We start from the raw sequence: 113748 nt of genomic DNA on the forward strand, positions 1-113748 counted from the left end.
GCGGGCGGCCACGCGCGCGGTGGCGGCCTGGATGCCCTTGCGGATGATGTCCGCGGCCTCGTTCGGGTTCCGGTCGAACCAGTCCGTCAGGTGCTCGTGGACGACCTTCTGCACGAAGGTCTTCGCCTCCGTGTTGCCGAGCTTGGTCTTGGTCTGGCCCTCGAACTGCGGCTCGCCGATCTTGATCGAGATGATCGCGGTCAGACCCTCGCGGATGTCGTCGCCCGTGAGGTTGTCGTCCTTCTCGCGGAGCAGCTTCTTCTCGCGCGCGTACTTGTTGACGAGCGTCGTCAGCGCGGCGCGGAAGCCCTCCTCGTGGGTACCGCCCTCGTGGGTGTGGATCGTGTTGGCGAAGGAGTACACGCCCTCGCTGTACGACGAGTTCCACTGCATCGCGATCTCGGCGGAGAGCAGGCGCTCCTTGTCCTCGGCCTCGATGTCGATGACGGTCGGGTTGATCAGCTCGCCCTTGCGCGAGTTGAGGTACTTCACGAAGTCGACGATGCCGCCCTCGTAGTGGTACGTCACCGTGCGCGCGGGCGTCTCGTCGGCCGCCTCGGCGTCCGGGTCGTCGGCGCCGACCGTGGCCTTGGCGGACTCGCGCTCGTCGGTGAGCGTGATCGTCAGGCCCTTGTTGAGGAAGGCCATCTCCTGGAAGCGGCGCGAGAGCGTCTCGAAGGAGTACTCGGTCGTCTCGAAGATGTCCGGGTCGGACCAGAACGTGACCGAGGTGCCGGTCTCGTCGGTCGCCTCGTGCTGGGCGAGGGGCGCGGTGGGGGCGCCCATCTTGTAGTCCTGCGTCCAGCGGTGGCCGTCGGTCCTGATCTCCACCGAGACCTTGGTGGAGAGGGCGTTGACGACGGAGACGCCGACGCCGTGCAGACCGCCGGAGACCGCGTAGCCGCCGCCGCCGAACTTGCCGCCCGCGTGGAGGACCGTCAGCACGACCTCGACGGCCGGCTTGCCCTCGGACTCGACGATGCCGACGGGGATGCCGCGCCCGTTGTCGACGACGCGCACGCCGCCGTCGGGCAGGATCGTCACGTCGATGGTGTCCGCGTGGCCGGCCAGGGCCTCGTCGACCGAGTTGTCGACGACCTCCTGCACCATGTGGTGCAGACCGCGCTCACCGGTCGAGCCGATGTACATACCGGGGCGCTTGCGCACCGCATCCAGGCCCTCCAGGACCTGGATGTTGCTGGCGGTGTACTGAGTGTTCTCGTTGGGGTTGCCGGAATCGGCCACGAAGCGCCCTTTCTGGCACAGCACAGGCCATGCTCCGGGCATAGGGGAGCCGGCTGCGTCGTTCGACAGTTCCGCAGTGTGGCGGGATTGTCTTCCAGTCTACCGGTACCGCTGACACTCATGGGGGTTTGCCGGTACCTGAAAGCGCATGTGCCGCCCTCGACGGCCCCGAGACGACTCCCCATATCCGGACAGGGGCTCCAGGGCCCCCTGACGGCCACCTAGCGCTTCGACCGGTGACGGCCAGTGGGCAGCCCTCCCGCCAAGTTGTGGGCAGGCGTTCCGCCCCCGTTGTGGGCATGCGTTCCGCCGGGGCGGAACGGGTGGGCACAACGCCCTACGCGACGGCGCCCGACCTGCTGAACCCGCACCCCGAGCACCGGCCCCAGCGCCCGCACCCGCACCCGCGCCCCGCACCCGCCCCGGAACGCCTCAGCCGTACGTATCCCCAGGCCCCACAGACCCCGGCGCCCGCAGCGGCCCATACCGCCGCGCCCCCGCCCCAGGCCCCAGCACCTTGATCAGCCGCACCGTCCCATGCCCCAGATCCTCGTTCAGCCGCGCCACCAGCGTCGGCGCCAGCAGCCGCAGCTGCGTCGCCCACGCTGTCGAGTCGCACTGCACGGTCAGCACGCGCGCGTCCGGCTCCTCCTCGTACTTCACCGGTACGCAGTGCTTGGCCAGGTCCTCGCCGACGATCTGCGGCCACCGGCCCATGACCCCGCCGACGGCCGCCGGCGTCTCCCAGCCGCGCTCGGCGAGCAGCCGGTTGATCGCGGCGCCGAGCGCCATGGGGTCGCGCCCGTCGGCGCGCGCGCCGGAGCGCAGCCCGCCCCCGCGCTTGGCTTGCTTCTTCTGCTGCGCGGCCGCCCCACGCGCGCGTGCCTGCTCCTTGGCAGCGCGCAGCGCGACCCGGGCGAGGTCCACGCCCGAGGGTTCGGGCGCCGCGGACTTGTCCACAGACTGTGCGGAAGTTCCGGGGCCCGCCGCCCCCTCACCGCTCTCGCTCATACGCGTTCCACCGTCCCTCCGGCCACCTCGTACCGCGTCCCGGCCAGCACGCCCGGCACGTCGTCGTCGACCGCGGCCGTCACCAGCACCTGCTCGCCGTGGGCCACCAGCTCCGCCAGCCGCTCGCGCCGGCGCGCGTCCAGCTCGGCGAAGACGTCGTCGAGGACCAGGACCGGCTCGTTGCCCTCGGAGCGCAGCAGGTCGTACGAGGCGAGGCGGAGCGCCAGCGCGTACGACCAGGACTCGCCATGGCTCGCGTACCCCTTGGCAGGCAGGTCGCCGAGGCGCAGCAGCAGCTCGTCGCGGTGCGGGCCGACGAGGGTGACGCCGCGCTCGATCTCCTGCTTGCGGGCCTCGGCGAGGGCGGCGATCAGCTGCTCGTACAGCTCCTCGCGGTTCTGTCCGGTGCCGGGGGCGGAGGGGCGGTACTCCAGCAGAATCGGTCCGCCTCCGGGCGCGAGCTGTTCGTACGCCTTGTCCGCGAGCGGCTGGAGGGTGTGGACGAGGTCGAGCCGCTGGGCGAGCAGCTCGGCACCGGCGCGGGCCAGGTGCTGGTCCCAGACGTCGAGCGTGGACAGGTCCATGCCCCGGCCGCCGTGGCGGCGGGCCATGGCGGCGGACTTCAGCAGGGTGTTCCGCTGCTTCAGCACGCGCTCGTAGTCGGAGCGCACGCCCGCCATGCGCGGCGCGCGCGCCGTGATCAGCTCGTCGAGGAAGCGCCGGCGCTCACCGGGGTCGCCCTTGATCAGCGACAGGTCCTCGGGCGCGAAGAGCACGGTCCGCACGATGCCGAGCACGTCACGGGGCCTGACCTGCGAGGACCTGTTGATGCGGGCCCGGTTGGCGCGGCCCGGGTTGAGCTCAAGCTCGATCAGCTGGGAGCGCTCGCCCTGGGTGACGGCGGCGCGGATGACGGCCCGCTCGGCGCCCATCCGCACCAGCGGCGCGTCGGAGGCGACGCGGTGGCTGCCGAGGGTGGCGAGATAGCCGACGGCCTCGACGAGATTGGTCTTGCCCTGGCCGTTCGCCCCCACGAACGCGGTGACGCCCGGGTCGAGGGACACCTCGGCCCGGGCGTACGAGCGGAAGTCGGCCAGCGAGAGATGCGTGACGTGCATGGTGGGCGCCGGCCTTCCCCCGGTCGCTGTGCACCGGGTGGTGCACAGCCTGTGGATTGCTACTTCTTCTCGACCGCGTGGCCGCCGAACTGGTTGCGCAGCGCGGCGATCATCTTCATCTGCGGCGAGTCGTCCTGGCGGGACGCGAACCGCGCGAACAGCGACGCGGTGATCGCCGGCAGGGGTACGGCGTTGTCGATGGCGGCCTCGACGGTCCACCGGCCCTCGCCGGAGTCCGACGCGTAGCCGCGGAGCTGGTCCAGGTGCTCGTCCTCGTCGAGGGCGTTGACCGCGAGGTCCAGCAGCCAGGAACGGATGACCGTGCCCTCCTGCCAGGAGCGGAAGATCTCGCGGACGTTCTCCACGGAGTCGACCTTCTCCAGCAGCTCCCAGCCCTCGGCGTACGCCTGCATCATCGCGTACTCGATGCCGTTGTGGACCATCTTCGCGAAGTGGCCGGCGCCGACCTTGCCGGCGTGGACGGCACCGTACGGGCCCTCGGGCTTGAGCGCGTCGAAGATCGGCTGGACCTTCGCGACGTCCTCGGCGGAGCCGCCGTACATCAGGGCGTAGCCGTTCTCCAGGCCCCAGACGCCGCCGGAGACACCGCAGTCGACGAAGCCGATGCCCTTGGCGGCGAGCTCCTCGGCGTGCTTCTCGTCGTCGGTCCAGCGGGAGTTCCCGCCGTCCACCACGATGTCGCCGGGGGAGAGCAGCTCCGCCAGCTCGTCGACGGTGGACTGGGTCGCCGCACCGGCGGGGACCATGACCCACACGACGCGCGGACCCTTGAGCTTGCCCACAAGCTCTTCGAGGCTGTGGACATCGGCGAGGTCCGGGTTGCGGTCGTATCCGATGACGGTGTGGCCTGCGCGGCGGATGCGCTCGCGCATGTTGCCGCCCATCTTGCCGAGACCGACGAGACCGAGCTCCATCAGAGTGTTCCTTAAGCGTCGTGTGCGGTTCCTACCCGGGTCCGAGCCTACGCCCGGACCCGGCCGCACACCTGTGGGGTCAGCCGCTCAGTCGAACCCCCGCGATCGCAGGTCAGCCGCTCAGCCGCACCGGCATACCGCGCCACCCGGGGGGCGACCCCCGGACCCCCGGCAGAGGGCGTCAGCCGCTCAGCCGCACCGGCATGATCAGGTACTTGTAGGCGTCGTCGGCCTCCGCGTCCACGGCCGGGCGGCCGCTCAGCAGCGCGGGCTTGGTGGAGGTCGTGAAGGAGAGCTGGGCGACCGGGGAGTCGATCGCGCTCAGGCCGTCCAGCAGGAAGGTCGGGTTGAAGGCGATCGAGATGTCGTCGCCGTCCAGCTGTGCGTCGACCCTCTCCACAGCCTGTGCGTCGTCGCTGGAACCGGCCTCCAGGATGAGCACGCCCTGCTCGAAGCTGAGGCGGACCGGGGTGTTGCGCTCGGCGACGAGGGCCACGCGCTTGACGGCCTCCACGAAGGGGGCGGTCTCGATCACCGCGACCGAGTTGAACTCGGTCGGGAAGAGGGTGCGGTACTTCGGCAGGTCGCCCTCGAGCAGCCGGGTGGTGGTGCGGCGGCCCGCGCCCTCGAAGCCGATCAGGCCCTCGCCCTTGCCGGAGCCGGAGAGCGCCAGCGTGACCGTGTCGCCGCTGGTGAGTGCCTTGGCGGTGTCCAGGAGGGTCTTGGCGGGCACCAGGGCGACCGCGGAGGCGTCCGGGGACTCCGGCTTCCACAGGAACTCGCGGACCGCGAAGCGGTAGCGGTCGGTGGAGGCCAGGGTGACCGTGTCGCCCTCGATCTCGATGCGCACACCGGTGAGGACGGGCAGCGTGTCGTCACGGCCGGCGGCGATGGCCACCTGGGCGGCGGCGGCGGCGAAGACCTCGCCGGGCACGGTGCCGGTCGCGGTGGGCATCTCCGGCAGCGCCGGGTACTCCTCCACAGGCAGGGTGTGGAGGGTGAAGCGGGAGGAGCCGCAGACCACGGTGGCCCGTACACCGTCTGTGGAGATCTCCACCGGACGGTTGGGGAGGGCGCGGCAGATGTCGGCGAGAAGGCGGCCGGAGACGAGGACGGTGCCGTCCTCCTCGACCTCCGCCTCGACCGAGACGCGGGCGGAGACCTCGTAGTCGAAGCTCGAGAAGCTCAGCGCGCCGTTCTCGGCCTTCAGCAGAAGGCCCGCGAGTACGGGAGCCGGCGGACGGGCCGGAAGGCTGCGGGCCACCCACGCCACCGCCTCCGCGAGTACATCGCGCTCCACCCGGATCTTCACCGGAACCGCCTCCTGCTTGTTGCTGGCTCTTCGTCGACTGCGGGATCCAGTCTGACGTACGCCGCGGACACTCGGTGCGGCTCGGGGTCAAGTCGCGACGAGAGCGGGTCGGGGCTCCGGCGCCGAGTTGTGCACAGCCCCCGCTTCAAAGCGATTCCCGGGCTAACTATGAGTGGCAGTAGTAGTAGGGCCTGTGGAAACGGTGGATAACGTCGTCCACGCAGGTCAGAGCCGGTTTTTTGTCCACTGCCCCTGTGGGTGGAACCAGTGGAAAACCACGGTTCTCTGTGGACGCCGGAAAGTTCTGCACACCCGATACACAGGCAAGGGGTAGTTCTCCCCAGTGCTGTCCCCAGCTTTCCCCAGGTTCCCCACAGCCCAAACGTCTCCCTTGGTGTGACGCCTTTCACTCCGGCCGGTGAGAGGGGGTGTTGTGTTGCCGAACAGTGGACAGCGGTGTGGAGAAGCTGTGGGCAACCGGCCTACCCCTGTGGGCAGCCAGTGGACAACTCACAGGGCCCCCTGTGGACGGAAGATTCATCCACAGCCTGTGGAAAGTAGTTGCCAACAAATCCACACCCCTCTGAGCTGGAGTGATGGACTGTCACCAGCCTGGCCTGTGGACACAATCCGGATAACTCGACAGTCCCCACCCTGTGGACGGGAGATCATCCCCCAATCTGTGGAGAACCCGCCACCGGAACGGAGTAATCGAACACGGCCGTCCGGGGCATGGCGCCCGCCCGCCATCCGCCTGCCACCCGAGCACCGCCTGGAGAACGCCGAAGGGCGCCCCGGGAGGTGTCCCGGAGCGCCCTTCGGAGCCCGCGCAGAGGCCGTACGGAGCCCGCACAGAGCCCCCATGGAGGCCGTACGGAGCCGCTGTCAGCCGTTCTTGATGCGGTTGGTCAGTTCGGTGACCTGGTTGTAGATGGAGCGCCGTTCCGCCATCAGGGCGCGGATCTTCCGGTCCGCGTGCATGACGGTCGTGTGGTCGCGGCCGCCGAACTGCGCGCCGATCTTCGGCAGCGACAGATCGGTGAGCTCCCGGCAGAGGTACATGGCGATCTGGCGGGCCGTCACCAGCACGCGGCTGCGCGAGGACCCGCAGAGGTCCTCCACGGTCAGCCCGAAGTAGTCGGCGGTGGCCGCCATGATGGCCGGCGCCGTGATCTCCGGTGAGGAGTCCTCGCCGCCCGGGATCAGGTCCTTGAGGACGATCTCGGTCAGCCCCAGGTCCACCGGCTGCCGGTTGAGGCTCGCGAAGGCCGTCACCCGGATCAGCGCGCCCTCCAGCTCGCGGATGTTCCGCGAGATCCGCGAGGCGATGAACTCCAGCACCTCCGGCGGGGCGTTCAGCTGCTCCTGCACCGCCTTCTTGCGGAGGATCGCGATGCGCGTCTCCAGCTCCGGCGGCTGCACGTCGGTGGTGAGTCCCCACTCGAAGCGGTTGCGCAGCCGGTCCTCCAGGGTCACCAGCTGCTTGGGCGGCCGGTCGGAGGAGAGCACGATCTGCTTGTTCGCGTTGTGGAGGGTGTTGAAGGTGTGGAAGAACTCCTCCTGCGTCGACTCCTTGCTCGCGAGGAACTGGATGTCGTCGACGAGCAGGATGTCCACGTCGCGGTAGCGCTTGCGGAAGGCGTCGCCCTTGCCGTCGCGGATCGAGTTGATGAACTCGTTGGTGAACTCCTCCGAGCTCACGTACCGCACGCGCGTGCCGGGGTAGAGGCTCCGCGCGTAGTGCCCGATGGCGTGCAGCAGGTGGGTCTTGCCGAGCCCCGACTCCCCGTAGATGAAGAGGGGGTTGTACGCCTTCGCCGGCGCCTCGGCCACCGCGACCGCGGCCGCGTGGGCGAAGCGGTTCGAGGAACCGATGACGAAGGTGTCGAAGAGGTACTTGGGGTTCAGACGCGCGTGCGGCTCGCCGGGCCCGCCGGAGCCGGAGCCCGTACCGGAACCGCCGAGGGAGCCCTGGCCGATGCCGGGACCCACGCCCTGGCCGCCCGGGCCGGGACCGGGGCGCGGACCGGGCCCAGGCGGCTCCGGCATCTCGGAGCGCTCGGGCCGCTGGGGCTGCTCGTAGCCGCGCGACGGCTCGTCGTAGCGCGGGCGCCCGGACGGGTCCGGGGCGGCCGGGCCGGTGTACGGGGCGCGCTCGGGGAAGCCGCCGAGGCGCGGCTGCTGCCAGGAGAGGTCCTCCTGGGTCCGCGGCCAGGCGCCCGGCTCGGGGCGCGGCGGCTGCTGGTAGTCCGGGTAGGCCGGGCGCGCGGTAGGCAGCCCGTCGTCGGGCAGGACCCGGTGGCCGTACGCGTCGTACTTCTCGTACGGCTCGGGCTGCGGGCGCTCGTCGTAGCGGGGCTGCGGCGGCCGGCCGGGCGAGGGCGCGGGCGGCGGCTCGCCGACGGAGTCGTCGACGGTGATCGCGATCCGGATCGGGCGGCCGCACTCGCGGCTCAGGGTCTCGCTGATCAGGGGGGCCAGCCGGCCCTCCAGGACGCGCTTGCCCCATTCGTTGGGGACGGCGAGCAGCGCCGTGTCGGCGACCAGCGCGAGCGGCTGGCAGCGCTCGATCCACTGCTTGTCCTTGGGCTCGATGCCCTGCTGTCCTTCTCCGAGCAGCTGGTCGAGCACGCGTGGCCACACTGCGGCAAGATCGGCAGGTACGTCAGCCACGGGGCACGCTTTCTCGCAGGTCCCACGAAGGTGTGGTTCTCGGGACGATAGGAACAGAACGGAAGAGAGGGTCGAGTCCAGCCACGGTAGTCGTGGCGGCTGACGTGGTTCAAGTTGTTGTCCACAGCCTGTGCACAAGCAGGCCCGTCGACGGGTCGGTTTGACCGGATGGCGTAACCGCGCGTACCGTAACCAGGTCGAGTTGTCGATGGCTGCTGCCGCCTGCCTCCGATGGGCGAAGGTCACCGTAGTGTGATCGTGAAGCGGTGCACTCGGGCGTATTGCGAGCTACTCGTGGGCGCACGGTGACAGCCAGGCGATGTCCCGCCACCACCCGAATCATTTCTGGAGCCCCCGAGTGAGCAAGCGCACCTTCCAGCCGAACAACCGTCGTCGCGCGAAGACCCACGGTTTCCGCCTGCGCATGCGTACCCGTGCCGGCCGCGCCATCCTGGCGAACCGCCGTGCCAAGGGTCGCGCGAGCCTGTCCGCCTGATCCACCTAAACAGGTCATGACGTGCTGCCTACCGAGAATCGGCTGAGGCGGCGCGAGGACTTCGCAACCGCGGTACGTCGAGGACGCCGGGCCGGTCGCCCGCTCCTCGTCGTCCACCTACGAAGCGGTGCAACGGACCCGCACGCGCCTGGGGAGAGCGCTCCCCCGACGCGTGCGGGTTTCGTCGTGAGCAAGGCCGTGGGCGGTGCGGTCGTCCGCAACCAGGTGAAGCGTCGTCTGCGCCACCTCGTCCGCGACCGGCTCTCCGCGCTGCCCCCCGGTAGCCTGGTGGTCGTACGGGCGTTGCCCGGAGCCGGTGACGCCGACCACGCCCACCTGGCCCGAGACCTGGACGCCGCGCTTCAGCGGCTGCTGGGAGGGGGCACGCGATGAAGTACCCGCTCCTCGCCCTCATCAAGCTGTACCAGTGGACGATCAGCCCGCTTCTGGGCGACGTCTGCCGGTACTACCCGTCGTGTTCCCACTACGGATTCACGGCCATAGACCGGCATGGCGCGATCAAGGGCACTGCCCTGACCGCCTGGCGCATCCTGCGGTGCAATCCGTGGTCGCCCGGCGGTGTGGACCATGTCCCCCCGCGGAAGCGTCCGCGCTGGCACGAGATGCTCAGGAACGCGCTGCGCGGCGACAAGGGCGGGATCTCCGCCGAGACGAGCCCGGCCGCAGAGACCTCGCCCAATGCTCAAGGAGCCTGATTAGTGGACACGATTGCCAGTCTGTTCAGCTTCATCACCACACCTGTCTCATGGGTGATCGTCCAGTTCCACAAGCTGTTCGGGGCGATCTTCGGCCCTGACACGGGCTGGGCCTGGGGTCTGTCGATCGTGTGCCTCGTGGTGCTGATCCGTATCTGCCTGATCCCGCTGTTCGTCAAGCAGATCAAGTCGACGCGAAACATGCAGGCCCTCCAGCCGAAGATGAAGGCGATCCAGGAGCGCTACAAGAGCGACAAGCAGCGTCAGTCCGAAGAGATGATGAAGCTGTACAAGGAGACGGGCACCAACCCGCTCTCCTCGTGCCTTCCCATCCTGGCGCAGTCGCCGTTCTTCTTCGCCCTCTACCACGTGCTCTCGTCGATCGCCTCGGGCAAGCCGATCGGTGTCATCGACGGCCCGCTGCTTGCCAGCGCCCGTCAGGCACACATCTTCGGTGCCCCGCTGGCCTCGAAGTTCACCGACAGCGCCGCACAGGTCGCCGCTCTGGACGCGTCGATCACCTCGGTCCGCATCGTCACCGCGGTCATGATCGTCCTGATGTCGGCCTCGCAGTTCTTCACGCAGCGCCAGCTGATGATGAAGAACGTCGACCTCTCGGTGAAGACCCCGTACATGCAGCAGCAGAAGATGCTCATGTACATCTTCCCGGTGATCTTCGCCGTCATGGGCATCAACTTCCCCGTCGGTGTCCTCGTCTACTGGCTGACCACCAACGTGTGGACCATGGGCCAGCAGATGTACGTGATCAACCAGAACCCGACCCCGGGCAGCAAGGCGCAGGACTCCTACCTCCAGCGCCTGCTGAAGAGCGTCACGCAGCACGGTGAGATCCGCAGCCGGCGCCACAAGGCCGTCGTGAAGGCCATCGTCGCCAAGGGCTCCGACCGCAACGAGAACGAGCGCCGCTTCATCGGCGGTCTCGCCAAGGCCGGCTTCGCCGCCCAGGCCGACGGCACCGTCGCAAAGAGCGACACCGCCGCCGCCGAGGCCGAGGGCACCGCCCCCAAGCGCCAGCAGCCCAAGCGCCAGAGCAAGGCCCAGCGTCAGGCGTCCGCCCAGGCCAAGGCCGACGAGACGGTCGAGGAGACGGCGGAGGAGTCCGCGGGCGAGGCCGCCCAGGACACCGAGGACGCCGCGCAGGCGAGCTCGCCGAAGACCTCGCTGGAGAAGAAGCCCGAGACGCCCGCCAAGGGCGGCCAGCAGGGTGGCCGCAGCCGCGCCAGCTCCGGCGGCTCCCGCCAGCGCAAGGGCCAGCAGCGGCCCAAGCACCCGTCCTCCAAGAAGTAGAAGCGTCCACGTAGCTAGAAGGAGTCCATCCGTGACGGAAGGCACCACCTCCGCCGCCGAGGGTGGCGACACCCTGACCCGCCTGGAGCAGGAGGGTGAGATCGCGGCCGACTACCTTGAGGGTCTGCTCGACATCGCCGACCTCGACGGCGACATCGACATGGACGTCGAGGCGGACCGGGCAGCGGTCTCGATCATCAGCGACTCCGGCGGCCGCGACCTGCAGAAGCTCGTGGGCCGTGACGGGGAGGTGCTGGAGGCGCTCCAGGAGCTGACCCGCCTCGCCGTGCACCGGGAGACCGGCGACCGCAGCCGGCTGATGCTCGACATCGCCGGGTTCCGCGCGCAGAAGCGCACGGAGCTGGCCCAGATCGGCGCCAAGGCCGCGGACGAGGTCAAGTCCTCCGGTCAGCCGGTCAAGCTGGACCCGATGACCCCGTTCGAGCGCAAGGTCGTGCACGACGCGGTCGCCGCCGCCGGTCTGCGCAGCGAGTCCGAGGGCGAGGAGCCCCAGCGCTTCGTCGTCGTCCTCCCTGCCTGACCCCTCTCATCGCGTCGGCCCCGTCTGTTCGCAGGCGGGGCCTTCCTTTGTCAGCCTGATACTTCAGTCACCCCCTGAATCGTCAGCCCCCTGACAGTTCAGCCACTCAGCCACCACAGTGCGCTCGCACGGTATGCGTGCGGTACGGAAGGACGGTCCCCGTGACGGAGGCAGCGGAGCTCCCCGAGGCGCCGGAACAGGCGCGGAAAGTCTTCGGCGAGTACTTCCCCGAGGCCGTGCGGTACGCGGAGCTGCTCGCGGACGCCGGTGTGAAGCGCGGGCTCATCGGCCCTCGTGAGGTTCCGCGGCTGTGGGAGCGCCACCTGCTGAACTGCGCCGTCCTCTCCGAGGTCGTCCCCGAGGGCGTGACGGTCTGCGACGTCGGCTCCGGCGCCGGTCTGCCCGGCATCCCGCTGGCCCTGGTGCGGCCCGATCTGAAGATCACGCTCCTGGAGCCGCTGCTGCGCCGGACGAACTTCCTTCTGGAGGTCGTGGAGCTGCTCGGTCTCGACCACGTGACCGTCGTACGGGGCCGAGCCGAGGAGATGCTCGGCAAGTTCCCGCCGGTCCATGTCGTGACCGCCCGCGCCGTGGCGCCCCTGGACCGGCTGGCCGGCTGGGGAGTGCCCCTGCTCCGCCCCTACGGCGAGATGCTGCTGCTGAAGGGCGACACCGCGCAGGAGGAGCTCGACGGGGCACGTGCCGCGCTCTCGAAGCTGGGCGTCGTGGAGACCTCGGTGCACCACGTGGGCGAGGGGATCGTCGATCCGATGTCCACGGTGGTCCGGGTCGAGGTGGGCGAGAGCCCCGGCGGCGTGCGTTTCGCGGCCAAGCGGGCCAAGGCCGCACGGACGAGCAAGACCCGCCGGCGCCGCTGAGCGTCGCATTCGTCCGCTTTCACGGAGTGTCGGACGGTCCCGGCAGGGTCGCAGGGGCATCGTGTTTCACGTGAAACGTCGCTCACTGCTCCAGGGGATCATCAGCCGCGGGCGCGCGGCTGCCACCCCCCGGGACCGCAGACCCCGTGTGAAGCCACCCGCGAGGGTTACGGAGTTTTCCACAGAGGTGGATTCACCCACAGATCCACCTACCTCGCTGGTTCACGACCCCGAAAGCATGGCAGGCTCTTCCCATCGCGAGCTTGATGCCGAGGAGAGTGAATCCTTGCGGTCCGACGCCAACATCGCGGGACCGATGACCGATCCGGTCCCCGGTCCCCGAACCGAATCGGCTGGGGAAGATGTTTCACGTGAAACACTGCCCCCGATGGACGACACCCCCATTGGTCGTGCTGCCCAGCTGGCCGTAGAGGCGCTGGGTCGCGCCGGGGAGGGACTGCCCCGTCCCGAGCAGACCCGCATCATGGTGGTGGCCAACCAGAAGGGCGGCGTGGGCAAGACGACCTCGACGGTCAACCTTGCCGCCTCCCTGGCCCTGCACGGTGCCCGGGTCCTCGTCATCGACCTGGATCCGCAGGGCAACGCCTCCACGGCGCTGGGCATCGACCACCACGCCGACGTGCCCTCGATCTACGACGTCCTCGTCGACAGCCGGCCGCTCTCCGAAGTGGTCCAGCCGGTCCTGGACGTCGAGGGTCTCTTCTGCGCCCCGGCCACGATCGATCTCGCCGGTGCGGAGATCGAGCTGGTGTCGATGGTGGCGCGCGAGAGCCGACTCCAGCGGGCGATCCAGGCGTACGAGCAGCCGCTGGACTACGTCCTGATCGACTGCCCGCCGTCCCTCGGCCTGCTCTCGGTGAACGCCCTGGTGGCGGGCGCCGAGGTCCTCATCCCGATCCAGTGCGAGTACTACGCGCTGGAGGGCCTGGGACAGCTCCTCAAGAACGTCGACCTGGTCCGGGGCCACCTCAACCCGACGCTGCACGTCTCGACGATCCTGCTGACCATGTACGACGGTCGGACCCGGCTCGCCTCGCAGGTCGCCGAAGAGGTCCGCACCCACTTCGGGCGGGAGGTGCTCAGGACCAGCATTCCGCGGTCCGTCCGCATCTCCGAGGCCCCCAGCTACGGCCAGACCGTGATCACCTACGACCCCGGCTCCAGCGGAGCCCTGTCGTACATCGAAGCGGCGCGCGAGATCGCCTTCCGGGGCGTCGCCGTCCACTACGAGCCCCAGCAGCACGGCCGCCTGGGGCACCAGAACAACCAGCACAGCATGGCGGAGGAACTTCAGTGAGCGACCGACGTAGGGGACTGGGGCCGCGGGGGCTCGGCGCGCTGTTCGCCGGTCCCCAGGACCAGCAGGCGCCGGAGACCGGCGCTGTCTCCACGCTCCCCGGGAGCGGCGCGGCACGCCTGTTCCCCCAGGGTGCCCCGCAGCCCGAGCCGGTGGAGGCACCGGTGGAGCCCGAGCCGGCGCTGGTCGCCGGTGCGTACTTCACCGAGATCCCGCTCGACGCCATCACGCCCAACCGGCAGCAGCCGCGTACGGTCTTCGACGACGAGGCGCTCGCCGAACTGGTCACCTCCATCAAGGAGGTCGGTCTGCTCCAGCCCGTGGTCGTCCGCAAGGCGGAGGACGAGGGCTATGAGCTGATCATGGGCGAGCGGCGCTGGAGGGCCTGCCGTGAGGCGGGTCTGGAGTCCATCCCCGCGATCGTCCGGGCCACGGACGACGAGAAGATGCTCCTGGACGCGCTCCTGGAGAACCTCCACCGGGCCCAGCTGAACCCGCTGGAGGAGGCCGCCGCCTACGAGCAGTTGCTCACGGACTTCGGCTGCACCCACGACCAGCTCGCGGACCGGATCGGCCGCTCGCGCCCGCAGGTCTCCAACACCCTGCGGCTGCTGCGCCTCTCCCCGCCGGTCCAGCGCCGGGTCGCCGCCGGAGTGATCTCCGCCGGCCACGCCCGCGCCCTGCTCGGCGTGGAGGACCCGGAGGCCCAGGACCAGCTGGCGTACCGGATCGTCTCCGAGGGGCTCTCGGTGCGCACGGTCGAGGAGATCGTGAAGCTCATGGGGCTCGATGAGCCCGCCGCGGTGAAGGCGAAGAAGCCCCGGGCCGGCGCCCGGGTCTCGCCGGTCTTCTCCGATCTCGCCACCCGCCTCTCGGACCGCTTCGAGACCCGGGTGAAGGTCGACCTGGGACAGCAGAAGGGCAAGATCGTCGTCGAGTTCGCCTCGGTGGAGGACCTCGACCGGATCCTCACGACCCTGGCCCCCGGCGAGGACAAGGTCCTGAAGCAGATGCTCAAGGCCGAGCAGGACGAGGAGAAGGACGGGGAGTAGGAAGCCCCCTCACAGACCCGCGGAGGGCGGGCCGCGTTCCGGAGGACATCGGGACGCGGCCCGCCCTTCGGTCTGTGTGCGGTGTCGCCCCGGGAGCCCGCTGGATACGATTCCGAGAGCCGTATCCGTGCTCGGTGGCCGTTCGACGGCCAGGGAAGCGAGGGGCAGCCGTGGGGCGTCGGCTCGTACCGCTCACGCTGGACAATCTTCCGCACCTCCCGAAGCGCTGCCGCTCCTGTGTCTTCTGGGAGCTCGATCCGGTGAGCGGGGAGGCCGCCGTGAAGGCGGGCCGCGCGGAGGTGGAGAAGGAGGCGTGGATCTCCGCCGTCCTGCTGGAGTGGGGGTCCTGCGGCCGGGTCGTCTACGTGGACGAGGTGCCGGTCGGCTATGTCCTCTACGCTCCCCCGGCCTATGTGCCCCGGTCGACGGCCTTCCCCACGAGCCCCGTGGCGGCCGACGCCGTCCAGCTGATGACGGCCTGGATCATGCCGGAGTACCAGGGGCAGGGCCTGGGCCGGATGGTGGTGCAGACGGTCGCCAAGGACGTGCTGCGGCGCGGCTTCAAGGCGATCGAGGCGTTCGGTGACGCCCGCTGGAAGGAACCGGCCTGTGTGCTGCCGGCCGACCACCTGCTCGCGGTCGGCTTCAAGACCGTCCGTCCGCACCCCGCTTTCCCTCGCCTCCGCCTGGAACTGCGGACGACGCTCTCCTGGAAGGAGGACGTCGAGATGGCCCTAGACCGGCTGCTCGGAGCCGTACAGAAGGAACCGGCCCTCCGTCCCCTCTGATCTGACCCGAACGGAAACGGCCCGCCCCCACAGGGGGCGGGCCGTTTCACGTGAAACAGTGGGTCACTTCGCCGAGACGAAGGGCTCCAGGTCGCGCAGGATGGCCGCCTTCGGCTTGGCGCCTACGATGGTCTTCACGACCTCGCCGCCCTGGTACACGTTCAGCGTCGGGATGGACATGACGCCGTACTTCGCGGCCGTGGCCGGGTTCTCGTCGATGTTGAGCTTCACGATCTCGATCTCGCCGTGCTCGGCGGCGATGGCCTCCAGCGACGGGGCGATCTGACGGCACGGGCCGCACCAGGCAGCCCAGAAGTCCACCAGGACGGGCTTCTCGCTCTTGAGGACGTCCTCTTCGAAGGAAGCGTCGGTCACGTTCTTCAGGGCGCCGGCCACGGCGGCCTCCTTAACTTCGCGGGGTGTGGGGTGGGAGGAGTTCGGGTCAGACCGCGGGGGTCTCGGCCAGCTTCTCGCTGTCGGCGAGGGCGGCCAGGAAGCGCTCGGCGTCGAGCGCGGCGGAGCAGCCGGTACCGGCGGCCGTGATGGCCTGGCGGTAGGTGTGGTCGACGACGTCACCGGCGCCGAAGACGCCCGTGAGGTTGGTGCGGGTCGACGGGGCGGCGACCTTGAGGTAGCCCTCCTCGTCGAGGTCCAGCTGGCCCTTGAACAGCTCGGTCCGCGGGTCGTGGCCCACGGCGATGAAGAGACCGGTCACCGGCAGCGCGCTGGTCTCGCCCGTCTTGGTGTTGCGCAGGGTCAGACCGGAGAGCTTCTGCTCGCCGTGGATCTCGGTCACCTCGTTGTCCCAGGCGAACTTGATCTTCGGGTCGGCGAAGGCGCGCTCCTGCATGGCCTTGGAGGCGCGCAGGGTGTCACGGCGGTGGACGATCGTCACCGTCTTGGCGAAGCGCGAGAGGAAGGTGGCCTCCTCGATCGCGGTGTCGCCGCCGCCGACGACGGCGATGTCCTGGTCCTTGAAGAAGAAGCCGTCGCAGGTGGCGCACCAGGAGACACCGCGTCCCGAGAGAGCGTCCTCGTTCGGCAGGCCGAGCTTGCGGTGCTGCGAGCCGGTGGTGACGATGACCGCCTTGGCGCGGTGCACGGTGCCGGCGGTGTCGGTGACGGTCTTGATCTCACCGGTGAGGTCCACGGCGACGATGTCGTCCGGGACGAGCTCGGCGCCGAAGCGCTCGGCCTGCGCCCGCATGTTGTCCATGAGGTCCGGGCCCATGATGCCGTCACGGAAACCGGGGAAGTTCTCGACCTCGGTGGTGTTCATCAGGGCGCCACCGGCGGTGACGGCGCCTTCGAAGACCAGCGGGTTCAGCGACGCTCGGGCTGTGTAGAGCGCAGCGGTGTAACCCGCGGGCCCGGAGCCGATGATGATCACGTTACGGACGTCGCTCACGGGTTTCTTCCTCGTCTCTGCAGACTGCCTACTGCCTACGGGGCGGTGTCTCGGTCACTCTCACCCCACCCAACGGATCCTAAGGGGCGAGCATTCCCGAGAGCGCCGCGCGGCACGTGCGTGAGACGGACCGTGAGACGAACGGCGGGACGCGGAAGAGCTCAGGGCTTCGGGAGGGAGGCGGTCCGGAGCAGCTCGGCGGGGGTGTTCCCGGTGCAGGAGGCGTCGACCACATAGACCTGCACGCGGTCGCCGGACGCCTGGTCGGGGAGGACGAGGAGATAGGCGGAGGTGCCCTCGTACTCGCCGCGCTCGGAGGCGAGGACGGCGTCCTGGCGTCCGGTGCCCGCGAGGACGCAGCCGGGGAGGGCCGCGTCGCTGTTCCGCTGGGCGGTGCCGAGGCTCCCCGTCTCCTCGGCCGAGAGCGACTCGGGCCGTTCCCCCTTCGGGACCCGCACGGAGGGGCCGTCACCGGCGAGCAGGCTCTCCACCCGGTCCTCGACCGATTCCCCGGAGAAGGTGCCCAGGGGCGCGCTCACGGCGGCGTCGGAGGCGACGCCGTGCGTCTCCGCGCCGTTCTGGGTGAGCGCATAGAGGCTGTACGCGCAGACGGCGGCGACGAGGGTGCCGGCGAGGCTCGTGAGGACGGCGATCCGGCGACGGTGGCGGGTGCGGCCCCGTCCGGGTCCACCGGCGGCCTTGGGAGCCGGAGGGCGGCCCTCGGCGGGACGGGTCCGGGGGGCCGATGGGGTTGTTTCACGTGACGGGGTTGTTTCACGTGAAACAGCGCTCTGCGCGGTCGTGGTTTCACGTGAAACACGTCCGGTCGATTCGGGGGCCGTGGCGTCGAGGAGTGCCTCGGCGGCGAGGGCGGCGTCGATCCGGCCGGCGATCTCGGCGGGCATGCGCGGGGGGCCTGGCAGGGTGCCCAGAAGTCCGCGGATCTCCTCCAGGGAGCTGCGGACGTCGGCACAGAGGCCGCAGGCGTCGAGGTGCCGCCGGATCGTCACGGAGCGGCTCGGGGAGAGCAGGCCCTCGGTCAGATCGGAGATCTCCGAGACGTCCGGGTGCTGTGCTGTGTCGGCCTTGTCGGTCGTGGTCACGCGCGCCCACCTCCGCCCTTCACAGCAGCTGGATCAGTCGGTCCGTTTTCCTTCGGCTCCGACACCGGTGGGACGGATGCCCCCGGCGTCCGGTTCCTTCCCCCCTCAGGGGGCTCGTTACCCACCGTGTCGGCGCGCAGATGAGTGACCATCGGCACCAGCCGGGCCCGGCCGCGTGCGCAGCGGCTCTTCACGGTGCCGGTGGGAACGCCGAGGATACGGGCCGCCTCGGCGACCGGGTATCCCTGCATGTCGACGAGGACGAGGGCGGCGCGCTGGTCGGGGGCGAGGGTGGCGAGCGCGGCGAGCAGCTGCCGGTGGAGGTCCTCGCGCTCGGCGGGTGCCTCGGCGGACTCGTGCGGTTCGAGAAGCTGCTCGAAGCGGGCGGTGTCGTCTACGGGTGAGGTCCTGCGCGTGGCGCTCTTCCGGAGCCGGTCGAGACAGGCGTTCACCGTGATGCGGTGGAGCCAGGTCGTGACGGCCGACTGGCCCCGGAAGGTGTGGGCGGCCCGGAAGGCCGACAGGAGGGCGTCCTGGACGGCGTCCGCGGCCTCCTCGCGGTCCCCCAGGGTGCGGAGCGCCACCGCCCACAGCCGGTCGCGGTGGCGCCGTACGAGCTCACCGAAGGCGTCCGGGTCCCCGGCGACATGACGGGCCAGGAGTTCCTGGTCGTCTGCGGCGTCTATCGGACGGTCCAACGGTCAGCCCCCTCCCGTGTCGTCGTCAGCCCATGACCTTGACTTCGGTCAGCTGGCCGCGGAAGCCGCCGTCGGCGGCAGGGAGATCCGTCAGCCAGACCAGAACGTAGCGGGTCGTCACGGGCTTGGCAGGCTTCAGGGAGATGTCGGTTCCGGAATCTGATGCCTGGGTGGTGAAGGTGGAGAGCGAGGACGGGGCCGACGAGGTGCCGGCGGGTGCGGTGCGCAACTCCACGGAGGTCTGGCCGAGGAAGGAGACGTCGACCGAGGCGACCTCCTGCTCCTTGCCCAGGTCGAGGACGACGCCCACGCCCTCCTTGAGGTTGCCGAACTTCGAGTAGTCCCGGTACCGCATGGTCTGCCAGTAGGTGTCCGGGTCTCCGTCGTACGCCTTCGGCACGTCGGCGGGGCTCTCCCTGCCGTCGTCGCTGAACGGGTCGAAGTCGTAGGCGGATTCGATCGCGATCGGCTTCGGCGGTTCGGGCTTCTCGTCGACCGGCTGCTGCACGATCGGCGTCTCGTCCTTGGGTTCGGGGACGAGGAGCCGGTCCGCGATCTGCCAGCTGCCGAGGCCCAGGGCCGCGATGAGGAGGGCGCCGACGGCCCACTTCAGCGCCTTGCCCGTACGGCTCTCCAGCGGCGCCGGAGGGACCGGGACGGGCTGGGTGACCACGGGGCGCGGCTGCGGGCGTCCGTAGGTGCCCTGCTGGTACGTGGTGCGCTGGTACTCGGCGGGGGCGGTGAACGCCGGCTCCGGCGGCTTGACGCGCGGCATCGCCGCCACGGCCTTGGCCAGTTCGTCCGGCGTGGTGCAGGGCGGTTCCTGACGGGACGCGGTGGCCCCGTCGTTGGCGAGGGCGCGCATGGCGATCTCGGAGAGGCCCCGGTGGACGCCGGCGCGGACCTGGTCCGGCGGGATCAGGCCGACGCCCTTGGGCAGCCCGGAGAGGCCGTAGGCGTCGTTCTCGTACGGCCAGCGCTGGGTCAGCGAGGCGTAGAGGAGGGCGCCGATGGCCTCGGTGTCCGCGCGCTGCGGCCCGTCGGCGGTGATGCCGCGCAGCGCGGCGTTCACCGCGAGGCCGCGGATGCGGTACTGGCCGGTGGAGCTGCGCAGGACGGCGCTCGGGGTGAGCCGCAGATGCGCCAGGCCCTCGCGGTGCGCGGCGGCCATGGCCTGGGAGATCTGGGACACGAGCTGGTAGGCGTCGTGGGCCGGGAGCGGACCGTCCGCGAGGAGCGCCGTCAGCTCGGTGGCGTCAGGGAGCCATTCGTGGACGACGTAGACGAGGTCGTTCTCCTCGACCGCGTCGAGGACCTGGACGAACCGGGGGTCGCCGAGCAGGGCCGCCGAGCGGGCGGCGGCCAGGACCGAGCGGGCGCGTGGATGGTCCGCCGGCAGCAGGTGCACGCCGACCGCCCGCCGCAGCTTCTCGTCGACGGCACGCCAACTGCTGAAGCCGTCCAGACGGGTGACGCACTCCTCCAGCCGGTAGCGCCGGGCCAGCTTGTGACCGCTGTGCAACTCGGGTGCCGCGATGGAGGGCTGTTCGCCGTTCTTCCGTTCGACCGCCTTCTGCTCGGGGGCCCCCGTGGGCTCCTCCGCCGTCTTCCGTTCTTCCGCCACCCCGTCGGTCGCGGCCGTGTCCGCCTGCGCGGTCAGCGGGTCGTCACCGCTGTTGTCGGCCACGTCGACGGCAGCCGTGCTACGTTCCGCCACCGTCGTTCCTGCCTCCCCATCCGTTGCGCCACATCCAACAGCCAAGCCAATTGTGCCCACAGTCGGACGCTATGCACGACACACGGTTCCCCCCGATGGTTGTCCTGGGGGACGGGATCAGCGTCCGAGACGGCCCCGCACCATGCCGACGAGGGTGTTCAGTTCGGTGATCCGCATGCGTCGCGCGGCGACGAAGAAGGCCCCGAGGAGCACCGCGCCGCCGACGAGGAGCGCGACCAGCGACCCGAGGGCGCCCTCGCCGAGCAGCTTCAGCAGGCCGAACCCGACGCCGCCGGCCAGCACCGCGGCCGGCAGGGAGGCCATGCAGAGGCGGGCGTAGGTGCGCAGCACGTGCGCGCCGTCCAGGTCGCCGCCGAGGCGGTTGCGCAGCCGGCGCCAGGCGATGCCGACGCCGACGGCGTAGGCGAGACCGTAGGAGGCGGCCATGCCGACCACGGCCCACTGGGCGGGCAGCACGACGTAGCAGGTGGTGGAGGCCACGGCGTTGACGGCGGCGACGATGACCGTGTTGTAGAAGGGGGTGCGGGTGTCCTCGTAGGCGTAGAAGCCGCGGAGGACGACGTACTGCACCGAGTACGGGATCAGGCCGAGGCCGAAGGCCATCAGGATGAAGCCCATGCCCTGGGCGGCCTCGACGCCGCTGGAGGCGTACAGCAGGGTGCACATCGGGACGCCGAGGGCCAGGAAGGCGAAGGCGACCGGGACGATGGCGACGGCGGAGTTGCGCAGGCCCTGGGAGATGTCGTCGCGGACGGCGCCGGGGTCGTCGTCGCTCGCGGCGCGGGAGATCCGGGGCAGCAGGGCGGCCATGACGGAGACCGTGATGATGGCCTGCGGCATGCCCCAGATCAGCTGCGCGTTGGAGTACGCGAGGAAGCCGGCGCCGTTCTTGCCGGACTCCTCGCCGGCCGCGGTGGCGAGCTGGGTGACGACCAGGACGCCCGCCTGGTTGGCGAGGACGAAGAGGACGGTCCACTTGGCGAGCTTGACGGTCTTGCCGAGGCCGTGGCCCTTCCAGTCGAAGCGGGGCCGGAAGCGGAAGCCCGTCTCGCGCAGGTACGGGATCATCGCCAGCGCCTGGACGACGAGGCCGAGCAGGGTGCCGATGCCGAGGAGGCGGATGCCCTCGTCGGGGATGGTCTGCACACCCATGTGGGACTCGGCGGAGGTGCCGTAGACCCAGATGAACAGGCCGAAGGTGACGATCATGACGATATTGTTGAGGACCGGGGTCCACATCATCGCGCCGAACTTGCCGCGGGCGTTGAGGATCTGGCCCATCACCACGTGCACGCCCATGAAGAAGATCGTGGGCAGGCAGTAGCGGGCGAAGGTCACCGCGACGCTGTTGGCGGCGGCGTCGTCGGCGATGGTGTTCGACATCAGCCGGATCAGGACGGGCGCCGCGAAGACGGCCGCGACCACGATCAGGCCGAGCGCCACCATGACGAGGGTGAGCAGGCGGTTGGCGTACGCCTCGCCGCCGTCCTCGTCGTTCTTCATCGAGCGGACGAGCTGCGGCACGAAGACCGAGTTGAGGCCGCCGCCGACGGTGAGGATGTAGATCATCGTCGGGAGGGTGTACGCGATGGTGAAGGTGTCACCGAGCAGCGCGGCGCCGAGGGCGCCGGTGATGACCAGGGAGCGCACGAAGCCGGTGAGCCGGGAGACCAGCGTGCCGGCGGCCATCACGGCGCTCGACTTCAGCAGCCCGGAGGCGCGGCCGGTCTTCTTCGGCGCGGGGGCGGGCAGCGGGTCGGGCTCCGCGGCCGGGGCGGGCACCTGGCCCTGGCCCTGCTGGTCCCGGTAGAGGTGGGCGAAGGCGTCCTGCTCGGGCCGCTCCTCCTCGCTCGCCCGGGTCACCAGGTCGTCGACGCCGGTGAACTGGACCGTGCGGGCGTCGTCGCCGTACGGGAGGTGGCGGGAGGGGCCGTCGGGCTCGGGCGCCGGGGTCTGGGCCCAGACCCGGGGGTCGGGGGCGTGGTGGGGCGCGACCGGCTGCTGGTAGAGCGGCTGCGGCTCCTGGTACGTGCCCGGCGGGGGCGGCGGGTGGGCGGCGCGGTCGTAGAGCGCCTCGGTCACCGGGTCCTGCGCGGACAGGTCCCGCGCCCGGTACGGGTCGTGGGCGTAGGCGTCCTGGACGTAGGGGTCCTGGACGTTGGGGTCCTGGACGTACGGGTTCTCGGGGTGCGCGGCGGCCGGGTGCTGCGGCTGCGCCCCGTACGGGCCCTGCGGGTAGGGCGGCTGCGGGTAGGGGGGCTGTGGGTAAGGGGTCTGCGGCGGGTACCCGGGCTGGTGCCCCTGCGGCGGGGTCGGCGGGACCTGCTGCCCGTCCGGCCCGGCGGGGGGTACGGGCGAGCCGCCCGACGGTGCGGCGCCGCCCGCACCCTGGCCGCGGTCAGCGTCGTACGGCGCGTTCATGGTTACCCCACCTCATCGTCCCCGGCCGACCGGCCACGACATCGCTCAACGGTCCACCTTCTCACCCGGGCCCGACGGGTCGCCGCTTTCGGAGCCGGTGTCCGTGTCCAGGTCACTCGGGTGCTCGGCTCCGTCCACCGTCTCGCCCTCGGGAGTGTCGTCCACGGCGCCGGGCGCGTCGGCCCCGCCGGTCCCGGTCGCGGGGGCCACCGGAGTCTCGGCTTCGGCCTCGGTCCCGGTGTCGGTCTCTGCGTCGGTCTCTGTTCCGGTCTCTGCCTCGTCTTCGGCTTCGGCCTCGGCGGCGCGGGCGGCCAGGCGCTTGCGCTGGCTGTACATGCGGACGCCGGCGAGGACGAGGAGCAGCACACCGCCGGCGATGACGAGCATCACCGTCGGGGTCATCTCGGAGACCTTCACGGAGAAGGTCATCGGGGAGCCGTAGGGCGTGCCGTCCACCGTGTACAGCTGGGCGGTCATCGAGACCTGGCCGTTGGCGTTGGCCGAGGCGGGGAACTTCACCGACTGGCTGTGTCCCGCGCGGACCTTGATGGGCAGGTCCGCCGACCCCTCGCCGTCGACCTTCAGACGGCCCTTGTTGCTGGAGGTCAGCCGCAGGACCAGCCCCTCCACGTCCTGGAGGAGCTTGTTCTGCACCGTCACGGGGATGGTCGCGCTGCGCCCCGAGAGGGTCAGGTCGGACTTGTCGACCAGGACGACGCTCTTGGTGAGGCGCTGGAGGACGTCCTGGACCTCGACGCGGTAGATCGCCGCGGCGCTCGCCCGGCCGCGCCAGGAGGTGGACATCTCGCGGTTGATCGCGTTGCCGACCGGCGGGACGACCCGGGTCGCGTCGGTGAGGATGACCTTGAAGTCGTCCAGCTCGTCGCGGGTGGTCTTCATGTCGCGGAACGCCTGCACCGGAAGCTCGCTGTCGCGCAGCTTCTTCGGGTACTGCGAGCCGCGCGGCACCGTCGTGGAGGCGTCGGGGTCGGGCTTGGCCGCCGCCGCGGCGACCAGGTCGAGCGGCTCGGTCCAGCGGCGGGCGCCGAGCCCGCGCACCGCGGCCGCCATCGCCTGGGCCTGGGCCACGCTCGGCTGCCGCTGCGGGGCGACCACGACGCTGCGCCGGTCCTGCGGCTGTTCCAGGGTGATCGCGAGGGTCTGCGCGAGGAACTCCTGGACCGCGAGCGTCGACGTCTCGGCCCGGACCATGTCGCCCTGGAAGGCGGTCGACAGCTCCGCGTCGCTCACGACCGCCGTGGTGCCGCCGCCGAGGGGGCGGGCCGAGGTGGGCGTGTACGGGAGGTCGTCGTCCTGGATGCTGTCGCTGCGGGCGATCACCTTGTGGGCGCCCGCGGAGGTCGCGACCGCCACGATCGAGGGGTCGACGGCGCCTTCCACGGGCCAGGCGAAGTCGGTGGCCGGCTCCACGTGGAGGATCGTCTCGACGGTCGACCCGGCCAGCTGGGTCGCCGACTGGAGGTGTTTCAGCGAGCCGGGGACGGCCTTGCCCCGGTGGGCGAGGGAGGCGAGGTCGGGGTCGGCGAACGGCAGCGCGACGACCTTGCGGCCCTGCACCGCCTTCTCCAGCATGCCGAGCCAGCGCTCGGCCAGCTTCCGGTTCGCCTCCGTGCCGGGGCTGTGGCCGGTGCCGTCCTTGACCCGGTAGCCGTTGGCCATGGCGTCGACGGAGGCCAGCAGATCCGGGTCGATCACCCAGGTGACCGGGAGGTCCTGGCCCAGGGTGACCATCTCGTCGAGCCGGCCGCCGGGGCGGAGCTCCTTGGCCAGGTCGTCGTCCTGGAAGACGGGACTCTGCTGGTCGTCCGAGGCGGTGTCGGCCGAGATGTGGGCCGAGGAGATCAGCGGCCACAGGTAGGTGAGCTGCGTCCGCTTGGCGGTGGGCTCGGGCTGGTACGGCAGGAAGGTCCGCTCGATGCCGAGGACGCGGTCGTACTGCGCCTCCGAGGTCTGGCCGGTGATCGAGACGCCCAGCTGGTAGACGCCGCCCTCGTCGTCGAGGTCCAGCTTGGAGACGGGCACGGAGAGGCGGAAGTCGTGGGGGACGCCGACGGCCAGCCGCGCGATGTCGATCTCCGGGGCGGCGTCCAGCGGCTGCGGGTCGCTGTCGGAGCGGAAGCCCTTCCGACGGGTGACCTGGTCGATTTCGCTGCGGCTCTCCATCCGCGGGCCGACCCGCAGGTTCACCGTCGCGTCGGTGATCGTCCGCTTGCCGCGGTTGGTCAGCGTGCCGGTGACCGTGACCGTGTCCCCTTCGAGCGGGGCGCTCGGGGTCAGCGTGTCGATCGACACATCGACCGTCCGGGAGACCGGGCCCTCCTCGGTGGCCTGGGCCGGTGCCGCCGACGCCGACGGGGTCTGGAGCAGACCGGCCAGGAGGGGCGCCCCGACGGCGATCGTGAGGGTGCGCCGCAGCCATCGGCGGGCAGGTGAGGGACCGGTTCCCTGGAAAGCTGCCGCCTCAGCCACGCGTTCGCCCGTCCTCGTCGTAGTCGGTGGTGCTCGTGATGCCAGTGGTTCCCGGTTGCTGTGTCCAGGCATGGTAACGAGGCATGACGGGGCCGAGTGCCGGGGACTCCTCCAGCCGATGACGCGCGAGGAGGTCCTTTTCACAGGAACCCCACAGGCGCCTCCCACCCGGGGCGGGAGCGCGCGCGGGAAAACGGGGGCGTCGGGGCGGAGCGGGGCACGTACCCTTTTCTGTTGTGCCGAACGCCAACGAAGAAACCTCGACCGAACTGAGCCAGGTGCAGCGTCGCGCCGTCAGCGAACTGCTGCGCGTGGCCCCTGTCGCCGACGACCTCGCCCGCCGCTTCCAGGAGGCCGGATTCCGCCTCGCGCTGGTCGGCGGCTCGGTACGGGACGCGCTCCTCGGCCGGCTCGGCAACGACCTGGACTTCACCACGGACGCCCGCCCCGAGGACGTCCTGAAGATCGTCCGCCCCTGGGCCGACGCCGTCTGGGAGGTCGGGATCGCCTTCGGCACCGTCGGCTCCCAGAAGGACGGCTACCAGATCGAGGTCACGACGTACCGCTCCGAGGCGTACGACCGCACCTCCCGGAAGCCCGAGGTCTCCTACGGCGACTCCATCGACCAGGACCTCGTCCGGCGTGACTTCACCGTCAACGCGATGGCCGTGGCCCTCCCCGAGAAGGAGTTCATCGACCCGTACGGCGGCCTGGAGGACCTCGCCGCCCGGGTCCTGCGCACCCCGGGCACGCCCGAGGAGTCCTTCTCCGACGACCCGCTGCGCATGATGCGTGCCGCCCGCTTCGCCGCCCAGCTCGACTTCGAGGTCGCCCCCGAGGTCGTCACCGCGATGACGGAGATGGCCGACCGGCTCGAGATCGTCTCCGCCGAGCGCGTCCGGGACGAGCTGAACAAGCTGCTGCTCTCCGCCCACCCGCGGAAGGGCCTCGGCCTGCTCGTCGACACCGGCCTCGCCGCGTACGTCCTCCCCGAGCTGCCCGGGCTGCGGCTGGAGAGCGACGAGCACCACCGGCACAAGGACGTGTACGAGCACTCCCTCACCGTCCTCGACCAGGCGATCGACCTGGAGGAGGACGGCCCGGACCTGGTGCTCCGCCTCGCCGCGCTCCTCCACGACATCGGCAAGCCGCGCACCCGCCGTTTCGAGAAGGACGGTCGGGTCTCCTTCCACCACCACGAGGTGGTGGGCGCCAAGATGACCAAGAAGCGCATGACCGCGCTGAAGTACTCGAACGAGATGATCAAGGATGTCTCGCGTCTCGTGGAGCTGCACCTGCGCTTCCACGGATACGGGACGGGCGAGTGGACCGACTCGGCCGTGCGCCGCTACGTCCGCGACGCGGGACCGCTGCTCTCACGCCTCCACAAGCTGACCCGCTCGGACTGCACCACGCGCAACAAGCGCAAGGCGTCCGCGCTCTCCCGCGCCTACGACGGCCTGGAGGACCGCATCGCCCAGCTCCAGGAGCAGGAGGAGCTGGACTCGATCCGTCCCGACCTCGACGGCAACCAGATCCAGGAGATCCTGGAGATCAAGCCGGGTCCCGCCGTCGGGCAGGCGTACAAGTTCCTGCTGGAGCTGCGCCTGGAGAACGGTCCGATGGAGTACGAGGAGGCCGTGGCCGCGCTCAAGGAGTGGTGGGCCGCGCGCGACTGACGCCGCGTCCATGTTTCACGTGAAACAGCGCCGACGCTGTTTCACGTGAAACATCACCCCTCGTCGCGTGCTCCGCGCAGCAGCAGGGCGATGGCCGCGTACCCGGCCCCCACGAGCACGATCAGCAGCGGGGAGCGACCGTCGGGCGGCAGCATCAGCGCGGCGACCCCGGCCGCCGCCACGAAGGCGACGTTGAACAGCACGTCGTAGAGGGAGAAGACCCGCCCGCGGTACGCGTCGTCCACGTTCGTCTGCACCACGGTGTCGGTCGCGATCTTCGCGCCCTGGGTGATGAGCCCCAGGACGAAGGCGGCGATGAGGAACGGCGCGGGTGTGAAGGACAGGGCGAGCGCCGGGACGAGGACGGCGGCCGTGGCCGCGCACAGGATCATCCAGCCGAAGGGCCCGAACCGTCCCACCGCCCACGGCGAGAGGACGGCGGCGGCGAAGAACCCGGCGCCCGAGGCCGCGACGGCGATCCCCAGGAGCCCCAGCCCTTCGGACTCGGTGGAGCTCCAGGCGTACCGGCAGAGCATCAGCACCGTCACCAGCAGGGCGCCGTAGCAGAAGCGCATCAGCCCGACCGCGGTGAGCGCCCGGGCGGCCTGCCGGCGTTCGGTGAGATGGCGCAGTCCGGCGGCGAGCCCCTGGGCGGTGGAGGTGAGCGCCGTGGAGAGCCGGCCCGGCACCTGGTCCGCGTCGGGGCCGAGCAGCGTCCGGGCCATCCGCAGCGAGGCGAGGGCGGCGCAGAGGTAGAGGACGGCGCCGAAGGCGACCACGGCCGCGTCGGAGTCGTCGGCGAGCAGTCGGACGCCGAAGGCGAGTCCGCCGCCGACGGTGGCGGCGAGGGTGCCGGCGGTCGGTGAGAGCGAGTTGGCCACGACGAGCCGTTCCTCGTCGACGACCCGGGGCAGTGCGGCGGAGAGGCCCGCGAGGACGAAGCGGTTGACGGCCGTGACGGAGAGGGCGGAGGCGTAGAAGAGCCAGTCCGGGACCGAGGCGAGGATCAGCACGGCGGTCCCGCCGGCGAGCAGGGCGCGGAGCAGGTTCCCGTACAGGAAGACCTGGCGGCGCTGCCAGCGGTCCAGGAGGACTCCGGCGAAGGGGCCGACGAGGGAGTACGGGAGCAGGAGCACGGCCATGGCGGAGGCGATGGCGGCGGGGGATGCCGGTTTCTCGGGCGAGAAGACGACGTACGTGGCCAGGGCGACCTGATAGACCCCGTCGGCGCACTGGGAGAGCAGCCGGACGGTGAGCAGGCGCCGGAAGTCGCGCAGGCGCAGCAGTACGCGCAGATCACGTACGACGGACATGGTCCCAAGACTCACATACGGCGAGGGTCCCCGGGCAGTGCCGCGGGGACCCTCGTCAGGTGAAACGCATCGGACCTCGGAAGGTCAGCGCTCGACCTCGCCCTTGATGAACTTCTCGACGTTGGCCAGGGCCTCGTCGTCGAAGTACTGCACCGGCGGGGACTTCATGAAGTACGAGGACGCGGAGAGGATCGGGCCGCCGATGCCGCGGTCCTTGGCGATCTTCGCGGCGCGCAGGGCGTCGATGATGACACCCGCGGAGTTCGGGGAGTCCCACACCTCGAGCTTGTACTCGAGGTTCAGCGGAACGTCGCCGAAGGCGCGGCCCTCAAGGCGCACGTACGCCCACTTGCGGTCGTCCAGCCAGGCCACGTAGTCCGACGGGCCGATGTGGACGTTCTTCTCGCCCAGCTCGCGGTCCGGGATCTGCGAGGTGACGGCCTGCGTCTTGGAGATCTTCTTGGACTCCAGGCGCTCGCGCTCGAGCATGTTCTTGAAGTCCATGTTGCCGCCGACGTTGAGCTGCATCGTGCGCTCGAGGCGGACACCGCGGTCCTCGAAGAGCTTGGCCATCACGCGGTGCGTGATGGTCGCGCCCACCTGGGACTTGATGTCGTCGCCGACGATCGGGACACCGGCCTCGGTGAACTTGTCGGCCCACTCCTTGGTGCCGGCGATGAAGACCGGGAGGGCGTTGACGAAGGCGACCTTGGCGTCGATGGCGCACTGGGCGTAGAACTTCGCCGCGGCCTCGGAACCGACGGGCAGGTAGCAGACGAGGACGTCGACCTGCTTGTCCTTGAGGACCTGGACGACGTCGACCGGGGCCTCGGCGGACTCCTCGATGGTCTGGCGGTAGTACTTGCCGAGACCGTCGTGGGTGTGGCCGCGCTGGACGGTGACGCCGGAGGCGGGCACGTCGCAGATCTTGATGGTGTTGTTCTCGCTGGCGCCGATGGCGTCCGAGAGGTCGAGGCCGACCTTCTTCGCGTCGACGTCGAAGGCGGCGACGAACTCCACGTCACGGACGTGGTACTCGCCGAACTGGACGTGCATCAGGCCAGGCACCTTGGACGCCGGGTCGGCGTCCTTGTAGTACTCGACGCCCTGAACCAGCGACGCGGCGCAGTTGCCCACGCCGACGATGGCTACGCGAACCGAACCCATTCCGGTTGCTCCCTGTGTGATCGTGGAAGCCCTGCTGGCGCAGGGTTTCACTTGGCGGTGTCGTCGGACGGATCCGGCCGGGTACTGCCCCCGTGCCGGGGCAGGCCGCCCGTTTCTCCAGAATCGTTGTCGTGCGGAGCGTCGGGGGAGCGCTGGTCGCGTCCCGCCCGCTCGCTCTCGATGAGCTCGTTCAGCCAGCGCACTTCGCGCTCCACGGACTCCATTCCGTGGCGCTGGAGCTCAAGCGTGTAGTCGTCGAGTCGCTCGCGGGTCCGGGCCAGCGAGGCGCGCATCTTCTCCAGGCGCTCCTCCAGCCGGCTGCGGCGCCCTTCGAGCACCCTCATCCGTACCTCGCGCTCGGTCTGGCCGAAGAACGCGAAGCGGGCGGCGAAGTGCTCGTCCTCCCAGGCATCGGGACCGGTGTGGGAGAGGAGCTCCTCGAAGTGCTCCTTACCTTCCGGCGTCAACCGGTAGACGATCTTGGCCCGGCGTCCTGCGAGTGACGAGGCGAGGGCCTCCTCGGGGGCGCTGCCCGGTTCCTCGATCAACCAGCCGCTGGCGACCAGCGTCTTGAGGCAGGGATAGAGCGTCCCGTAGCTGAACGCGCGGAAGATGCCGAGCGAGGTGTTGAGGCGCTTGCGCAGCTCGTAACCGTGCATCGGGGCTTCGCGCAGCAGGCCGAGAACGGCGAACTCGAGGATGCCGGAACGTCTGCTCATGCGTCGCCTCCTCCGTCCTGCGGTGCGTCCTCGGAACACTTTATGCCGTGCTGATGTATCGACTCGATACATCATGACGATAGAACGGCCCGAGAGGTCGGACAAGTGGGGGTGCCGTGACCGGCGTCACATCGTCAATTCACAGCGTGCGACTTGCCTGATTTGGGGTGAACTCCGGCGCAAGAGGGGTTTTGGCCGTGCGTAGTCTGTGCGGCATGCACACCACCGGGAACCAGGAGCCGCGCTGGGGCGTCAGTGCAGCGGGTGACCGGCTGCGATACGAAAGGGGCCTCCGATGGGCTCCGGGCGTACGCATTTCGGGGGGACCGGAACTCAACTGCCGCTTCCAGGCGTACGCGCCTGCCCGAGGAGTAGTCGTTCGATGAGCGAGCACCGTCGCAGGATGCCGTCGCAGGAGCCGCCGACGGGCGGCCGCGCGGCGGCACGACGCGCCGCCCAGCAGCCGGTCGGCCGCAGGTCGGCCCCGGCCCATGACCCCGGTACGGGGACGCCTCCGTACGGATCGCCGGCCCCCCGCGGGGCCTCCGATGCGTACGGTTCGTCCGATGCGTACGGGTCCCCCTCCTCCCACGGGGAGGAGGCACGTCCGTACGGAGGCCGCGCGGAGGCCCGGCGGGCCGCCCAGCGGGGCGGTCGCCGACGCGCGCCCGCGCCCGGTCCCGGCGGACCGAACGGCCCCGGCGGCGGCGGTGGCCGTCGCGGCGGCGGAGGCGGCGGCGGTGGTGGACGCGGGGGCGGCCCCGGCGGTCGTCCGCCGGGCAAGAAGCGCATGATCGACTACCCGCGCCACGACAAGGACGGCTGGCGTCGCTGGATGCCGTCCTGGAAGCTCGTGACGGGCACCTTCCTGTTCTTCTTCGCGCTCATCATGGGCGGCTCCGTCTTCGCGTACTCGCAGGTCGGAGTCCCCGAGGTGGACGCGACCGCGACCTCGCAGAACAACATCTACTACTGGTCCGACGGCAGCCGCATGGTCGCCACCGGCGCCGGGCAGAACCGCCAGATCATCGGCATCGAGCAGATCCCGAAGGTCATGCAGGAGGCCGTGATCTCGGCCGAGAACAAGACCTTCCGGGACGACTGGGGCGTCGACCCCATGGGCATCGGCCGCGCCGTGTGGAACATGGCGAAGGGCGGCGAGACCCAGGGCGGCTCGACCATCACCCAGCAGTACGTGAAGAACGGCCTGCTCGCCGACCAGTCGCAGACCCTGTCCCGGAAGGTGAAGGAACTCTTCATCTCCATCAAGGTCGGCAACGAGGTCGAGAAGCCCCAGATCCTGGCCGGCTACCTCAACACCGCGTACTACGGCCGCGGTGCCTACGGCATCCAGGCCGCCGCCCGCGCGTACTTCAACAAGGACGCCAAGCACCTCAACGCCTCCGAGTCGGCGGTGCTCGCCTCCGTCCTGAAGGGCGCCACGTACTACGACCCGGCGGGCTACCCCGAGGTCGACGCCAACGCCACCCCGCAGAAGAACCTGGCGCGCCTCACCGAGCGCTGGTCCTGGATCCTCGACGAGATGGTCAAGGACGGGAAGATCCAGGCAGCTGAGCGGGCGAAGTACACGGGCCTGCCGAAGATCCAGAAGCCGAAGCAGGACGCGCAGCTGGGCGGCCAGATCGGCTACCTGGTCGCCACCGCGAAGGCCAACTTCCGCAGCAAGTACGACATCAGCGCCGAGGCCCTGGACCTGGGCGGCTACGAGATCCACACCACCTTCGACAAGAAGAAGGTGGAAGCGATGCAGACCTCGGTCAAGAAGATCTACGACGAGTACATCGACGAGAAGAAGCGTCCTGACGACGACACCAACGTCGAGTTCGGCGGCGCCTCCGTCGACGTCAAGTCCGGCGCCATCGTCGCGCTCTACGGCGGCCAGGACGCGACCAAGCACTACACCAACAACGCCGACACCACCGGTGCCCAGGTCGGTTCGACGTTCAAGCCCTTCGTGCTCGCCGCCGCGATGCAGGACGGTGTGCGCGACCCGGAGGGTCCCGCGGAGCAGGGCCCCTCCACGCGCACTCTGGTCGACCCTGACAAGAGCCGCTACAGCGGCAAGGACGACCTCAAGGTCCGTACCTACAAGGGCGAGATCTGGCACAACGAGAAGGGAGAGGAGTGGAAGCAGAACAACGAGGGCGACACCAGCTACGGCAACATCAGCCTGCGCCGGGCGATGATCGTCTCCGCCAACTCCCCCTTCGTGCAGCTGGGCATGGACGTCGGCATCGACAAGGTGCGTGACATGGCCGTCTCCGCCGGTCTGCGCCCCGACTCCCTGGTCAAGGGCGAGGTCCCGTCCTTCTCGCTCGGCATCTCCAGCCCGAGCGCGATCCGGATGGCCGGTTCCTACGCCACCTTCGCCAACCAGGGCATGCGCAACGAGCCGTACTCGGTCACCAAGGTGCTCAAGAACGGCCAGGTCATCTTCCAGCACAAGGAAGCGCCCCAGCAGGCGTTCTCCTCGGCGATCTCCTCCAACGTCACCGACGTGCTCCGCAGCGTCGTCGAGGACGAGGACGGCACCGGCAACAACGCCGCCATCCCGGGCCGCCAGGTGGCCGGCAAGACCGGTACCACCGACGACAACATGTCGGCCTGGTTCGTGGGCTACACCCCGCAGCTCTCGACGGCGATCGACATGTACCGCTTCGACGACGACGAGTCGAAGAAGGACCGCAAGTTCCAGGAGATGTACGGCACGGGCGGGCAGGACTCGATCCACGGCTCGTCCTTCCCGTCGACCATCTGGAACGACTACATGACGGACGCCGTCGCGGACATGCCCGTCGAGGAGTTCCCGAAGCCGGAGAAGCTGGCGGACGCCGAGGCGGTCTACGGCGGTGGCGCCACGCCCAAGCCGACGGCCACCCCGACCCCGACCGAGACGCCGACGCCGACCGAGACGGCCACCACCGCCCCGACGACGACTCCCCCGCCGACGCCCACCGACACGGGCCGTCCGACCACCAAGGACCCGAAGCCCACCAAGACCACCTGTGGCATCTGGGACGGGTGGAACTGCGGGGAAACCGGCAGCGGCGGGAACGACGGCGGCGGCACGGGCGGGACGACCGAGCCGACCCCGTCGGGCAGCTCGGAGGAGACCCCGCCGGAAGAGACGACGGAGCCCGGAGTCCCCGGCAACGGGGGCAACGGGAACAACGGCGGCAACGGGGACGGCGGCGGCGAGCCGACCGAGACCACCGGAAGCGGCAGCCTCTTCGAGTGAGGTGGCCGGGGCCCGGCCCGCGCGGCGGGACCCCGGCGAAGCGAGGGCCGTCGCGGCCGCTCCGTACAGCACGTACGGAGCGGACCGCGGCGGCCCTCCGCGTTTCCCGGGCCGAGGGGCCCGCCGGAATCCCGCCCCGGGCCGCGGCCGGATTCCCAGGGTCGTACGGCAGGATGTCCCCCATGCCGAGCCTGAAGAAGACGAGCGGCCCCCTCGACGGGCCCGCGGCGCCGGACGGAGCGCGCGAGGGCACGCTCCCGACCGTCGCCCCCACCCGGCGGGACGAGGTGGCCGCCGCGGGCAGCGAGCTCATCGGCGGGCGCTACGGGCGCCGCGCCCTGCCCGGCAGCGGGCCCGCGGGCGGGCAGTTCACGCCGGTGCGGGTGATCGCCCTCGTCGCCATCGGCATGTTCGCCCTCGGCATGGTGCAGAAACTGCCCTGCTACAACTGGGCCTGGTTCCGCGGCACCACCTCGCAGTACACCCACGCCTGCTACTCGGACATCCCGCACCTCTTCGCCGGGCGCGGCTTCGCCGAGGGCCTGGTGCCCTACTTCGACCGGCTCCCCGGCGACATACCGTTCCTGGAGTACCCCGTCCTGACGGGGCTCTTCATGGAGGTCGCGGCCTGGCTGACCCCCGGCGGCGAGCTCCAGGCCCAGGAACAGGCGTACTGGCTGGTCAACGCGGGCCTGCTGATGGTCTGCGCGGCCGTCCTCGCCGTCTGTGTGGCCCGGACCCACCGCCGGCGCCCCTGGGACGGCCTGCTGGTCGCCCTGGCGCCCTCCGTGGCCCTCACCGCCACCATCAACTGGGACCTGCTGGCCGTGGCCCTCACAGCCGCCGCGATCCTGATGTGGTCCCGCTCCCGGCCGCTCGCCGCCGGCATCGTGCTCGGCCTCGCCGTCGCCGCCAAGTTCTACCCGCTGCTGATCCTGTGGCCGCTGCTGCTGCTCTGCCGGCGGGCCGGAAGGATGCGGGCCTTCGGCACCGCGCTGCTCGGCGCGGTGGGCTCCTGGCTCGTCGTGAACCTGCCGGTGATGCTCCTCGCGCCCGAGGGCTGGAAGCAGTTCTACCTGTTCAGCCGCGACCGGAACGTGGACTTCGGCTCGGTCTGGCTGCTCGTCAGCCAGCGCGGCGGCGAGGCCATCCCGCCCGAGCGGGCCAACCTGTACGCGATGCTGCTCCTGCTGCTGGCCGCGGGCGGGCTCGCCTGGCTGGCCTTCGCCGCGCCGCGCAGGCCCCGGCTGGCCCAGCTGGCGTTCCTGATGGTCGCCGCGTTCGTCCTGACGAACAAGGTCTACTCACCGCAGTACGTGCTGTGGCTGGTGCCGCTCGCCGCGCTCGCCCGGCCGCGCTGGCGCGACTTCCTGATCTGGCAGTCCTGCGAGGTCCTGTACTTCCTCGGGATCTGGATGTACCTCGCGTTCACCGGCAGCGGCAGCAAGCAGGGACTGCCGCTGGACGGCTACCACTTCGCGGTCGTGCTGCACCTGCTGGGCACGCTGTACCTGTGCGCCATGGTCGTACGGGACATCCTGGCGCCCGAGAAGGACCCGGTCCGGCGCGACGGCTCCGACGACCCCTCGGGCGGCGTCCTGGACGGCGCGCCGGACGTCTTCGTCGTGGGCAGGGCCGCCCACCCGGCCCGGCACGCGGCCCCCGCGCCCGAGTCCGGCGGGCAGGAACTTCTCGTGACATGGGGAACCCCCGGGGCCGAGGGCTCCCGGGGGTGACCTGAGGACGTGACGTACGGCCGGCTCGGCGCCCGACCTCAGCGCTCGACGAGCCGGTCGTACTGCGTCGTGGTGTGGCGCAGGTGCGCCACCAGCTCGTCGCCGACCTGCGGCTCCTGGGCGTCGGCCGGCACGAAGAGGATCGACACCTGCATGTGCGGCGGCTCGGCGAACCAGCGCTGCTTGCCCGCCCAGACGAACGGCGACAGGTTCCGGTTGACCGTGGCCAGACCGGCCCGGGCCACGCCCTTGGCACGCGGCATCACGCCGTGCATCGCCTTCGGGGCCTCCAGGCCCACGCCGTGCGAGGTGCCGCCGGCGACCACGACCAGCCAGCCGTCCGAGGCGGCCTTCTGCTGGCGGTAGCCGAAGCGGTCGCCCTTGGCGACCCGGGTGACGTCCAGGACCGAACCGCGGTACTCGGTGGCGTCGTGGTCGCCCAGCCAGAGCCGGGTGCCGATCCGGGCGCGGAAACGCGTCTGGGGGAACTGCTGCTGGAGCCGGGCCTGCTCCTCGGCCCGCAGGTGGCTCACGAACATGGTGTGCAGCGGCAGCCGGGCGGCGCGCAGCCGGTCCATCCAGGCGATGACCTCCTCGACGGCGTCCGTGCCGTCCGGGCGGTCCAGTGGCAGGTGCAGGGCGAAGCCCTCCAGCCGCACGTCCTCGATGGCGGACGGGAGCAGCGCGAGCTCCTCCTCGCGGACGCCGTGCCGCTTCATCGAGCTCATGACCTCGATGACGACCCGGGCGCCGACCAGCGCGTGCACGCCGTCCACGGAGGAGACGGAGCGGATCACGCGGTCGGGCAGCGGCACCGGCTCCTCGCCGCGCCGGAACGGGGTGAGCACCAGCAGGTCGCCGCCGAACCAGTCCTTGATCCTCGCGGCCTCGTACGTGGTCCCCACCGCGAGCATGTCGGCGCCGAAGCGGGCCGCCTCCTCGGCGAGCCGCTCGTGGCCGAAGCCGTAGCCGTTGCCCTTGCAGACCGGGATCAGGCCGGGGAACTGGTCGATCACGGTCTTCTGGTGCGCCCGCCAGCGAGCGGTGTCGACGTAGAGGGAGAGCGCCATGGCCGGCCCGGAACCTTTCTGATGGCTGCGGTGGGGTGTCGGAGGTGTGTACGAGCCCCGTGGAACTACGAGGGTACGCAACCCCGCGCGGAGGGTCAGCGGCGCGACATGTAGATGTCCAGCGCCTTGTGCAGGAGCTTGTTGAGCGGGAAGTCCCACTCGCCGACGTACTCGACGGCCTCGCCGCCGGTGCCGACCTTGAACTGGATGAGGCCGAACAGGTGGTCGGTCTCGTCGAGCGAGTCCGAGATGCCGCGCAGGTCGTAGACGGTCGCGCCCATCGCGTAGGCGTCGCGGAGCATCCGCCACTGCATCGCGTTGGACGGCCGGACCTCACGGCCGATGTTGTCGGAGGCGCCGTACGAGTACCAGACGTGCCCGCCGACGACGAGCATGGTCGCGGCAGAGAGGTTCACGCCGTTGTGACGGGCGAAGTAGAGGCGCATCCGGTTGGGGTCCTCGTTGTTGAGGACGGTCCACATGCGCTGGAAGTACGAGAGCGGGCGCGGCCGGAACTTGTCGCGGACCGCGGTGATCTCGTACAGGCGCTGCCACTCGGCGAGGTCCTCGTAGCCGCCCTGGACGACCTCGACGCCGGCCTTCTCGGCCTTCTTGATGTTGCGGCGCCACAGCTGGTTGAAGCCCTTGAGGACGTCGTCGAGGGAGCGGTTGGCCAGCGGGACCTGGAAGACGTAGCGCGGCTGCACGTCGCCGAAGCCGGCGCCGCCGTCCTCGCCCTGCTGCCAGCCCATCTTGCGGAGCCGGTCGGAGACCTCGAAGGCGCGCGCCTCGACCTCGGTGGCCTGGACGTCGCGGAGGCGCTTGACGTCCGGGTCCTGGATGCCGGACTTGATCGCGGCCGAGTCCCATCGGCGGATGACGACCGGCGGGCCCATCTTCACGGAGAAGGCGCCCTGCTGCTTGAGGTGGGCCAGCATCGGCTGGAGCCACTCGTCGAGGTTGGGGGCGTACCAGTTGATGACCGGGCCCTCGGGGAGGTAGGCCAGGTAGCGCTTGAGCTTGGGGAGCTGGCGGTAGAGGACCAGACCGACGCCGACGAGCTCGCCGTTCTTGTCGAACCAGCCGAGGCTCTCCGAGCGCCACTCGGTCTTGACGTCCGCCCACGCCGGGACCTGGCAGTGGCTCGCGCCGGGCAGGGTCTGGATGTACGCCAGATGCTGCTCTCGGCTGATGGTCCTCAGGGTCAGGCTCATGCGGGGCGCTCCTCGGCAGGTGTGTCCCCATCGGTCAGGGGCTCCGGCTCTCGCGCCGAAGCCTACTGCGACCGGGGAGCGCCCCGAAGGGCCGCGTGGGCCCTGACGTGCTCGGTGTCAGCTGATGACGCCGCCGAAGAGACCTCCGTGGGCCATGCCGAGGAAGAAGCCGACGGCGGAGGCGCCGAGGCCGATGATCAGGAAGAAGCGTTCGCGGGTGGTGACGGAGATGAACTGTCCGTAGGCACCGGTCAGGATGCCGATCAGGCCCGTCCACGAGCTGAGCAGGTGCAGGCTGTGGAACTGCGCCGTGACGAAGGACAGGATGCCGAGCGCCAGGGTCACCGCGAGCAGGGTGTCCTGGAGCGGGTGGGGCTTGCCGTCCGTCGCGAAGAGGGAGTGGCCGGGGTCGGGTCGCATTGCCTGTGCCATGGGGCACCTCCTGGCGTGCCGTGCGGAGGGCGGCGCATCCTAGCGCCGCCGACGTCCGATGTGTACAGATTGCGTCCCCTCCCCGCCGGATTTCAACCGCAGGGCGATGTGCGGGTACTCTGTACGGTCTGCGCCGGTGTCTGCCCTGGTCCTTCCAGGAACCGCCGACACACCCCGCTCGTCGGGGCCCGTTGTCGGTGGCCGCCGATACCGTCGCTCACGCATCACGACCCTCCTGCCACGGAACGACCGTGGCCGCTGAGTCCAAAGGAGGTGGGTTCCACATGCGTCACTACGAGGTGATGGTCATCCTCGACCCCGATCTCGAGGAGCGCGCTGTCTCCCCGCTGATCGAGAACTTCCTTTCCGTCGTCCGTGAGGGCAACGGAAAGGTCGAGAAGGTCGACACCTGGGGCCGTCGTCGTCTCGCCTACGAGATCAAGAAGAAGCCCGAGGGCATCTACTCGGTCATCGACCTGCAGGCCGAGCCTGCGGTCGTCAAGGAGCTCGACCGCCAGATGAACCTGAACGAGTCGGTCCTCCGGACCAAGGTCCTCCGTCCCGAGACCCACTGAGCTTCCGCTCAGAGGTAATCGGGTCCGAGTAGCAGCAAGCAGCCAGAAGCAATCCCGCCGAGAGGTTCACCCATGGCAGGCGAGACCGTCATCACGGTCGTCGGCAATCTCGTCGACGACCCCGAGCTGCGCTTCACCCCGTCCGGTGCGGCGGTCGCGAAGTTCCGCGTCGCGTCCACTCCCCGCACCTTCGACCGTCAGACCAACGAGTGGAAGGACGGCGAGAGCCTCTTCCTGACCTGCTCGGTCTGGCGTCAGGCGGCGGAGAACGTCGCCGAGTCCCTTCAGCGCGGCATGCGTGTCGTCGTGCAGGGCCGGCTCAAGCAGCGGTCCTACGAGGACAACCAGGGCGTCAAGCGCACGGTCTTCGAGCTGGACGTCGAGGAAGTCGGTCCCAGCCTGCGTAACGCCACGGCCAAGGTCACCAAGACCACCGGCCGCGGTGGTCAGGGTGGCGGCGGCGGCTTCGGCGGCGGTGGCGGCGGTGGCCAGCAGGGTGGCGGCGGCTGGGGTGGCAACTCCGGCGGCGGCCAGCAGGGCGGCGGCGGTGCTCCCGCCGACGACCCCTGGGCCTCCGGCGGCTCCTCCTCCGGCGGCGGCCAGCAGGCCGGCGGCGGCGGTGGCGGCTGGGGTGGCAACTCCGGCGGCGGCTACTCGGACGAGCCTCCCTTCTAGGCCCTGCCTGGAAGCAGCTCGTACCCCACACTTCTTGATCACACAGGAGAAACACCATGGCGAAGCCGCCTGTGCGCAAGCCTAAGAAGAAGGTCTGCGCGTTCTGCAAGGACAAGACCGCGTACGTGGACTACAAGGACACGAACATGCTGCGGAAGTTCATTTCCGACCGCGGCAAGATCCGTGCCCGCCGCGTTACCGGCAACTGCACGCAGCACCAGCGTGACGTCGCCACGGCCGTGAAGAACAGCCGTGAGATGGCGCTGCTGCCCTACACGTCCACCGCGCGATAAGGGAAGGGTGACCGAAAAATGAAGATCATCCTCACCCAGGAAGTCTCCGGCCTCGGTGCGGCCGGCGACGTCGTCGAGGTCAAGGACGGCTACGCTCGCAACTACCTGGTCCCGCGTGGTTTCGCGATCCGCTGGACCAAGGGTGGCGAGAAGGACGTGGCGCAGATCCGCCGCGCCCGCAAGATCCACGAGATCGCGACCATCGAGCAGGCCAACGAGGTCAAGGCCAAGCTCGAGGGCACGAAGGTGCGCCTGGCTGTTCGCTCCGGCGACGCCGGCCGTCTCTTCGGCTCCGTGACCCCGGCCGACGTCGCCACGGCGATCAAGTCCGCCGGTGGCCCCGAGGTCGACAAGCGTCGCGTCGAGCTCGGTTCGCCGATCAAGACCCTGGGCTCGCACCAGGTGCTCGTGCGTCTGCACCCCGAGGTTGCCGCGAAGCTCGGCATCGAGGTCGTTGCCGCGTAACGCTGCGCTCAGCAGTTCTGCGCTCGCGCAGAAGGAAGGGCCGCACCCCTCAGGGGGTGCGGCCCTTCCGCGTGTTTCACGTGAAACATGCGCTTGTGGCCGTTTGCGCTGTTTCACGTGAAACAGCGCCCCGGGTCAGCGGGTGGCGCCCACGACGATCCAGCGGCCGGAGCGCATCCGGAACCAGAGCGTGCCCATCCGGACCGTCATCATCAGCGCCATCGCCCACCAGAGGGCGGTCAGCCCGCCGCCGAGCAACGGCACGAGCAGGGCCACGGGCGCGAAGGCGGCGAGCGTGAGCAGCATCGCCCAGGCGAGGTAGGGGCCGTCTCCCGCGCCCATGAGGACGCCGTCGAGGACGAAGACCACTCCGGCGATCGGCTGGGAGAGGGCCACGACGAGCAGGGCCGGCAGCAGGGTGGACTGGACGGCCGGGTCGCTGGTGAAGAGCGGGATGAAGAGCGGTCGGGCCAGGACGAGGAGCAGGCCGAGGACCACCCCGGAGACCACGCCCCACTGGACCATCCGGCGGCAGACCTGGCGGGCGCCGTCGGCGTCGTCGGCGCCCAGGTAGCGCCCGATGATGGCCTGGCCGGCGATGGCGATGGCGTCCAGGGCGAAGGCCATCAGGCTCCACAGGGAGAGGATGATCTGATGGGCCGCGACGTCGGTGTCGCCCAGGCGGGCGGCGACGGCGGTAGCGATCATCAGGACGGCGCGCAGGGAGAGCGTACGGACCAGGAGTGGGACGCCCGCCTGGGCGGAGGCGCGGATGCCGGCGGTGTCGGGCCGGAGCGCGACACCGTGGCGGCGGGCACCCCTGACCACCACGACGAGGTACGCGGCGGCCATGCCGCACTGGGCGATGACGGTGCCCCAGGCGGAGCCCGCGATGCCGAATCCGGCGCCGTAGACCAGGCCGACGTTGAGGACGCCGTTGACCGCGAAGCCGCCGACGGCCACGTAGAGCGGGGTACGGGTGTCCTGGAGGCCGCGCAGGACGCCGGTGGCGGCCAGGACGATCAGCATCGCGGGGATGCCCAGGATCGAGATCCGCAGATAGGTGAGGGCGTAGGGGGTGGCGGTGTCGGAGGCGCCGAAGATCTGGACGAGCCAGGGGGCCGTGGGCAGGGTGACCGCGACGACGGCGACGCCGAGGAGGAGGGCCAGCCAGATGCCGTCGATGCCCTGCCGGAGGGCGGCGGGCAGATCACCCGCGCCGACCCGCCGGGCGACGGCCGCCGTGGTGGCGTAGGCGAGGAAGACGAAGACGCTGACGGCGGTGGAGAGCAGGGCGCCGGCGATGGCGAGGCCCGCGAGCTGGGGGGTGCCGAGGTGCCCCACGATGGCGCTGTCCACCATCAGGAAGAGTGGCTCGGCGACGAGAGCGGCGAAGGCCGGCAGGGCGAGCGAGAGTATCTCGCGGTCGTGCCGGCGCGGCGCGGTCCTGGAGCGCGTGGGGGCCTGGGTCATGGGGTAAATCTAATCGTCCACAGGTAAGAGATGCAATGTGTCAGCAGTCCTTACCTGTGTGGGGAGCGGGGCTTCGGGTGTGGGCTGTTTGTTCTGATCGTGGTCCCGGGGGAAAAGTTTTTCTCCCCCACAGCCGGTGGATGGAAAAGTCGCAGGTCAGAGCCGTATTGGGGAGGGGGCTATGAGTTTGTCCACATGGCTGTCCCCCGGTCCGTGCACAGGATCCGGCAGCTTATCCACAGCATTGGGGGCTTCACCCACAGAGCCTGTGGATAACCAGATTGGCCGATGCCTCTCGCGGGCCTACCGTGGACCGGCGCCCGACGCGCCAGAAGCGGACGCAAAGCCACTCTTTGATCAAGGCCGTGGCGTAAGAAGGAGTGGCACGGCGAGGTCCGCGGAGCGGACGGGAAGAGGTGGCGGGTGAGCGTTCCCGAGCCCATGGACGACCCCTGGGCGGACGGCGGACCCAGCGACCGGCTGCCCGTACGCACCCGGGGCGAAGGACGCGGCGAAGGGCGCGGCGAGGGCCGCGGCGAGGGTCGCGGGCGCGGCCGGGGCCGCGACGAGCAGCACGAGCGCGGCAGCGACGGGCCCTGGGACGGCGGACTCTCCGGTTTCGAGCGGGTGCCCCCGCAGGACCTCGACGCCGAGCAGTCCGTGCTCGGTGGCATGCTCCTGTCCAAGGACGCCATCGCCGACGTCGTGGAGATCATCAAGGGCCACGACTTCTACAAGCCCGCGCACGAGACCGTCTTCGGCGCGATCCTCGACCTCTACGCCAAGGGCGAGCCCGCCGATCCCATCACGGTCGGCGCCGAGCTCACCAAGCGCGGCGAGATCAACCGCGTCGGCGGCGCCTCCTATCTGCACACCCTCGTCCAGTCGGTGCCGACCGCGGCGAACGCCTCGTACTACGCGGAGATCGTCCACGAGCGGGCCGTGCTCCGCCGGCTCGTCGAGGCCGGTACCAAGATCACGCAGATGGGATACGCGGCCGACGGCGACGTCGACGAGATCGTGAACTCGGCCCAGGCGGAGATCTACAAGGTCACCGAGCAGCGGACCACCGAGGACTACCTGCCGCTCGGCGACATCATGGAGGGCGCGCTCGACGAGATCGAGGCGATCGGCTCCCGCAGTGGCGAGATGACCGGTGTGCCCACCGGCTTCAGCGACCTCGACTCGCTCACCAACGGACTCCACCCCGGCCAGATGATCATCATCGCGGCCCGTCCCGCCATGGGTAAGTCGACCCTCGCGCTCGACTTCGCCCGCGCCGCGTCGATCAAGCACAACCTGCCCAGCGTCATCTTCTCCCTCGAAATGGGCCGCAACGAGATCGCGATGCGTCTGCTGTCGGCCGAGGCACGGGTCGCGCTGCACCACATGCGCTCCGGGACGATGACCGACGAGGACTGGACGCGGCTCGCCCGCCGGATGCCGGACGTCTCCCAGGCGCCGCTCTACATCGACGACTCCCCGAACCTGTCGATGATGGAGATCCGCGCCAAGTGCCGCCGGCTCAAGCAGCGCAACGGCCTCAAGCTCGTCATCATCGACTACCTCCAGCTGATGCAGTCCGGTGGCTCCAAGCGGCAGGAGAGCCGCCAGCAGGAGGTCTCCGACATGTCGCGAAACCTCAAGCTCCTCGCCAAGGAGCTGGAGCTCCCGGTGATCGCGCTCTCCCAGCTGAACCGTGGCCCCGAGCAGCGCACCGACAAGAAGCCGATGGTCTCCGACCTCCGAGAGTCCGGCTCCATCGAGCAGGACGCCGACATGGTCATCCTGCTCCACCGCGAGGACGCCTACGAGAAGGAGTCCCCGCGCGCCGGCGAGGCCGACATCATCGTCGGCAAGCACCGTAACGGCCCGACGGCCACCATCACCGTCGCCTTCCAGGGCCACTACTCGCGCTTCGTGGACATGGCACAAACCTGATCGTGCCGGGGTGTAGGGCCTCATTTTCCGTGTCGGAATCTCACGATCGATGTCGGATGGATGTCGGATACGACATCGTCGTGAGATTGGCCAGACTCTTGAGGCCGAATTCGCTCAAACGTGTGGACGTTCCAAGCTCTCTTGGTGCACGTACTGCCGTACGGCCCAGGCTGTCACCGACTGCTTGATCGCATCGAACCTGATGCTGCGGGAGTGGGGGGTGCTCGTGCCAGCTGAGTCGGCAGTGGTGTGTTTCCGTACATCGGGCCGGGGGTTCGAAGACGAGCCATGGGAAAGCGTCAGCAGCGCGACGTTAGCGACAGCGTCTCCATGGCGGACATTCCGGTGGTACGACGGCCAGAGGCACTACTCGGGCACCTACTGGTCCTCGACCATGCGTGACCACGTGATCTACGAGTCACGGCTTGAACTTGCTCGACTGCTGTTTGACGACTTCGACCCATCCGTCCGCCGCATCCTTGCCCAGCCCTTCCTGCTGAAAGCTGAGGTGGAAGGAAAGGTTCGCGAACACATTCCGGACTACCTTCTGATCAGCGAGGACGGTCCGGTCGTGGTCGACGTCAAGCCGAGGCACCGGGTGGCCAAGCCAGAGGTGGCGTTCACTTTCGACTGGACGCGGCGGCTGGTGGAGACACGCGGATGGCGATACGTCGTGTGGAGCGAACCTGCGCCGGCGGAACTCGAGAACCTTCGGTTCCTCGCCGGGTACCGACGTGACTGGCTTTTTGATGGTCTCCTGCTCGACGAACTTCGAGCGATGGGGCTGGATTGCCGGACACTTGGCGAACTCGATGACGCACTCGCCGGACGAGAACCGGAGGAGGTCCGTGCTGGGATCCTTCACCTTCTCTGGCGTGGTGAGCTGGTCACCGACTTGAGTACCCCGCTCAGCGGTCATCACGTTCTGAGGGATTCGAAGTGAGCTGGGCCGGAGTCCGCGTGGGGGTTGGTACACGGTTCCGCTATGACGGCGAGACCGTTGAGATAATCGAGCTGGCGATCACCGCGAACGGCAACGAGGCGGTACTGAAGAACGGCCGCGGGAAGCTGCTGAGACTGGCAGTGAAGGAACTGCTGCTGTCTGATCGAGTTCGTGTGATCCCGGATGCTCCGGGACCGTCCAGTGACGACGACGAAGACGTCGCTGGCGTCGTGCTGAGCCAGCTGTCGAAAGCCGAGCAAGACGGACTACGAGAGCGGGCAGGCCATGTCCGGGAAGTTCTCACCGGTTACCGGTCGGGCGCTCCGGAGCTGGCAGCGGAAGGCGAGCCGAGACTGGAATACTCGCCTGACCTCCCGCTAGGCGAGCGCTACGCGAGCAAGGCCGCTGAACTCGGCGTCACCGTCCGTACCGTCGAGCGCTGGGTTCGGGACTTCCGCCGTGGCGGCGAGGCGGGCTTGGCGGCTGCCGGGCGACCCGCACGTGGGCGGGCCACGAAACTGGATGACCGATGGGTGGAGACAGCCACGGAGGTCATGGTCGAGCATGCCAAGGAGTCCAAGCCGTCCCGCACGCTGGTGATCGAGCGGACCCGAGCACGGGTGGTTGCACGGTTCGGTCCGGATGTCGTCCCGCAACCCAGCCGGGCTACTGCCTTCCGGCTGCTTGAGGAGTTGGAGGACCAGCACCCGCTCTTCCGACTGAGTGCGAAGCGGAACCGGGACATCGCTGGCCGGCCCAATGAGCCTTATGGCAAGTTGCGGCCGACCAGGCCGGGCGAGTACCTCCTGATGGACTCCACCCGGCTGGACGTTTTCGCCTTCGACCCGTTCACCCTTCGATGGGTGCAGGCTGAGCTCAGCATCGGTATGGACTGGTACACCCGCTGCATCACCGGCATCCGCCTCACTCCGGTGTCGACGAAGGCGGTGGACGTCAGCGCGGTGCTCTACCAGTCGTTCCGGCCCAGGCCGGCTGGGAAGGACTGGCCGCGCTACGCGGTCTGGCCCGAGCACGGCATCCCACGGACGGTCCTCGTGGATACGGCTGTCGCCGAAGGAGCTGGTGCAGCTGGCCCCATTCTGGTTCCGGAAACCTTGGTCAACGACCACGGAAAGCAGTACGACTCCGAGCATCTGACCAGCGTCTGCCGACGGATGGGCATCTCGATCCAGCCTGCGAGGCTACGGACGGGCCGCGATAAAGGGCCAGTCGAAAGATTCTTTCGCACCCTGCGCGAGGGCCTGCTTCAAGCACTACCCGGCTATAAGGGGCCGGACGTCCATTCCCGGGGGGGGAGAGAGAGAGAGAGAGAACCCCGAGGACGACGCCTTCTTCTTCCTGCATGAGCTGGAAGCGGTCATCCGTGAGTGGGTCGCGGCGGTCTACCACCACCGACCGCACACGAGTCTGGTCGACCCGGGCCTGCCAGGGCTGCGTATGTCCCCCGCCTCAATGTTCGAGCACGGCATGGCTCGGGCGGGTTACATCGAGGCCCCCAGAGACCCCGACCTTGCCTACGAATTCCTAAAGACCGAATGGCGCACGATCCAGCACTACGGAGTCGAGATCGGCCGTCGCCGCTACAGCGGCCCCGGCCTCAAGGGCCTCAGCGATGTCCGGAGTCCCTACAAGGGTCCGGTCGAGAACGGATGGCCCTTCCAGGTCGACCCCGACGACATCACCCGCATCTACGTCCGGGACCTGGACCGTCGCTGGCGCACCCTGCGGAGAGCATCCGCCATTGCTTCGAGCAGCACCCACCCAGCAGCCCCTGGCCCTCCAAAAGCGGCGGATCTTGGGTCGACCCCAGCAGGCCTATTGCTCGACGATCCCGGCTTGCCGCAGCTCAGGCCCGTCAGCAAGCACATACCGTGCTCACCGACGATTTCCTGCGACGCGAGTACCTCGACGCGCGGAAGACGGTCAGAGAGATCGCCTCCGAGACCCGTATCCCCAAAAGACTCATCAGCGAGGTGCTGAATCAGTCCGGCCTCATCGCTAGCCGAGAGCCATCGAGGAAGCCGATCGGCGATGAGCAGTGGCTCCGAGAGCAGTACATCCGGCAGGCCCGGACCCTGGCCAGCATCGCCATCGAGCTGGACATGAGCCCAACGACCCTGACACGCCGCCTCCGGGCCATGGGCATCGCACTCCGTCCACGCGGCGGACGCCGGGCCGTGAGCCAATCGGAACTCGACTCAGTACCGCCGCTGATCAGGCCGGCCCTCACAGATCGGCGCTGTTGGGGCCGCCTTCAGCGGTTCCGAGAAGCCATGAAGCATCGCACCCTCGCCGAGGCATCACGCCAGCTCGGCACCACTCGCTCGGTCCTTTACACCCAGTTTGCTGCCCTGGAAGGTGATTTGGGCGTCCAGCTCTACATCCGCCCCCGCCAGGGCGAATCACTCCGCCCCACCAAGGCCGGACAAGCCGTGATGGACGCGCTGACCGACAGCGAAGGCGCCCGACCAGGCGGCAACACCATCGAGACCGGCATTCCTCCCGCCTCCAGGCAGAACCCATGACCAGCCGATCGTCGGCGGTCGGCTATCGAACAGGACCGCACTCATCGACCAGAATGGTCGGCTCCGACAGGAAGACGTTCGGGTCGACGGGCCCATAGGCAACGTTGAACGTATCGAGCCAGTACGACCAGTCCCGTATTCCGGCGGCACTACTGAACCGATAGTTCAACTGCCAACGGACCCAATGCCCCGGGACCAGACGCACCGCCGGCGGCCGCCGCGGGCGCGGCGGCAATCCGAACAACGGCTCCACACGTGCCAGCACGCGGAGCCGATCGCTCTCGTCCCGCAAGCTGAGTCCGACCTGGCGCAAGTCCCTCTCACTCTCGTGCGGCGCGAAACCGTCACGCTCGGACATCTGGATGACCTGGGCGAAGGAAGACGGCACTGGTGACACCAGGAACCCCGTTGGCGCTGAGTTCCTGCGGGCAGCAGCGTCACCGCCCCTGGAGTGCTTCGTCCAGGACGTCCTGATCCACTGAACCGTGATCTCCACTGGAACCGCCTTTCGCCCCGGACACTACGGCGACCACGGCCTGCACGGCACTCGGGTTTCGGCTCGCTGCCCGGCGGCCCGGAAGATTCTGGCTGAGACGGACCTATTGCACAGCGCTAGAGTCCAGCGGAGGAGGCGAAGATGGCGCTGAACAAGAAGGGTTCCCGGCGCATAACCGTTGACGGGATCGAGTACCGCTGGCGGATCCGCAGGAAGCCCTCCTACATGCAGGGACTCTGCTGGACACCGATGACCTATGCGGTTGAAGCGGCCAGCGGCAGCCAGCCGGGCACGCCGTTGATCGTCACCAGCGGTCAGGCCCATCCCAGTAACTGGGTGGGCGTCGAGACGGAGCCCATTCGTCCGGCTCACGTTGCTGCCAGCATTCGAGAGGCGCGGGATCAAGGCTGGGATCCAACCCGGGTCGGTTCTCCTTTCCAGCTCGACCGATCCGCAGGATTCATCGCCCAGCCATGAGACAAGGCGGAGTAGCGCGGTGCATCTGGCCCGGCATCATGGCCTGGTGACCACATGGATGCGCTGTTACTGGGACGAGGAAGACACCTGGTTCTACTTCGAGGTCGACGCCGAAGGCTGGGTGATCCGGCAGGTCGAACTCGAAGGTCCAGAGCTGATCCCGATCGCAGCAGCCTCCCTCGCCGAGTGGCAGCGGGCCCGCGACGCAGGCCGCCTCGGTGATTACGACAGCAGATTCGGGATCACTGCCGAGCTGCCCGTCTCGGAATGGGAAGGCCACGACCCCGAACAGCTCACCTTCGAGGAGTTCGAGGATGTCTGGGGCTCTGCCCGTCAGCAGATCGCATCCCGGCCCAGCTGACCTCTCGGCGCCGCACTGGTGTGAAGATCGTGGAACTCCAGCGCGACCCGTCGGCAAGATGAACCTCGGCATCGACGTTGCAGACCTCCTCGATCGCCTCGTCCGGTTCCACGAGGAAGAGCACCTGGAAGCCGGCGGCCCGAACCCGGTAATAGGGGGCCTCCCAGCCGGCATCAGAAGCCCGACCCTCAGACGCCGGGCCCGCCTGTTGCGGCATCGACGCCGTCATTGAAGCTCCTCACCCGGCGGTATGAAGGCGTCGGCGCTGTCGGCGTCCTCCACATGCCCCTGAGCATCGACCGTGATGGCAGTCGCCCGGCCCTGCGAAGTGATCAACCAGGCCAGCACCCGCTCCGTGAGAGGTGATCCACCCGGCCCTTCATCCGTCCAGTGTGCCCGCCATCCCCCACCGGGTATCGCGGCAACGACCTGATCGGCCCGCTCCAAGTGGGAGAAGTCCACGTAGTCCGTGACCTGGCGCAATGCCCCTCGCTGCGGGTTGACCACCAAGGCTGCCCCGGTTGCGGGATCCCATCCCTCCACACGCACCATGCGACCGATCTCGGTCTCAGTGCCATTGAAGATGGCGGTCCATCCGGTCCGATTGAAGTATCGGAGTTGCATGGCGTCATGATCCCGGAGGTCCGGCGACCTGCTCGACCTCCGTGTCGTGGAAGCCGTGGTTATCAAGAAACCGGCAGGCCGGTGATGCTGATGACAAAGACCCGACGGACCGTGGAAGCGGACCCAGACATTCCTGTAGGGCTCACGGAGCTTGTGACCGACCGGCGGGCAGCCGGGCCAGCGTTGCTGCCACAGATCCGTCAGAAGCACCCGCACATCTCCAGTCAGTGGAGCCGCGACTGGCTCCCCAAGCAGGGGAGGCCGCCGAGCAGGTGGGAGAGAGCGCGGTCAGTGGATTTGATGCTTTCTATGCTGGTGCCCACGTTCACTCGTTGGGGGACTCCGTTGCCGGTGGGATACCGCACCGCCAGCAGTCGTTCGCGTGGTCGTCCTGGCAGACGTAGCCGATGGCACCATCCACGCACCATTCGGCGGCCTCCTCGGACAGCAGGTCGGGCCCGGCAAGGAGCAGCCGACGAAATTCCGTGGTGTCCGCAATGTCGGCCGGCCGGTTGGTGAACCACTCGTCGAACCAAGGCTTGTCCTGGTGTATGCGCCAGTGCGCATTCTCCCGGTCGTCGACAGCCGTAAGGAACCGATCGACGATGCGCCCCCAACTTGGTGCTCCGAACCAGCCGTTGTCGGACGCACAGAAGGATTCGATCAGGGTTCGCAGGCCGAACTCCTTCTCGCGAAGGCAGTACCTTCGCCCCCATGAGATCGCGACCTGTGCCATCTCTGCGAGTTCTTCTCGCGGATCAACCTCGTGCGCCGGGTCGTCAGGGTTGTGGCAGGCCAGCCCGAGCTCGAGTACGGACTGCCCTGTCGGTAGAACCCGGGACGGGTTGACGATCGCGAGACCGAGACCGATCCAGTCGACATGGTCGAACGACAGCATCGAGCGCACGAGTCGGGTGGTTGCCGTGTTGATCCGCATCATTGTGCCGTCGTGGAGCGGACTCTTCCCGGCATGCCAGTTCTCGACCGGTGTGTTGCGCCACACGGCGAGCGTGATGCGGGTGGCAGCGAGCCACAGCAGGGCGTCGTCGTCGAGGTGCCCGAACCGCTTGGCACACTCCTGGGCGCCGTAGGTAATCAACTCTTCCGGTTTCGGCCACCTGTGGCTGTCGGGCCCTTCAGGCGCGTACTCGTAGTCGTCGGCGTACTCGTCGAGGATCGCGCTCAACTCGGCTGCGCTGTAAGCCTCGCTGTACTCGGAGCTGTCCGGCTCCTCGACGGTGTACATGTCGTGGTCCCAGGAGACGTACACGTCGCCCCAGAGCACGACGTCATCGCACTCGCTGGCGTTGTCCGTCACAACCGGCCTGATGGTGATCGGAGCAGTACGCCCGTCGGTTCGCTCGCCGTCCTTCTTGGCGGCCCATGCGGTGATGATCCCGAGCGGCTTCGGAAGGAGAGGGCCGACCTCGGTGATGCTGAACGGCTCGTCGTCGTCATCGGTGTCGAACCGGCTGTTGACGAACGCGACCGCCCCGGAGGGCGTGCTGACGATGGACTGGGTACCACTCTGGTTGTCAACCACTCGCCACAACGGGCTGTTCTTCACGATGCTCTCCGATCGCGGTGAATGTACCCGGGGCGGGTGCGATGCACCGGGTCGCTCGATACTGACTCCGATTAGGTACTCAAAGGGGCCGGGCTGACAAGCTGCACTCGTGGCCCTCAACGATGCCTGGACGCTGGTTGGGCCGAACCACCCCCGAGCGGGCCAGGGAGGCTGCCGTTTTCCGGTGCTGGCGGCCTCGGGACCGGCCCCATCTCGCCGCACTCTAAGCGCAGGGTCTGACATCCGGACCGGGCAGCAGGTTCATGCGGTCGACAATGAGCGCATGGACGTCCCTGAGTTGCTCGAAGCAGCTTTCCTGTTGGTTCCGGAAGAGACCGCCACCGAGAATGACATCACGGTGGGAGACGTCTGGGACTACCTCGTTCACGACGAGTGGGAGATCGCCCTGGGTTTGCTGGAGAGTTTGGGGAGGCTCACTCGCCCCCTTTGGCTTTCTGGGAGAAGCTCGCCGAAGCGGCTGATCAGCTCCAGTTGGAGCGGAGTGCGGCTTGGTGCCATTGGCGATGCTCCGAGCTCCGCAACGGCGTGATCAGGGCAGATTTGACGCTCCGCCCTGCCGCCGAGGCGCGACGCACGACGCCAATCTCCGGCGCGGGTGTTCTGCGGCCCATGTGGGACATCGGTCTCCTCTCACCCACCGGCGGACGTGCGGTCAGCATCGCTGGGCTCTGGGTTGAGAACATGCCCATACTGGAGCCCGGCGGGCGAGCCACGGTTCGTCTTGTGCCCCTCACTCCCTCCCACTGGACGCACGTCCAGCCCGGCCAGCAGATCACCATGCACGAGGACCGAGCCGTGGCTGGCACCGCAGTCATCCTGGAGGTTTGCCTCCCTGCCACCGTCATGCCCGCGCGATGACATGAACTGCTTGCCGGTGCACGTATCTCCGTACGTGGTGGTGCACTCAGACGGGACGCGGACAAGCGGTGCAGTCGGCTGGGCAGTCTGAGGAAATGACACCGATCTGAGACAGCCGCCTGCCGACACGTCGTGAGACTGGAGGGGAACGTCCAGGTCACAGCGTCGGCGCATGACACCGAGGGTGAGAACCTACAGCCGGGGCGGGGCGGCGGGGCATGATCGGTTCCATGACCTCAGCCTTCGAAGCCCTGCTGCCCACCACCGAGCGTGCCCTGCTGCACCGCGTGGCCCGCGCCCAGAGCCAGGGCCGCGCGCCCTCGTTCGTGGGAGCCGTCGCCCGCGGGGGAGCCATGGTCTGGAGCGGTTCCCGCAGCTGCGTCGACGGGCACGCCCCGGACGCCGACACGCAGTACCGGATCGGCTCGATCACCAAGGTGTTCACCGCCGTCCTCGTTCTGCGGCTCCGGGACGAGGGGCTGCTCGGCCTCGACGACCCGCTGGAGAAGCACCTGCCCGGCACGGGGGTGGGCGAGGTGACCGTCGCTCAACTGCTCGGCCACACCTCGGGACTCGCGGCGGAGACCCCCGCGCCCTGGTGGGAGCGGACGCCCGGGTCGTCGCGGCCCGAGCTCTCCGACGTCCTGGGCGAGACGCCCGCGCTCCACCCGACCGGTCGCAGCTTCCACTACTCCAACCCCGGCTACACCCTGCTCGGCGCGCTGGTCGAGGAGGTGCGCGGGGTCTCCTGGGAGGAGGCGCTGCGCACCGAGATCCTGGAACCGCTGGGCATGCACCGGACGACGGGGGACCCGGCCGCCCCGCACGCCGGGGGGTGGGCGGTGCACCCCTGGGCCGACGTGATGCTGCCCGAGCCCTCCGCGGACCTGGGGGTGATGGCCGCGGCCGGGCAGCTGTGGTCGACGGCCGCCGACCTCTGCCGGTTCGGCGTCTTCCTCGCGGAGGGCGACGAGCGTGTGCTGAGCGCCGCCTCCGTCGCCGAGATGCGGATCCCGGCCGGTCCGCCGGCCGTGGGGGACCCGCAGATGGGGTACGGCCTCGGTCTCCAGGTGGCGTACAAGGAGGGCGGCTCGCTCATCGGGCACGGCGGCTCGCTGCCGGGCTTCCTCGCCGGACTCTGGGTGGACGTCGAGGCGGGCCTCGTCGGCGTGGCGCTCGCCAACGCGACGAGCGGCCCGCAGACCGGGGTCGTGGCCGCCGAGCTCGTCGGGATCGTGGCGGAGGCCGAGCCGCGCTTCCCCGAGCCGTGGCGCCCGCTGCCCGAGTCGGAGGTCGACCAGGAGCTCCTGGCGCTGACCGGCCCCTGGTACTGGGGGACGTACTCCTACGGGCTGAGGCTCGGGGCGGAGCGTGGGGTGGTCCTGGAGCCGCTGCGGGGTCCCGGGCGCCGTGCCGTCTTCCGGGCGCTGCCCGAGGGCGGCTGGATCGGCCTGGACGGCTACTACGCGGGGGAGACGCTGCGCGTGGTGCGGCGCCCCGACGGCACCGTCAGCCACCTCGACCTCGGCTCCTTCGTCTTCACGCGGGAGCCGTACGAGCCCGGCGACGCGGTCCCGGGCGGGGTGGACGAGAAGGGCTGGCGCGGGCTGTGACCCGGCCATGACCCGCTGAGGCCGCAGCGCACGAACGCCCGTGTTTCACGTGAAACACGGGCGTTCCGTCAGAGAAGGGGGCAGCGGGCCCGCTTCGTGTCAGCGGCCCCGCTTGGTGTCAGAGAGCCCGCTCCGTGTCAGAGGGCTCGCCTGGTGTCAGAGGGCCCGCTTGAATCCCACGTGGCTGGCCTCGAAGCCGAGCCGCTCGTAGAAGCGGTGGGCGTCGGTGCGGGTGGCGTCGGAGGTCAGCTGGACCAGCACGCACTCCAGGCGCCGCGACTCCTCGACGGCCCATTCGATGAGCTGGGTCCCCAGACCGCTGCCGCGCTCGGCGGAGTGGATCCGCACCCCCTCGATGATCGAGCGGGTGGCTCCGCGCCGGGAGAGCCCGGGGACGATCGTCAGCTGGAGGGTGCCGACGACCTCTCCGCCGCGTGTGGCGACGACGAGATGCTGGTTCGGGTCGTCCGCGAGCCGGGCGAAGGCGGTGAGGTAGGGCGCCGGGTCGTCCGGGGACTCCCGCTGGGCGCCGAGGGGGTCGTCGGCGAGCATCGCGACGATCGCGGGTACGTCCTCGGCGGTGGCGGGACGGATCTCAAGATCGCTCATGCCCGCAGCGTACGGCCGGTCCGGGCCGTGCGTCAGACGGCGGCTCTCTCGCCTTCGAGGACCTGGACCAGGGGGGCGAGCTCGGGGTTCTTCGCGGCCTCGTCCAGGGCCTCGCGCAGGGCCCGGTCGTTGGTGGGACGGGCCTCCGTCAGGAGCGTCTGGCCGGCCTCGGTGACATCGGTGTAGATGCCGCGCCGGTCGGTCGCGCAGAGGTAGCGGGTGAGCAGGCCCCGGTCCTCCAGGCGCGTGACCAGACGGGTGGTGGCGCTCTGGCTGAGCACCACGGCGTCGGCGACCTGCTTCATCTGGAGGTGTCCGCCGGGTCCTTCGTGCTGGCGGCTCAGGACGTCGAGGAGCGAGTACTCACGGGCGCTCAGACCGTGACCGGACTCCAGGGCGCGCTCGATGTGGGACTCGATGCGGCCGTGCAGCAGGGAGAGGGCGCACCAGCGCTGTGCGAGTCCGGTGAGGGCGGGGTCCGTCGCGGTCATGGTCTCTCCTCGTCCCTGTCCTCGCCGGTGGGCTGCTCGGGATCCAGGGTAGACGATGGGCCGCAATAGTGCGCGTGTGCAAGTATCGCGGCCCTCGGCCCGTCCGGGGTCAGCCCGCCGCGACGGTCAGCGGGGCGAAGCGCCGGTCGGGGTCGCCCGGCAGGTCCGGGACGGAGCGGACCATCACCGCGTTGGTGATGACCGGGGCCAGGCCGTTCTCCTTGAGCCAGCCCAGCAGCTCGGTGTGGCGCACGTCGACGTCGGTGCGGAGCGGGCGGTCCGTGTCGGCCGCCAGCGAGGCGACCAGCGCCTGGGCGGTGGCGGTGTCGCGGGCGATCAGCGGGCCGACCACATGGGTGTCCATGTTGGGCCAGGCGGCGGCGAAGCCGGTGATTGCGCCGTCCTCGACGGCGACCCGCAGGTGGTCGGCGAAGGCCGGGAGCCGGGTGATGAGCGGGGTGCGATCGAGGCCGAAGATCTCCTGGTCGAGGCGGAGGACCTCCTGGAGATCCTCGGCGGTGGCCGGGCGGACCGCGACCCGCGGGGCGGGCACGGCGGCGGAGAAGCGGCCCTTCACCATCTCGGAGCGGCCGATCTCGGTGAAGCCGAGCCCCTTGTAGAGGGGCTGCCCGTTCTCGGTCGCGTAGAGGGTCAGCGGGGTCTGGCCGGCCTCCTCCAGGACGTGTCGCATCAGCCGGCGCCCTACGCCCTGGCGGGCGTACCGCTGGGCGACCAGCACCATGCCGATGGCCGCGAGCTCGGAGCCGTAGGAGGTGACCACGCAGCAGGCGAGCAGCCCGTCGCCGTCCGGGTCGTCGATGCCGTAGCCCGTGCCCGCGGTGAGCAGCAGGCCCCACTTGTGTTCCTCGCGGAGCCAGCCGCGGTTCTCGGAGAGGTCGGCGCAGGCCAGGAGGTCGGTGGCGCCGAGACGCCGGATCGGGAGTTGTGCGAGGGCGGTGGGGGAGATCGGCATGACGGCCAGGCTCTCCGACGGGGTGATCTTCCGTCCAGAGGTTTTCGGTGATGTTTCACGTGAAACACCGCGCGCGTCGAAAGAGTGGAGCCTAGTCCGCGCCCCGGCCCTTTGGCCCGAGAACGCCGCTTTCCGCCCGGAGCCCTTCACACAGCCGCCATGCTGCGAGCACGGAAGCCGGCTGCGTGAGGCGAGGCACATGATGGATGGTCCGACCAGCACGACGGGCGGGACGGGGGCCCGAATATCAGAGCCCTCCCCCGATGCGGTGCTCGTCCGCCGCACCCTTGAGGAGATCGCTCCGGTCGCCGACAAGGTGACCTCGTACTTCTACGCCCTGCTCTTCGTCCGGATCCCGGCCCTGCGCGACATGTTCCCTGTGGCGATGGACACCCAGCGGGACCGCCTGCTCAAGGCCCTGCTCACGGTCGCCGAGCGGATGGACGACGGTGCCTTCCTCGGCGACTACCTGGGCCATCTCGGCCGGGGGCACCGGAAGTACGGCGTCGACGCGGCCCACTACCCGGCGGTCGGCGAGGCCCTGATCGGCGCGCTCACGCGGTACGCGGAGCGGAGTTGGGACGAGGAGACCGAGGCGGCCTGGGTCCGGGCGTACACGGCGATCTCGCAGATCATGATCGACGCGGCCTCCGAGGACGAGACGATGGCGCCCGCGTGGTGGCAGGCGGAGGTGGTCTCGCACGACCTGCGGACCCCCGACATCGCCGTCCTCACCCTGCGGCCCGATGCGCCCTACCTGTTCCTCGCCGGGCAGTACACGACTCTGGAGACCCCGTGGTGGCCGCGCGTCTGGCGGCACTACTCCTTCGCGTCGGCGCCCCGTCCGGACGGGCTGCTCACCCTGCACGTCAAGGCCGTCCCGGCCGGCTGGGTCTCCCAGGCGCTGGTCCACCGGGCCCGCCCCGGGGACGTGCTCCGGCTGGGCCCGCCGGCCGGTTCCATGACGGTCGACCACGCCACCGACACCGGGCTGCTCTGCCTCGGTGGCGGGACCGGCATCGCGCCGATCAGGGCCCTGGTGGAGGACGTCGCCGAGCACGGCGACCGACGGCAGGTCGATGTCTTCTACGGCGCCCGCAGCGGTCATGACCTCTACGACATGGACACCCTGCTGCGGCTCCAGAAGACCTTCCCCTGGCTCGCCGTCCACCCCGTCACCGAGGCCCAGGGCCCGCTGCCGGAGGCGGTCCGGGAGGCCGGGCCCTGGACCGAGCGGGACGCCTACCTCTCGGGCCCGCTCGGGATGGTCCGGCAGGGCATCGACGTGCTCCGCGGCTCGGGGGTCCCCTCCGAGCGGATCCGCCACGACTTCCTGGCGGAGCTCGCCGCGGTGGGGACCAGGTCAGCCGAGGTCGGGGGCGTGCATGGCGCGGACGCCCTCGATGTTGCCGTCGAGGTAGTGGCGCAGTGAGAGCGGCACCAGATGCACGACCGCGATCCCGACGCGGCTGAAGGGCACCCGGACGATCTCGTACTCGCCGACCGGTTCGTCGACCTCGGGGCCGTGGCGCAGCTCCGGGTCCATCGACTCCAGCCGACAGACGAAGAAGTGCTGGACCTTCACGCCGGAGACCCCGCCGTCGACGATGTGCTCGACGGTGTCGACGAAACAGGGGACCACATCGACGATCTTGGCGCCGAGTTCCTCGTGCACCTCGCGGTGCAGGGCCTCGACGACGGTGGAGTCGGAGGGCTCGACGCCGCCACCGGGCGTCAGCCAGTACGGATCCATCCCCGGTTTGGTGCGCTTGATGAGGATGAGGTCGTCTCCGTCGAGCAGGATGGCGCGTGCGGTGCGCTTGACCACGGGCCGTTCGGTCATGGGAAGAAAATGGCCCGTTACCGCCGGGCTGAAACGCACCACTCCCCCGCGGCTCGGACGAGTTCCGCTCCGAGCCACGGGGTCGAGGCCCACAGCGCCCCGCTCTCTCGCCTCTAGTCGGCCGCCTTCCGCGCCGCGGCGAGGGCCCGCAGCACGTCGGCGATCAGGTCCTCCGGGTCCTCGGCGCCGACCGAGAAGCGGATGAAGCCCTCCGCGACGGCGTCCCCGCCCCAGCGCCCGCGCCGCTCCGCCGAGGAGCGCACCCCGCCGAAGCTGGTGGCGTCGTCGACCAGGCGCAGTTCGTCCAGGAAGCGCTCGGCCCGCGCGCGGTCGGCGAGCTCGAAGGAGATCACCGAGCCGAAGCGGCGCATCTGCCGCGCGGCGATCGCGTGCGAGGGGTCCTCCGGGAGCCCGGGGTGGCGCAGCCCGGTCACGTCGGGGTGGTCGGCCAGGACCCGGGCGAGCTCCAGGGCGGTGGCGCACTGGCGGTCGATCCGCAGCTGGAGGGTGGCCAGCGAGCGGTGGGCGAGCCATGCCTCCATGGGCCCGGGGATGGCGCCGACGATCTTGCGCCAGCGCCGTACCTCGGCGGCCCGCAGCGGGTCGCGGCAGCTGACGTGACCGAGCAGCACATCGCCGTGGCCGGTCATGCCCTTGGTGTCGCTGGCCACCGAGAAGTCCGCGCCCAGTTCCAGCGGCCGCTGGCCGAGCGGGGTGGCGAGGGTGTTGTCGACGGCGACGAGCGCCCCGCGGGCGTGCGCCTCGCGGACCAGCCGGCGGATGTCGCAGACGTCGAGCCCGGGGTTGGACGGGGTCTCGATCCACAGCAGCCGGGCGCCGTCGAGCACATCGAGCTGGGCGTCGCCGCCGGTCGGGGCGGTGCGCACCTCGATCCCGTACGCGCGCAGCTGTTCGTGGAGGAGCGGCAGGGCCTGGTAGCCGTCGGTCGGCAGGACGACGGCGTCGCCGGCGGAGAGCTGCGAGAGGAGCACCGCGGAGATCGCGGCCATGCCGGAGGCGAAGACCACGGTCTCGACTCCGGCCGCGTCGGGCGCCTCCAGGGTGCCGATGGCCTGTTCCAGATGGGTCCAGGTCGGGTTCTCGTCGCGGCCGTAGGTGTACGGGCCGGTGGGCTCGCCCGGGAGGTGGAAGTGGGCGGCGAAGACCGGCCCCGGCAGGGTCGGTTCGTGCTTCACGGGCTCGGGGAGTCCGGCCCGCACGGCGAGGGTCCCGTCGCCGGGGCCCCCGCCGGGGTGGTGCTGTTCCTGAGGGGTCACGGGTTCACGGGGTCCTTTCCTCGATCTCGTCCCCCCGAAGTCCGGCCCGGACCGCCGCGAGGAGTCCCTCGCTCGCGGCCTCGGCCATCTCCAGACATTCCTCGAAGCCCTCGTGCCCGCCGTAGTACGGGTCGGGGACGTCGAGCGCGTCCCCGGCGGCGGGGTCGTACGAGCGGAGCAGCCGGATCTTCGCCGCCTCGTCGGGGGTACGGGCGAGGCGGCGGAGCTCCCGGACGTGGCCCTCGTCGAGCGCGATCACCAGATCGAGGGCGGGGAACCAGGAGGCGCGGAACTGCCGGGCGGTGTGGGCGGAGGTGTAGCCGTGCTCCTCCAGGACGGCGACGGTGCGGGGATCCGCGCCGTCGCCCTCGTGCCAGCCGCCGGTGCCCGCGCTGTCCACCTCGACCGCCCCGCCGAGGCCGGCCTCCTCCACGCGCGCGCGGAAGACGTGCTCGGCCATCGGGGAGCGGCAGATGTTGCCGGTGCAGACGAAGCAGACGCGGTAGGTCATGGGCTCGCTCAGTCGCCGTCGGGGAGCAGCACGTTGAGCGCCCACGAGACGACGGAGATGATCAGGCCGCCGAGGACGGCGGTCCAGAAGCCGTCCACGTGGAAGCTGAGGTCGAACTGGTCGGCCAGCCACGAGGTGAGCAGCAGCATCAGGGCGTTGACCACCAAGGTGATCAGGCCGAGGGTGAGGATGAAGAGAGGAAACGTCAGCAGCTTCACGATCGGCTTGACCAGGAAGTTGACCAGGCCGAAGACGAGGGCGACGAGCAGCAGGGTGCCGACCGCCTTGCCCGTGATCTCGTCGTCACCGGTCAGGGTGATGCCCCCGAGCAGCCAGATGGCGACCCCGAGGGCGCCCGCGTTGGCGAGCGTCTTGACTACGAAATTCTTCATGTGTCTGATCGTGGCAGAGACGATCGGGCAAAGGGCAGGGGCGAACGGCAGTGAAGGCATTCCGGCTGGACGAACTCGAGGCGGAGCGCGCCGCCAACGAGGGGGCGTACCTCCAGTTCCTGCGGGAACGGAACATGTCGGTGGGGTTGTACGCGCTCGACGCGGGCGCGCTGGACCCGCAGTCGCCGCACGGTCAGGACGAGGTGTACTTCGTGGTGTCGGGGCGGGCGGCGATCACCGTCGGGGACGAGACGACGCAGGTGGCGCGGGGCAGCGTGGTCTATGTGCCGGCCGGGGTGCCGCACCGCTTCCACCACATCAGCGAGGACCTGAAGGTCCTAGTGGTCTTCTCCCCGCCGGAGGCGTGACCGGGATCCGCGACGGGAGGCGTGACCGGGATCCGGGCTTCCGGGGGGTCTCGGTCTCGGGGCTGAACCCCTGGTTCCCCTAGGGGTTGGATCAGGGGAGAGCCGGGGCGCCGGGGGCCCCGCGGGGCCCTGTCTCCCGCCTAGCCTTGAGGTGTCGGGGACGGAGGGTTCCGGACGGGGCTTCGAGACCGAAGGAGAGAACCATGGCCGTACAGGAGATTCTCGCGGGGCTTCCGTGGTGGGTGAAGTGGATCGCGATACCCGCCCTGGTCCTGCTCGTCTTCGGCGGAGTCATCACCAGCGTCCTCGCCTTCGTGGTCGGCCTGCTGTTCAAGGTGCTGCTGTTCGTCGGACTCGTGGCCGGACTCATCTACGCCGTACGGAAGTTCGGCAGCCCGTCGAAGTCGGACCGGGACTGGTAGCACAAGCTACTCATCGGTATCCAGCGACTGCCGGGCGTTAGCCCGGCAGGGGGATGCGCTGGTGGAAACAGGGTGGGGGGCGAGGACGAGCCACTAGAGTGGCAGATCTCCGCCGAGTCGGGGCCTACGGGCGTAGATCTCCTGGAGAACAGCGGTTTTCCCGCTCGTCCGTGAGGGGTCCGTCCAACGGGCCCCATCGGTGTTCCAGGCCCGGCGGGTGCGCGGGGGCGGCCCCCGCGAACGGGTGCAGTGCATCCGTTGTCACGCCTGGGGGTGACCTTTGGCCATGGCCACGCAGACGGCTGCGCCGACCCTGATCGGCTCGGTGCAGCGGGCGCTGAGACTTCTGGAGGCCGTGGCCTCCCATGCGGACGGCGCCCCCGCCAAGCAACTCGCCCGGGAGACGGGCCTTCCGCTGCCGACGACGTACCACCTTCTCCGCACCCTGACGCACGAGGGCTATCTGCTCCGCGACAAGGGTGCCTTCTATCTGGGGGAGGCAGCAGCCCGGCTGGCCGGCGGCGGGGCTGTGCAGAATCGTCGCATCAAGATCGAAGACTCCCTTGCCCACTGGCGGGACGAGATCGGTGTGCCGGTCTACTTCGCGCTCTACCGCGACGGCGAGATCGAGCTGGTCTCGGTGGCGGACACCCCCAACTCCCCCGCGGTGGAGGAATGGGCGAATTTCCGCGAGACCGGTCACGCCCACGCGATCGGGCAGTGCCTGCTCAGTCAACTCGATCTGAAATCTCGTCAAGACCACCTCGACCGCCACCCGGTGGAAGCCATCACTCCGTACACGGTGCGTAACCGGCGGGTGCTTTTGGAGCGTTTGGGTAGTTTGGGGCGAATGGAGCCCCTGGTGGAGCGTCAGGAATATGCGCTCGGCACGGTTTGTGCGGCCATCCCCATCACGGCGGGCTCCACCGCGGCCACTCTGGCCATTTCTCTACCGCTTCACCAGGAAGAACGGTTGCTCCCAGCAGTCGAGCGGCTACGTACGGAGATCGGAAGCCTCTTCAGTTCGCTCGCGTTCTCTATCAGTATCTGAAAAATCACTCCTTGTGATCCGCTAGCGCGTACAGCACGATTGCGTCAAGAGGGCCACGGGGGATCATTCCTGGCCGTTTCGGTCACAGCTTTCAGCAGCTGTGTTTACACAACTGCTCCATCTACTGCGGGGTACATGATGCGAGAGTCGGTTCAGGCCGAGGTCCTGATGAGCTTCCTCGTCTCGGAGGAGCTCTCCTTCAAGATCCCTGTCGAACTGCGATACGAGACCCGGGATCCCTACGCGGTGCGGATGACCTTCCACCTTCCCGGAGACGCGCCCGTGACCTGGGCGTTCGGCAGGGAGCTGCTGCTCGACGGGATCAACCGCCCGAGCGGCGACGGCGACGTCCACATCGCCCCGACCGACCCCGAGGGCCTGTCGGACGTGTCCATCCGGCTCCAGGTGGGCGGCGACCGCGCCCTCTTCCGCGCCAGCGCCCCGCCGCTCGTCGCCTTCCTCGACCGCACGGACAAGCTCGTACCGCTCGGTCAGGAACAGACACTGGGTGACTTCGAGGACAGCCTGGAGGCCGCGCTCGGCCGGATCCTCGCTGAGGAGAGCGCCGGTCCGGCCTGACCGGCGCCGCCCGCGCCGTACGGCTGAAACGGTGCCGTGCCGCGTACAGCTACAGTTGACACCGGTGCCGTGCCGCGTACAGCCACAGCTGACATCGGCGCCGCGCCGCGTACAACCGAAACCGGCGCCCTGCCGCGTACGCCTGACATCGGCGCCGCGCGGCCGTTACTTCGCGCGGCGACGCCGGCCGCCGCGACCTGCCGTCCGGACGGCGGCGGGCTCCTCCGACGGGCGGTCGGCCGAGACCACGAGCGCCGCGAGTGCCGTCGTGACCGGCACCGAGGCGACCAGACCGATCGAGCCGACCAGGGTTCGGACGATCTCCTGAGCCACCAGCTCGCTGTTGGCCACCGTGCCCATGCTGCTCTGTGCGATGGTGAAGAGCAGGAGCAGCGGGAGCGCGGCACCGGCATAGGCCAGGACCAGCGTGTTGACCACCGAGGCGATGTGGTCGCGGCCGATCCGGATGCCCGCCCGGTAGAGCGCGCGCGGACCCATGGCCGGATCGGCCTGGTGCAGCTCCCAGACCGCCGAGGTCTGGGTGACGGTGACGTCGTCCAGGACACCGAGCGAACCGATGATCACACCGGCCAGCAGCAGGCCGGACATGTCGATCTCCGGGTAGAGGCCGTGGATGAGGCCGGTGTAGTCGTCGGTGTTGCCGCTGAGCGAGGCCCAGCCGATGAAGAAGGAGCCGAGCAGGCCGATCAGCAGCAGCGAGATCAGCGTGCCCAGCACGGCGACCGAGGTGCGGGCCGACAGACCGTGACACATGTAGAGCGCGAGCAGCATGATCGCGCTCGACCCGACCACGGCCACGACCAGCGGGTTCGAACCTTCGAGGATCGCGGGGAGGATGAAGAGGGTGAGCACCAGGAAGCTCACCGCGAGCGCGATCAGCGCCATCACGCCGCGCAGCCGTCCGACGAGGACGACCGCGAGCGCGAAGATGCCGGCGAGGACCGCCATCGGCACCTTGCGGTTCACGTCGGTCACCGAATACTGGAGGTCGGCCGGGGCGTCGGGGGCGTAGGCGACCACCACGCCCTGCCCCTCCTCCAGTTGGCGCGGAGCGTCCGGCTGCACGATCTCGGTGAACCGGCGGCCCTTGTCCGTACCGCTCGTGACCTCGATCGTCGCCCTCTCGCACTGCCCCTGCTGCCCGTTGACCGCCTCGCGGCCCTGCGGGGTGGTCGTGTCGCCGGTGGGCGGCACCTGCGCCGCGTTCACGTCCTTGCAGTCCACCTGCTCGACCGCGACGACCTTGCCCTGCTCGGTCTGCCGGTCGAAGCCGACCCCGGTCCGCTCGTGCGCCGCGGTGCCACCGGGCCAGAGCACCGCGAGACCCACGACCACGGCGGTGGCGAAGGGGATGAGGACGGCCGCGATGACCCTGCGCAGATGGCGGGAGACGGGCGCGGCGGGCCCGTGACTGTGGCTGTGGCCGTGGCCGTGCCCGGATCCGTGGCCGGACCCACCGGAGCGGTGACCGGCGGCGCCGTGGTCGTGACCAGCGCCGTTTCCGGGCTCGTTTCCGGGCTCGTGGCCGGGCTCGTGGCCATGCGGATCGGGGGACTGCTGCGAGGAAGTCACCGCCTGATCATCGCAAGAACGGCGGGGGCCCACTGTTCAGCACGCCCGGGAGGGCGCTAGCGTGGTGACACCTTTGCACACGCGGGAGCTCGGAGCACCGGGCTGAGAGGGCGCTGATCACCGTACGCGGACACGTACGGGAGGAGGCTGCGCCGACCGCCGAACCTGTTACCGGGTAATGCCGGCGTAGGGAGATTCGGTCTCATGACCATTCAGGACGCACGCACGCCTGCCTCCGACCAGAAGGACCCGAACGGCGCGCGCACGCCGGGCTGGCACAAGGGGTACGTCGAGGGCTCGCGCCCCGACCTCCGGGTGCCGGTCCGGCAGGTGCACCTCACCAACGGCAAGGACGTGACGCTGTACGACACGTCCGGTCCGTACACCGACCCCACCGTCGACACCGACGTCCGCCGGGGCCTGCTGCCGCTCCGCGAGAACTGGATCATCGCGCGCGGCGACACCGAGGAGTACGCGGGACGCCCGGTCCGCCCCGAGGACGACGGCATCAAGCACACCTCGCCGCGCGGCGGCGGGCTCAAGAACCTCGACGCGGTCTTCCCGGGCCGTCCGCGGCTGCCCCGCCGGGGCCGCGCCGGGCAGGCCGTGACCCAGCTCGCGTACGCCCGCCGGGGGGAGATCACCCCGGAGATGGAGTACGTGGCGATCCGGGAGAACGTTTCCCCCGAGGTCGTCCGCGAGGAGATCGCGGCGGGTCGCGCGGTGCTGCCGGCCAACGTCAACCACCCCGAGATCGAGCCGATGATCATCGGCAAGCGGTTCCTGGTGAAGGTCAACGCCAACATCGGCAACTCCGCGGTCACCTCCTCGATCGAGGAGGAGGTGGAGAAGATGACGTGGGCGACCCGCTGGGGCGCCGACACGGTCATGGACCTGTCCACCGGCCGCAACATCCACACCACCCGCGAGTGGGTGCTGCGCAACTCCCCCGTGCCCATCGGCACCGTGCCGCTCTACCAGGCCCTGGAGAAGGTAGACGGCAAGGCCGAGGAGCTGACCTGGGAGATCTACAAGGACACGGTCATCGAGCAGGCCGAGCAGGGCGTGGACTACATGACCGTGCACGCCGGCGTACTCCTGCCGTACGTGCCGCTCACCGCGCGCCGCAAGACCGGCATCGTCTCGCGCGGCGGCTCGATCATGGCCGCCTGGTGTCTCGCGCACCACAAGGAGAACTTCCTCTACACGAACTTCGAGGAGCTCTGCGAGATCCTCGCGGCGTACGACGTCACGTACTCGCTCGGCGACGGTCTGCGTCCCGGCTCGATCGCCGACGCCAACGACGCGGCGCAGTTCGCGGAGCTGAAGACGCTCGGCGAGCTCAACACGATCGCCAAGCGGCACAACGTGCAGACGATGATCGAGGGCCCGGGCCACGTCCCGATGCACAAGATCAAGGAGAACATCGACCTCCAGCAGGAGATCTGCGAGGAGGCGCCGTTCTACACGCTCGGCCCGCTGACCACGGACGTCGCGCCCGCGTACGACCACATCACCTCCGGCATCGGCGCGGCGATGATCGCCTGGTGGGGCACGGCGATGCTCTGCTACGTCACGCCCAAGGAGCACCTGGGCCTGCCGAACCGCGACGACGTGAAGACCGGTGTCATCACGTACAAGATCGCGGCCCACGCGGCCGACCTCGCGAAGGGGCACCCGGGCGCCCAGGAGTGGGACGACGCCCTTTCCGACGCGCGCTTCGAGTTCCGCTGGGAGGACCAGTTCAACCTGGCCCTCGACCCGGACACCGCCCGCGAGTTCCACGACGAGACGCTGCCGGCGGAGCCCGCGAAGACCGCGCACTTCTGCTCGATGTGCGGTCCGAAGTTCTGCTCGATGAAGATCTCGCAGGACATCCGGCGTGAGCACGGGGGCACGCAGGAGGAGATCGAGGCGGGGATGGCCGAGAAGTCGGCGGAGTTCGCCGCGAGCGGTAACCGGGTCTACCTGCCCATGGCGGAGTAACGACTCCGTCGGTCCGGCCATGCGCCGACCCGGCCATGCGCCATCACCTGATTCCCCGGCCCGCGGTCCACGGGGGGACCGCGGGCCGGGGTGCGTCAGGCGTCGGGGTGCGTCAGGGAGCCGGGTCGGGGTCTTCGGGGGCTTGGTCGGGGCCTTGGCCGGGGTCGGAGTCGAGGGCCGTGAGGGCGGCGTGGAGGAAGGGGACGATGCCGCGTTCCAGGAGGGCGTGGCGCCAGGCGGCGCGGGCCCTGGTGAGTTCGTCGTCGGGGGCGCCGGTCTCGGCGGGGCTGTTGCGGAGGGCCGTCAGGAGGAGGCCGGCGCCGGCGCAGAGGAGGCCGGCGGCGGCGAGGGCGCCGAAGACCAGGCCCGCGGTGAGCAGGGTGGTGCCGAGGGCGGCGTCCGGCGCGAGCAGGTGGACCACCGCTCCGACCAGGAGGAAGATCGTGGCGGCCGTGCCGGCGAGCACCGGGACGAGGACGGTGAGGACCGCGACGGCGCCCGGGGACTCGTCCGGGCCGGGGGTCCGGGGGCGGTTGGACGCGGCGCGGCTCTGGTCGCGCACCTTGGTGAAGTGCTCGTACTCGCTCGCCGCCGCCGCGGTGATCAGCGCCGTCGCGCTCAGCGCCATCACGCGGAGCTGGGCGGCCGTCAGCCGCGCGCCCGCTCCGGCGAGTTCCGGCCGTTCCGGAGCGGTGCGCAGTGCGTCGTCGAGGATCCGCTCGTACTCGGCGCGGTCCTCGGTCAGCAGGTGCGGAGCCACGTTCATGTGCATCCCCCGATGCTCGGTGGGCCGGGGCCGGCCGTGGAGAACGGCGGTCCGGGCGGAAGCGGAGGAGAGCCTGCCTGGCTGGGGAGAACGATGGTAGGGCCGTGACCGGGCGCGCTGACAGGGGGTTTCCGGAATTCGCCCGCTCCGGATGCGCAGGGTGAGGGTCAGTCCCCCAGCGGGAGTTGGACGACCAGCAGCGTCCCGGCCATGGTGACGCCGCCGTCCATGGCGATGGCGAGCCCGTCGGCGTAGACGTGCGGGCCGTCGACGACCGGGCGGGAGTCCTCCTCGCCGTCCTCCGTGCCGACCTGGCCGAGGAGGTACGGGATCGGGCTGTGGCCGTGCACGACGCGCGAGCCGCCGTAGGTGCCGAGCAGCTCCTGGACGGCCTGCGGGCCCGCCTCGTCGCGGAAGGCGAAGCGCTTGGTGAACTTCCGGAAGAGGTCCCAGACCTCGTCGGCGTCGTTGCGCGTGAGGATCTCGTGGACCGTGTCGTTGACGTCCTCGATCGTCTCGCCGTACTCCAGATACGCGGTGGTGTCCGAGTGCAGCAGGAGGTGGTCGTCCTCGCGGACGACGGCGTCGAGCCGGGACATCCACTGGAGGTGGACGTCCTGGAGGCGGTCCATGTCGTGCTTCTGCCCGCCGTTGAGCAGCCAGGCGGCCTGGAAGGTGGCGGTGCCGGCCCCGGAGTTGACCGGGGTGTCGCCGAAGCGCTTGGCGCCGATGAGGAGCAGTTCGTGGTTGCCCATGAGGGCCTTGCAGTAGCCGCCGGCGGCGGCGGCCTCGGCGGAGAGGCGCATGACGAGGTCGATGACGCCGATGCCGTCGGGGCCGCGGTCGGTGAAGTCGCCGAGGAACCACAGCCGGGCGTTGCCCGCGGCCCAGCCGCCGTTCTCGTCGATGAGGCCCTGGGCGCGCAGCGCCGCGACGAGTTCGTCGAGGTAGCCGTGGACGTCGCCGACGACGTAGAGCGGGCCGGGGCCGTCGCCGGTGGGCACGGGCGCGGGGGCGGCGGCCGGGGCGACGGGGACTCGGAGGGTGTCGCCGCGCTGGATGACCGGCAGGTCGCGCTCGGTCGGGGTGTACCCGTCAGGGAAGGCTCCCGGGAGGTCACCGGGGAAGTCCCCCGGGAAGTCCTTGGGGAAGCCGCCGGCTCCGGAGTGGGTTGTGATGGCGCTGGGGTGGGGCGTGGTGGCGGCGGGGTGGGCCGTGGTGGCGCCGACGGGGTGGGGTGCGGTGGCGGCGTCGGGGAGCGGCGTGGCCGCGACGGCCGGGGCGACGCCGGTCGGTTCGGGGTACGCGGCCGGGCGGGTGCCCAGGTGCAGCGTGGGATCCGCGGGTGCGGGTGCGGGTGCGGGTGCGGCGGGCGGCTCGGCGGCGTGGCCCTGCACGGGCACCCGGGCGTACGGGGGTACGCGGAAGTCACGCAATGTCGCCGTGCGCTCCACGGGATCCTGCCCGGCCCCCTGAGTCATCGACCCCTCCACCACCGTCGCGATGCCCTGCACATCGCGGACCGGCCTGGTCGGGGGGTCCGCGGTGTCGTGCGCCCATCATAGGAATGAGGGTCCGCCTGTGTGACGCACCAGGGGTGGTGAATCCGGGTTCGCTCCGGGTTCACCGGTTGTTTCGCCCGAATTGAGAAGGTCCAGTCCAGGGTCGGGTCCGGCGGAGCGCCGGTTTCGCCGCTTCCGCCCACGGGCAGGGACGGGACGGCGCTCGTTCTTCGGGTCGGTTCAGGGGCGTTCGGCGCGGGTTTCTTCGGGTCGTGCGTCCGGCCGCTCTTTCCGCGCGGCCGGAGTCCGGAGGGTCTCGTGGGGCTCTCGTCGGTGTCCCGTCGGGGTCCCGTCTGGGTCCCGTCGGGGGGCTTGTCAGTCCTTCGCGGGCGAGCGCGGCGGGCTGACCGTCGTCCGCGGCGACCGGCGTTGCGAGGAGGTGCGGACGATGAGTTCGGTCGGTATCACCTGCTCGACCGGTCCGTCGCCTTCGATCCCCTCGATGGCGTCGATGAGGAGCTGGACGACGGCGGTGCCGATGCGGCGCGGTTTGAGCGAGAGCGTCGTGATGGGCGGTTCGGTGGTGGCGTAGACGTTGGACTCGCTGCAACACACGATCAGCAGGTCGTCGGGGACGCGCAGCCCGTAGCGGCGGGCGGCGGCGAGGAGGTCGGTGCCGTTGGGGTCGAAGAGGCCGTAGACGGCGTCGGGACGGTCGGGGCGGGCGAGCAGCCGGTCGGCCGCGACGGCGCCCGCGCACGGGTCGTGCGCCGGGTATGCCTCGTAGACGGGGTCCTGTCCGACCCTCTCGCACCAGTTGAGGTACGCGGTGGTGGAGAGGCGGGTGTAGGTGTCGGTGGTGGTGCCGGTGAGGAGGCCGATGCGGCGCGCGCCCGCGTCGGCGAGGTGGTCGAGGAGGTCGAGGACGGCGGCCTCGTGGTCGTTGTCGACCCAGGCGGTCACCGGGAGCGTGCCGGCGGGGCGTCCGTCGGAGACGACGGGGAGGCCCTGGCGGACGAGCTCGGTGACCACCGGATCGTGGTCGGAGGGGTCGATGACGACGGTCCCGTCGAGGGCGACGTTCGACCAGACGTCATGGCGTGATGTCGCGGGGAGGATGACGAGGGCGTAGCCGCGAGCGAGCGCGGCCGACGTGGCGGCCCTGGCCATCTCCGCGAAGTAGGCGAACTCCGTGAAGGTGAAAGGTTCATCCCCGTACGTGGTCACGGTCAGGCCGATGAGTCCCGACTTGCCGGTGCGGAGCGTGCGAGCCGCCGCGGAGGGGCGGTAGCCCAGCCTGTCGGCGACCTCGCGGACGTGCCGGCGAGTGGCGTCCGGGAGTCGGCCCTTGCCGTTGAGCGCGTCGGAGACAGTCGTGATGGAGACCCCGGCGGCGGCTGCCACGTCCCGGATGCCTGCCCGGCCCTGCCGGCTTCCCCGGGTCTGTGCCCGGCTCACCTGGTGCTTCCCTGCTGCTGTCATGGCGAGCCGATAGTAGGGCGATGAGGGGTGGGTGAGACGGCCGCATATGCAAGCGTTGACAGGCACGTTTCTGCATGGTCGAAAGGCGTCAAGAGGTAGAGAATCCAAGGTAGTTGAGGGGTTCTCCATGTGACTTGATGTTGTCGGACGGGATGGGCCTGGCGTGGGGGCGAGGTCTCGAAGAGGTCTCAACTCACCTCTACGGGGGACGCGCGCCACGGCGCTCGCCACCGGCGCGCGCCACCCGGTCGCACGCCCCCTGGGTCGGGGAGGCCCGTCGGGCAGGGTTTTCCACAGCGTTGCAGGGCTGTTGTCCACAGCCCATTCGCAGCGGGCGGGAATCCTCATAAAGTGAGAAGCATTGGCGGTACGGACGGTCGAGGAGGCCACACTGTGAGCGAGACGAGCGGGACGAGCGCGTCCACCCCGAAGCTGCGCGCCGAGCTGGACGGGGTCCCCACGTACAAGCCGGGCAAGCCGGCCGCGGCGGGCGGCCCGGTCGCCTTCAAGCTGTCCTCCAACGAGAACCCCTACCCGCCGCTGCCTGGCGTGCTGGAGAGCGCGCTGGCCGCCGCCGCGAGCTTCAACCGGTACCCGGACATGGCCTGCACCGAGCTGTCGGCGGAGCTGGCCGACCGCTTCGGCGTCCCGGTCTCCCACATCGCCACCGGCACCGGCTCGGTCGGCGTCGCCCAGTCGCTGCTCCAGGCGACCTCGGGCCCGGGCGACGAGGTGATCTACGCCTGGCGCTCCTTCGAGGCGTACCCGATCATCACCCAGATCAGCGGGGCCACCTCGGTGCAGGTGCCGCTGACCGAGGACGAGACGCACGACCTCGACGCGATGGCGGCGGCGATCACAGACCGGACCCGGCTGATCTTCGTCTGCAACCCCAACAACCCGACGGGCACCGCGGTGCGCCGGGCCGAGCTGGAGCGCTTCCTGGACCGGGTGCCCTCCGACGTCCTGGTGGTGATCGACGAGGCGTACAAGGAGTTCGTCCGGGACGCCGACATCCCGGACGGCATCGAGCTCTACCGCGACCGGCCGAACGTGGCGGTGCTCCGCACCTTCTCCAAGGCGTACGGCCTGGCGGGGCTGCGGGTCGGCTTCGCGATCGCCCACGAGCCGGTGGCGGCGGCGCTGCGCAAGACGGCGGTGCCGTTCGGCGTGAGCCAGCTGGCGCAGGACGCGGCGGTGGCCTCGCTGCGCGCCGAGGACGAACTGCTCGGCCGGGTCGGCTCGCTGGTGGCGGAGCGCGAGCGGGTCCGCGCGGGGCTCGTGGCCCAGGGCTGGACGGTGCCGGACGCGCAGGCGAACTTCGTCTGGCTGCGGCTCGGCGAGCGGACCATGGAGTTCGCGGCGGAGTGCGAGCGGCACGGCGTGGTGGTGCGGCCGTTCGCGGGGGAGGGCGTGCGCGTCACGATCGGCGAGACCGAGGCGAACGACCTGTTCCTGAAGGTGACGGAGGGCTTCCGCCAGGGAGCGTGACGCGGCGGGCGCGTGCGACCCGCCGAATCCGGCGGGTCAGGCGAGCTCGACGCGGATCGGGTCGCCGTCGCGGACGGTGGCCAGGATCCGCGGGTCGTCGTCGAGCGAGCCCAGCAGGTTGCACGGGCTCGCCAGCCGGCATTCGTCGCCCCGGGAGATCGGGGTGGGTCCGTAGGGGAGGGCGAGGGCGTCGCCGTCGGTCCAGAAGGCCACCGTGCCGGGGTCGACGACCTGGCGCGCCCCGGCCTCCCGCTCGACCGAGACCGGAGTGTCGAAGTAGACCTCCTCGCCCCAGGTGCGGGCGGTGGAGACGATCGGCAGGGCCCCCAGGAGCGCTGTGCTCGTGGGGGTTTCGTCGAGGGTGGCCGTGGTGTGTCCGGCCGGCCAAGTGAGGCGTATCCGAAGGGTCATGGCCCGGATTCAACAATATGTTGAAGGGCTTGGGAAGGTGTGACCTTCGGTACAGCCCCCCGCTCTCCAGTACGGATTTCGTATGAGTCATAATGCTTGTGAATGTGAACGCGTTCACAAGCGTGTCCCCGTTCATCCCGTAATAGGGGGGATCAAAGGGGCAAACTGCCGATGTGACCACGGCGATAAGGAGAAGACGACGTGGACCTCGCTCTGGCGCCGGAGACTTTGGCGCGCTGGCAGTTCGGCATCACCACCGTCTACCACTTTCTCTTCGTTCCACTGACGATCTCCCTCGCCGCACTCACCGCCGGTCTTCAGACCGCCTGGGTCCGGACCGAGAAGGAGAAGTACCTCAGGGCGACGAAGTTCTGGGGAAAGCTCTTCCTCATCAACATCGCGATGGGCGTCGTCACCGGCATCGTGCAGGAGTTCCAGTTCGGCATGAACTGGTCCGACTACTCCCGCTTCGTCGGTGACATCTTCGGCGCGCCGCTCGCCTTCGAGGCGCTCATCGCCTTCTTCTTCGAGTCCACCTTCATCGGCCTGTGGATCTTCGGCTGGGACAAGCTGCCGAAGAGGATCCACCTCGCCTGCATCTGGATGGTGTCGATCGGCACGGTCCTCTCCGCGTACTTCATCCTGGCCGCGAACTCCTGGATGCAGCACCCGGTGGGCTACCGCATCAACGAGGACCGGGGCCAGGGCGCCCGCGCCGAGCTCACCGACTTCTGGGCGGTGCTCACCCAGAACACCGCGCTCACCCAGTTCTTCCACACCATGACGGCCGCCTTCCTCGTCGGCGGCGCCTTCATGGTCGGCATCTCCGCCTTCCACCTCGCGCGCAAGCGGCACATCCCGGTCATGCGGACCTCGCTGCGGCTCGGCCTGATCACGCTGATCATCGCCGGCCTCGGCACCGCCATCAGCGGTGACATGCTCGGCAAGGTCATGTTCAAGCAGCAGCCGATGAAGATGGCCGCCGCCGAGGCGCTGTGGGACGGCGAGGCGCCCGCACCCTTCTCGATCTTCGCCTACGGTGACGTCGAGAAGGGCCACAACAAGGTCGCCATCGAGATCCCCGGGATACTGTCCTACCTCGCCAACGGCGACTTCGACTCGTACGTCCCCGGCATCAACGACATCAACAAGGCCGAGCAGGAGAAGTACGGGCCCGGCGACTACCGGCCCAACATCCCCGTCGCCTACTGGGGCTTCCGGTGGATGATCGGCTTCGGCATGGCCTCGCTGACCATCGGTGTCATCGGACTCTGGCTGACCCGCAAGAAGTTCCTGATCGCGCCCGGACTGAGGACCGGTGAGGACGAAGTGCCGAACCTCGTCCTCTTCAAGAACAAGGCCCTCAGCCCGAAGATCGGCCAGTGGTACTGGGTCGTGGCCCTCTGGACCATGCTCTTCCCGCTGATCGCCAACTCCTGGGGCTGGATCTTCACCGAGATGGGCCGCCAGCCCTGGGTCGTCTACGGAGTGATGAAGACCAGCGCCGCCGTCTCACCCGGCGTCTCGCAGGGCGAGGTGCTCACCTCGATGATCGTCTTCACCTCGCTCTACGCGATCCTCGCCGTCATCGAGGTCAAGCTCCTCGTGAAGTACGTGAAGGCCGGCCCGCCCGAGCTCACCGAGAACGACCTCAACCCGCCCACCAAGATCGGCGGGGACACGCGTGACCCCGACCGGCCCATGGCCTTCTCGTACTGAGGCTCAGGAGATCGAGGCATGGAACTCCACGACGTCTGGTTCGTACTCATCGCCGTCCTCTGGATCGGCTACTTCTTCCTGGAGGGATTCGACTTCGGCGTCGGCATCCTCACCAAGCTGCTCGCCCGGAACCGGCCCGAGAAGCGGGTCCTGATCAACACCATCGGGCCCGTCTGGGACGGCAACGAGGTGTGGCTGCTGACCGCCGGCGGCGCGACCTTCGCCGCCTTCCCCGAGTGGTACGCGACCCTCTTCTCCGGCTTCTACCTGCCGCTGCTGATCATCCTGGTCTGCCTCATCGTCCGCGGTGTCGCCTTCGAGTACCGGGCGAAGCGGCCCGAGGAGAACTGGCAGCGCAACTGGGAGCAGGCGATCTTCTGGACCTCGCTGATCCCCGCGATCCTGTGGGGCGTGGCCTTCGGCAACATCGTCCGGGGCGTGAAGATCGACCGGAACATGGAGTACGTCGGCACCTTCTGGGACCTGCTCAACCCGTACGCCCTCCTCGGCGGACTGGTCACGCTCACCCTCTTCACCTTCCACGGCGCGGTCTTCGTGGCGCTCAAGACGGTCGGTGACATCCGGGCCCGGGCCCGGGCGCTCGCGGTGAACCTGGGTCTGGTCACGGCGGTGCTCGCGGTCGTCTTCCTGATCTGGACGCAGGCCGACTCGGGCGGCAGCTGGAGCTTCGTCGCGATGCTGATCGCGGCGGTGTCGCTGGTCGGCGCGATCGGTGCGATCAAGGCCGGGCGCGAGGGTTGGTCCTTCGCGCTCTCGGGGGTGACGATCGCCGCCGCGGTCGCGATGCTGTTCCTGGCGCTCTTCCCGAACGTCATGCCGTCCTCGCTCGACCCCGCGTGGAGCCTGACGGTGACGAACGCGTCGTCGAGCCCGTACACGCTCAAGATCATGACGTGGTGCGCGGCCGTCGCCACGCCGCTCGTCCTGCTCTACCAGGGCTGGACGTACTGGGTGTTCCGCAAGCGGATCGGCACCCAGCACATCGCCGAAGCCCACTAGGGCATCCACCGGCGCCTGCCAGTGCCGTCGCCCGGGGTCCGCGAGGATCCCGGGTGCTCATCCAGAGGGGCATGTTTCACGTGAAACCGATGCCCCGGGCGCTTTCCTTCAGAGGGGCATGTTTCACGTGAAACCGATCGACCCGCGTCTGCTCCGGTACGCACGGGCGACCCGCTTCTTCCTCGTCGCGGTCGTCGTACTCGGCCTGGCCGGGGCGGCGCTGGTCATCGCCCAGGCGATGCTCATCGCCGAGATCGTGGTGGGGGCCTTCCAGAAGGGCCTCTCGGTTTCCGATCTGACCACTCCCCTGCTGGTGCTCGCGGGGGTCGCGGTGGCGCGGGGCCTCGTCTCCTGGCTGACCGAACTCGCCGCCCACCGGGCGAGCGCGGCGGTCAAGTCCGAACTCCGCGGCCGGCTGCTGGAACGGGCCACCGCCCTCGGGCCCGGCTGGCTCGGCGGGCAGCGCACCGGCTCGCTCATCGCGCTCGCCACCCGGGGCGTGGACGCGCTCGACGACTACTTCGCCCGCTACCTGCCCCAGCTCGGCCTGGCGGTCGTCGTCCCGCTCGCGGTCCTCGCGCGGATCGTCACCGAGGACTGGGTCTCGGCCGCGATCATCGTCGTCACCCTGCCGCTCATCCCGGTCTTCATGATCCTCATCGGCTGGTACACCCAGGCCCGCATGGACCGGCAGTGGAAGCTGCTCTCCCGGCTCTCCGGCCACTTCCTCGACGTCGTCGCCGGACTGCCCACCCTCAAGGTCTTCGGCCGGGCCAAGGCCCAGGCCGCCTCGATCCGCGCCATCACCGCGGACTACCGGCGGGCGACCATGCGCACGCTGCGGATCGCCTTCCTGTCGTCCTTCGCTCTGGAACTGCTCTCCACGCTGTCGGTGGCGCTCGTCGCCGTCACCATCGGCATGCGGCTCGTCCACGGCACCCTCGACCTCTACACCGGGCTCGTCATCCTCGTCCTCGCCCCCGAGGCGTACCTGCCACTGCGGCAGGTCGGCGCGCAGTTCCACGCGGCGGCGGAGGGGCTGGCGGCGGCCGAGGAGATCTTCGAGGTCCTGGAGACCCCGGTCCGGGGCAGCGGTACGCGAGAGGTGCCGGCCGATGTGCGGCTGGAGCTGGACCGGGTGACGGTCCGCCACCCCGGGCGCGCCGAACCCTCGCTGGACACGGCGAGCCTCACCGTCGAGCCGGGGGAGACGGTGGCGCTCGTCGGACCGAGCGGCGTCGGGAAGTCGACCCTGCTCGATGTCGTCCTCGGCTTCACGGAGCCGGAGGAGGGCGGAGCCGTACGGGTCGGGGGCGTGGACCTGGCGGAGCTGGACCTGGACGCCTGGCGGGAGCGGATCGCGTGGGTGCCGCAGCGGCCGTACCTCTTCGCCGGGACGATCGCCGAGAACGTGCGGCTCGCCCGGCCGGAGGCCGGTGACGAGGAGGTGCGGGCGGCACTGCGGGACGCCGGGGCGGACTCCTTCGTGGACGGGCTGCCCGAGGGGGCCGGGACCGTGCTCGGCGAGGACGGGGCCGGGCTGTCCGCCGGTCAGCGGCAGCGGCTCGCGCTGGCGCGGGCCTTCCTCGCGGACCGGCCGCTGCTGCTGCTCGACGAGCCGACGGCGGCGCTGGACGGCGAGACGGAAGCGGGGATCGTCGACGCGGTGCGGCGGCTCGCCGAGGGACGGACCGTGGTGCTGGTCGTGCACCGGCCGGCGCTGCTGGCCGTGGCCGATCGCGTGGTGACGATCGGGGCGCCGGCGGATTCGGCTGATGCCCCGGCCGTCGATGCCCTGGCCGCCGCATCCGCAACCTCAGCCGGATCCGCATCCGCCCCCGCAGCCGTTCTGGACGTGGCGCTTCCCGTGGCGGAGCCCGTACACGCGGGCGGGCACGGGGTGCTCGGGCGGGTGCGGTCCATGGCCGGGGAGCTCAAGGGGCGGATGGGGCTCGCGCTGCTGCTCGCGAGTCTGGCGCTCGGCTCGGCCGTGGGGCTCATGGCCGTGTCCGGGTGGCTCATCTCGCGGGCCTCGGAACAGCCGCCCGTGCTGCACCTGATGGTCGCCGTGACCGCCACCCGGGCCTTCGGCATCGGGCGGGCCGTCTTCCGGTACGCCGAGCGGCTGGTCTCGCACGACGCCGTGCTGCGGATGCTCGCCGAACTGCGGGTCTCCGTCTACGCCCGGCTGGAGCGGATCGCCCCCGCGGGACTGCGCCGCACCCGGCGCGGCGACCTGCTCGCGCGGCTCGTCCACGACGTCGACGCCCTCCAGGACTACTGGCTGCGCTGGCTGCTCCCGGCCGGTGCCGCGGTCGTCGTCGGGCTCGGCGCGGTCGGCTTCACCGGCTGGCTGCTGCCCGAGGCGGGCGCAGTGCTCGCGGTGGGACTCCTCGTGGCGGGCGTGCTCGTGCCGCCGCTGGGCGCCGCGCTGGCCCGGCGGGCCGAGCGGCGGCTCGCCCCGGCCCGCGGAGCGCTCGCCACGGCCGTGGCCGACCCACTGCGCGGCTGCGCCGAGCTGACCGTGGCCGGGGCGCTGCGGGACCGGCTCGACCGGGCGCGGGACGCCGACCGCACCCTCACCGGCATCGCCTCCCGGCAGTCCGCCGCGGCCGCGCTCGGTGCCGGGCTCTCGGCCGTGGTGTGCGGTCTGACGGTGGTGGCCGCGGCCTTCGTCGGCGTGCAGGCCGTCCGGGACGGCCGGCTCGACGGGGTCGCCCTCGCGGTCCTCGTCCTCACTCCGCTCGCCGCCTTCGAGGCCGTGACCGGGCTGCCGCTCGCCGTCCAGTACCGCCAGCGGGTCAGGCACAGCGCCGAGCGGGTCTTCGAGGTGCTGGACGCGCCCGTGCCCGTACACGAGCCGGCCGTGCCCGCCGCTCCCCCGGCCGGGCCGTTCCCGCTGGAGCTGGCGGGGCTCTCGGCCCGCTACGCCGGGCAGGACCGGCCCGCGCTCGACGGCTTCGCGCTCACCCTGGACGCCGGGCGGCGGGTCGCCGTCGTCGGCGCCTCCGGCTCCGGCAAGACCACGCTCGCCCAGGTGCTGCTGCGGTTCCTGGACACGGAGGAGGGGACGTACCGGATCGGCGGAGTGCCCGCCCGGGAGCTCGACGGCGACGACGTACGCCGCTTCGTCGGGCTGTGCGCGCAGGACGCGCACCTCTTCGACAGCTCCCTCCGGGAGAACCTCCGGCTCGCCCGTACGGACGCGAGCGACGAGGAACTGCGGGAGGCGCTGCGCCGGGCCAGGCTCCTCGACTGGGTGGAGGGCCTGCCCGACGGGCTCGACACCCTGGTGGGCGAGCACGGCTCGAAGCTCTCCGGCGGGCAGCGGCAGCGGCTCGCGCTGGCCCGCGCCCTCCTCGCCGACTTCCCGGTCCTCGTCCTCGACGAGCCGGCCGAACACCTGGACCTGGCCACCGCCGACGCGCTCACCGACGACCTGCTGCGCGCCACCGAAGGGCGTACCACCGTCCTCATCACCCACCGGCTGCGCGGGCTCGACGCCGTCGACGAGGTGGTGGTCCTGGACGGAGGCCGGACCGTGCAGCGCGGACCGTACGCCGAGCTCGCCGCCGAGGACGGGCCGCTGCGGCGGATGCTGGAGCAGGAACGGGCGACCGATCTCCTCCTCGACGGTGTCACGGAGGCCGCCACCGGCCGTCCGACTTTTCTCTCCAAATAGGACTAACTAGGCTCAGGTCCATGACCGCCGCCGCCACGCCCGATTCCCCGGACCCCCTGGTCGCCGCCACCGAGGCCACCCGCAGCCTCCAGGGGCTGTCCACGGAGCTGACCTCCCGCGTGCCGCAGCTCCTCGAAGCGATGCGGTCGGTGGGCACCGGGCTCGAACTCCACACCACCCTCGACCGGATCTGCGAGACGGCCGCGGAGCTGGCCGGCGCCCGCTACGCGGCCATCGGGGTCGTCGACGAGGAGGGCAAGGGCCTCTCCGACTTCGTCACGTACGGCGTCGACGACGACGTGGCCCGGCGCATCGGGCGCCGGCCCGATGGGCACGCGGGGCTGCTCGGCGCGCTCATCCGCGACCCGCGGACGATCCGGCTCGCCGACCTCTCCACCGATCCGCGCTCCGCCGGATTCCCGCCCGGCCACCCCGTGATGCGGACCTTCCTCGGCGTCCCCATCCGCGTCCAGGGCGAGATCTTCGGCAACCTCTACCTTGCGGAGAAGCGGAGCGGCGAGGAGTTCAACGACTACGACGTGCACATGGTCAGGGTCCTGGCCACCGAGGCGGGCATCGCCATCGGCAACGCCCGCCTCTACGAGGCCGCGCGCCAGCGCGAGCGGTGGATCGACGGCTCGGTCGCCGTCACCACCGCCCTGCTCTCCGGCGGCGACGCCGACGACGCCCTCGCCGTCGTCGCCGAACAGGCCCGGCGGCTCGCCGACGCGGACGCCGGGATCGTGCTGCTGCCGGCCGAGGAGGGCGGCCTGGAGATCGTCGCCGTCTCCTCGGCCCGGCCCACCAAGTCCCTCGGCGTGGTCATCCCGCCGGAGAGCCAGGTCGTGGAGCTGCTCCTGGACGGCGAGGCGGTCTTCGTCCAGGACGCCTCCTCGGACCCGCGCATGATCAGCCGGCTGACTTCCGCTTACGGACCGAGCATGCTGCTGCCGTTGCAGAGCGGGGGGCGGGTCCTGGGCGCGCTCGCGATGCCCCGCGCCCGGGGCGCCCGCCCCTTCTCGGAGGCCGAGCGGACCCTCGCCACCCAGTTCGCCTCGCAGGCCGCGCTCGCGCTGATGATGGCCGAGGCGCAGCGCGACCGGGAGCGGCTCGCGGTCTTCGAGGACCGCGACCGGATCGCCCGCGACCTGCACGACCTCGTCATCCAGCGGCTCTTCGCCACCGGGATGATGCTGGAGAGCGCGCAGCGGAAGGCGGTCGTGCCGGCCGTCCAGGAGGGCGTCGGCAAGGCCGTGGACGAGCTGGACGTGACCATCCAGGAGATCCGTACGGCGATCTTCGCGCTCCAGCAGGGCCCGGCCGAGGCGCCGTCGGGGCTGCGCACGCGCGTGCTGCGGGAGATCAACATGGCGGCCGTGCCGCTGGGCTTCAAGCCCGCGCACCGCTTCCTCGGCGCGGTCGACGCCACGGTCGGCGAGCTGACCGGCAAGAACCTGATCGCCGCCCTCCGCGAGGCGCTCTCCAACGCCTTCCGGCACGCCGCGGCGAGCCGCATCGAGGTCGTCGTCGACGCGACCGTGACCCTGCCGGACGGTTCGCCCGGGGTACGGCTCACGGTCGCGGACGACGGCATCGGCATGCCCGAGGGCGGCCGCCGCAGCGGCCTGCGCAACCTCGCCCGCCGCGCCGAGTCCCTCGGCGGCGCGAGCTGGTGCGGCCCGGGCCTCGCCGAGGACGGCGGCGGCACTTCGGTGGTGTGGGAGGCGCCGCTCTAGGGCCGCTCTAGGTCCGCTCTAGGGCCGTGCTGGGCTTACTGCGTGGCTTCCCCGGGGGCGGGGGCCGGGGCTGCCGCGAGGGCTTCGGCGACGAGCTGTTCGATGATCACGGCGACGCCGTCGTCGTTGTTGCCGACGGTGCGGCCCGAGGCGGCGGCGATCACCTCGGGGTGGGCGTTGCCCATCGCGTACGAGCGGCCGGCCCAGCTCAGCATCTCGATGTCGTTCGGCATGTCGCCGAAGGCCACCACCTCGTCCGCCGTGATGCCGCGCTCGGCGCAGCAGAGGGCGAGCGTCGACGCCTTGGAGACGCCGAGGGCGCTGATCTCGATGAGCGCGGTGGGGCTGGAGCGGGTGAAGGAGGCCAGGTCGCCCGCGGCCTCCCTGGCCGTGGCCAGAAAGACGTCGGGGTCGAGCTCGGGGTGCTGGGCGAGCAGCTTGAGGACGGGGGCTGCGGCGCCCGGTGCCTCCTCGTACAGCAGCTTCTCGGCGGTGGCGACGGTGGCGCCGGGGTCGAGGTAGAAGGGCGGGTACTGCGGCTCGTAGTGGATCCCGGTGGTCAGCTCGACGGCGAAGCTGGTGCCGGGGGCGGCGGCCCGCAGCGCCTGTACGACGGCGAGGGCGGCGGGCCGGGCCAGCGGGCGGACCTCCAGGAAGGTGCCGCCCGCGTGCAGGTCCACGACGGCCGCGCCGTTGGCGCAGATGGCGAGGCCGTGGCCGTGCACGTGGGCGCTGACCACGTCCATCCAGCGGGCCGGGCGGCCGGTGACGAAGAAGACCTCGATCCCCGCCCGCTCGGCCGCGGCGAGGGCGGCGACGGTCCGCTCGGAGACGGACTTGTCGTCGCGCAGGAGGGTGCCGTCGAGGTCGGTGGCGACGAGACGGGCCGCGGGTCGGGAGGAGGGACCGGCGGACGGGCTGGAGGCGGGGCTGGAGGAGGGGCGGGGAGAGGTCACCTTCTTATGGTGCCGCACCGGACGCACGGGCGTGCGGGTCCCCGCACATTTGAGTGCGTCATGGGGGGCTATGGGGCCGGGGCAGGTGGCGGGGGTGAGGTGGTGCGGGTGATGGCGTTGCGGGTGAGGGTGGTGGTGCTGAAGGGGCGGTGGGCGCGGCAGGGGTGACGGGAAGGGGCCGGGCCATGCGGCCGGGGCCGACGTACGCTCGGGGCATGAGTCTGCGCCTGAGCACCGTGATCCTGCCTGTCGACCGCTGGCACGAGGGTGGCCGCGCCACGTGGCAGCGCGCCGAGGAACTCGGCTTCCACGCCGCGTACACCTACGACCACCTGTCCTGGCGCAGCTTCCGCGACGGCCCGTGGTTCGGCGCCCTGCCCACCCTCACCGCCGCCGCGACCGCCACCGAGCGCCTGCGCCTGGGCACCCTCGTCACCTCGCCCAACTTCCGGCACCCGGTGACGCTGGCCAAGGAGCTGATCTCGCTCGACGACATCTCGGGCGGGCGGGTCACCCTCGGCATCGGCGCGGGCGGCAACGGCTTCGACGCCACCGCGCTCGGCCAGGAGCCGTGGACGCCGAAGGAGCGGGCCGACCGCTTCGCCGAGTTCGTCCCGCTGCTCGACCGGCTGCTCACCGAGGACGCCGTGACAGAGAGCGGCACGTTCTATTCGGCCGACGAGGCCCGCAACATCCCGGGCTGCGTGCAGCGCCCCCGACTGCCCTTCGCCGTGGCGGCGACCGGCCCGCGGGGCATGCGGCTCGCCGCCCGCCACGGGCAGGCGTGGGTGACGACCGGCGACCCCAAGCTGTACGAGTCGGGCACGGCGGCCCAGTCGGTGGAGGCCCTGCGCGGCCAGGTCGAGCGCCTCGGCAAGGCGTGCGCGGAGATCGGCCGGGACGTGGCCGAGCTGGACAAGGTCCTGCTCACCAGCTTCACCCCGGAGAAGAACGCGATCCTCTCTTCCCTGGAGGGCTTCGTGGACTTCGCCGGGACCCACCGCGACCTCGGCTTCACCGAGATCGTGATCCACTGGCCGATCCAGGACTCGGACTTCGCCGCCGACCAGGCCGTCTTCGAGAGCATCGCCACGGAGGCCCTGGGCCGCCTCGGCTGACCGCACCCGGTCCCGCCCCCGGCGCCCGGCGGGACCTCCCCCATACTCCTGGCATGTCCCCGACTCCCCCCTCGGCCCCGGCGCCGATACCGACCCCGATGCCTCTGCCGCCGGGGCCCGTCACCGACGGCGTGCCCGTCTGGCGGGGCGCCGACGCGGCCGCCTGGTCGGCCGCGGGACCCGGTCGGTGGGCGCGGCCGCTCTGGTCCGTCCTGGGGCTGCTGGTGGCGGTGGGCGCGGCGATCACCGTGGAGCCGATAGCGGCCTGCACGGACGCGCATCCGTGCGGCCCCGACTGGCTCGGCCTGGTGCAGACGGGCCTGGCCATCGGCCTGCTGCACTGGAACGCGCGGCTCCCCGAACTCGCCCTCGTCGCCGCACCTGCGCTCGCCGTCGTCGTCGCGGTCGAGCAGTTCCCCGCCCCGGGGACTGAGTCCCTGGTGGCGAACCTGGCCGTGCTCGCCGCCCTCGGCCTCGGCTGGGCCGCCGCCTGCGCCCGCCTGACCGCCCGCCGCCGGCAGCGCCTGCTCTTCGAGCGGACCGCCGGCGCGGTCATGCGCCCGTTCGGCCCCAAGGGTCTGCCGAGGCGGGGGACGGGCCCGCTCGCCGCCGGTCTGGTGCTGTGTGCCGTGGCCATAGCCGTGACCTTCACCTGCCTGCGTGACATTCAGGCGGAGGAGGACCGGGCAGCCCGGGCGACGCGGACCGAGGCCGAGGTCACGGGCCGCACGGAATGGGCGCTGCGGCTTCGCACCCACGACGGGCGCCGGCTCACCGTCGACTCCGTCTTCCCGGAGGACCAGCGCACCGGCACCACCATCACGGTGCTGGAGGACGGTTCATGGCGTCGCCTGGCCGCCGAGCCGTACGACCCCGTCGGCCGCGAGGTGCTCGTCCTGGTCACCGGGACGATCGGCATCTCCCTGACAGGCACGGGACTGCTCGCCTTCCGCCGCTCCCTGGCCCGGCGTCTGCGAGGGCTGCCCGCCCTGCTCGCCGTGCGCGTCCTGATGGCGACCGACGCCGAGGGCACGACCCGCGTCCACGCCTCCGACGACACCGACCTGCGCACGCCCCTGTTCGTCGCCGTCTGGGCCCCGTACTTGCTGACGGACGAGGAGCACGAGAGGCAGGACGAGACGGAGGACGAGACGGAGGACGAGATCGGGGGCGAGGGGGAGGACGAGTGGGAGGACACCGACCCCGATTTCACCCTCGTCAGTCTCCGCGAGAGCGTCATGTTCGGCGTCCCTCACGAGGGTGCCGAACTGGCCTTCGTCACGTCCACGGCGGAGGGAAGCCCCCACACGGCCGTCGTCCTCACCACCGTCCGTGTCCCCTGGACCGCGCGAAGGGTCAGCGGACGCGGCCGGCCAGCCACGGGGTGAGCGTCATCATCGGGATCAGTTCCTTGTAGGTCTGGCCGCCGGGCACGGGGACGATCAGCCACTGGCCGGGAGGGAAGAAACGTCCCTTCACATGGGCCAGGCCGGTGTGGATCGCCCGGACGAAGCCGGGGACGGCGTCCCTCGGCACATCGGCGAACTCGACGCCGTCCACCATGATCCTGGCGTCGTCCTCGGGGTAGAGCTGCACGGAGAGGTACGGGGACCCGCCGAGTTCGATGAATGCCTCGTGCGGCAGCGAGCCGTCCTCGTCGAGCACGCTGAACGCGCCGGAGGAGGTACGGCGGGAGGTCTGGTCCGCGCCGATGTCGTCGGTGACCGTGAACTCCAGGTGGAACTCCTCGGCGAGCGCGCGGACAGCGTTGACGGCGGCCTGGGTGCTGGGCAGATGCGGGTGAGACATGATCCGATCATGCCCCAGCGGCCGGGAGGCCCTCGCTGGAGGCGCTTCCCCGCTTCCCTACTTCCCCGCTTCCTCGCTTCCCTGCTTCAGCCGGGGAAGCGGATGAACTCCGCCGGTACGGCCGCCGTCAGCCAGACCCCGTTGGCGCTGACCCGGAATTCGTGGCCCGCCCGGTGCATGGCTGCGGCGTCCACGCTCAGCACCACCGGCCGGCCCCGCCGCGCCCCGACCCGGGTCGCCGTCTCCCGGTCGGGGGAGAGGTGCACGTCGTGGCGGGCCATGGGCCGCAGCCCCTCCGCCCGGATCGCGGGGAGCCGGTCCGCGACCGTACCGTGGAAGAGGTACGCGGGCGGTTCGGCGGCCGGCAGGTCCAGGTCGACGCTGATCGTGTGCCCCTGGCTCGCCCGGATCCGGGTGCCCTCGACGGCGAACCGCTTCTTGTCGTTGGAGGCGACCACGTGGTCCAGCTCCGCCCGGCTGATGGGGAAGCCGTGGGAGGCCGCGGCGGCGAGCAGGTCGTCGATCTCGGTCCAGCCGTGCGCGTCCAGCGTCAGCCCGATCCTCTCGGGTTGGTGCCGCAGATGCTTCGAGAGGTACTTCGACACCTTCACCGTGCGACGTTCGTCCATCGTTTTCTCCCCTTCAGGTTTGGTCCACAGCCAACGTGGCTTATCCACAGGCCAGTTGATGATTCTGTGGACAACTCCCCTGGGGAATCAAATGGTTTATTAAATTGTGGGCGAATTAGGGGAATTTACCGTCAATGCATCCAATGTCCTTTTGTTGAGCTCGCGTTCCGTCGCCGCCGTCATGAAGGTGGCGACGGCCTCCGGGCCAACGAGCGCCTGTACGGCCCTGATCGTGTCGGCCGGGATCTGTACCGGACGCGGCTCGTCGTCCTTCGCCGGCAGGGCGTCGGGCGAGAGGTGGATCTGGAGGTGACGGGTCGCCAGGATGCGCATGGCACGCGCCAGTTCGGCGTCCACGGTCTGCTGGGCGAGCGGCCGGAGCCGCCGCACCATTGTCGCCGCCTCGGCCGCGTCGGAGTCCGTCGGCGGCCGGTGCTCCAGATAGCGGGCGAAGACGTGCTCGGTGGTGAACTCCAGGAAACGAACCGCTATGTGCTCGACCTGGTCCCGAAGTTCCCGCAGATGGCCGGTGATTGCGGGCAGCGGGACCCCGGCCGCGTACAACTCCACGGCCACCGCCAGCTCCTGGGGGCTCGGGACCAGGTACTCCTCGGTCTCCCGGCCGGGGATCCGCTCCAGGACGCCGAGCTCGACCGCCTCCCGAACGGCGTCCTCGTCCGGTTCGCCGCCGAAGCGGGCGTCGAGCTCGGCGCGGGTGATCCGGGCCGCCTCCTCGTCCGTCCACGGCCCCTGGACCTCCGCGACCAGCCCGAGCACCCCGCCGAGCCCCCGGCCGGTGTCCCACGCGTCGAGCAGCTCCTTGATCGAGGCCAGCGTGTAGCCCCGGTCCAGGAGGTCCGCGATCTGGCGCAGCCGGGCCAGATGGCTGTCGCCGTACACGTTCGACCTGCCCCGCCGCTCCGGGCGGGGCAGCAGGCCACGGTCCTGGTAGGCGCGGATCGTCCGGACCGTGGCCCCGCTGTGATGGGCCAGATCCTCGATCCGGTACTCCGGTCGCACTGCTGACTGCTCGGACAAACCCGCTCCCACCGACCGATCTCTCCACCCCGCGCGGGGCCCCTCCCGCGAGGCTACGCCGCTACGCCGTCACGCCGGAGGCTGCCAGCGGGCCAGGGCCCGCAGTGCGCCCGGGGCCAGCCGGGAGAGGGCGCGGGCGCCCCGCGCCTCCGGGGTGACGGGGACGACGGCCCGGTCGTGCAGCACCGCGCCCAGGATCGCGTCCGCGACCTTCTCCGGCGGGTAGTTCCGCAGCCCGTACAGCCGCGACGCCTTCTGCTGCCGCCGCTTCTCCTCCGCCGCGTCCGTGACCCCGGCGAAGCGGGCGGTCGCGGTGATGTTGGTGTTCACGATCCCGGGGCAGATCGCGCTCACCCCGATGGACCGGCCCGCCAGTTCGGCCCGCAGGCACTCGCTGAGCATCAGCACCGCCGCCTTCGAGGTGCTGTACGCCGGCAGCGCCCGCGAGGGCTGAAAGGCCGCCGCCGAGGCGGTGTTGACGATGTGGCCGCCCTGGCCCCGGGCCGCCATCTGCGCCCCGAAGATCCGGCACCCGTGGATCACGCCCCACAGATTGACGTCCAGGACCCGCTTCCACTCCTCGCTGGTGGTCTCGAAGAAGGAGCCGGTGAGGCCGATCCCCGCGTTGTTGACGAGGACGTCGACGATCCCGTACTCGTCGGCCACCTTGGCGGCCAGCTTCTCCATCGCCTGCTCGTCGGAGACGTCCACGACCTCGCCCCATGCCTCCGGGGCGCCGATCAGCCGTGCCATCTCCGCCGTCCGGGCCGCTCCCTCGGCGTCCCGGTCGACCGCGACGATCCGGGCCCCTGCCTCCGCGAAGGCGAAGGCGGTGGCCCGTCCGATGCCGCTGGCGGCTCCGGTGACCAGCACCAGCTGCCCGCCGAACCGCTCCGCGTACTCCGGCCGCACCCCGCTCCTCGCCGTCGACTCCGCCACCGGCCGGGGCGCCCGCGTCTCCGGCTCCTCGTGGGTGCGGACGAAGTCCGTGATCCAGGAGGCCAGTTGGTCGGGGCGGGTGCGCGGTACCCAGTGCTTCGCGGGCAGGCTGCGCCGGGTCAGCTCCGGTACCCAGGAGCCCAGGTCGTCGTAGAGCCGCTCGGAGAGGAAGGCGTCCCCGGTCGGGGTGATCAGCTGCACGGGCGCGTGCGCGAAGGCGTCGGGGCGGGGCCGGGAGAGGCGCGCCCGGACGTTGTCCCGGTAGAGCCAGGCGCCGTTGGCCGCGTCGCTGGGCAGCGAGGGCGTCGGGTAGTCGCCCGCCGGGACCTTCTCCATCCGCTCCAGGAGCTTCGGCCAGCGCTTGCCGAGGGGGCCGCGCCAGGCCATCTCCGGCAGGACCGGGGTGTGCAGCATGTACACGTACCAGGACTTGGCGCCCTGCCCGAGGAGCTGCCCGACCCGGCGGGGGGTGGGACGGGCCATCCGGCTCTTGATCCAGTGCCCGAAGTGGTCGAGCGACGGGCCCGACATGGAGGTGAAAGAGGCGATCCGCCCCTCCGTGCGCTCCACGGTCACGAACTCCCAGGACTGCACCGAGCCCCAGTCGTGCCCGACGAGGTGGACCGGCCGGTCCGGGCTGACCGCGTCGGCGACGGCCAGGAAGTCGTCGGTCAGCTTCTCCAGGGTGAAGCCGCCCCGCAGCGGCGCCGGCGCCGTCGAACGCCCGTGGCCCCGAACGTCGTACAGCACGACGTGGAACTCCTCGGCGAGCCGCACCGCGACCTCGGACCAGACCTCCTTCGAGTCCGGGTAGCCGTGCACGAGCAGTACCGTCGGCCGGTCGGCGTCGCCGAGCTCGGCGACGCACAGCTCGATCCCGCCCGTCCGGACCCGGCGCTCCCGCGCCCTCTCGAGTCCCGCGCCCGCCATCACACCGCTCCTTCGTTCCACCGCCGCACGTGCGGCAGGTCGTCGTCCAGCCAGAACGCGCTCTGCTCGGGGTCCCGGGAGTCGGTGACCACCAGGATCTCCTCGAACTTCGCGCCCGTCCCCCGGAAACCGAGGTGCGGCTCGACCGCCCAGAGGCCCGGCGTGGGCGGGTGGTCGGAGAACTTGTACGGGGACCAGAGCGGCGACCAGCCGTCCCGGTGCCCGTGCACGGCGTCGCTCACCAGCCCCTTGAGGGACTGGGTGCCGAAGCCGAACAGGGTGGGCGCGAACCGCCGCTCCCTCACCCGGTCGATCTTGTGGGCGATCACGCCGAACGGATAGGCCCGGTGCCGGTTGGCGTACCCCTGGCGGACCATGAGCCGGTCCACATCCTCGTATATCTCCCGCAGGCTGCGGCGCTCGCGCACCTCGCGGAGGATCAGCTCGCGGTGCTCGCGCAGGTCGGCGAGGAGCTTGTCGTGCAGCGGATTGAGCCCGAGGCAGCCGCTGTAGCCGATGTCGGCCGTGTACCCCTTGTAGACGGGCGCCATGTCGAGGATGAAGGGCATCCCCGCCTCCAGGCGCTTGTCGGTGGGGAAGAACTGAAGCGGGATCTTGAAGTCGACGAAGGCCGTGCGGTCGCCGAACCAGGCGAACGGGCGGTGGAACCAGTCCTTCACTCCCCGCTCGTACAGCCACTCGCGCTGCATCCGCGCCGCCTCGCGCTCGCTCACGCCCGGCCTGAGCTGCGCCGCGACCGCTTCCGCGCAGGCGTAGGAGAGCTGCTGTACTTCCCTGAACCCCCGCAGTTCCGCGGTCAGTTCGCTTGCCACTGCTGAGGTCATGCCACCCGCCCGTCCGGTGTGAGCGTCCGGTCGCCCTACGCGTCCGTAACTTGACACCGATGAATGTGACAATGCCCGGCGGCTACGTCAAGGGGTGTGCACGAGCCCCTGTGGAAAACTCTCCCCGGCCGGGACCGGAACGACTTTCGTCTCGACCTCCCCCAGGGGTCCGTACTCCCGAAGTCGGAGAGCGTTGTAGCCGTAGGGCTGACGACCTCTGTGGCCCGCGCCACTACCTTCGGAATGTGACTGTGATCGCCACCGAAAGCCTCAGCAAGCGGTTCCCCCGGGTGACCGCTCTCGACCGGCTCTCCCTGGACATCGGGCCCGGTGTGACCGGACTGGTGGGTGCCAACGGAGCCGGCAAGTCCACGATGATCAAGATCCTGCTCGGACTCTCCCCCGCCACGGAGGGCCGCGCCGAGGTCCTGGGCCTCGACGTCTCGAAGCACGGACCCGAGATCCGCGAGCGCGTCGGGTACATGCCCGAGCACGACTGCCTCCCGCCCGACGTCTCGGCCACCGAGTTCGTCGTCCACATGGCGCGGATGTCCGGCCTGCCGCCGGCGGCCGCCCGCGAGCGGACCGCCGACACGCTGCGTCACGTCGGTCTGTACGAGGAGCGCTACCGCCCCATCGGCGGCTACTCGACCGGCATGAAACAGCGGGTGAAGCTGGCCCAGGCCCTGGTCCACGACCCCAAGCTGGTCCTCCTCGACGAGCCGACCAACGGCCTCGACCCGGTCGGCCGGGACGAGATGCTCGGCCTGATCCGCCGGGTCTGGACCGACTTCGGCATCTCCGTGCTCGTCACCTCCCACCTCCTCGGCGAGCTGGAGCGGACCTGCGACCACGTCGTCGTCATCGACGGCGGGCAGCTGCTGCGGTCCAGCTCCACCAGCGACTTCACCCGCACCACCACGACCCTCGCGGTCGAGGTCACGGACTCCGACGCCCACCCGGACGGCACCGCCGCCCTGCGCGCGGCCCTCGCCGCCGCCGGCGTCACCCTCCACGAGGGCGTCGAGGAGGGCCTGCCGGGCGCGGGCCACATCCTGCTCCTGGAGGCCCCCGGCGAGGAGACGTACGACCTGGTGCGCGACACCGTCGCCGGCCTCGGCCTCGGCCTGGTCCGCATGGAGCAGCGCCGCCACCACATCGCCGAGGTCTTCCGTCCCGAGGCCGCCGCGCAGCACCAGGAGGTCAAGGCCCGATGAGCACTCCCGCCCCCGAGGCCGCCCCCGACACCACCCGGATCCACAACATCGGATACCGGTCCTACGACGGGCCCCGGCTCGGCCGCTCCTACGCCCGCCGCTCGCTCTTCTCGCAGTCCCTGCGCGGGGCGTACGGCCTGGGCCGCAGCGCCAAGTCGAAGGTGCTGCCGATGCTGCTCGCCGGGGTCATGTGCGCCCCCGCGCTGATCGTCGTCGCCATCGCGGTGTACACCAAGAGCGAGAAGCTCGCGATGGAGTACACCCAGTACGCGGTCTACCTCCAGCTCGTCATCGCCGTCTTCCTGGCCTCCCAGGCCCCGCAGTCGGTCTCCCGCGACCTGCGGTTCCGGACGGTGCCGCTGTACTTCTCCCGCCCGATCGAGCGGGTCGACTACGTGCTCGCCAAGTACGGGGCGATGGCCTCGGCGCTCTTCCTCCTCACCGCCACCCCGCTGCTGATCCTGTGGATCGGCTCGATGCTGGCCAAGATGGACTTCGCCGAGCAGGCCAAGATGTTCGGCCAGGGCCTCGTCTCCGTCGCCGTCCTGTCGGTGCTCTTCGCCGGAATCGGCCTGGTCATGGCCGCGCTCACCCCGCGCCGCGGCTTCGGCGTCGCCGCCGTGATCGCCGTCCTCACCATCTCGTACGGCGCGGTCTCCACCCTCCAGGGCATCTCCTACGCCACCGAGAACACCGGCTCCATCCCCTGGCTCGGCCTCTTCTCCCCCCTCACCCTCGTCATCGGCCTCCAGAACGCCTTCCTCGGCGCTCCCGCGTCCTTCCCCGGCGAGGAGCCGGTCGGGACCGGCACGGGCGTCGTCTACCTGCTGGTCGTCCTCGGCCTCATCGCCGCCTGCTACGGCATCCTGATGCGCCGCTACCGAAAGGTCGGACTGTGAGCACCTTGCACATCGACCACGTCTCGCGCTGGTTCGGGAACGTCGTCGCCGTCAACGACGTCACGATGTCGATCGGCCCCGGCGTGACCGGTCTCCTCGGCCCCAACGGCGCCGGGAAGTCCACCCTCATCAACATGATGGGCGGCTTCCTCGACCCCTCCACGGGCAAGGTGACCCTCGACGGCGAGCCGGTCTGGCGCAACGAGTCGGTCTACCGCTCCATCGGCGTCGTCCCCGAGCGGGAGGCGATGTACGACTTCCTCACCGGCCGCGAGTTCGTGGTGGCCAACGCGGAGCTCCAGGGCCTCGGCGACGCGGAGGCCCGGCGGGCCCTCGCCACCGTGGAGATGGAGTACGCGCAGGACCGGAAGATCGCCACGTACAGCAAGGGCATGCGGCAGCGCGTGAAGATGGCCTCGGCCCTCGTCCACGAGCCGTCCGTGCTGCTGCTCGACGAGCCGTTCAACGGCATAGACCCGCGCCAGCGGATGCAGCTCATGGACCTGCTGCGCCGGATGGGCGCCGAGGGCCGCACGGTCCTGTTCTCCTCGCACATCCTGGAGGAGGTCGAGCAGCTCGCCTCCCACATCGAGGTCATCGTCGCCGGCCGGCACGCCGCCTCCGGCGACTTCCGCCGGATCCGCCGCCTCATGACCGACCGGCCGCACCGCTACCTGGTCCGCTCCAGCGACGACCGGGCGCTCGCCGCCGCGCTGATCGCCGACCCGTCGACGGCCGGCATCGAGGTCGACGCGGTCGAGGGCGGACTGCGGATCCAGGCCGTCGACTTCGGACGGTTCACCGAGCTGCTGCCGAAGGTCGCGCGGGAGCGGGGCATCCGTCTGCTGACGGTCTCGCCCTCCGACGAGTCCCTCGAATCCGTCTTCTCGTATCTCGTCGCGGCCTGAAAGGAGCACGACCCCGATGTACGACCCCACGGTCGCCCGGCTCACCTACCGGGCCCTCCTCGGCCGCCGCCGGGCGGCGATCCTCTTCCTCCTGCCCGGACTCCTCCTGATCATCGCCGCGGCCGTCCGGGCGCTCAACGGCGCGGACGACCAGGTCGCGGCCGACCTCCTCGGCGGCTTCGCGCTCGCCACGATGGTCCCGCTGATCGGCGTCATCGCCGGCACGGGCGCGATCGGCCCGGAGATCGACGACGGCTCCATCGTCTACCTGCTCTCCAAGCCGGTGAAGCGGCCGACGATCATCATCACCAAGCTGATCGTGGCCATCGCCGTGACCATGGTCTTCTCGGCCGTGCCCACCCTGATCGCCGGCTTCATCCTGAACGGGAACGGGCAGCAGGTCGCCGTCGCCTACACGGTGGCCGCGCTGGTCGCCTCCATCGCCTACAGTGCGCTCTTCCTGCTGCTCGGCACGATCAGCCGGCACGCCGTGGTGATCGGCCTCGTCTACGCCCTGGTCTGGGAGGCGCTCTTCGGCTCCCTGATCGCCGGCGCCCGCACCCTCAGCGTCCAGCAGTGGGCCCTCGCCCTGGCCGAGAAGGTCACCGGCGAGGGGCTGATCAGCTCGGACGTGGCCCTGCCGACGGCGACGGTGCTCCTGGTCGCCGTCACCCTCGGCGCCACCTGGTTCGCCGGCCACAAGCTGCGCACGCTGACGCTGGCCGGCGAGGAGTAGACACCCCCCCGGACGGGACGTCAGACGGTACGGTCGCGGGCGGCGAGCAGCCCCACGCCCGCGGCCGCCGCGCAGACACCGAGCACCAGCGCGATCGGCAGCGACCACGAGCCGGTCGCCTGGTGCAGGGCACCGGCCGCCAGCGGCCCGGCGGCGGCCAGCAGATAGCCGACCGTCTGTGCCATCCCGGAGAGCCGGGCGGCCGTCGGGGCGTCCTTGGTCCGCAGCACGATCAGGGTCAGGGCGAGCCCCAGGGCCCCGCCCTGGCCGATGCCGAGGACCGCCGACCAGAGCCAGGCGCCCTCGGCCGGGGCGACGAGCAGCCCCGCGTAACCGGCCGCGACCATCGTCGTCACCAGCACCACCAACGGACGCTGGCTGCGCATACGGCCGGCCAGCAGCGGCACCGCGAAGGCCCCGGCGATCTGGATCAGGTTGTTGAAGGCGAAGACCACACCCGCCTCGGAGCGGCTCATCCCGTGGTCGGTGAAGATCGTCGGCATCCAGGCGATCAGCACGTACGACCACAGCGACTGAAGGCCCATGAAGAGGGTCACCTGCCAGGCGAGCGCCGAGCGCCACACCCGCACCGGAGCGGCGCCGGCGGCCGGGACGGACCGCACCTCGTGGCCGGTACGGCCCCGGGCGATCAGCACCTGCGGCAGCCAGCCCACCGCCGCCACGACGGCGAGCAGCGACCAGAAGCCGAGCGAGCCCTGCCAGCCCCCGCCGAGGGCCTCCTCCAGGGGGACGGCCGCCGCCGCGGCGAGCGTGGCACCGGCGACCATCGCGCCCGTGTAGACGGAGGTCATCGTGGCGGCCCGGTCCGGGAAGTCCCGCTTGATCAGACCCGGCATCAGCACGTTGAGCAGGGCGATCGCGGTGCCGACGAGCACCCCGCCGCCGTAGATCGCGACGATCGACGGCAGCAGGCGCACCAGGATGCCGCCCGCGAGCAGCAGCAGCGCGGCGAGGACCGTCCGCTCGGCGCCGAAGCGGCGGCCCAGCCAGGGCGCGACCAGCGCGCCGAGCCCCAGGAAGAGCACGGGGATCGAGGTGATGAGGGAGCCGGCGGTCGAGGAGAGGCCGAAGCTCCCGGCGATCTCGCCGACCAGCGGGGCGACGCTCGCCAGCGCGACCCGCATGTTGAGCGAGGCGAGCACGATGCCGACGAGCAGCAGCACCGGATGGGCCAGCAGCGCCCGCCGCGCGGCCGCCCCCGCAGCCGACGGCTGTACGTCTGCCTCGGCGTCGACCAGCACGCGCGCGTGGCCCGTCTCCGTACCCCTCACACCGTCACCCCGGCATCCGGACCGGCCGTGCCGGGGGCATCGCCCGAGGCTTCCTCCATGAGCGCCGCCACCGTCTCCGCCGGTATCCGCAGCAGCTCGCGGGCCTGGCGTTCGGCGGCGTCCGCGTCGCCCGCCTCGACGGCGGCGACCAGGGCCTCGTGGGCGTCGATGTCGACCGGCGGCATCGCGCGGTCGCCGAGCGCCTCGACCAGGACCTCGTGGACCTGCGCCGAGAAGAAGCGGTAGACCTCGATGAAGGCGGCGTTGTGGGTGGCGCCGACCACGGCGAGGTGGAAGGCGAGGTCCGCGTCGGCGTCCCGGTCGCCCTCCTCGCGCAGCGTGGTCAGGGCGGCCCGCAGCCGCAGCAGGTCGTGGGTGTCCCGCCGCTCCGCCGCGAGCCGGGCCGCCTCCGCCTCCAGGGCGGTCCGCAGCTCCAGGACGTCGCGCGCGCCCGCGTGCCGGACCCCGCGCAGGACGGCGGCCGGGTCGGCGGTGGAGCGGACGAAGGTGCCGTTGCCCTGCCGGGACTCCAGGAGCCCGGCGTGGACGAGGACCCGGATCGCCTCGCGGACGGTGTTGCGGCCGACGCCCAGCTGCTGGGCGAGCTCGTGCTCGGTCGGGATGCGGTCGCCGACGGACCACTCGCCCTCGGCGAGCTGCGCCCGCAGCTGCTCCACCGCGGAGTCCACCAGCGAGGTCCGCCCCGCCGCTCTCAGTGCCGCCATCCGTTCCGTACCTCCATACCGCCTGATTCGCCCGGTTGCCCAGTCATCCTACAAGTAATCCACAGGTGGGACCGTTCCACCGGGGCGCCACGGTGCGACCGGACTACTGTGGGCTCGTACGCGGACCGAACACCCTCACCACCCTCGGGAGTCAGTCATGTCAGACCGCTTCGACGTCGTCGTACTCGGAGCTGGCCCCGGCGGCTACGTCGCCGCCATCCGCGCCGCCCAGCTGGGCAAGCGGGTCGCGGTCGTCGAGGAGAAGTACTGGGGCGGTGTCTGCCTGAACGTCGGCTGCATCCCCACCAAGGCGCTGCTCCGCAACGCCGAACTGGCGCACATCTTCAACCACGAGGCCAAGACCTTCGGCATCAAGGTCGACGGCACGGTGACCTTCGACTACGGCGACGCCTACCGCCGCAGCCGGACCGTCGCGGACGGGCGCGTCAAGGGCGTGCACTTCCTGATGAAGAAGAACGGCATCACGGAGTTCGACGGCCGGGGCACCTTCCTCGACGCGAACACCCTCCAGGTGGCGAAGGCCGACGGCACCACGCAGACGATCACCTTCGACAACTGCATCATCGCCACCGGCGCCACCCCGCGCCTGCTGCCCGGCACCGCCCTGAGCGACCGCGTCGTCTCCTACGAGCAGCAGATCCTCGCCGAGGACGCGCCGAAGTCGATCGTCATCGCCGGCGCCGGCGCCATCGGCATCGAGTTCGCGTACGTGCTGAACAACTACGGCACCAAGGTCACCATCGTCGAGTTCCTCGACCGGATGGCCCCCCTGGAGGACGAGGAGGTGTCGAAGGAGCTGGCGAAGCAGTACCGCAAGCTCGGCATCGACGTCCTCACCTCGACCCGCGTCGAGGCCATCGACGAGACCGGCCCGCAGGTCCGCGTCACCGTCACCGGCAAGGACGGCGCGAGCAAGGTCCTGGAGGCCGACAAGGTCCTCCAGGCCATCGGCTTCGCCCCGAACGTCTCCGGCTACGGCCTGGAGAGCACCGGAGTCGCCCTCACCGAGCGCGGCGCCATCGACGTCGAAGGCCGCTGCCGCACCTCCGTGCCGAACATCTACGCCATCGGCGACGTCACCGCGAAGCTGATGCTCGCGCACACCGCCGAGGCCATGGGCGTCATCGCCGCCGAGACCATCGCGGACGCCGAGACCATGGAGCTCGACTACGCCATGATCCCGCGCGCGACCTACTGCCAGCCGCAGATCGCCAGCTTCGGCTACACCGAGGCGCAGGCCCGCGAGAAGGGCTACGACGTCAAGGTCGCCAAGTTCCCCTTCATGGCGAACGGCAAGGCGCACGGCCTCGGCGACACCACCGGCTTCGTCAAGATCGTCGCCGACGCCACGCACGGCGAGATCATCGGCGCCCACCTGATCGGCCCGGACGTCACCGAGCTGCTGCCCGAGCTGACCCTGGCCCAGCAGTGGGACCTCACCGTCCACGAGGTCGCGCGGAACGTCCACGCCCACCCGACCCTGGGCGAGGCCGTCAAGGAAGCGATCCACGGCATCGCCGGCCACATGATCAACTTCTGAGGCCCCGCCTGGCCTCATAGGTTTCCCACCGTCCCAGGTGATAGGCACGGACGCGTGCCGAGCGAAACCTTCCCGGGTGGCGAACCGTCCCGACCGATCAGGTCGTGGGTGCGTTCGTCACCCGGTACGCATCTGTGGCTCGCGGTCATCGCGGTCACGAGCCTCACCCTCGCGCTGTCCCCGGCCGGCCTGGACGCGTACTTCCTCCACCGGAACAGCAGCAACCTCCACCAGCTCGCCCACCACCCGCTCCGCGCCCTGCTCGGCAGCGCGTTCTGGATCGAGAACCCGGCGGACCTCCTCCTGTACGCGGTGCTGTTCGAGGCCCTGCACGCCCCCGTGGAGCGCTGGCTGGGAACGGCCAGGTGGCTGTTCACCGTCGCCACCGCGCACATCGCCGCGACCCTCGTCAGCCAGCAGGTCGTCCTCCTGGCGATCCGCGACCACGACGTGCCGCGCAGCATGGCGCACGTCGTCGACATCGGCGTCAGCTACGGCCTCGCCGCCTCCGCCGGGATCCTGGCCTACCGGATCGCCCGGCCCTGGCGCTGGCTCTACCTGGCCGCGGCGGTCGCCTTCTTCCTCGTACCGCTGCTCGCGGACCGCACGTACACCGACCTCGGGCACGCCATCTCGCTGGCGATCGGCCTGGCCTGCTACCCGCTCACCCGGCATCCGCCCACGCCGGTGCCGGCGCCGCACGGAAAACCGGTCGACCCCGAACAGGGGCCCGGAGCACACTAGTTGTGCGGGGGACACGGGGGATCCCCCGGTGGCGGCCGCTTCGAGCGCGCGGACCTGAGGTCCGCGCGGGCCGCGACCGACGAAGGCCCGCTCCCAGGGGGAGCGGGCCTTCGCACGGAATCTCCAGGACGGGTCAGCCCGCCAGCAGGCGCTCCAGGACGACCGCGATGCCGTCCTCCTCGTTGGAGGCCGTCACCTCGTCCGCGACCGCCCGCAGCTCCGCGTGCGCGTTGCCCATCGCGACCCCGTGCGCGGCCCAGCCGAACATCGGGATGTCGTTGGGCATGTCGCCGAAGGCGATGGTGTCCGCCGCCTTCACGCCGAGCCGGCGTGCCGCCAGCGAGAGGCCGGTGGCCTTGCTCAGACCGAGCGGCAGGATCTCCACGATCCCCGGGCCCGCCATGACCACGTCGACCAGACCGCCGACGGTGGCGCGCGCGACGGCGGTCAGCTCGTCGTCGGTCATCGCCGGGTGCTGGAGGTAGAGCTTGGTCAGCGGCGCCGCCCACAGCTCGGCCGGGTCCTCGTACGGCACGTACGGCAGCGGGCCCTCCTGCGCCCGGTAGCCGGGGCCCATCAGGACCTCGCCCTCCAGGCCGTCGCGGCTCGCGGCCAGCGCCAGCGGGCCGACCTCCGCCTCGATCTTGGACAGGGCGAGCCCGGCGAGCTGCCGGTCCAGGGTGAGGGAGGTCAGCAGCCGGTGCTCGCCGGCGTGGTAGACCTGCGCGCCCTGGCCGCACACCGCGATCCCCTCGTAGCCGAGGTCGTCGAGGATGTGCCGGGTCCAGGGCACCGCCCGGCCGGTGACGACGATGTGCGCGGCGCCCGCGGCCGTCACCGCGGCGAGCGCCTCCCGGGTGCGGGCCGAGACGGACTCGTCGGCCCGCAGCAGCGTGCCGTCGAGGTCCGTCGCGACCAGGCGGTAGGGGAAGGCGCTCACTTGGCGATCGGCTCCAGGACCTCGCGCCCGCCCAGGTACGGCCGGAGGATCTCCGGGACGCGCACCGAACCGTCGGCGAGCTGGTGGTTCTCCAGGATGGCGACGATCGTGCGCGGGACGGCGCACAGCGTGCCGTTCAGCGTGGCGAGCGGCTGGACGGTCTTCTTGCCGCCCTGCTCCTCGCGCATGCGGACCGAGAGGCGGCGGGCCTGGAAGCTGTCGCAGTTGGACGCCGAGGTCAGCTCGCGGTACTTGCCCTGGGTGGGGATCCACGCCTCGCAGTCGAACTTGCGGGAGGCCGAGGAGCCGAGGTCGCCGGTGGCGACGTCGATCACCTGGAAGGGCAGCTCCAGGGAGGTGAGCCACTGCTTCTCCCAGTCCAGGAGCCGCTTGTGCTCGTTCTCCGCGTCCTCGGGCGCGACGTACGAGAACATCTCGACCTTGTCGAACTGGTGGACGCGGAAGATGCCGCGGGTGTCCTTGCCGTACGTGCCGGCCTCGCGGCGGAAGCAGGGCGAGAAGCCCGCGTACCGCAGGGGCAGCTTGTCGGCGTCGATGATCTCGTCCATGTGGTACGCGGCGAGCGGGACCTCGGAGGTGCCGACCAGGTAGTAGTCGTCCTTCTCCAGGTGGTACACGTTCTCCGCGGCCTGGCCGAGGAAGCCGGTGCCCTCCATGGCGCGCGGGCGGACCAGCGCGGGGGTGAGCATCGGGATGAAGCCGGCCTCGGTGGCCTGGGCGATGGCCGCGTTGACGAGGGCGAGCTCCAGGAGGGCGCCGACGCCGGTCAGGTAGTAGAAGCGCGAGCCGGAGACCTTGGCGCCCCGCTCGACGTCGATGGCACCGAGCGCCTCGCCCAGCTCCAGGTGGTCCTTGGGCTCGAAGCCCTCGGCCGCGAAGTCGCGGATGACGCCGTGCGTCTCCAGGACGACGAAGTCCTCCTCGCCGCCGACCGGCACGTCCGTGTGGACGATGTTGCCGAGCTGGAGGAGGAGCGCGCGGGCGGTCTCGTCGGCGTCGTTCTGCTCGGCCTCGGCGGCCTTGACGTCGGTCTTGAGCTGCTCGGCCCGCTGGAGGAGCTCGGCGCGCTCCTCCGGGGTGGCCCTGGGGATCAGCTTTCCGAGCGCCTTCTGCTCGGAACGGAGCTCGTCGAAGCGGACGCCGGACGACCTGCGCCGCTCATCGGCGGAGAGCAGGGCGTCGACGAGGCCGACGTCCTCTCCACGGGCGCGCTGGGAGGCGCGAACACGGTCGGGGTCCTCACGGAGCAGGCGAAGGTCAATCACCCCACCAGGCTACCGGTGTGCGCTCGCGCGACCCCACCGGATATGCGGGCGCGTAGGGGTATGCCCGAATTGAGCTTCTTGTTGGGGTACCCGGAATTCCGGTGGAACGAGTTATCCACAGGGTGTGCGGAAGTTCTGTGGATTCCGGGTCCGCCGCCTCCGAATTGCGTGATCAAACACGATTCCCGCACTCATTTCGAGGGGAATCGCTCGCTCCGGAGGGTGAGTGGCGAGGGGTCGCTCTGACGTGCGGCGCCGTGGGTCCTGTGGATGGAGCGCATGCGCGCGAGGGGTGACGAGGGTGATTTGTCGACCTTGTCGGGGGCGGCTGTCGACTTGTCCCCAGCCTGCGCCCGGAGCCTGTGGATAACTGATGTGGGAAACCGAAAAGTATGCAGGTAGGACTAATGAAGCCTGCCTGTGGACGAACGAACGCACGAACGGCGCCGTTCGGTCACTATCGCGGTCAGGCCCTGCCGTCCTGGGCCCTCGCCAGCCAGTCGGAGGCAGCCGTGAACTCCTCGTCCGAGGTCCCCCGCCGCAGCGGCCTGACGTCCGCGCGGGACGCACCTGCCCGCGGATACGAGCCGAGGAAGCGCACCTGCGGGCAGATCCGCTTCAGACCCATCAGCGCCTCGCCGACCCGCCGGTCCGAGACATGGCCCTCGGCGTCCACGGCGAAGCAGTAGTTCCCGATCCCCGCCCCCGTCGGCCGGGACTGGATCAGCATCAGGTTCACCCCACGCACCGCGAACTCCTGGAGGAGTTCCAGAAGGGCACCCGGATGATCGTCACCCAGCCACAGCACCACCGAGGTCTTGTCCGCGCCGGTCGGCGCCGCCGGCCGGGCCGGCCGACCCACGAGCACGAAGCGCGTCTCCGCGTTCTCCGCGTCGTGGATCTCCTTGACCAGTGCCTCCAGGCCGTACGTCGCCGCCGCGAACTCACCCGCGAAGGCCGCGTCGAACCGCCCCTCCTGCACCAGCCGGGCGCCGTCCGCGTTGGAGGCGGCCGACTCCCACACCGCCTCCGGAAGGTGCTTGCGCAGCCAGTTGCGCACCTGCGGCTGGGCCACCGGGTGACCCGTCACCGTCTTGACGTCCGACAGCGCGGTCCCGGGGCGCACCAGCAGGGCGAAGGCGATCGGCAGGAGCACCTCGCGGTAGATCATCAGCGGCTCGCCCGAGGCCAGCTCGTCGAGGGTCGCCGTGACGCCGCCCTCGACCGAGTTCTCGATCGGGACGAGCGCGGCGGCCGCCTCCCCGTTCCGTACGGCGTCGAGCGCGGCCGGGACGGAGACCATGGGGACCAGCTCCCGCGTGGCGGCCTCGGGCAGGCTCCGCAGCGCGGCCTCCGTGAACGTGCCTTCGGGGCCGAGGTAGGTGTACCGGGTGGCGGACATACCGTCACCCTAATGCGGACAGCCGCCCCCGCCCCTCTCGTCTCAGCCCTCAAACACCCGTCGGCTCCGGTCCCGGGCCGGCCGCGGGCCTTCGTCTCCGGCCAGACGTGGGCCTTGGTCCCCGGTCGGCCGTGGGCCCTGGTCCCCGGCTCGTGGCGGGCTTCAGCCCTCCAGCAGGCGCTGGCCGACGTACTCGCCCTCGGCGGCTCCGCCCGGGACGGCGAAGAGGCCGCTGGACTCGTGCCGGATGAACGCGGACAGCGCGTCGCCCCGGTCGAGCTTGCGCTGCACCGGCACGAAGGCGCGCAGCGGGTCGGCCTGCCAGCAGACGAAGAGGAGTCCCGCGTCCGGGGTGCCGTCCGCGCCGATCCCGTCGTGGAAGGAGAAGGGCCGGCGCAGCATCGCCGCACCGCCGTTCTGTTCGGGGGCGGAGATCCGGGCGTGGGCGTTGTCGGGGATGACGAGCTTCCCGTCCGAGCCCATCTTGTTCAGGTCCAGCGGGGTGGTCTCCGAGCCGCCGGAGAGCGGGGCGCCGTCCGCCTTGCGGCGGCCGATGACCTTCTCCTGCCTCTCCTTCGGCAGCCCCTCCCAGTCGTCCAGGAGCATCCGGATCCGGCGCACGACCGCGTAGGAGCCGCCCGCCATCCAGTCCTGGGCGCCGCTCGCCCCGGCGGGGACGAAGATCCGCCGGTCGAAGTCGGCATCGGTGGTCTTCGGGTTGTTGGTGCCGTCGACCTGGCCCATCAGGTTCCGGGCCGTCATCGGGCGGGCGGTCGCCCCGGCGGAGCGGTTGAAGCCGTTCATCTGCCAGCGCACCCGGGCCGCGTCCCCGGTCTCCTTCTGGAGCGCGCGCAGCGCGTGGAAGGCGACCAAGGCGTCGTCCGCCCCGATCTGCACCCACAGATCGCCCTCCGAGCGCTTCGGGTCGACCGCGTCGGAGGAGAAGGCGGGCAGCGGGTCGAGCTGCGTGGGGCGCCGGGCGGTCAGCCCGGTCCGGTCGAAGAAGGTACGGCCGAAGCCGAAGGTGACCGTGAGGGAGGACGGGCCCGCGTCCAGCGCGATCCCGGTGTCCCCGGACGGGATTTCCCCGGCCATCAGCGTGCGCGCCGTCGCCGACCAGCGGCGCAGCAGCGCGGCGGCCTCCTTGCGCCCGGAGCCCGGCGCGAGGTCGAAGGCGACGAGGTGGCCCCGCGACTGGAGCGGGGTGGTGATCCCGGGCTGATGTTTCCCGTGAAACATCACCTCGGTGGAGCCCACCGAGGCGAGGGCGCGGGAGCCGCCCGCCCCGGGCGTCGCGGAGCCGTCGTCCGAGACGGCCGCCGCGATCCCGGCACCGCCGGCAGCGCCGACGACCAGGCCGGCCGCGCCCGCCGCGCCGACGGTGCCGAGCAGCCGGCGCCGGGAGATGTCGAGGTGGCCGCTGTCGGAGGCGCCGTCGGAAGCGGGGGCGGAGGTGCCGTCGGACGCGGGGCCGGTCACGGGGTTGCTCACGGGCATTCAGCCGATCTTGACGTTCTTCTCGATGGTGGTCTGGTCGATCTCGGAGGTACGGACCGTCACCTGGATCCGCCATTCGCCGGGCAGCGGGAGCTGGACGCCGCTCGCGCTCCAGTGGCCGGTCTGGATCCGGTCGGGGGCGACGGGCAGCGGGCCGACGCCCTTCTCCTCCAGGGTGAGGTTCACCTTGATCTCGGGGACGTCCAGCGGCTTGCCGTTGGGGCGCTCCACGAAGAGGTGCAGGGCGTTGGCGCCGGTGCGGCCCGGGTCGAGGCTGAGCCGGACGATCCCCTTGCCGTCCACGCCGCCCGTGTCGAACGGGAGCCGGATGTCGACCGGACGGTCGGGCACCGCGGCCGAGCCGGCGGTCGTGCCGCCGTTCCGGGCGGCCTCCTCCTCGGTGCGGCCGGGCTCGGTGGAGGTGAGGACGGTGGTCACGGCGAGCAGGACGACGGCAACGGCGGCTTCGGTCAGGACCGAGCGGCGCAGCCCGGTCCGCTCGGGATCCGCGTCGCGCGCCTTCTTCCGCCGGGCGGTGGCCACGGCCGCCCGCTGCCGGGCGAGCTGCGCGGCCCGCTCGGCGTCCGGCTCCTCCTGAAGGTCCTCCTGAGGCTCGTCCTCCTGAACGCCTTCCTGAGGCTCGTCCTCCTGAAGGCCGTCTTCCTGAAGGCCGTCTTCCTTCTCGGCGACCGCCGGCGTCCGTTCGGCCAGGCGCTGGGTCCAGCGGCGGGATATCCAGGCGATACCGACGAGGACGGCCATCAGGCCGATCTTCACCAGGAGCAGCTGTCCGTACCGGGTGCCGGTGAGGGCGGACCAGGAGCCGACCTGGCGCCAGGACTGGTAGATGCCGGTGGCCACCAGGACGAGGACCGAGACGAAGGCGACCCGGGAGAAGCTCTCGACCGCCGCCCGCTCCACGGAGGGCGCCCGGTAGAGGGCGACAAGCAGGGTGGTGAGGCCGCCGAGCCAGGCGGCGACCGCGAGGAGGTGCAGGATGTCGACCGGCATGGCGATGCCGGGCTGGATGCCGGTGGAGGCGTGCTCGGCAAGCGCCCAGGTGCCGGCGATGCCCGCGGCGACCACGGTGCCGCCGAGACCCAGCCCGAAGGTGAGGTCCTTGCGCTCCTTCGGGTCGGTGCGCCGGGCGTACGCGCCGAAGAGGACGGCGACGAAGAGGGCGGCCGCGCCGAGCAGCAGCAGCCGGGAGGTGAGCGCGGCCCCGGTCTTGGTCTGGAGCACGGCCTGGAGCCCGGCCAGGTCGAAGGCGTCGGCGAGCTTGCCGGAGCCGGTGTACGGGCCGCGCAGCAGCAGCATGACCAGGGTGGCGCCGGTGAGGGTGAGCCAGCCCCGTACGACCGTCTGCTGCACGGGCCGGACGCTCGCCCCGCGCGGCCAGCACAGCAGCACGAAGGCGCCGCCGCCGACGAGGACGGCGAAGGCCGCGTACGACAGGTAGCGCGCGGTTCCGTAGAGGGCGCCGACGACCCCGCCGCCGGCCGCCTGCTCGGGCAGCGCGACCGAGGTGGCGGAGGGGGCGCCGATGGAGAAGGTGAAGGCCCCGGCGATGGGGTGGCTGTCGGCGGAGACGGTCTGCCAGGCGACGGTATAGGTGCCGTCCGGCAGACCGGCCCGCAGCGCCACGCCGTACTTGACGACGGCGCCGCTGCACAGGTCGATGATCTCGCCGGTGTCGGCGCGCCGGCCCGCAGGGTCGAGGACCCGGATCGAGTCGGGGCTCATCGCGACCTGTTCCGAGAAGGTGAGGCCGACCTCCTTGGGGGCGGTGGCGACCACCGCCCCGTCCTTCGGGTCGCTCCCCGTCAGCGCCGCGTGCGCGGAGGCGGGGGCGGCGCCGGCGAGGAGCACGCCCAGGAGCGCGGCCGCGAGAACGAGCAGCCGGGCCAGGGCGGTGCCGAGGCGCGGGGCGGTGGGTGTCGTCACAGTGTCACTCCGTCAACGAGCTCAGTGCTGCTGCGGGTTGTGGGTGGCGGCCTCGACGGGGAGCTCGACCTTGATCGGGTCGGCCTTCTCGAAGTGCAGCTCGACGCTGACCTTGTCGCCCTGCTTCGGCTTGTTCTTCAGTGCCATGAACATGATGTGGTTGCCGCCCCGCTCCAGCTTGAGCTCTCCGTCGGCGGGGATGTCGAACGCCTTCACCATCTGCATCTTCTGGTTCTTCGTCTCGTGCATGGTGACGTCGTCCGAGAGCGGGCTGGTGACCGAGGTCAGCTTGTCGGCGGTGTCACCGGTGTTCTGGATGGTGAGGAAGCCGCCCGCCATGTCCATCACGGGCTGGGGCATGTACGCGCCGCTGACCTTCAGCTCGGGCTTTCCGCTGCCGGACGAGCACCCGGTGAGCGCGAGAGCGGCGGCGAGCGCCACGGCGGCGGACAGGGCGGTGGTGCGGCGGGTCACGGGTTCTCCCCCTTGATGAGCTTCGGCAGATCCTTGGCGTACGCGTCGACCGTCGTGTCCTCCCCGTACAGGACGTAGCCCTGGTCGGTGGTGGGGGAGAAGGCGACGACCTGGGCGCCGTGCATGGAGACGACGGTGCCGTCCTTCTCCTTCTTCGGCGGGTCGATGCCGATGCCGATGGAGCGGGCGGCGGCCTGGATCTTCGAGAAGTCGCCGGTGAGCCCGGTGAAGGACGCGTCGCCTGCGGCCGGCAGCCACTTGGCCAGCGAGGCGACCGTGTCCCGCTCGGGGTCGGTGGTGACGAAGACGACCTGGAGCTTGTCCTGGTCGGCCTTGGGGAGCTGCTTCTTGGCGACGGCGATGTTGCTCATCGTCAGCGGGCACACGTCGGGGCAGTGGGTGTAGCCGAAGTAGATGAGCGTCGGCTTGCCCTTGGTGCGCTCGCGCAGGTCGTACGGCTCGCCCTTGGTGTCGGTGAGGACGAGGTCGGGCTTGGTGAAGGGCCGGTCGAGGACGGTGGCGGCCTGGTTCTGGTCGGTGCCGCCCTCGATCTGGACGACGCCGGAGGAGGTGTCCTTCTTGTCGTCGTCGCCGAGGCCGACCGCGGCGATGATGCCGAGGGCGGCGACGATCGCGACGGCGGCGATGATCACCGGGGTGCGCCGCCCGGGGCGGCCGGTGGTGCCGTCCCCGCCGCTCTGCGACGGGGACGTCTTCTCTGTGGACATCAGATGACTGTCTTTCGGAGTGCTGGAGGTGCCTGGCCGTGCGGGTCAGGCCGAGCGGCGGCGGCCGGCGAGGACGCCGAAGGCGACACCGGCGATGCCGACGAGGATGCCGGCGACGCCGAGGACGCGGGCCGTGGTGTCGGTGGAGGAGGCCGAGGCGGTCTCGGTGGCGTGGTCGCCGTCCGAGCCCTCGTGACCGGCCTTCGCGTCACCCGAGGCGGAGGCCGTGGCGGACGCGGTGGCCGAGGCGGTGGGCGCGGCGGAGGTGGCGGCGCCGCCGTGGTGGTCCTCGCCGGCGGCCGAGAGCTTCAGGACGGGGGCCGGGTTCTGGGGCTCCTCGGCGCCCTTCTGCTCCTCGATCCAGCGCACGACCTCGTCGTTGTCGTAGGTCTGGATGGCCTTGAGGACGAGCTGGTCGGTGTTCTCCGGCAGCTGGCCGAGGGAGAGCGGGAACTGCTGGAACTGGCCGGGGCCGATCTTGGAGCCGTCCGCGGTCCAGGTGACCTTGGAGACGGCCTCGTTGATCTGCTTGCCGTGCAGCGTCAGCGGCTTGTCCAGCTTGGACTTGGTGACGACGGCCTTCCAGCCCGGGACGGGCTGCGGCATGACGGAGGCGAGCGGGTGGTCGAGCGGGAAGCTGACCTCCAGCTTCACGGTGGAGGCGTTGTCGCGCTCGTTCGGGACCTTGATGTTCACGGTCGCGTAGCCGCCCTGGGCGGCCTCGCCCTCGGGCTGCACGCTGACGTGGGCGAACGCCGTGCCCGAGAGGAGGACGACGGAGGCGGCGGCGGTGCCGGCGGCGAGGGCGACGCGGGACAGGTTCATGGAAGACACTCCGGCTCGGTGAAGGGGCCCGCGGAGGGAACCCCGGAGGAGGGAAGGCGGTCCGGTCCTGCACACCGGGGCCACGGGCGGACCCGGGCGGACGGGTGCGGACGGCGCGGCCCCGCCCCCTGGTGGAGCGGACCGCGTCAGGCTGCGAGGACGCAGGCGGCGGCCGGAGGACCGCGGCGGATCACCGTGTGCTGGAGTGCCCCGGCCACCGGTGGCGGCGAGGCGTCGAAGGCGGTACGGAGCCGGCCGCGCGGACCGGCCGGGGCCAGCGCCGCCAGGCCGGCGAGCAGGTTCCGTACGAGCCGGAGCGCCGCGCGCAGGGAGCGCACCAGCGTGCCCTCGGCGAGCTCGGTCGCGCGCTGCTCGGAGAGCTCGACGAGCCGGACCAGGGCGAGGTCGCCCCGGCGCAGCAGCCAGCCGGCCACCAGGGCGGCGAGCAGGTGCCCGAGGAGCATCGGCAGGCTCGGCAGCAGGGCGTCGGCGGGCGCCGCACCGGCCCCGTGCAGGCCCGCGTGGGCGTGCGCGGCGGCCGGGTCGATGCCGGCGCGGCTCAGGATCCCGGCGGCATCGCCGGGCGTCAGGGAGGCGGCGCCCGCCCCGCAGACGAGCTTGGCGGCCATCCGTACGAGCGAGTCGTCGGCCTGGGCGCTCAGGGTGAGCTGGCGCTGGCCGAGGCCGAAGAGCAGGTGGAGGCCGAGCTGTCCGCCCGTGAGGGCGGCGACGACGAAGCCGAGGGAGCGCTCGCGGCCGGTGAGCAGGACCGTGACCCCGAAGACGGCGAGGAAGCCGACGAGGAGGGTCCACACGGCGATGCCCGCACAGGCGGCGAGGGCGTGTCCCAGCGCGGACAGCACGACGCAGACCGCGGTGAACACCGCGGCCCTCAGCAGGCGTGGAGCGAGCGCGGGGGCAGACATGGCGGCCCCATCATCGCACCAGGGCACCCGCCTCCATGAGGCAGGTCCGCAAGGTCGTTCTTGGGGGTGTTCGAGCGGACATACACCGGCTCCGGGGCCCCTCGCGTCCGCCGAACGGGCGCTCTTGACGCTTTCCGGCGCTTACGGACCGCCGTACGCGGCAATAGCTAGGGGTATGTCGAGCCGCTGCCGGGAGGCTGGAGCATGAGCATCTGGTGGTCACTCCATCTGCGGCGCGAGGCCGCGAGCGTGCCGCTCGCCCGGCGCCTGTTCCTCGGCACCATGGAGACGGCCGGGGTCGATCCCGACGTGTCCTACGAGCTGTCGGTGGCCCTGACCGAGGCGTGTGCCAACGCGGTCGAGCACGGGGGCGGCGACGCCGCGGGCCGCGGCTCGGAGGCGTACCGGGTGACGGCCTTCCTCGACGGCGAGACCTGCCGGATCGAGGTCGCCGACGCCGGTCCCGGCTTCCCCGGGGCGGCGGTGGCACCGGCCCCGACGGCCCGTCCGGACGCCGAGAGCGGGCGCGGGCTGAGGCTGATCGAGGAGCTCTCCGACCACGTCCACTTCGGGCGTTCGGGCCGCGGCGGCGCGGTGGTCAGCTTCGACAAGATCCTGAAGTGGAAGGACAGCCCGTCCCTCCTGCTGGCCTGAGACGCGCGGAAGGCCCCCGCCGGAATCCGGCGGGGGCCCTCTCCACACGGCGGAGGGGTCAGCCCTTCAGGGCCGCCATCCACGCCTCGACCTCGTCGGAGCGGCGCGGCAGCTGGTCCGACAGGTTCCGGTTGCCGTCCTCGGTGACGAGGATGTCGTCCTCGATCCGGACGCCGATGCCGCGGTACTCCTCCGGCACGGTCAGGTCGTCGGCCTGGAAGTAGAGCCCCGGCTCGACGGTCAGGCACATGCCCGGCTCCAGCGTGGTGTCGACGTACGCCTCGGTGCGCGCGGCGGCGCAGTCGTGGACGTCCATGCCGAGCATGTGGCCGGTGCCGTGCAGGGTCCAGCGGCGCTGGAGGCCCAGCTCCAGGACGCGCTCGGCCGGGCCCTCGACGAGGCCCCACTCGACGAGCTTCTCGGCGAGCACGCGCTGGGCGGCGTCGTGGAAGTCGCGGTAGGCGGCGCCGGGCTTCACCGCGGCGATGCCCGCCTCCTGCGCCTCGTACACGGCGTCGTAGATCTTGCGCTGGATGTCCGTGTACCGGCCGTTGATCGGCAGGGTGCGGGTGACGTCGGCGGTGTACAGCTCGGTGGTCTCGACGCCGGCGTCCAGCAGGAGCAGGTCGCCGGAGCGGACCGCGCCGTCGTTGCGCACCCAGTGGAGGGTGCAGGCGTGCGGGCCGGCGGCGCAGATGGAGCCGTAGCCGACGTCGTTGCCCTCGACGCGGGCGCGCAGGAAGAAGGTGCCCTCGATGTAGCGCTCGCTGGTGGCCTCGGCCTTGTCGAGGACCTTCACGACGTCCTCGAAGCCGCGGGCGGTGGAGGCGCACGCCTTCTCCAGCTCGGCGATCTCGAAGTCGTCCTTGACCAGGCGGGCCTCGGAGAGGAAGACCCGCAGCTCCTCGTCGCGCTCGGCGGTCACCTTGTCGGTGAGGGCGGTCTCGATGCCGGCGTCGTGGCCGCGCACGGCGCGGACCGGGCCGGTGGCCTCGGTGAGGGCGGCGGCGAGCTCGCGCACGTCCTTCGCCGGGATGCCGAGCAGCTGCTCCGCCTCGGCGAGGGAGTGGCGGCGGCCGACCCACAGCTCGCCCATGCCGTCGAGCCAGAACTCGCCGTTCTCGCGGTCCGAGCGCGGGAGCAGGTAGATCGTGGCCTCGTGGCCGGTCTTCGTCGGCTCCAGGACGAGGACGCCGTCGTGCGTCTGGTCGCCGGTGAGGTACGCGTACTCGGTGGAGGCGCGGAAGCCGTACTCGGTGTCGTTCGACCGGGTCTTCAGGTTGCCGGCCGGGATCACCAGGCGCTCGCCCGGGAAGCGGGCGGAGAGCGCGGCGCGGCGCTCGGCGGTCCGGTCGGCCTGCGGGATCGGCGCGAGGCCGGTCAGCTCCGTGTCGGCCCAGCCGGACTTCATGTTCTCGGCGAGCTCGTCGGACACGCCCTGGTACAGGCCGTTCTTCCGCTGCTTGATCGGCTCTTCGGCCTCGTCCGGGGTCTCCGGCGTGAGCTCTTCGGCCACGGGTCTGCCTCCTCTTGGTACGACACTGAACCCCCTCCATCGTACGGTCGTACGGAAGGGGGCCCAGGGCAGGAGGACCTGTTACCGGGGGGTCACCCCGTGCGCTCAGTCGAATCGGGCGGCGAGCAGCACGACGTCCTCGCCCTCGGTCGCCGGGTCGAGCCCGTCCGGGAGCACGGTCCGCAGCACGTGGTCGGCGAGGGCGCCCGGGTCCTTCCGGTCCGCCGCGGGCACGCTCGCGGCGGCCGCGTGGAGCCGGGCGAAGGCCCGGTCGATGGGATCGCCGGTACGCCGCAGCAGCCCGTCCGTGTAGAGCAGCACCGTTTCTCCGGGCGCGGGCGACAGCTCGACGCTGGGCGCCTCCCAGCAGGAGAGCATCCCCAGCGGGGCGGAGAGCGAGGTCTCCACGTACTCGGTGCGGCGCTCGCCGATGAGCAGCGGCGGGGCGTGCCCGGCGCCGGCCAGGACGAGCCGGCGGCGGGCGGGCTCGGCGTAGGCGAAGAGGGCGGTGGCCGAGCGGGCCGGTTCGGTGAGCCGGAGCAGCAGCTCCAGGTCGGAGAGGACGGCGACCGGGTCCTCGCCCTCCATCACGGCGTACGCGCGCAGCGAGGCGCGCAGCCGGCCCATGGCGGCGAGCGCGCTCGGCCCGGTGCCGGAGACGGAGCCGACCGAGAGCCCGAGCGCGCCCTCGGGCAGCGGCAGCGCGTCGTACCAGTCGCCGCCGCCCCGGGGTCCGGTGCGGTGGCGGGCGGCGAGCCGGACCCCGGGGACGCGGGGGAGCCGGCTCGGGAGCAGCTCCTCGGCGACGGTGGCGACCTGGACGCGGGCCCGCTCGATCTGGAGGAGGCGGGCGAGGTGCTCGGTGGCGAAGCGGCCGTAGAGGCCGATGAGGTGGCGCTGGCGGTCGGTGGGCGCGGCCGGTTCGTCGTAGAGCCAGACGCCGGCGCCGATCCGGCCGGCCTCCTCGGTGGCGAGGGGGAGGGCGTAGCTGGCGGCGTAGCCGAGGCGGGCGGCGACCTCGCGGTGGCGGGGGTCGAGTCCCTCCTCGGTGCGCACGTCGTGGATGGCGATGGGTTCGGGGACGCGGGCGGGTCCGTGCGGGTCCGCCGGGTCGGGGAGCCCGTCGAGGAGGCGGCCGTAGCTGCTGGCGCCGCGGGGGACGGTCTCGATGGTGCCGAGGTCGGCGTGGGCGAGGCCGAGGCCGATGGTGGCGGTGGGGCCGAGGCCGTCGGCGGGTTCGAGGACGGCCATGCCGCGGCGGGCGCCCACGAGGGCGGCTCCCGCGCCGAGGACTTCGTGGAGGGCCTCGTCGAGGGTGGCGGTCCTGATGAGCCGCTCGGTGAATTCGTGGAGGGTGGTGAGGTCGGAGACCCAGCCGGCGAGGCGGTCCGTGATCAGTGCGCCGGGCGCGGGGGCCGCGTCGGCCGGGCCCGCGGCGGCGGGGACGCCCGCGAGGGGCGCCTTAGTGTGCGGTGGAGCGGGAACCGCTGAATCGATTCCGGCCACTTTCGCAAGGTGCTTCGGCAGCTGTGGGGAGCTCATCGCGGTCGGCTTTCCGACCGGTGCGTTTCACGCCATGGCATCGCAAACCCCCATGTCATTGGGCACCGCTCGATCTCTCCACATGTACACGCACCCGAGGAGCGATGTCCAGCATTGTCCCCGTGGGACTTGTGGTGTCCGGGTGGCGTTCCAGGAGGTCGTGCGCAGGGGTTGAAGTGGGCTGGAAGTTGGCTGAAAATTGCCCTCGGTGTGCACCATTTGCGGTCGACTGGCGTCGTTTGAAAGCGCGTCATTCTGAGCGTGTGGGGTACGTAATCGATGACAGGCAGGGGCAGTTGACAGCGCCCCGGGATCGAGAAGCGGAACCCCGGCGTCGTACGTGCCGCAGGCCGCAGCCCGTCCCCGCGTGGCGGGGATCGTGTTCTGAACCGGCTTCGACCTGACTGTGACCCGGCCCCGTTCCGGCCGGCCCCGCCCCCGAGCGGGGCGACGCACCGCCGACGCTGTACGCGCTGATACGCACGGTGAAGAGATCTGCACATGGTGTGATGTGGATTCGGCGTTCAACGGAAAGGAACGAGCGCTCATGCGCGAGATCCTCGGAAGGCGACGCAGGCTCCGGCTCCGGCGCAAGGCGAGGACCGCACGGCAGGACGCGGCGGTCACCTTCGCGGTCGAGTGGGACTGGCCCGTACTGCCGGGAGCGGGACTGACCGAGCCCGCCGCTACGACGAAGACCTCGGGCCGTGGCGGCCTGCGGGCGAAGCCCGGAACCGGTGGGGGCGGGCCGGTGTGCGCCTGCCCCGACGCCGGCTGCGTGGTCCCCGGCGCCCACCCCTTCGACCCCGGCCTCCTGGCCGCCACCACCGACGAGCGGATGATCCGCTCGTGGTGGACCCGGCGCCCGGACGCCCCGATCGTGCTGGCCACCGGCGGCCGCGCCCCGTGCGCGGTGAGCCTCCCGGCCCTCGCGGGCGCCCGCGCCCTGCGGGACCTCGACGCGATGGGCATGCGCCTCGGCCCGGTGGTGGCGACGCCGACCCGCTGGTCGATCCTGGTCGCCCCGTACGGCCTCGAACGGCTCGGCGAGCTGCTGTACGCGAAGGACAGCGTGCCCAGTTCGCTGCGCTTCCATGGAGAGGGCGGCTATCTGTTGCTGCCGCCGTCCACGGCCGGCACGGGACAGGTCCGCTGGGAGCGGGCACCGCTCGCCGGCTCGGCCCGACCGTGGCTGCCGGACGTGGAGGCGGTCGTCGACGCCCTGGTCGCGGCGAGCACGGCCACCCCGGGCGGCGGAAGCCGACTCGCGTACTGAGCGGACTGGCGGGGGCCACGGGCTGAGGGGGCCGTGCTTCGAGGGGCCCACGCGCGCGTGGCGGGTGGCTCGGTCGTATGTCGCCGTTCACCCGAACGGGTGTGTCCTGGGCCGACGCGCAAGGGAATCGGGCGCGCGGCCCGCCGGGCGCCCGTCCGGCGCCGGTAGGTTCGCCCCACCGCCCTTGATCGTTCCGCTCCCGGACCGGTCCCCGAACAGAGCAGGTGGGTCGCATGAGTCGGCTGAGCCCGGCGCAACTCCGCATGGCCGGCCTCGGCACCGCCGTCGTGCTCGCCGTCCTGGTCCCCTTCGCCGCGAAGGCCGGTCAGACGGACGACACGTCCTCCTCGTCGCCGCCTCCGACGACGGTGTCGGCACCGAAGCCGGTGGACGCGGAGGCGGGCGGCGACGGAGTGGCCGGGGAGCTGTTGAGCGACCTGGGGCTCGGCCGGGAGGCCCGTACCGAAGCGGGCGTCCGCCCCTCTCCGACGGCACCGGCGCCGGAGGAGCGCGCCGCGGTCCCCGCCAAGGCCCCGGCCGCCGCCACGGCCCCTGCCGGTGCACCCGAGCGGGTCAGCCGTTGTGGGCCCGAAGTCGCCTCTCCCGAGGGGGTCGAGGCGCAGACCTGTGTCCTCGCCGAGGGGCCGGACGTGTGGGCGCGGACGTACTACCGCAACGCCACCGGCCGGGAGATCGACGCGATTCTGACCCTCATGGCGCCCGCCGGCAGGACGGTGCAGGTGCGCTGCGCGGTGCCCGCGTGGGACGAGCCCGAGACCTGCGAGACGCCGAGGGAACCGGGGACGGGACCGGCCCGTTCGCACACGGCCGTGGCGGAATTCGCGGGGAAGGACGAGGGCGGCGATGCGCCGCTGCTGCTCCGGTCGGGCAGCAACACGGCCGACGACGAAGCGAGTTGAGAAGCGGCCCCGGCGCGAGGGCGGGGCGGGCATGGAAACGCCCGGTCGCTGGCGACGGGGGATGCACCAGCGACCGGGCTTCCAGAACGGTAACAAGAGATCTGCTGTTCGCAAATTCGATCTCGGTTATTCGGACAGGGATTTACCGCTCCGTAGGTTCCGCTGTGGCGGAAGTCACCGACTGGTCGGTCTGTCAGTCACCGATACCACCTGGGGTATCAGCTGAGAGTCACCTGACGGTTCGTGAGGCCGCCGCGCGCCCGGCGCTCCTCGGCGGTCAGCGGGGTGTCCACGGCGAGCGCCTCGGCCAGCCGCCCGGCGAACTCGGCGGCGGGCTTCTCGCACTCCTCGGCGGTCATCGCCGACGGCAGGTCCCACACCGGGACCATCAGGCCGTGGGCGCGGAAGGAGCCGACGAGACGGGTGTCCTGGCCGAGCGAGGTGGTGCCGGCGGCCTGGAGGCGGGCGAGCGCGTCGAGGAGCTTCTCCTCCGGGTACGGCATGACCCAGCGCAGGTGGTTCTTGTCCGGGGTCTCGCACCAGTAGGCGGCGTCGACCGAGTCCAGCTTCACCGTGGGGATCGCGGCGGCGTTGGCCCGCTCCAGGGAGGCGGCGACCTCGGGCTCGGCGCCGTCCGCCGACTGCGGGATCCAGAACTCGAAGCCGGTGTGGACCTCGGGCACGAACGGGGCGTCCGTGTCGAGCAGGTCCTGGAGGCGCGGGCCCTCGGGGTCGACGCGGCGCGGCGGCACCGGGTTGCCGGGCTCGGTCTCCAGCGCGCGCTGGAGCGTGTCGGCCAGATCGCGGGCCAGGTCGCCGGAGGTGCCGTCGTTCTGGAGGGCGAGGAGGACGGAGCCGTCGTCGCGGCGGAGCGCGGGCCAGGCCATCGGCAGGACCGTCGCGAGCGTCACCGACGGCACGCCCTCGGGCAGACCGCCCTTGAGGGTGAGCGGCACGGTGGCGGCGGGCACCAGCTCGCGCAGCGCGACCAGGTCGCACTCGCCGGGCAGGCCCTCGAAGGGGCGCTGGACGTGCTCGGTCACGGCGTGCGCGGCGGCCCGGCCGTGACACGCCTTGTAGCGGCGGCCCGAACCGCACGGGCACGGCTCGCGCGCGCCGACGACCGGGATCTCCCCGTTCGTGACCTGTGCCTGGCCGCTCTTGCCGGCCTTCGTCTGGGGGCGCTTCTTGGCCATGGTGTGGCTTTCTCCCGATCGCGGTGCTGTGTCGGGCGCGAGCCTAGCCGCCCGGACGCCCCCGGGAGCTCAGCCGTGCCACGACCACCCGACGACGCGCTCCGCCCGCCCGGCACCTGTCCGGAACCGTGCCGGGCCCGGGACGGGACGGGTACGAGTCGGGACGGGTACGCATCGGGTACGGGCTCCGCGGCGCGGGCGGCCGGGATCGGAGCCGTAACCGCCGAGTCCGGGCGCCGCCGGGCCGGGAGCCGGTGGCGTCCGTCCAGGCCGTCAGTCCAGATCGTCGTAGGCGTCGAGGAGGTCGAAGCCGGAGCCGCCGGCGCCGACCCGTGCCGCGAAGTCCTCGCGGCGGTGGCCCTCCGTGACGATCACCCAGACCGTGACCTCGCCCGCGGCGCTGTCGCGCACGCCCCAGTCCTGGGCCAGGGCACCGATGATGTTGAGCCCGCGTCCGCCGCGTGCCGTGACCGACGGTGTCGACGGGACGGGTCTCGTGGGACCGCCTCCGTCCGTCACCTCGACCGTGAGCCCGCCCGACGGATCCAGCCGCCAGGCCGCCAGCACGTCGCCTTCGCCCCGGTCGCCCCGGCCCAGCGGCCTGCCGTGCCGGCAGGCGTTGCTGAGCAGTTCGGACAGGATCAGGACCGCGTCGTCGACGACCGATTCCGACACCCCGCTGCGGTACAGCTCGTCCCGCATCCGGTGTCGCGCTTCCCCCACGCCCGCAGGGCCATGGGGTACGGCCATGCTCGACGACGTGGGCACCTTCTGTGCCACCACCAACGCCACCCCCGAGACCTCCTTCGCCCCACGCCACCGTGTGGATGCCCCGGCGACCGCGACCGGAAACCGCCTGTTCCGGGTGGGGTGGAGCACAAGTGACGATCGCGTACGCGCCGAACGCGCCGGTGCACACCCCGTGGCCGCCCCCTCGGGGGCGTCCGGGGGCGTGGCTCAGGTGCGCCCGAGGTGCTTGAGGACCTGCTTGGGGCGGTTGGTGATGATCGCGTCGACCCCGAGCCGCAGGCAGAGCTCGACGTCCTCCGGATCGTCCACCGTCCAGACGTGGACCTGGTGACCGGCCTTCTGGAGGCGCAGGATGACGGCCGGATGGTGACGGACGATCCGGATGGACGGCCCCGCCACGCGCGCGCCCGCGGGGAGCCGCCCGTCGCGCAGGCGAGGGGTGACGAACTGGGCGAGGGAGACCGTCGGGAGCGTCGGCGCCGCGGTGGAGATCCGGTGCAGGGAGCGGGCCGAGAAGCTCATGATCCGTACCGGGGACTCCTCGGCCGCCACGGGCGCGTGCAGGCCGAAACGCTTCAGGAGCGCGAGGAGCCGGTCCTCGACCTGGCCCGCCCAGCGGGTGGGGTGCTTGGTCTCGATGGCGAGCTCGACCCGCCGCCCGGCGTCGGAGACCAGCTCCAGGAGCCGTTCCAGGGTGAGGACCGAGGTGTACTCGGGGTCGCCCCAGTCGGGGCTCTCGCCCGGGCCGCCGGACTCCTGGTCTTCCTTGAACGCCTTCCAGGCGCCGAAGTCCAGCGCCGCGAGGTCGGCGAGTTCGAGCGCCGAGACGGCGCCGCGGCCGTTCGAGGTACGGTCG

General features: G+C 70.9%; 103 protein-coding genes, 1 pseudogene and 1 riboswitch (2 of these 105 only partly in view). Of the genes and pseudogenes, 47 read left to right on the plus strand and 57 right to left on the minus strand.

Annotated elements, in window-relative coordinates; genetic code table 11:
- From gyrB to dnaA, 6 genes are all read right to left on the minus strand, one after another.
- Nucleotides 1–1269, minus strand: the 5' portion of a protein-coding gene (gene gyrB, locus ACFXMG_RS23885; protein ID WP_383814370.1) for a DNA topoisomerase (ATP-hydrolyzing) subunit B. It extends 762 nt beyond the left edge of the window; 1269 of the gene's 2031 nt are visible here — the first part of the coding sequence; it begins with the start codon at nucleotides 1267–1269; its stop codon lies off the left edge, out of view.
- Nucleotides 1270–1677: 408 nt separating this feature from the next.
- Nucleotides 1678–2256 carry a DUF721 domain-containing protein gene (locus ACFXMG_RS23890; protein ID WP_383814368.1) on the minus strand — a complete coding sequence of 193 codons (579 nt, stop codon included), beginning with the start codon at nucleotides 2254–2256 and terminating at the stop codon, nucleotides 1678–1680.
- Nucleotides 2253–3374, minus strand: a complete 1122-nt coding sequence (recF, locus tag ACFXMG_RS23895; RefSeq protein ID WP_383814366.1) for a DNA replication/repair protein RecF — start codon at nucleotides 3372–3374, stop codon at nucleotides 2253–2255. Before recF ends, ACFXMG_RS23890 begins: the two co-directional genes overlap by 4 nt.
- A 59-nt stretch (nucleotides 3375–3433) precedes the next feature.
- Nucleotides 3434–4309 (minus strand): phosphogluconate dehydrogenase (NAD(+)-dependent, decarboxylating), encoded by an 876-nt coding sequence (gnd, locus tag ACFXMG_RS23900; protein WP_200424989.1) that lies wholly within the window; start codon nucleotides 4307–4309, stop codon nucleotides 3434–3436.
- A 181-nt stretch (nucleotides 4310–4490) separates the two neighbouring features.
- Nucleotides 4491–5621, minus strand: coding sequence for a DNA polymerase III subunit beta (gene dnaN, locus ACFXMG_RS23905; RefSeq protein WP_383814364.1), 1131 nt, complete (start codon nucleotides 5619–5621; stop codon nucleotides 4491–4493).
- 885 nt (nucleotides 5622–6506) lie between these two features.
- A complete protein-coding gene (gene dnaA / locus ACFXMG_RS23910) occupies nucleotides 6507–8294 on the minus strand; it encodes a chromosomal replication initiator protein DnaA (RefSeq protein ID WP_383814362.1) in 1788 nt (595 codons plus the stop codon).
- A 358-nt stretch (nucleotides 8295–8652) separates the two neighbouring features.
- Between dnaA and rpmH the strand changes: the two genes are divergently transcribed.
- The 9 genes from rpmH (at nucleotide 8653) to ACFXMG_RS23955 (ending at nucleotide 15391) form a co-directional block, all read left to right on the plus strand.
- A complete protein-coding gene (gene rpmH / locus ACFXMG_RS23915) occupies nucleotides 8653–8790 on the plus strand; it encodes a 50S ribosomal protein L34 (protein ID WP_015659252.1) in 138 nt (45 codons plus the stop codon).
- Nucleotides 8791–8811: 21 nt separating this feature from the next.
- Nucleotides 8812–9183: a ribonuclease P protein component gene (rnpA, locus tag ACFXMG_RS23920; protein WP_043222725.1), complete on the plus strand. Its 372-nt coding sequence runs from the start codon at nucleotides 8812–8814 to the stop codon at nucleotides 9181–9183.
- Entirely contained in the window at nucleotides 9180–9506 is a 327-nt protein-coding gene (gene yidD, locus ACFXMG_RS23925; RefSeq protein WP_282695017.1) for a membrane protein insertion efficiency factor YidD, read from the plus strand. The genes rnpA and yidD overlap by 4 nt, the downstream gene beginning before the upstream one ends.
- Nucleotides 9507–9509: 3 nt before the next feature.
- The gene (gene yidC / locus ACFXMG_RS23930) at nucleotides 9510–10814 is read left to right on the plus strand and encodes a membrane protein insertase YidC (RefSeq protein ID WP_383814360.1); all 1305 of its coding nucleotides are present in this window, start codon (nucleotides 9510–9512) and stop codon (nucleotides 10812–10814) included.
- Nucleotides 10815–10845: 31 nt separating this feature from the next.
- Complete coding sequence (locus ACFXMG_RS23935; protein ID WP_383814358.1) at nucleotides 10846–11355, plus strand: protein jag; 510 nt, start codon at nucleotides 10846–10848, stop codon at nucleotides 11353–11355.
- A gap of 161 nt (nucleotides 11356–11516) precedes the next feature.
- On the plus strand, nucleotides 11517–12233 hold the full coding sequence (gene rsmG, locus ACFXMG_RS23940) for a 16S rRNA (guanine(527)-N(7))-methyltransferase RsmG (RefSeq protein WP_383814356.1): 717 nt from the start codon (nucleotides 11517–11519) through the stop codon (nucleotides 12231–12233).
- A 238-nt stretch (nucleotides 12234–12471) separates the two neighbouring features.
- The gene (locus ACFXMG_RS23945) at nucleotides 12472–13551 is read left to right on the plus strand and encodes a ParA family protein (protein ID WP_383814354.1); all 1080 of its coding nucleotides are present in this window, start codon (nucleotides 12472–12474) and stop codon (nucleotides 13549–13551) included.
- Entirely contained in the window at nucleotides 13548–14603 is a 1056-nt protein-coding gene (locus ACFXMG_RS23950; RefSeq protein ID WP_383814352.1) for a ParB/RepB/Spo0J family partition protein, read from the plus strand. The genes ACFXMG_RS23945 and ACFXMG_RS23950 overlap by 4 nt, the downstream gene beginning before the upstream one ends.
- A gap of 170 nt (nucleotides 14604–14773) precedes the next feature.
- Nucleotides 14774–15391 (plus strand): GNAT family N-acetyltransferase, encoded by a 618-nt coding sequence (locus ACFXMG_RS23955; RefSeq protein WP_383814350.1) that lies wholly within the window; start codon nucleotides 14774–14776, stop codon nucleotides 15389–15391.
- A 63-nt stretch (nucleotides 15392–15454) separates the two neighbouring features.
- Here ACFXMG_RS23955 and trxA read toward each other — a convergent pair whose 3' ends face one another.
- The 7 genes from trxA to ACFXMG_RS23990 form a co-directional block, all read right to left on the minus strand.
- On the minus strand, nucleotides 15455–15787 hold the full coding sequence (trxA, locus tag ACFXMG_RS23960; protein ID WP_383814349.1) for a thioredoxin: 333 nt from the start codon (nucleotides 15785–15787) through the stop codon (nucleotides 15455–15457).
- Nucleotides 15788–15833: 46 nt separating this feature from the next.
- Entirely contained in the window at nucleotides 15834–16799 is a 966-nt protein-coding gene (gene trxB / locus ACFXMG_RS23965; RefSeq protein WP_383814347.1) for a thioredoxin-disulfide reductase, read from the minus strand.
- A gap of 161 nt (nucleotides 16800–16960) precedes the next feature.
- The gene (locus ACFXMG_RS23970; RefSeq protein ID WP_383814346.1) at nucleotides 16961–17902 is read right to left on the minus strand and encodes a hypothetical protein; all 942 of its coding nucleotides are present in this window, start codon (nucleotides 17900–17902) and stop codon (nucleotides 16961–16963) included.
- On the minus strand, nucleotides 17899–18600 hold the full coding sequence (gene sigM / locus ACFXMG_RS23975) for an RNA polymerase sigma factor SigM (protein WP_383814344.1): 702 nt from the start codon (nucleotides 18598–18600) through the stop codon (nucleotides 17899–17901). Before sigM ends, ACFXMG_RS23970 begins: the two co-directional genes overlap by 4 nt.
- A gap of 25 nt (nucleotides 18601–18625) precedes the next feature.
- Nucleotides 18626–20317, minus strand: a complete 1692-nt coding sequence (locus ACFXMG_RS23980) for a protein kinase family protein (protein WP_383814342.1) — start codon at nucleotides 20315–20317, stop codon at nucleotides 18626–18628.
- A 117-nt stretch (nucleotides 20318–20434) separates the two neighbouring features.
- The gene (gene murJ, locus ACFXMG_RS23985; protein ID WP_383814340.1) at nucleotides 20435–22759 is read right to left on the minus strand and encodes a murein biosynthesis integral membrane protein MurJ; all 2325 of its coding nucleotides are present in this window, start codon (nucleotides 22757–22759) and stop codon (nucleotides 20435–20437) included.
- Between the two features lie 45 nt (nucleotides 22760–22804).
- Nucleotides 22805–25249, minus strand: coding sequence for a DUF6049 family protein (locus ACFXMG_RS23990; RefSeq protein WP_383814338.1), 2445 nt, complete (start codon nucleotides 25247–25249; stop codon nucleotides 22805–22807).
- A 236-nt stretch (nucleotides 25250–25485) separates the two neighbouring features.
- On the opposite strand from ACFXMG_RS23990, the gene ACFXMG_RS23995 reads away from it, so the two are divergent.
- Entirely contained in the window at nucleotides 25486–26928 is a 1443-nt protein-coding gene (locus ACFXMG_RS23995) for a CCA tRNA nucleotidyltransferase (protein WP_383814337.1), read from the plus strand.
- A gap of 53 nt (nucleotides 26929–26981) precedes the next feature.
- Here ACFXMG_RS23995 and ACFXMG_RS24000 read toward each other — a convergent pair whose 3' ends face one another.
- From ACFXMG_RS24000 to ACFXMG_RS24010, 3 genes are all read right to left on the minus strand, one after another.
- Nucleotides 26982–28241, minus strand: a complete 1260-nt coding sequence (locus ACFXMG_RS24000; RefSeq protein ID WP_383814335.1) for an MFS transporter — start codon at nucleotides 28239–28241, stop codon at nucleotides 26982–26984.
- An 84-nt stretch (nucleotides 28242–28325) separates the two neighbouring features.
- Nucleotides 28326–29408 (minus strand): inositol-3-phosphate synthase, encoded by a 1083-nt coding sequence (locus ACFXMG_RS24005; RefSeq protein ID WP_383814334.1) that lies wholly within the window; start codon nucleotides 29406–29408, stop codon nucleotides 28326–28328.
- A 47-nt stretch (nucleotides 29409–29455) separates the two neighbouring features.
- Nucleotides 29456–30127: a helix-turn-helix transcriptional regulator gene (locus ACFXMG_RS24010; protein ID WP_383814333.1), complete on the minus strand. Its 672-nt coding sequence runs from the start codon at nucleotides 30125–30127 to the stop codon at nucleotides 29456–29458.
- A gap of 382 nt (nucleotides 30128–30509) precedes the next feature.
- On the opposite strand from ACFXMG_RS24010, the gene ACFXMG_RS24015 reads away from it, so the two are divergent.
- Together ACFXMG_RS24015 and ACFXMG_RS24020 are read left to right on the plus strand one after the other, a co-directional pair.
- Nucleotides 30510–33386 (plus strand): transglycosylase domain-containing protein, encoded by a 2877-nt coding sequence (locus ACFXMG_RS24015; protein WP_383814331.1) that lies wholly within the window; start codon nucleotides 30510–30512, stop codon nucleotides 33384–33386.
- Nucleotides 33387–33559: 173 nt separating this feature from the next.
- Nucleotides 33560–35122: a glycosyltransferase family 87 protein gene (locus tag ACFXMG_RS24020; RefSeq protein WP_383814329.1), complete on the plus strand. Its 1563-nt coding sequence runs from the start codon at nucleotides 33560–33562 to the stop codon at nucleotides 35120–35122.
- Between the two features lie 38 nt (nucleotides 35123–35160).
- On the opposite strand, the gene ACFXMG_RS24025 is transcribed toward ACFXMG_RS24020, so the two are convergent.
- The 3 genes from ACFXMG_RS24025 to ACFXMG_RS24035 all read right to left on the minus strand — a co-directional run bounded on the left by ACFXMG_RS24025 (nucleotide 35161) and on the right by ACFXMG_RS24035 (nucleotide 37838).
- Nucleotides 35161–36192, minus strand: coding sequence for an alanine racemase (locus ACFXMG_RS24025; RefSeq protein WP_383814327.1), 1032 nt, complete (start codon nucleotides 36190–36192; stop codon nucleotides 35161–35163).
- A 95-nt stretch (nucleotides 36193–36287) separates the two neighbouring features.
- A complete protein-coding gene (locus ACFXMG_RS24030) occupies nucleotides 36288–37406 on the minus strand; it encodes a lipid II:glycine glycyltransferase FemX (protein ID WP_383814326.1) in 1119 nt (372 codons plus the stop codon).
- Nucleotides 37407–37523: 117 nt separating this feature from the next.
- Complete coding sequence (locus tag ACFXMG_RS24035; protein ID WP_383814324.1) at nucleotides 37524–37838, minus strand: hypothetical protein; 315 nt, start codon at nucleotides 37836–37838, stop codon at nucleotides 37524–37526.
- Between the two features lie 284 nt (nucleotides 37839–38122).
- On the opposite strand from ACFXMG_RS24035, the gene rpsF reads away from it, so the two are divergent.
- The 4 genes from rpsF (at nucleotide 38123) to rplI (ending at nucleotide 39846) form a co-directional block, all read left to right on the plus strand.
- Nucleotides 38123–38413, plus strand: a complete 291-nt coding sequence (gene rpsF, locus ACFXMG_RS24040) for a 30S ribosomal protein S6 (protein ID WP_004950685.1) — start codon at nucleotides 38123–38125, stop codon at nucleotides 38411–38413.
- A gap of 72 nt (nucleotides 38414–38485) precedes the next feature.
- Nucleotides 38486–39088: a single-stranded DNA-binding protein gene (locus tag ACFXMG_RS24045; RefSeq protein WP_383814323.1), complete on the plus strand. Its 603-nt coding sequence runs from the start codon at nucleotides 38486–38488 to the stop codon at nucleotides 39086–39088.
- Between the two features lie 56 nt (nucleotides 39089–39144).
- Nucleotides 39145–39381, plus strand: coding sequence for a 30S ribosomal protein S18 (rpsR, locus tag ACFXMG_RS24050; RefSeq protein ID WP_005315025.1), 237 nt, complete (start codon nucleotides 39145–39147; stop codon nucleotides 39379–39381).
- Nucleotides 39382–39399: 18 nt separating this feature from the next.
- The gene (gene rplI / locus ACFXMG_RS24055; RefSeq protein ID WP_030493790.1) at nucleotides 39400–39846 is read left to right on the plus strand and encodes a 50S ribosomal protein L9; all 447 of its coding nucleotides are present in this window, start codon (nucleotides 39400–39402) and stop codon (nucleotides 39844–39846) included.
- Between the two features lie 135 nt (nucleotides 39847–39981).
- Here the strand turns inward: rplI and ACFXMG_RS24060 are convergent, their stop codons facing one another.
- Nucleotides 39982–41319, minus strand: coding sequence for an MATE family efflux transporter (locus ACFXMG_RS24060; protein ID WP_383814320.1), 1338 nt, complete (start codon nucleotides 41317–41319; stop codon nucleotides 39982–39984).
- 441 nt (nucleotides 41320–41760) lie between these two features.
- On the opposite strand from ACFXMG_RS24060, the gene dnaB reads away from it, so the two are divergent.
- The 5 genes from dnaB to ACFXMG_RS24085 all read left to right on the plus strand — a co-directional run bounded on the left by dnaB (nucleotide 41761) and on the right by ACFXMG_RS24085 (nucleotide 46749).
- The gene (gene dnaB / locus ACFXMG_RS24065; protein ID WP_383814552.1) at nucleotides 41761–43260 is read left to right on the plus strand and encodes a replicative DNA helicase; all 1500 of its coding nucleotides are present in this window, start codon (nucleotides 41761–41763) and stop codon (nucleotides 43258–43260) included.
- 202 nt (nucleotides 43261–43462) lie between these two features.
- Nucleotides 43463–44203, plus strand: a complete 741-nt coding sequence (locus ACFXMG_RS24070; protein ID WP_384119628.1) for a TnsA-like heteromeric transposase endonuclease subunit — start codon at nucleotides 43463–43465, stop codon at nucleotides 44201–44203.
- Complete coding sequence (locus tag ACFXMG_RS24075) at nucleotides 44200–45570, plus strand: helix-turn-helix domain-containing protein (protein ID WP_383814316.1); 1371 nt, start codon at nucleotides 44200–44202, stop codon at nucleotides 45568–45570. The genes ACFXMG_RS24070 and ACFXMG_RS24075 overlap by 4 nt, the downstream gene beginning before the upstream one ends.
- A gap of 121 nt (nucleotides 45571–45691) precedes the next feature.
- The gene (locus ACFXMG_RS24080; protein ID WP_384119631.1) at nucleotides 45692–46204 is read left to right on the plus strand and encodes a Mu transposase C-terminal domain-containing protein; all 513 of its coding nucleotides are present in this window, start codon (nucleotides 45692–45694) and stop codon (nucleotides 46202–46204) included.
- Complete coding sequence (locus ACFXMG_RS24085; RefSeq protein ID WP_383814313.1) at nucleotides 46096–46749, plus strand: LysR family transcriptional regulator; 654 nt, start codon at nucleotides 46096–46098, stop codon at nucleotides 46747–46749. Before ACFXMG_RS24080 ends, ACFXMG_RS24085 begins: the two co-directional genes overlap by 109 nt.
- Nucleotides 46750–46771: 22 nt before the next feature.
- Here ACFXMG_RS24085 and ACFXMG_RS24090 read toward each other — a convergent pair whose 3' ends face one another.
- Nucleotides 46772–47245 (minus strand): hypothetical protein, encoded by a 474-nt coding sequence (locus ACFXMG_RS24090; RefSeq protein WP_383814311.1) that lies wholly within the window; start codon nucleotides 47243–47245, stop codon nucleotides 46772–46774.
- Nucleotides 47246–47386: 141 nt separating this feature from the next.
- Here ACFXMG_RS24090 and ACFXMG_RS24095 point away from each other — a divergent pair, with 141 nt between their 5' ends.
- Nucleotides 47387–47722: a hypothetical protein gene (locus ACFXMG_RS24095; RefSeq protein ID WP_383813095.1), complete on the plus strand. Its 336-nt coding sequence runs from the start codon at nucleotides 47387–47389 to the stop codon at nucleotides 47720–47722.
- 58 nt (nucleotides 47723–47780) lie between these two features.
- Nucleotides 47781–48083 (plus strand): hypothetical protein, encoded by a 303-nt coding sequence (locus tag ACFXMG_RS24100; RefSeq protein WP_055592348.1) that lies wholly within the window; start codon nucleotides 47781–47783, stop codon nucleotides 48081–48083.
- Between the two features lie 225 nt (nucleotides 48084–48308).
- Here ACFXMG_RS24100 and ACFXMG_RS24105 read toward each other — a convergent pair whose 3' ends face one another.
- Complete coding sequence (locus ACFXMG_RS24105) at nucleotides 48309–48707, minus strand: hypothetical protein (protein ID WP_383814309.1); 399 nt, start codon at nucleotides 48705–48707, stop codon at nucleotides 48309–48311.
- Between the two features lie 325 nt (nucleotides 48708–49032).
- Nucleotides 49033–50274, minus strand: a complete 1242-nt coding sequence (locus ACFXMG_RS24110) for a hypothetical protein (RefSeq protein WP_383814308.1) — start codon at nucleotides 50272–50274, stop codon at nucleotides 49033–49035.
- 283 nt (nucleotides 50275–50557) lie between these two features.
- On the opposite strand from ACFXMG_RS24110, the pseudogene ACFXMG_RS24115 reads away from it, so the two are divergent.
- Nucleotides 50558–51153, plus strand: a pseudogene (locus ACFXMG_RS24115) (hypothetical protein).
- Between the two features lie 230 nt (nucleotides 51154–51383).
- On the plus strand, nucleotides 51384–52766 hold the full coding sequence (locus ACFXMG_RS24120) for a serine hydrolase domain-containing protein (protein WP_383814306.1): 1383 nt from the start codon (nucleotides 51384–51386) through the stop codon (nucleotides 52764–52766).
- 156 nt (nucleotides 52767–52922) lie between these two features.
- Here the strand turns inward: ACFXMG_RS24120 and ACFXMG_RS24125 are convergent, their stop codons facing one another.
- The 3 genes from ACFXMG_RS24125 to ACFXMG_RS24135 form a co-directional block, all read right to left on the minus strand.
- On the minus strand, nucleotides 52923–53375 hold the full coding sequence (locus ACFXMG_RS24125) for a GNAT family N-acetyltransferase (RefSeq protein ID WP_383814304.1): 453 nt from the start codon (nucleotides 53373–53375) through the stop codon (nucleotides 52923–52925).
- 32 nt (nucleotides 53376–53407) lie between these two features.
- Nucleotides 53408–53866 (minus strand): MarR family winged helix-turn-helix transcriptional regulator, encoded by a 459-nt coding sequence (locus tag ACFXMG_RS24130; protein WP_383814303.1) that lies wholly within the window; start codon nucleotides 53864–53866, stop codon nucleotides 53408–53410.
- Between the two features lie 109 nt (nucleotides 53867–53975).
- Nucleotides 53976–54839 carry a GNAT family N-acetyltransferase gene (locus tag ACFXMG_RS24135; RefSeq protein WP_383814301.1) on the minus strand — a complete coding sequence of 288 codons (864 nt, stop codon included), beginning with the start codon at nucleotides 54837–54839 and terminating at the stop codon, nucleotides 53976–53978.
- 199 nt (nucleotides 54840–55038) lie between these two features.
- Between ACFXMG_RS24135 and ACFXMG_RS24140 the strand changes: the two genes are divergently transcribed.
- Nucleotides 55039–56271, plus strand: coding sequence for a globin domain-containing protein (locus tag ACFXMG_RS24140; RefSeq protein ID WP_383814299.1), 1233 nt, complete (start codon nucleotides 55039–55041; stop codon nucleotides 56269–56271).
- On the opposite strand, the gene ACFXMG_RS24145 is transcribed toward ACFXMG_RS24140, so the two are convergent.
- The 4 genes from ACFXMG_RS24145 to ACFXMG_RS24160 all read right to left on the minus strand — a co-directional run bounded on the left by ACFXMG_RS24145 (nucleotide 56203) and on the right by ACFXMG_RS24160 (nucleotide 58862).
- Nucleotides 56203–56682: an NUDIX domain-containing protein gene (locus ACFXMG_RS24145; RefSeq protein ID WP_383814297.1), complete on the minus strand. Its 480-nt coding sequence runs from the start codon at nucleotides 56680–56682 to the stop codon at nucleotides 56203–56205. The two genes, ACFXMG_RS24140 and ACFXMG_RS24145, sit on opposite strands and share 69 nt — an antisense overlap.
- A gap of 113 nt (nucleotides 56683–56795) precedes the next feature.
- The gene (locus ACFXMG_RS24150) at nucleotides 56796–57959 is read right to left on the minus strand and encodes a cystathionine gamma-lyase (RefSeq protein ID WP_383814295.1); all 1164 of its coding nucleotides are present in this window, start codon (nucleotides 57957–57959) and stop codon (nucleotides 56796–56798) included.
- A gap of 4 nt (nucleotides 57960–57963) precedes the next feature.
- The gene (locus ACFXMG_RS24155; protein WP_383814293.1) at nucleotides 57964–58470 is read right to left on the minus strand and encodes a low molecular weight protein-tyrosine-phosphatase; all 507 of its coding nucleotides are present in this window, start codon (nucleotides 58468–58470) and stop codon (nucleotides 57964–57966) included.
- Nucleotides 58471–58478: 8 nt separating this feature from the next.
- Complete coding sequence (locus ACFXMG_RS24160; RefSeq protein WP_383814292.1) at nucleotides 58479–58862, minus strand: phage holin family protein; 384 nt, start codon at nucleotides 58860–58862, stop codon at nucleotides 58479–58481.
- 50 nt (nucleotides 58863–58912) lie between these two features.
- Between ACFXMG_RS24160 and ACFXMG_RS24165 the strand changes: the two genes are divergently transcribed.
- From ACFXMG_RS24165 to ACFXMG_RS24180, 4 genes are all read left to right on the plus strand, one after another.
- The gene (locus ACFXMG_RS24165) at nucleotides 58913–59230 is read left to right on the plus strand and encodes a cupin domain-containing protein (RefSeq protein WP_383814290.1); all 318 of its coding nucleotides are present in this window, start codon (nucleotides 58913–58915) and stop codon (nucleotides 59228–59230) included.
- Between the two features lie 203 nt (nucleotides 59231–59433).
- A complete protein-coding gene (locus tag ACFXMG_RS24170) occupies nucleotides 59434–59652 on the plus strand; it encodes a DUF5326 family protein (RefSeq protein WP_383814288.1) in 219 nt (72 codons plus the stop codon).
- A gap of 286 nt (nucleotides 59653–59938) precedes the next feature.
- Nucleotides 59939–60703, plus strand: coding sequence for an IclR family transcriptional regulator (locus ACFXMG_RS24175; RefSeq protein WP_383814287.1), 765 nt, complete (start codon nucleotides 59939–59941; stop codon nucleotides 60701–60703).
- 138 nt (nucleotides 60704–60841) lie between these two features.
- Nucleotides 60842–61282: an SsgA family sporulation/cell division regulator gene (locus tag ACFXMG_RS24180; RefSeq protein ID WP_030493805.1), complete on the plus strand. Its 441-nt coding sequence runs from the start codon at nucleotides 60842–60844 to the stop codon at nucleotides 61280–61282.
- 165 nt (nucleotides 61283–61447) lie between these two features.
- On the opposite strand, the gene ACFXMG_RS24185 is transcribed toward ACFXMG_RS24180, so the two are convergent.
- Nucleotides 61448–62875: a YibE/F family protein gene (locus ACFXMG_RS24185; RefSeq protein WP_383814286.1), complete on the minus strand. Its 1428-nt coding sequence runs from the start codon at nucleotides 62873–62875 to the stop codon at nucleotides 61448–61450.
- A gap of 71 nt (nucleotides 62876–62946) precedes the next feature.
- A riboswitch (TPP riboswitch) is annotated at nucleotides 62947–63085 on the plus strand.
- Here ACFXMG_RS24185 and thiC point away from each other — a divergent pair.
- Entirely contained in the window at nucleotides 63080–64861 is a 1782-nt protein-coding gene (gene thiC / locus ACFXMG_RS24190) for a phosphomethylpyrimidine synthase ThiC (protein WP_383814284.1), read from the plus strand. It overlaps the preceding riboswitch by 6 nt.
- A gap of 112 nt (nucleotides 64862–64973) precedes the next feature.
- Here the strand turns inward: thiC and ACFXMG_RS24195 are convergent, their stop codons facing one another.
- From ACFXMG_RS24195 to ACFXMG_RS24205, 3 genes are all read right to left on the minus strand, one after another.
- Entirely contained in the window at nucleotides 64974–65633 is a 660-nt protein-coding gene (locus ACFXMG_RS24195) for a hypothetical protein (protein ID WP_383814283.1), read from the minus strand.
- A gap of 161 nt (nucleotides 65634–65794) precedes the next feature.
- The gene (locus tag ACFXMG_RS24200; RefSeq protein WP_383814281.1) at nucleotides 65795–67108 is read right to left on the minus strand and encodes a metallophosphoesterase; all 1314 of its coding nucleotides are present in this window, start codon (nucleotides 67106–67108) and stop codon (nucleotides 65795–65797) included.
- 396 nt (nucleotides 67109–67504) lie between these two features.
- Entirely contained in the window at nucleotides 67505–68611 is a 1107-nt protein-coding gene (locus tag ACFXMG_RS24205; protein ID WP_383814280.1) for a LacI family DNA-binding transcriptional regulator, read from the minus strand.
- A gap of 393 nt (nucleotides 68612–69004) precedes the next feature.
- Here ACFXMG_RS24205 and hisC point away from each other — a divergent pair, with 393 nt between their 5' ends.
- The gene (gene hisC, locus ACFXMG_RS24210) at nucleotides 69005–70102 is read left to right on the plus strand and encodes a histidinol-phosphate transaminase (protein WP_383814278.1); all 1098 of its coding nucleotides are present in this window, start codon (nucleotides 69005–69007) and stop codon (nucleotides 70100–70102) included.
- Between the two features lie 36 nt (nucleotides 70103–70138).
- On the opposite strand, the gene ACFXMG_RS24215 is transcribed toward hisC, so the two are convergent.
- Nucleotides 70139–70513, minus strand: a complete 375-nt coding sequence (locus ACFXMG_RS24215; protein WP_383814276.1) for a cyclophilin-like fold protein — start codon at nucleotides 70511–70513, stop codon at nucleotides 70139–70141.
- 201 nt (nucleotides 70514–70714) lie between these two features.
- On the opposite strand from ACFXMG_RS24215, the gene ACFXMG_RS24220 reads away from it, so the two are divergent.
- The 4 genes from ACFXMG_RS24220 (at nucleotide 70715) to ACFXMG_RS24235 (ending at nucleotide 78670) form a co-directional block, all read left to right on the plus strand.
- On the plus strand, nucleotides 70715–72232 hold the full coding sequence (locus tag ACFXMG_RS24220; RefSeq protein ID WP_383814275.1) for a cytochrome ubiquinol oxidase subunit I: 1518 nt from the start codon (nucleotides 70715–70717) through the stop codon (nucleotides 72230–72232).
- 18 nt (nucleotides 72233–72250) lie between these two features.
- Entirely contained in the window at nucleotides 72251–73252 is a 1002-nt protein-coding gene (gene cydB / locus ACFXMG_RS24225) for a cytochrome d ubiquinol oxidase subunit II (RefSeq protein ID WP_383814273.1), read from the plus strand.
- 127 nt (nucleotides 73253–73379) lie between these two features.
- Nucleotides 73380–76934 (plus strand): thiol reductant ABC exporter subunit CydD, encoded by a 3555-nt coding sequence (cydD, locus tag ACFXMG_RS24230; RefSeq protein WP_383814271.1) that lies wholly within the window; start codon nucleotides 73380–73382, stop codon nucleotides 76932–76934.
- A 20-nt stretch (nucleotides 76935–76954) separates the two neighbouring features.
- Nucleotides 76955–78670 (plus strand): GAF domain-containing sensor histidine kinase, encoded by a 1716-nt coding sequence (locus tag ACFXMG_RS24235; protein ID WP_383814269.1) that lies wholly within the window; start codon nucleotides 76955–76957, stop codon nucleotides 78668–78670.
- 35 nt (nucleotides 78671–78705) lie between these two features.
- On the opposite strand, the gene ACFXMG_RS24240 is transcribed toward ACFXMG_RS24235, so the two are convergent.
- Nucleotides 78706–79626 carry a Cof-type HAD-IIB family hydrolase gene (locus ACFXMG_RS24240; RefSeq protein WP_383814267.1) on the minus strand — a complete coding sequence of 307 codons (921 nt, stop codon included), beginning with the start codon at nucleotides 79624–79626 and terminating at the stop codon, nucleotides 78706–78708.
- Nucleotides 79627–79841: 215 nt separating this feature from the next.
- On the opposite strand from ACFXMG_RS24240, the gene ACFXMG_RS24245 reads away from it, so the two are divergent.
- Together ACFXMG_RS24245 and ACFXMG_RS24250 are read left to right on the plus strand one after the other, a co-directional pair.
- Nucleotides 79842–80744, plus strand: coding sequence for an LLM class flavin-dependent oxidoreductase (locus tag ACFXMG_RS24245; protein ID WP_383814265.1), 903 nt, complete (start codon nucleotides 79842–79844; stop codon nucleotides 80742–80744).
- Nucleotides 80745–80797: 53 nt separating this feature from the next.
- Nucleotides 80798–82132, plus strand: a complete 1335-nt coding sequence (locus ACFXMG_RS24250) for a hypothetical protein (protein ID WP_383814263.1) — start codon at nucleotides 80798–80800, stop codon at nucleotides 82130–82132.
- Here the strand turns inward: ACFXMG_RS24250 and ACFXMG_RS24255 are convergent.
- The 5 genes from ACFXMG_RS24255 to ACFXMG_RS24275 all read right to left on the minus strand — a co-directional run bounded on the left by ACFXMG_RS24255 (nucleotide 82101) and on the right by ACFXMG_RS24275 (nucleotide 86934).
- Complete coding sequence (locus tag ACFXMG_RS24255) at nucleotides 82101–82553, minus strand: hypothetical protein (RefSeq protein WP_383814262.1); 453 nt, start codon at nucleotides 82551–82553, stop codon at nucleotides 82101–82103. The two genes, ACFXMG_RS24250 and ACFXMG_RS24255, sit on opposite strands and share 32 nt — an antisense overlap.
- A gap of 86 nt (nucleotides 82554–82639) precedes the next feature.
- Nucleotides 82640–83182, minus strand: coding sequence for an RNA 2'-phosphotransferase (locus ACFXMG_RS24260; protein ID WP_383814260.1), 543 nt, complete (start codon nucleotides 83180–83182; stop codon nucleotides 82640–82642).
- A gap of 99 nt (nucleotides 83183–83281) precedes the next feature.
- Nucleotides 83282–84232, minus strand: a complete 951-nt coding sequence (locus tag ACFXMG_RS24265; protein ID WP_383814258.1) for a MerR family transcriptional regulator — start codon at nucleotides 84230–84232, stop codon at nucleotides 83282–83284.
- Between the two features lie 57 nt (nucleotides 84233–84289).
- Nucleotides 84290–86089 carry an SDR family oxidoreductase gene (locus ACFXMG_RS24270; protein ID WP_383814257.1) on the minus strand — a complete coding sequence of 600 codons (1800 nt, stop codon included), beginning with the start codon at nucleotides 86087–86089 and terminating at the stop codon, nucleotides 84290–84292.
- On the minus strand, nucleotides 86089–86934 hold the full coding sequence (locus ACFXMG_RS24275; protein WP_383814255.1) for a M24 family metallopeptidase: 846 nt from the start codon (nucleotides 86932–86934) through the stop codon (nucleotides 86089–86091). Before ACFXMG_RS24275 ends, ACFXMG_RS24270 begins: the two co-directional genes overlap by 1 nt.
- 251 nt (nucleotides 86935–87185) lie before the next feature.
- Here ACFXMG_RS24275 and ACFXMG_RS24280 point away from each other — a divergent pair, with 251 nt between their 5' ends.
- Genes ACFXMG_RS24280 through ACFXMG_RS24295 form a run of 4 tightly spaced genes read left to right on the plus strand, consistent with a single transcriptional unit; the run spans nucleotide 87186 to nucleotide 90694 of the window.
- A complete protein-coding gene (locus ACFXMG_RS24280) occupies nucleotides 87186–88151 on the plus strand; it encodes an ABC transporter ATP-binding protein (protein WP_383814550.1) in 966 nt (321 codons plus the stop codon).
- On the plus strand, nucleotides 88148–89050 hold the full coding sequence (locus ACFXMG_RS24285) for an ABC transporter permease (RefSeq protein WP_383814253.1): 903 nt from the start codon (nucleotides 88148–88150) through the stop codon (nucleotides 89048–89050). The genes ACFXMG_RS24280 and ACFXMG_RS24285 overlap by 4 nt, the downstream gene beginning before the upstream one ends.
- On the plus strand, nucleotides 89047–89958 hold the full coding sequence (locus ACFXMG_RS24290) for an ABC transporter ATP-binding protein (protein ID WP_383814251.1): 912 nt from the start codon (nucleotides 89047–89049) through the stop codon (nucleotides 89956–89958). Before ACFXMG_RS24285 ends, ACFXMG_RS24290 begins: the two co-directional genes overlap by 4 nt.
- A gap of 16 nt (nucleotides 89959–89974) precedes the next feature.
- On the plus strand, nucleotides 89975–90694 hold the full coding sequence (locus ACFXMG_RS24295; protein ID WP_383814249.1) for an ABC transporter permease subunit: 720 nt from the start codon (nucleotides 89975–89977) through the stop codon (nucleotides 90692–90694).
- Nucleotides 90695–90714: 20 nt separating this feature from the next.
- Here ACFXMG_RS24295 and ACFXMG_RS24300 read toward each other — a convergent pair whose 3' ends face one another.
- Entirely contained in the window at nucleotides 90715–91986 is a 1272-nt protein-coding gene (locus ACFXMG_RS24300) for a CynX/NimT family MFS transporter (RefSeq protein ID WP_383814247.1), read from the minus strand.
- The gene (locus tag ACFXMG_RS24305) at nucleotides 91983–92711 is read right to left on the minus strand and encodes a FadR/GntR family transcriptional regulator (protein ID WP_383814245.1); all 729 of its coding nucleotides are present in this window, start codon (nucleotides 92709–92711) and stop codon (nucleotides 91983–91985) included. Before ACFXMG_RS24305 ends, ACFXMG_RS24300 begins: the two co-directional genes overlap by 4 nt.
- 157 nt (nucleotides 92712–92868) lie before the next feature.
- Between ACFXMG_RS24305 and lpdA the strand changes: the two genes are divergently transcribed.
- Both lpdA and ACFXMG_RS24315 read left to right on the plus strand, forming a co-directional pair.
- Nucleotides 92869–94272, plus strand: a complete 1404-nt coding sequence (lpdA, locus tag ACFXMG_RS24310; protein ID WP_383814242.1) for a dihydrolipoyl dehydrogenase — start codon at nucleotides 92869–92871, stop codon at nucleotides 94270–94272.
- Between the two features lie 108 nt (nucleotides 94273–94380).
- Nucleotides 94381–95016, plus strand: a complete 636-nt coding sequence (locus tag ACFXMG_RS24315; RefSeq protein WP_383814240.1) for a rhomboid-like protein — start codon at nucleotides 94381–94383, stop codon at nucleotides 95014–95016.
- Between the two features lie 133 nt (nucleotides 95017–95149).
- On the opposite strand, the gene ACFXMG_RS24320 is transcribed toward ACFXMG_RS24315, so the two are convergent.
- The 9 genes from ACFXMG_RS24320 to ACFXMG_RS24360 form a co-directional block, all read right to left on the minus strand.
- A complete protein-coding gene (locus ACFXMG_RS24320) occupies nucleotides 95150–95956 on the minus strand; it encodes an HAD family hydrolase (RefSeq protein WP_383814238.1) in 807 nt (268 codons plus the stop codon).
- Nucleotides 95953–97242, minus strand: coding sequence for a serine--tRNA ligase (serS, locus tag ACFXMG_RS24325; protein ID WP_383814236.1), 1290 nt, complete (start codon nucleotides 97240–97242; stop codon nucleotides 95953–95955). The genes ACFXMG_RS24320 and serS overlap by 4 nt, the downstream gene beginning before the upstream one ends.
- Nucleotides 97243–97708: 466 nt before the next feature.
- Nucleotides 97709–98644 (minus strand): prephenate dehydratase, encoded by a 936-nt coding sequence (pheA, locus tag ACFXMG_RS24330; RefSeq protein ID WP_351842765.1) that lies wholly within the window; start codon nucleotides 98642–98644, stop codon nucleotides 97709–97711.
- A gap of 162 nt (nucleotides 98645–98806) precedes the next feature.
- Nucleotides 98807–100141: an iron uptake transporter deferrochelatase/peroxidase subunit gene (efeB, locus tag ACFXMG_RS24335; RefSeq protein ID WP_383814234.1), complete on the minus strand. Its 1335-nt coding sequence runs from the start codon at nucleotides 100139–100141 to the stop codon at nucleotides 98807–98809.
- Nucleotides 100142–102085, minus strand: coding sequence for a copper resistance protein CopC (locus ACFXMG_RS24340; RefSeq protein WP_383814232.1), 1944 nt, complete (start codon nucleotides 102083–102085; stop codon nucleotides 100142–100144).
- A 21-nt stretch (nucleotides 102086–102106) separates the two neighbouring features.
- Nucleotides 102107–102559, minus strand: a complete 453-nt coding sequence (locus ACFXMG_RS24345; protein WP_383814231.1) for a copper chaperone PCu(A)C — start codon at nucleotides 102557–102559, stop codon at nucleotides 102107–102109.
- Nucleotides 102556–103287: an SCO family protein gene (locus ACFXMG_RS24350; protein WP_383814229.1), complete on the minus strand. Its 732-nt coding sequence runs from the start codon at nucleotides 103285–103287 to the stop codon at nucleotides 102556–102558. The genes ACFXMG_RS24345 and ACFXMG_RS24350 overlap by 4 nt, the downstream gene beginning before the upstream one ends.
- A 45-nt stretch (nucleotides 103288–103332) precedes the next feature.
- A complete protein-coding gene (locus tag ACFXMG_RS24355) occupies nucleotides 103333–104112 on the minus strand; it encodes a YcnI family protein (protein ID WP_383814228.1) in 780 nt (259 codons plus the stop codon).
- 146 nt (nucleotides 104113–104258) lie between these two features.
- Nucleotides 104259–105038, minus strand: coding sequence for a hypothetical protein (locus ACFXMG_RS24360; RefSeq protein ID WP_383814226.1), 780 nt, complete (start codon nucleotides 105036–105038; stop codon nucleotides 104259–104261).
- 204 nt (nucleotides 105039–105242) lie between these two features.
- Here ACFXMG_RS24360 and ACFXMG_RS24365 point away from each other — a divergent pair, with 204 nt between their 5' ends.
- Nucleotides 105243–105692, plus strand: coding sequence for an ATP-binding protein (locus ACFXMG_RS24365; RefSeq protein ID WP_383814224.1), 450 nt, complete (start codon nucleotides 105243–105245; stop codon nucleotides 105690–105692).
- Nucleotides 105693–105750: 58 nt separating this feature from the next.
- Here ACFXMG_RS24365 and ACFXMG_RS24370 read toward each other — a convergent pair whose 3' ends face one another.
- Nucleotides 105751–107208 (minus strand): aminopeptidase P family protein, encoded by a 1458-nt coding sequence (locus ACFXMG_RS24370; protein WP_383814223.1) that lies wholly within the window; start codon nucleotides 107206–107208, stop codon nucleotides 105751–105753.
- A gap of 105 nt (nucleotides 107209–107313) precedes the next feature.
- Nucleotides 107314–108714: a PP2C family protein-serine/threonine phosphatase gene (locus ACFXMG_RS24375; RefSeq protein WP_383814221.1), complete on the minus strand. Its 1401-nt coding sequence runs from the start codon at nucleotides 108712–108714 to the stop codon at nucleotides 107314–107316.
- A gap of 583 nt (nucleotides 108715–109297) precedes the next feature.
- On the opposite strand from ACFXMG_RS24375, the gene ACFXMG_RS24380 reads away from it, so the two are divergent.
- Nucleotides 109298–110026 carry a bifunctional DNA primase/polymerase gene (locus ACFXMG_RS24380; protein WP_383814219.1) on the plus strand — a complete coding sequence of 243 codons (729 nt, stop codon included), beginning with the start codon at nucleotides 109298–109300 and terminating at the stop codon, nucleotides 110024–110026.
- Nucleotides 110027–110259: 233 nt separating this feature from the next.
- Nucleotides 110260–110946, plus strand: coding sequence for a hypothetical protein (locus tag ACFXMG_RS24385; protein WP_383814217.1), 687 nt, complete (start codon nucleotides 110260–110262; stop codon nucleotides 110944–110946).
- Between the two features lie 218 nt (nucleotides 110947–111164).
- Here the strand turns inward: ACFXMG_RS24385 and ACFXMG_RS24390 are convergent, their stop codons facing one another.
- From ACFXMG_RS24390 to ACFXMG_RS24400, 3 genes are all read right to left on the minus strand, one after another.
- Entirely contained in the window at nucleotides 111165–112142 is a 978-nt protein-coding gene (locus tag ACFXMG_RS24390; RefSeq protein ID WP_383814215.1) for a DUF5926 family protein, read from the minus strand.
- Between the two features lie 273 nt (nucleotides 112143–112415).
- Nucleotides 112416–113021: an ATP-binding protein gene (locus ACFXMG_RS24395; RefSeq protein WP_383814213.1), complete on the minus strand. Its 606-nt coding sequence runs from the start codon at nucleotides 113019–113021 to the stop codon at nucleotides 112416–112418.
- A gap of 78 nt (nucleotides 113022–113099) precedes the next feature.
- Nucleotides 113100–113748: the 3' portion of a glycerophosphodiester phosphodiesterase gene (locus ACFXMG_RS24400; protein ID WP_383814211.1), read on the minus strand. Its footprint extends 191 nt past the window's final position; the window shows 649 of its 840 coding nt (coding positions 192–840); its start codon lies beyond the right edge, outside the window — the gene reads right to left on this strand; the stop codon is at nucleotides 113100–113102.

Source organism: Streptomyces sp. NPDC059201, assembly GCF_042754585.1.
GTDB lineage: Bacteria > Actinomycetota > Actinomycetes > Streptomycetales > Streptomycetaceae > Streptomyces.

Coding starts and splice junctions, on each gene's coding strand:
- ACFXMG_RS24160 (WP_383814292.1), bottom strand. CDS start 58,862: ATGAAGAATTTCGTAGTCAAGACGCTCGCCAACGCGGGCGCCCTCGGG.
- ACFXMG_RS24275 (WP_383814255.1), bottom strand. CDS start 86,934: ATGACCTCAGCAGTGGCAAGCGAACTGACCGCGGAACTGCGGGGGTTC.
- ACFXMG_RS24030 (WP_383814326.1), bottom strand. CDS start 37,406: ATGAGCCTGACCCTGAGGACCATCAGCCGAGAGCAGCATCTGGCGTAC.
- ACFXMG_RS24045 (WP_383814323.1), top strand. CDS start 38,486: ATGGCAGGCGAGACCGTCATCACGGTCGTCGGCAATCTCGTCGACGAC.
- ACFXMG_RS24170 (WP_383814288.1), top strand. CDS start 59,434: ATGGCCGTACAGGAGATTCTCGCGGGGCTTCCGTGGTGGGTGAAGTGG.
- ACFXMG_RS24360 (WP_383814226.1), bottom strand. CDS start 105,038: ATGTCTGCCCCCGCGCTCGCTCCACGCCTGCTGAGGGCCGCGGTGTTC.
- ACFXMG_RS24025 (WP_383814327.1), bottom strand. CDS start 36,192: ATGGCGCTCTCCCTCTACGTCGACACCGCTCGCTGGCGGGCGCACCAG.
- ACFXMG_RS24145 (WP_383814297.1), bottom strand. CDS start 56,682: ATGACCGAACGGCCCGTGGTCAAGCGCACCGCACGCGCCATCCTGCTC.
- ACFXMG_RS24175 (WP_383814287.1), top strand. CDS start 59,939: ATGGCCACGCAGACGGCTGCGCCGACCCTGATCGGCTCGGTGCAGCGG.
- lpdA (WP_383814242.1), top strand. CDS start 92,869: ATGTCAGACCGCTTCGACGTCGTCGTACTCGGAGCTGGCCCCGGCGGC.
- ACFXMG_RS24155 (WP_383814293.1), bottom strand. CDS start 58,470: ATGACCTACCGCGTCTGCTTCGTCTGCACCGGCAACATCTGCCGCTCC.
- ACFXMG_RS24350 (WP_383814229.1), bottom strand. CDS start 103,287: ATGTCCACAGAGAAGACGTCCCCGTCGCAGAGCGGCGGGGACGGCACC.
- recF (WP_383814366.1), bottom strand. CDS start 3,374: ATGCACGTCACGCATCTCTCGCTGGCCGACTTCCGCTCGTACGCCCGG.
- ACFXMG_RS24270 (WP_383814257.1), bottom strand. CDS start 86,089: ATGGCGGGCGCGGGACTCGAGAGGGCGCGGGAGCGCCGGGTCCGGACG.
- ACFXMG_RS24060 (WP_383814320.1), bottom strand. CDS start 41,319: ATGACCCAGGCCCCCACGCGCTCCAGGACCGCGCCGCGCCGGCACGAC.
- ACFXMG_RS24035 (WP_383814324.1), bottom strand. CDS start 37,838: ATGGCACAGGCAATGCGACCCGACCCCGGCCACTCCCTCTTCGCGACG.
- rpsR (WP_005315025.1), top strand. CDS start 39,145: ATGGCGAAGCCGCCTGTGCGCAAGCCTAAGAAGAAGGTCTGCGCGTTC.
- ACFXMG_RS24215 (WP_383814276.1), bottom strand. CDS start 70,513: ATGACCCTTCGGATACGCCTCACTTGGCCGGCCGGACACACCACGGCC.
- ACFXMG_RS24070 (WP_384119628.1), top strand. CDS start 43,463: ATGCTGCGGGAGTGGGGGGTGCTCGTGCCAGCTGAGTCGGCAGTGGTG.
- ACFXMG_RS24120 (WP_383814306.1), top strand. CDS start 51,384: ATGACCTCAGCCTTCGAAGCCCTGCTGCCCACCACCGAGCGTGCCCTG.
- rplI (WP_030493790.1), top strand. CDS start 39,400: ATGAAGATCATCCTCACCCAGGAAGTCTCCGGCCTCGGTGCGGCCGGC.
- ACFXMG_RS24020 (WP_383814329.1), top strand. CDS start 33,560: ATGTCCCCCATGCCGAGCCTGAAGAAGACGAGCGGCCCCCTCGACGGG.
- ACFXMG_RS24125 (WP_383814304.1), bottom strand. CDS start 53,375: ATGAGCGATCTTGAGATCCGTCCCGCCACCGCCGAGGACGTACCCGCG.
- ACFXMG_RS24245 (WP_383814265.1), top strand. CDS start 79,842: ATGAGTCTGCGCCTGAGCACCGTGATCCTGCCTGTCGACCGCTGGCAC.
- ACFXMG_RS24250 (WP_383814263.1), top strand. CDS start 80,798: ATGTCCCCGACTCCCCCCTCGGCCCCGGCGCCGATACCGACCCCGATG.
- ACFXMG_RS24135 (WP_383814301.1), bottom strand. CDS start 54,839: ATGCCGATCTCCCCCACCGCCCTCGCACAACTCCCGATCCGGCGTCTC.
- pheA (WP_351842765.1), bottom strand. CDS start 98,644: ATGTCCGCCACCCGGTACACCTACCTCGGCCCCGAAGGCACGTTCACG.
- rpsF (WP_004950685.1), top strand. CDS start 38,123: ATGCGTCACTACGAGGTGATGGTCATCCTCGACCCCGATCTCGAGGAG.
- yidD (WP_282695017.1), top strand. CDS start 9,180: ATGAAGTACCCGCTCCTCGCCCTCATCAAGCTGTACCAGTGGACGATC.
- ACFXMG_RS24255 (WP_383814262.1), bottom strand. CDS start 82,553: ATGTCTCACCCGCATCTGCCCAGCACCCAGGCCGCCGTCAACGCTGTC.
- ACFXMG_RS24095 (WP_383813095.1), top strand. CDS start 47,387: ATGGCGCTGAACAAGAAGGGTTCCCGGCGCATAACCGTTGACGGGATC.
- cydB (WP_383814273.1), top strand. CDS start 72,251: ATGGAACTCCACGACGTCTGGTTCGTACTCATCGCCGTCCTCTGGATC.
- ACFXMG_RS24180 (WP_030493805.1), top strand. CDS start 60,842: ATGCGAGAGTCGGTTCAGGCCGAGGTCCTGATGAGCTTCCTCGTCTCG.
- ACFXMG_RS24200 (WP_383814281.1), bottom strand. CDS start 67,108: ATGACTCAGGGGGCCGGGCAGGATCCCGTGGAGCGCACGGCGACATTG.
- ACFXMG_RS24260 (WP_383814260.1), bottom strand. CDS start 83,182: ATGGACGAACGTCGCACGGTGAAGGTGTCGAAGTACCTCTCGAAGCAT.
- ACFXMG_RS24140 (WP_383814299.1), top strand. CDS start 55,039: ATGATGGATGGTCCGACCAGCACGACGGGCGGGACGGGGGCCCGAATA.
- ACFXMG_RS24390 (WP_383814215.1), bottom strand. CDS start 112,142: ATGGCCAAGAAGCGCCCCCAGACGAAGGCCGGCAAGAGCGGCCAGGCA.
- ACFXMG_RS24365 (WP_383814224.1), top strand. CDS start 105,243: ATGAGCATCTGGTGGTCACTCCATCTGCGGCGCGAGGCCGCGAGCGTG.
- ACFXMG_RS24355 (WP_383814228.1), bottom strand. CDS start 104,112: ATGAACCTGTCCCGCGTCGCCCTCGCCGCCGGCACCGCCGCCGCCTCC.
- ACFXMG_RS24100 (WP_055592348.1), top strand. CDS start 47,781: ATGCGCTGTTACTGGGACGAGGAAGACACCTGGTTCTACTTCGAGGTC.
- gnd (WP_200424989.1), bottom strand. CDS start 4,309: ATGGAGCTCGGTCTCGTCGGTCTCGGCAAGATGGGCGGCAACATGCGC.
- ACFXMG_RS24005 (WP_383814334.1), bottom strand. CDS start 29,408: ATGGGTTCGGTTCGCGTAGCCATCGTCGGCGTGGGCAACTGCGCCGCG.
- ACFXMG_RS24380 (WP_383814219.1), top strand. CDS start 109,298: ATGCGCGAGATCCTCGGAAGGCGACGCAGGCTCCGGCTCCGGCGCAAG.
- thiC (WP_383814284.1), top strand. CDS start 63,080: ATGACCATTCAGGACGCACGCACGCCTGCCTCCGACCAGAAGGACCCG.
- ACFXMG_RS24285 (WP_383814253.1), top strand. CDS start 88,148: ATGAGCACTCCCGCCCCCGAGGCCGCCCCCGACACCACCCGGATCCAC.
- dnaB (WP_383814552.1), top strand. CDS start 41,761: ATGGACGACCCCTGGGCGGACGGCGGACCCAGCGACCGGCTGCCCGTA.
- efeB (WP_383814234.1), bottom strand. CDS start 100,141: ATGCCCGTGAGCAACCCCGTGACCGGCCCCGCGTCCGACGGCACCTCC.
- ACFXMG_RS24205 (WP_383814280.1), bottom strand. CDS start 68,611: ATGACAGCAGCAGGGAAGCACCAGGTGAGCCGGGCACAGACCCGGGGA.
- ACFXMG_RS24385 (WP_383814217.1), top strand. CDS start 110,260: ATGAGTCGGCTGAGCCCGGCGCAACTCCGCATGGCCGGCCTCGGCACC.
- ACFXMG_RS24105 (WP_383814309.1), bottom strand. CDS start 48,707: ATGCAACTCCGATACTTCAATCGGACCGGATGGACCGCCATCTTCAAT.
- ACFXMG_RS24000 (WP_383814335.1), bottom strand. CDS start 28,241: ATGTCCGTCGTACGTGATCTGCGCGTACTGCTGCGCCTGCGCGACTTC.
- ACFXMG_RS24080 (WP_384119631.1), top strand. CDS start 45,692: ATGGCTCGGGCGGGTTACATCGAGGCCCCCAGAGACCCCGACCTTGCC.
- ACFXMG_RS23890 (WP_383814368.1), bottom strand. CDS start 2,256: ATGAGCGAGAGCGGTGAGGGGGCGGCGGGCCCCGGAACTTCCGCACAG.
- ACFXMG_RS24010 (WP_383814333.1), bottom strand. CDS start 30,127: ATGAGCAGACGTTCCGGCATCCTCGAGTTCGCCGTTCTCGGCCTGCTG.
- ACFXMG_RS24195 (WP_383814283.1), bottom strand. CDS start 65,633: ATGCACATGAACGTGGCTCCGCACCTGCTGACCGAGGACCGCGCCGAG.
- ACFXMG_RS24130 (WP_383814303.1), bottom strand. CDS start 53,866: ATGACCGCGACGGACCCCGCCCTCACCGGACTCGCACAGCGCTGGTGC.
- ACFXMG_RS24305 (WP_383814245.1), bottom strand. CDS start 92,711: ATGGCGGCACTGAGAGCGGCGGGGCGGACCTCGCTGGTGGACTCCGCG.
- murJ (WP_383814340.1), bottom strand. CDS start 22,759: ATGAACGCGCCGTACGACGCTGACCGCGGCCAGGGTGCGGGCGGCGCC.
- ACFXMG_RS24295 (WP_383814249.1), top strand. CDS start 89,975: ATGTACGACCCCACGGTCGCCCGGCTCACCTACCGGGCCCTCCTCGGC.
- ACFXMG_RS24235 (WP_383814269.1), top strand. CDS start 76,955: ATGACCGCCGCCGCCACGCCCGATTCCCCGGACCCCCTGGTCGCCGCC.
- ACFXMG_RS24015 (WP_383814331.1), top strand. CDS start 30,510: ATGAGCGAGCACCGTCGCAGGATGCCGTCGCAGGAGCCGCCGACGGGC.
- ACFXMG_RS23945 (WP_383814354.1), top strand. CDS start 12,472: ATGGCAGGCTCTTCCCATCGCGAGCTTGATGCCGAGGAGAGTGAATCC.